This window comes from Pseudoduganella sp. UC29_71 (assembly GCF_042693265.1).
Lineage (GTDB): Bacteria > Pseudomonadota > Gammaproteobacteria > Burkholderiales > Burkholderiaceae_D > Rugamonas.
In genome coordinates this window covers 4,594,683-4,704,476 of sequence record NZ_CP170549.1, presented here as the reverse complement: position 1 = coordinate 4,704,476, position 109,794 = coordinate 4,594,683, and the positions used below count along the sequence as shown (strand labels likewise).

The window sequence follows — 109,794 nt, the reverse complement described above, 5'->3', positions numbered from 1 at the left end:
CCATCCTGGCCGGCGCGCTGCCACCCAAGCGCATGGGCTTCTACATGGGCGTGTTCAACTTCTTCATCGTCATTCCGCAAATCGTCAGCGGCCTGCTGCTGGGCTTTGTCACCAAGCACTTCTTCAGCGGCCACACGGTAAGCACCGTGGCCCTGGGCGGTGCCAGCATGGTGCTGGCCGGCCTGCTGACGATGTTCGTGCACGAACACGGCGCCAAGCGCGCCGCCTTGCCGGACGGCGCGGACGGCGCGGCCAAGCAGCCTTCCTGATCTCATGCGCAGCCGCGCGCCGTTTTGCCGCCAAACGCGGTAAAACGGCGATTGCGCCGCCGCCAGGCGGCAACGATCACCGACGCGGAGCGACCATGGCTATCCAGACTGTTACCACCCATCCCATCCCCGGCCAGCGGCCGGGAACCTCCGGCCTGCGCAAGAAGGTCACGACCTTCAGCCAGCCGCACTATCTCGAGAATTTCATCCAGAGCGTGTTCTACACGCTGGGCGACTGCAGCGGCAAGACGTTGGTGCTGGGCGGCGACGGCCGCTATCACAACCGCGCCGCGATCCAGACCATCTTGCGCATGGCGGCCGCGCATGGCTACGCGCAGGTGCTGGTGGGGCAGGGCGGCATCCTGTCCACGCCCGCCGTCAGCTGCGTGATACGCAAGCGGCAGGCCTCGGGCGGCATCATCCTGTCGGCCAGCCACAATCCCGGCGGGCCGGACGGCGACTTCGGCGTCAAGTACAACATCGCGGCAGGCGGGCCGGCGCCCGAGAGCGTGACCGAAGCCATCTTCCACCACACCGAGACCATCACACAGTACCGCATCAGCGACGCCGCCGATATCGACATCGACACCCTCGGCGCCTCGCAGATCGAGAACATGCGGGTGGAGGTCATCGACTCCGTGGCGGACTATGCGGAACTGATGGCGCGCCTGTTCGACTTCGACGCCATCCGCGCCTTGTTCGCCGGCGGCTTCACGATGCGCTTCGACGGCATGCACGCCGTCTCCGGGCCATACGCCAAAGCCATCATCGAGGGCATGCTGGGCGCGCCGGCCGGCACCGTCATCAACGCCGTGCCGCTGGAAGACTTCGGCGGCCACCATCCCGATCCGAACCCCGTCAACGCCGCCGAGCTGATTGCGCTGATGGCCGCGGCGGACGCGCCCGACTTTGGCGCCGCCTCCGACGGCGATGGCGACCGCAACATGATCGTCGGACGCAAGTTCGACGTCACGCCGTCCGACAGCCTGGCCGTGCTGGCCGCCAACGCCACCGTGGCGCCGGGCTACCGCGATGGCCTGAAAGGCATCGCCCGCTCCATGCCCACTTCGCGCGCGGCCGACCGCGTGGCCGAGGCGCTCGGCATCCAGTGCCACGAAACGCCCACCGGCTGGAAATTCTTCGGCACCTTGCTGGACGCAGGCATGGCCACGCTGTGCGGCGAGGAGAGCTATGGCACCGGCTCGGACCACATCCGCGAGAAGGACGGCGTGTGGGCCGTGCTGTTCTGGCTCAACCTGCTGGCGGCCAGCGGCAAGGGTGTGGAGCAGATCGTTACCGAACACTGGGCGCGCTTCGGCCGCCACTACTATTCGCGCCACGACTACGAAGCCATCGAGACCGAAGCTGCGCGCCTGCTGATGGCCGACCTGCGCATCAAGCTGCCGGCGCTGGCAGGCACGGTGCTCAACGCCCATACGGTCGATTTCGCCGACGACTTTTCGTACACCGACCCGGTGGACGGCTCCACCGTGCAGCAGCAAGGCGTGCGCATCGTGATGAAGGACGGCTCGCGCATCGTCTACCGCCTGTCCGGTACCGGCACCGAGGGCGCCACCTTGCGCGTCTACCTGGAATTGTTTGAACCCGATCCAACGCAGCATCAACGTCCCACGCAGCAAGCGCTGGCAAGCCTGATCGCCGCCGCCGAGAGCGTGGCCAGTATCGCCATGCACACGGGCAGGGCCACCCCGACCGTGATCACATAACCATAACCACAGGACCGAACTGCATGAAACTATCTCCCATCGCATTGTCTTTGGCGCTGCTCGCGGGCAGCATGAACGCACAGGCGGCGCAAGCAGCAAAACCAGCGCCCAAGCCTTTCCTGTGGGAGAACGCCACCGTCTACTTCCTGCTGACGGACCGTTTCAACAACGCCGACCGCAGCAACGACCTGTCCTACGGCCGCAAGGCCGACGCGGCCCCGCAGCGCGGCTACATGGGCGGCGACCTGAAAGGCGTGACGGCCAAGCTGAAGGCCGGCTACTTCGACAGCCTGGGCGTGGACGTGCTGTGGCTCACGCCGCCGGTTGAGCAATTGCACGGATCGACCGACGAGGGCACCGGCAAGTCTTATGGCTTCCATGGCTACTGGGCGAAAGACTTCACTGCGGTCGACGCCAACCTGGGCACCGAAAAGGACTTCAAGGACTTCGTGGAAGCGGCCCACGCGCGCGGCATCCGCGTGCTGCTGGACGTGGTGATGAACCACACCGCGCCGTTTACGGCCGACGAACCGGCGTGGCCTTCGGACTGGGTGCGGCTCAATCCCGCGTGCACCTACAAGGACGTGGCAACCAACGTCGATTGCACGCTGGTGAAGGGCTTGCCGGACGTGCTCACCAACAGCAACGCCAACGTGGCGCTGCCGGACGCGCTGGTGCAGAAGTGGAAAAAGGAGGGGCGTTACGAGCGCGAGGTGAAAGAGCTGGACGAGTTCTTCGCCCGCACCGGCTACCCGCGCGCGCCGCGCTATTACCTGATGAAGTGGCACGCGGACTGGGTACGCAAGTTCGGCGTGGACGGCTTCCGCGCCGACACGGTGAAGCACACCGAGCCGGGGATCTGGAAGGAGCTGCGCACGGTGGCCGTGGCGGCGCACGAGGACTGGAAGCGCGCGCATCCCGGCAAGGCGCTCGGCGATGGCAGGTTCTACATGCTGGCGGAGGTCTACAACTACAACATCGCGCACGGCCGGCAGTTCGACATGGGCGGCGGGGCGCTGGTGGACTTCTATGACAATGGCTTTGACAGCATGATCAACTTCGGCCTGGTGTGGGACGCGAAACAGGATTACGAGACGCTGTTCAGCAAGTATTCGGCGGCGCTGCAAGGCCCGCTGAAGGGTTATTCGGTGGTGAACTACACGGCTTCGCACGACGACGGGAATCCGTTCGATCCGGCGCGCAAGAAGCCGTTCGAGACGGCCAACAAGCTGCTGCTGGCGCCGGGCGCGGCGCAGATCTACTACGGCGACGAGACCGCGCGCCTGCTCGATGCGCCCGGCGCGCAAGGGGATGCCAAGCTGCGCACGTATATGAACTGGGAAGACCTGGCGAAGAACGTCGCGCGGGACGGCTACAGGGTGGCGGATGTGCGCGCGCACTGGGCGAAGCTGGGACTGTTCCGCCATGCGCACGTGGCCGTGGGGGCGGGGCTGCATGAGAAGATTGCGGACCAGCCGTACACGTTCAAGCGCACCTACGAGAAGGCTGGCGTCAGCGACAAGGTGGTGGTGGCGCTGGATGTGCCGGCCGCTGCGCGCAGCACCATCAAGGTGGGCGGGGCGTTCGCGGATGGGCAGAAGGTGAAGGACTACTACTCCGGTGCCAGTGCGGTGGTGAAAGGCGGTGAAGTGACGTTGCCGGTGAAAGGCGGCGTGGCGCTGCTGGGCGCGGCCGCGCGCTGAGGCTGCGGCCGCGCGTTGGCGGGTTACGCGCCGCTCGCGCGGCGCTAACCCGCCCTACGGTTTGCGTCTGCTGCGAAAGTCCGTAGGGCGGGTTAGCGGGCGCAGCCCGCGTAACCCGCCGTGCCCGCGCCGCCTACTCAACAAAGACCACGGCCGTGCGCGCCGGAACGGTGAACCTTCCCGTGGCGCTGTCGTAACGCGCCGCCCGCGCGCGCTGGTCCGCCGCGCCAGCCGCCGTATGCACCGGATGTAGGCGATACTGCTTGCCTTTCTCCCCATCCGCCACGATGCTCTGCTCAACCTTGTCCACGTTGATCAGATACGTCACCGTCTTGAACCCCGCCCCGGCGTAGCCCGCGCCGTCGAGGCGCGCCGCCACCACGGTCGGCACCTGCGCCGACCCCGTATTCAGGAAATGCAGCCTCTCCCTGATATCTGCCGCCGTGCGCATGCGGAACAGCGTGCTGCTGGCCCTGATCTTCAGCAGATCGCGGAACGCATCCCGCGCAAACGCAATGTCGGCCGGCGCAGGCTTGATTGCCGCATTCGCCAGCAATGGCTTCATCAGCGCATAGTCCTTGCCATTGTCCGCTTCCGGCGGCAGCCCCACGCCGTAGTAATTGTCCTGGTAAGACCAGTCCAGCCGGTTGAACCAGTCACCCGACTCAAAGCTGTTCCGGTCCAGCGACTTGGAGCGCAGGATATCGAAGCCCGCGTGATAATAGGCCACGCCCTGGCTGAAGGCATTGATCGCCGCCCCCAGCATCTGCACGCGCGCACGCTCTGCGCTGGTCGTGGCCAGCGGCAGGCGGAAGGCGTTCACGTCGTACATGGTCTGGTTGTCGTGGTTCTCCACGTAGTTCACCACCTCCGACGGCTCGCTCGCATAACCGGCCGGCTGGCCGCTGTAGTCGATCGCTTGCAGCTCCAGCTCCTTGTCCTGCCAGGTCTTCATCTTGTACGTGCGCACACTGCCCGCCAGGCCCACGCGCACCAGGTCCGCCGTGCGCAGCAGGTCTTCCTTCGGACGCTGGCCCGCGTGCGCGTTCGGGTCGTACACCAGGCCGTTGATATAGCCCTGCATGCTGAACATCTTCTCGCCCGAATCACCCGCGCCGCCGCCGCGCACCGCGTCGCGGCCACGGTCGCTGAAGGTGCCGATGCCGCTGCCGTTGAGCGACAGCTGCGACGCCTGCACGAAGCGCGCGCCGTTTTCCACCTCGCCGAAGTTCCAGCCCTCGCCGATCAGGTTCACGCGGCGTCCGGCTGCCTTGTCCACGCGCGCCTGCAGCGCCTCCATCGCCGCGCGCGGCTGATGGCCCATCAGGTCGAAGCGGAATGAATCGATCTTGTAATGGCGCGTCCACAGCTCGGCTGAATCGATCATCAGCTTGGCCATCATCATGTTCTCGGTGGCCGTGTTGTCGCAGCATGTAGAGCGCTCCACTACGCCCTTCGCGTTCAGGCGGTGGTAGTAGCCCGGCACCACGCGGTCCAGCACGGATTTCTCTTCCTGGCCGCCGCGGTAGGTGTGGTTGTAGACCACGTCCATGCCCACGCGCAGATTGGCCTTGTGCAGCGCCATCACCATCTGGCGGAACTCGACGATGCGGCGTGCGCCGTCGGCCGGGTCGGTGGCGTAGCTGCCTTCGGGGGCGCTGTAGTGGTAGGGGTCATAGCCCCAGTTGTAGCAGTCCTTGATGAAGGTGGCGCCAACCAGCGCCTGCTGGCTGTCGCTATCCGGCGCGCCGCTCGGCTGCGGCACGACGCAACCTTTTTCCGGAACGGAGCCGATGTCATACACGGGCAGCAGGTGGATGTCGGTCATGCCGGCGCGGCTCAGCGCGGCCAGGTGCTTCATGCCGTTCGAGCCTGTCTCGGTGAACGCGGTGTACTTGCCGCGATTGGCCTCACTGACGGTGCTATCGTTGATCGAAAAGTCGCGCACGTGCAGTTCGTACACCGACATGTCGGTCTGCGCGGCGACCTTCTTCGGCACCGGCGCCTTGTCCCAGCCTGCGGGCTTCAGCTTGGCCGAGTCCAGGTCGGCGATGTAGCTGCGCAGGGAATCTGTGGTGAGGCTGATGGAATAAGGGTCGGTGACGAGATTGCGCACCAGGCCTTTGCTCGGTGCGACCACGTCCACCACGTATTTGTAGTACTTGCCGGACAGGTTGCTGCGGCGCGAGGCGGACCAGATGCCGGTGGCGGCGTCGAAACGCATGCTGTCCACGCCCGAGGCTTTGCCGTAGCCGTTGTCGTAGGTGCAGACGGATACTTGCTGCGCGGTCGGCGCCCACAGTTTAAAGGCGGTATGGCCTTTGGCGAGCGTCACGCCCAGGTCGGGCGCCTTGTCCGCTGCTGCGTAGATATCGTCCAGCGCCCCCGCGATCTGCAAGGTGGTGGCGTCGCGCACGGTGCCGTCTGCGTTCTCCTGTACCAGCACCAGCTGCTGCTTGAGCAGTGCGGCCAGCCTGGCCTGGTCCGCCGCCGCCACGGCCAGCACGGCACCATTGCCCACATACTTGAAGCGCTGTGCCGCGTCGGCCGGGATGGCGCCGGTATGGACGCTCATCGCCAGCGTGCCATCCGCGCCGTAGACCTTGGCGCCGGCGGCGGCGGCGATCTGGCCGCTGGCCGAGTGATAAAGCTTGAAGGTGCCGCCCGCATCCGCGCCGGGCCACTTGGCCAGTTGGCGGTTCAGCCACACCGCGCGCGCGTCGAACAGATTGGATTTGTTCAGTACCGTTTCAAGCGGCGCATCGCAAGCGCTCAACTGCACCGAGGCCTGCGCCCCGAACGCCGTCAACACCAGCGCTGCACCCAGCGACGCATTTAGCGGCAGGCGTGCTCCCATCTTCCCAGCCATAGACAGTCTCCAAAGTAGTTGGGCTACAAAATTGGCATTTGCAGCTTGAATTTGACCGATATGGTAATCCAATTGCTGTAGCTTTACTACGGATTCCGTTCGGGACGTCTACTTTTTGCCGGGGCTGATCTGGTATTTCTTGAGCTTGTCGTAGAGCGTCTTGCGCGGGACGCTCAAGTTGTCGGCGGCCAGGGCGACGTTGCCGTCGGCGGCGGACAGGGCTTGCAAGATCAGATCGCGTTCGAAATTGTCGACTTGCTGGGGGAGGGAGTCGCCTGCCGCTGCTGCTGCTGCTGCTGCTGCTGCTGCGGTGGCGGTGGCCGTGGTGGTGGCGGCAGCGGCAGCGGCCGGCGGCGCGGTGGTCGCCGGCGCTGGTGCCGGGGAGGGCGCTAGTCCCAGCGTCAGGCGCTCGGCGAAGTTGCGCAGTTCGCGTACGTTGCCGGGCCAGTCGGCGGCCTGCCAGGCGGCCATGTCCTGCGCGCTCCATTGCGGCAGCGGACGCTGGTAGCGCAACGCGGCTTCCTGCACGAAGTGGGCCAGCAGCAGCGGGATGTCTTCGCGCCGCTCGCGCAGGCGCGGCAGGTCGATCGTCACCACGCCGATGCGGTAGTACAGGTCTTCGCGGAACAGGCCTTGCGCGCTCAGTTGCAGCAGGTCCGCCTTGCTGGCGGCGACCACGCGGCAGTCGAGCGCCACGCCTTCATTGCCGCCCAGCCGCTCCAGGCGGCGTTCCTGCAGCACGCGCAGCAGCTTCACCTGCAGCGCCATCGGCATGCTTTCGATCTCGTCGAGGAAGACGGTGCCGCCATTGGCGTATTCCAGCTTGCCGATGCGGCGCTTCTGGGCGCCGGTGAAGGCGCCGGCTTCATGGCCGAAGATCTCGCTCTCGAACACGGACTCCGGCAGCGCACCGCAATTGATCGCCACGAAGTTGCCCTTGCGGCCGCTGGCCGCGTGCAGCAGGCGCGCCATCACTTCCTTGCCGGTGCCAGTCTGGCCGTTGATCAGGATATCCACGCCCGCCGGGCCGACGTTGCGCACCAGGACTTTCAAATGCTCGATGGCGGGCGAGCGGCCGATCAGGTCCGGCGTATCCGGATGCAGGGCGCGCGCGGCGCGCAGTTCGCGGTTCTCCAGCACCAGGCTGCGGCGCTCCTGCGCGCGGCGCACGGCGTCCATCAGACGCTCGGAGGCGAAGGGCTTTTCGATGAAGTCATAGGCGCCGCTTCGCATGGCGGCAACCGCCATGGTGACGTCGCCGTGACCCGTAACCACGATGACGGGCAGTTCCGCGTCCAGGGCGGTCACCTGCGCCAGCAGTTCCAGGCCGGAGCGGCCGGGCAGGCGCACGTCGGTGACTACCACGCCGGGAAAGTCGGCGCGCAGCAGCGGCAGCGCTTCCTCGGCGCTGGCGTAGGCTTGCACGGTGAAGCCGCCCAGTTCCAGGGTCTGCGCCGTGGCCAGGCGCAGCGCGGCTTCGTCTTCAATGAGGATGGCTTGCATGGGTGCTTTCCAGTTGCAGCGGCAGGCGCAGCACGAATTGCGCGCCGCCGCCGGGCAGGTTATGCGCCGTCAGCTGGCCGTTCATCGCCTGCACGATGGACGACGAGATGGCCAGGCCCAGCCCGAGGCCCTTGCCGGACGGCTTGGTAGTGTAGAAGGGTTCAAACAGGTGCGCCGCCACCTGCTCGGGGATACCGCCGCCGCTGTCGCTGATGCGCACCTCGGCATGATCGCCCACGCGCGCCAGCGCGATGCAGACCTGGCGCTGCGGCGCGTCCTCCACCGCGTCCAGCGCGTTGCGCAGCAGGTTGATGAGCACCTGCTCGATGCGCACCGCGTCGCCGGCAACCAGCAGCGGAGCCGCGCCGTCGCCCGCACCGGGGCTGCCGGGGCCTGCGGCGCCGTCGTCACCGCTGCCGCTGAGCGTGTGCCCGCTTGGCGCAGCCGGGCTGGCGCCACCGTCGTCGCGGTCATCGCGGCCGTCGCTGAGCGCGTGCCCGCCTGCCGCAGCCGGGCTGGCGCCGACATCGATCGCCAGCGCCACGCCGTGCCTGCGGAACTCGCTCTCCATCATGAAGGCCGACGCGCGCACAGACTTGGCCAGTTCCACCGAACAGATCGACTCATCCTTGCGCGCAAAGCCCTTCAGCTGCGCGATGATGGCCCCCATACGTGCGCTGGCGTCGCCGATGTGGCCCAGGTTGGCCTCGGCCTGCGCCGGCTGGCCGCGCTGCAGGAAAGTGCGCGCATTGTCCGCGAAGGCGCGGATCGCCGCCAGCGGCTGGTTCAGTTCATGCGTCACGCCCGCCGCCATCTGCCCCAGCATGGCCAGCTTGCCCGCCTGGACCAGTTCATTCTGTGTCGAGCGCAGCATCTGCTCGGTAGCCTTCAGGCGCGCGTACTTGTTCTCCAAGTCCTGGTTGGTCTCGCGCAGCTGCTGCGTGCGTTCCACGATGCGGCTATCAAGCTCGCGCGCCGCCTGCTGCAAAGCCTGGCGCGACTCATTGCGCTCCTCCAGCCTGCGCCTGCGCTGGTGCAGCGCCCACCACGACACGGCCGCGCAGGACAGCAGCAGGAAAGCCGCCAGCGCCCACTGCAAGCCCGCCCGCACCACGCGCGTCTGCGCCGGAAACAGCATCAGTTGCCAACCCAGGCGGCCCACCGGCCGCGACGCGAACTGGCCCGGATGAGCGGGCAACGGCGTCACGGTCTGGCCCATGTACTGCTGCGTATGCGCCAGCTCCTGCATGGTGGCCGCGCTGAGCGGCTGCAGGCTGCGGTAGCGCCACTGCGGCTGGTTGCTGAGGAAGATCACGCCATGGCGGTCCGCCAAAGCAATCGCATGCTCGCTGCTGCGCCAGGTCTGCTCAAAGTCCGCCAGGCTGATTTTCGCCACCACCACACCCGCCACCGGTCCGCCCGCCGTGCCGTTGCGGTACACCGGCTGCGCGATGAAATAGCCCGCCTCGCTGGTGCTGGTGCCGATGCCATAGAACAGGCCCGCGCGGCCATGCAGCGCTTCATTGAAATAAGGGCGGTACGAAAAATTCTTGCCGACGAAGCCGAGCGGCTGGTCCCAGTTGCTGGCGCCCAGTGTGAGACCGGTGCGGTCCATCATGTAGATGGCGCCGACCTTGGCCTGCTGCTGGATGGTTTGCAGGGACTGATTGAGGCGCGCGATGGTCGCCGCGTCTTCTGGATGAGCCAACGCCTGGATCAGGTCCGGCTGGAAGCCCAGCACGAAAGGCAGGGTTTCATACTTCTCCATGGCGGACTGCAGATCCGGCGCCATCAATTCCAGCTGGCGCCGGCCCTGCTCCATCAAATCCGCCTGCGCGCGCAGCATGCCCGCCCAGCCGGCCGCCGCGATCACGCCAGCGGCGCCCAGCAAGGCCAGTACTCTGATCAGTTTTGCGCGCATGGTGCGATTTTACATCGGGGTCAGATCCAGCATCGCGCCACGAGCTCAGCAGCATCTACATCGGGGTCAGATCCGGCATCGACATCGGGGTCAGATCCGGCATCGCGTCACGAGCTCAGCAGCATACGGCTGAGGCCGTGGCGCGATGCCGGATCTGACCCCAGAGGGACGGCTGAGGCCGTGGCGTAATGCCGGATCTGACCCCGGGGGTTAGTCGACGGCGGCCATGCGCATTTCGTCGTTGTGGTGGCGCTGTTGCTCTTCCATTACCAGCATGCCGAGTTCGCGCTTGAGGGCGTTGAATTCGGCGGCGGAGGGGTCGCGCAGGCGCGGCAGGTCGACCATGATGTCGCGCTTGACGGTGCCGGGACGGTAGGTCATCACGACGATGCGGTCGGCCATGTAGATCGCTTCTTCTATGCTGTGCGTGACGAAAATAATCGTCTTCTTCAGCTCGGCCCAGATGCGCAGCAGCTCGTCCTGCAGGTTGCGGCGGGTCAGGGCGTCCAGCGCGCCGAACGGTTCGTCCATCAGCATGATGGGCGAGTCCAGCGCGAGCACGCGGGCGATCGCCACCCTTTGCCGCATGCCGCCCGACAGGTCTTTCGGGAAGCGGTGGCGGAAGTCGCTCAGCGATAGCATGTTGAGCAGCTTCGAGACGGTCTGGTCGATCTGGTCCTTGGACATGCCTTTGATTTCCAGGCCGAAGGCGATGTTCTTTTCCACCGTCATCCACGGGAACAGCGCGTATTCCTGGAACACCATGCCGCGCTCGGGGCCGGGGCCGGTCACGATCTGGCTGTCGGCGGTGATCTCGCCGCTGGAGGGCAGCGAGAAGCCGGCGATGGCGTTCAGCAGCGTGGACTTGCCGCAGCCCGATGGGCCGAGCAGGCAGACGAACTGGCCTTGCGGGATGTCCAGGTTGATGTCCTTGAGCGCCACCACTTCGCGGTCGCTGCTCTTGAATACCTTGTTCACGCCGCGCACGGCGATGTGGCTGAAGTTCTTTTCCATTTTGCTCATCTCAGTTCTCCAGGCCACGGTGCCAGCGCAGCAAATGGTTGTTCAGTTTGTTCATGCCGATGTCGATGAAGAGGCCCAGCAGGCCGATGCTGATCATGCCGGCGATGATTTTGTCGGACCAGAAGTATTCGCGCGCTTCGAGGATGCGGAAGCCCAGGCCGTTGTTTACGGCGATCATCTCGGACACGATCACCACGATGAAGGCGGTGCCGATGCCGATCCGCACGCCGGACAGGATGTAGGGCACGGCCGCCGGCAGCATCACGCGCACGAACATGGTGCGCTGGCTTACGCCGAGGTTGCGCGCGGCGCGGATGTAGATGCCGTCCACCTGGCGCACGCCGGCGATGGTGTTCATCAGCACTGGGAAGAAGGCGCCGATGGCGATCAGGAACACGGCCGGCGCGTTGCCCAGGCCGAACCATAGGATGGACAGCGGGATGTAGGCGATGGGCGGGATGGGACGCAGCAGCTGCATCAGGGGATTGAACCAGGCGTAGGCGCGCTGGCTGGAGCCCATCATGAGGCCCAGCGGCAGCGCCAGGCCGGCGCCGATGGCGAAGCCCACCAGCACGCGGTACATGCTGCCCAGGGTGTCCATCCACAGCTCGCCGGACATGGCCCACGACAGCCACGAGCCGGCGGCCGGGTCGTAGGCCGTCAGCGGCAGCGAGTATTCAAGCAGCTTTTGCACCACCGCCAGCGGCGACGGCAGCACCTGCGGATTGACCCAGCCCAGCATGGCGCTGGCTTGCCACAGCAGCACGACAACGGCCGGCACCACCAGCCCGGTGCCGATTTCCCGCCAATTCATTTTCTTCATGATGTCCCCGCTTTATTTGATGTTGAGGCTTTTCTTTGCTTCTTCCAGCAGGTCGGTCTTGACCCATTCGGTGGCGACCGGCGCCTTGCGCATCTTGCCCACGCCGGTCTTGGCCATCACGTCCGTGGTGATCTGGATGTGCTGCGGCGTGATGTCGTAGCTGTAGGGCGAATTGCTGATGGCGTCCTGGAAGTCGTCGGAGGTGATCTGGTTCTTGAAGATCACTTCACGCACGTATTTTTCGGCGGTCGGCTTGTTGTCGATGAAGGTCTTGGTGGCCTGCAGGAAGCAGCTCATGAATTTGGCGGCGGTGGCGCGGCGCTCCTTGTAGAACTTTTCGCTCATCACCATGGTGCGCACCGGCTCGCCGATCGGCGTGTCGTAGGGCTTCATCACTTCCACGCCGAAGCCCTTGTTGATGGCTTGCGACGATTGCGGTTCCGATTGCATGATGGCGTCCAGGTTCTTGCCGAGCAGGGCCTGGTTCAGGTCGGCGAAGGCCAGGAAGATCAGTTGCACGTCCTTGCCCGGCTGGTCGGAGAAGGTGATGCCGGCCTGCTGCAGTTCGGCCGCCAGCAGGACTTCGTGGATGCCGCCGCGCGTGACGCCGACCTTCTTGCCTTTCAGGTCCTTGATGGATTTGATGCCGCTGTCCGGACGCGCCACCAGGCGCGCGCCGCCCTTGGCGAAGCCGGCCACCACGTAGATCGGGGCGCCGTTGGCGCGGCCCTGGATGGCGGCTTCGGAGGCGGTGGTGCCGACGTCCAGCTCACCGGCCAGGATGGCCTGCATTACGTCCGGGCCTTTGGCGAAGATGTGTTCCTCGACCTTGATGCCGCACTTGGGGGCAATCTCCTTGATGTACGACACGGCGCCGTAGTGCGCGAATTTGAGGTTGCCGAGGCGGACCACTTCCTGGGCGCTGGCGGTGGTGGCCGATGCTGCGAATGCGGCTGCAATGGCGAATGGAATGGTGCGGGCGATGGTTTTGCTGATGCTCATGTTCGTCTCCTGAACGGGTTTGTTGTAAGGAGCTATTGAGCAGAAAGCGTGCCAAGCAGGCCGGAAAAGCCAAGTGCTTGATTTGATTCGTTTGGTGCGCTGCCGCAGAGCTGCGGCGGGGAGGGCGGCGTGGCGGAAATCCGCACCCGGCGCATGGCCGTGTGCGGATTTCCGCCGCCAGGGTTATGCGGACTTGGGCTCCGGCGTGCCGTAGCACGGATTCGGCTCGGGCTCGGGGCGGTAGTTGTCCACCATGCGGTAGCGGGTGGCGTACCAGGCGAAGATGGCCGCCGCCAGGCCGGCGAAGGCGGCGAAGAAGTACATCTGGAAGGCCATCACCGAGAAGCCGGTGCTGGCGATGTAGGCCGACACGGCTTCGTTCTTCACGCTGGAGTTCAGGATCAGCACCCACAGGTTGCCGACCGTGACGGCCAGGTACCACAGCGACATGATGGTGCCCTTCATCGATGCCGGCGCCTGGCTGTAGGCGAACTCCAGGCCGGTGGCCGATACCAGCACTTCGCCGAAGGTCAGCAGCGCGTAGGGCAGGATCTGCCACGCCATCGACACGGCCGTGCCGCCGTCCATCACCACCTGCAGCGTGCCGATCACCACCCAGGCCAGCGCGGAGAAGAAGATGCCCGCGCCCATGCGGCGCAGCGCGGTCGGCTCGATGCCCATCTTGCGCAGGATGGGCAGCAGCGCGATATTGTTGAAGGGGATCAGCAGCATCACCAGCAGCGGGTTCAGCGCCTGCATCTGCGCCGGCACGAAGCTGAAGCTCCAGCCCAGCAGCTCGTAGGTCGGGTGGGTCATGTCGTTGGCCTGCACGATCCAGGTGGAGGCCTTCTGGTCGAACAGGGACCAGAACGGCGTCACCAGCGCGAACACGATGAAGATGCGCAGCACGGCGCGCACGCCGTCCACGCCTTCGTCGCTATGCTTGCCGCGCGCGCGTTCCAGCTGCATCGAGGTGCCGATGCCGCCGAAGGCCAGCAGCAGCACCAGCGCCGTGCAGGCGGCGATGACGAAGCCCCACTTGGGCGTCATGGCCAGCGAGCCGAGGGCGCCGATGACGCCCACCATGGCCATCGCCAGGCCGGTACGCGATTGGCCGGGCGCGGTGCTGAGCAGGGCGGTCTTGGCCACGTTCATGAAGGAGTTCGGGTTCGGCGCGGCCGGCGGCACGTGCACGTACTTCTTGCGGCCCAGCCACAGCACGAAGGTGGCGATGAACATCAGGATGCCGGGAATGCCGAAGGCCACGGCGCCGCCGTAGTCGCGCAGGAAGATGGGCATCAGCAGCGAGGCGAAGAAGGAGCCGAAGTTGATGCTCCAGTAGAAGGCGTCGAACACGACCTTGGCGCGGTTCTTGTTGGTCTGGTCGAACTGGTCGCCCACGAAGGAGGCCACCAGCGGCTTGATGCCGCCGGAGCCGAAGGCGATCAGGCCCAGGCCCAGGTAGAAGCCTTCCAGGTTCTTTTCAAAGATGGCAAGGCAGGCATGGCCGGCGCAGTAGATCAGGCTGAACCAGAACACGGTGTTGTATTTGCCGAAGTAGCGGTCGGCCAGCCAGCCGCCCAGCAGCGGGAAGAAGTACACGCCGATGACGAAGGTGTGGAATACGTGCTTCGCTTCGCTGGGGCGGTCCGCCAGCGGGATGAACAGCAGCAGGGTGCTGATCAGGAACGGCGTGAGGATGTTGCGCATGCCGTAGAAGCTGAAGCGCTCGCAGGCTTCGTTGGCGATGATGTATGGGATTTGCCGCGGCAGTGGCCCGTTGCCCTGCTGCGCTAAGGTTTGTGACATGAATTCTCCCGGAAGGTCTCTGAGCCGGATGCTATGCCGAACGTGCTGCGCTTGGCAACTGGTATATGCAAGTTGTATTTTGGTAAATACGCTGAATAATTTTGTAGTTTGACTACTGTGGAGGCTGGCCGTAAATTCGTTATCTATATGATTTATAAGAGGAAGTGCTGTTTTGCGTGCACTTGCATCTGATTGAAAAATCCAAATTCTTCATGTATATTCTCTACAAACATCACACTAGGATACCGACATGAGCAAAGAATTGTCCCCGAACTGGTGGCGCGAAGCGATCATCTACCAGGTTTATCCTCGCAGCTTCAAGGACAGCAACGGCGACGGCGTGGGCGACCTGCCCGGCATTACCGCCAAGCTGGACTACATCGCGCAGCTGGGCGTGGACATCGTCTGGATCTCGCCGTTCTTCAAGTCGCCGATGAAGGACTTCGGCTACGACATTTCCGACTACTGCGACGTCGATCCCCTGTTCGGCACCCTGGCCGACTTCGACGCCCTGATCGCCAAGGCGCACAGCCTGGGCCTGAAGATCATGATCGACCAGGTGATGTCGCACACGGCCGAAGACCATCCCTGGTTCGCCGAGAGCCGCCAGAGCCGCGACAATCCGAAGGCCGACTGGTACGTCTGGTCCGACCCGGCGCCGGACGGCTGCCCGCCGAATAACTGGCTGTCCGTGTTCGGCGGCTCGTCCTGGCAGTGGGACTCGCGCCGCAAGCAGTACTACATGCACAACTTCCTGGTCAGCCAGCCGGACCTGAACTTCCACAACCCGGAAGTGCAGCAGGCGCACCTGGACGCGCTGCGCTTCTGGCTGGAGCGCGGCGTGGACGGCGTGCGCATGGACGCCTGCAATTTCCATTTCCACGACCGCCAGCTGCGCAGCAACCCGCCGGCGCTGGTGCGCGACACCTCCACCGTCACGGACGTGAACCCCTACGGCATGCAGGCCCACATCCACGACAAGACCCAGCCTGAAAACGTGGCCTTCCTGAAGAAGCTGCGCAAGCTGCTGGACGAATACGGCGCCGTCGCCATCGGCGAAGTGGGCGCGGACGATTCGCTGGCCGTGATGGCCGAATACACCGAAGGCGGCGACAAGCTGCACATGGCCTACAGCTTCAACCTGCTCACGCCGGTGTGCTCGGCCAGGCATATCCGCTCGCAGGTGGAGCAGTTCGGCGCGCGCGTCAAGGACGGCTGGGCCTCCTGGTCGGTGGGCAACCACGATTCCATCCGCGTGATGACGCGCTGGGGCGGCGAGCATCCGTCGCCGGAAATGGCCAAGCTGGTGCTGGCCATGCAGCTGTCGCTGAAAGGCACGCCTTGCCTGTACCAGGGCGACGAGCTGGCCTTCACCGAGGCGGACGTGCCGTATGAACTGCTGCAGGACCCGTACGGCATCACCTTCTGGCCGGAGTTCAAGGGCCGCGACGGCTGCCGCACGCCGATCGCCTGGAACCAGGAGACGAACGGCGGCTTCACCAGCGGCAAGCCATGGCTGCCGGTGGACGAGAAGCACATCGCCCGCGCCGCGTCGGTGCAGGAAGCCGACGCCGCTTCGCCGCTGGCCTTTGCGCGCAAGATCATCGCCTGGCGCCGCACCATGCCGCAGCTCACGCGCGGCGACGTGGTGTTCTTCGACACGCCGGAACCGGTGCTGGCGCTGCGCCGCGACCTGGCGGGCGAGCGCAGCGTGCTGGCCGTGTTCAACCTCGGCAAGGAGCCGGTGACGGTAGCGCTGCCGCAGGCAGCGGGCGCGGAAGCCATCGGCGCGCCGGGCCTGCCGGGCGAGGCCGGCGCGGACGGCAGCGTGAAGCTGCCAGCCTACGGAGCCTGGTTCGGCTACGCCGCCTGACGTAGGGCGGGTCCGATGACCCGCCGGGCGCCGTCGAAATGCTTGCACGGCGGGTCAATGACCCGCCCTACAAAAGCAGGTTTTAGGGTATCCTTGCCGCCTTCCGGGGCGTTATCTTCCCAACAAAACAAATTCGACGATGAGACAAGCTGAAGTTGACCAAAAAACCAGCCGCACCGCTTTCGCGGACGGTCCGCGCCTGCTGGCCGATATCGGCGCCACGCATGCGCGCTTCGCGCTGCAGACCGGCCCGTCCGAGTTCCGCGCGGTGCGCGTGCTCAAGTGCGACGACTTCACCGGCATCGTGCCGCTGCTGCGCACCTATCTGGCCGACCATGCCGACATCACGCTGAACCACGCCGCGCTGGCGGTGGCCAACCCGGTCAGCGGCGACTATGTGCGCATGACCAACCGCGACTGGGAATTCTCCACCGACGAGGTGCGCCGCGCGCTGGGCCTGCACACGCTGCTGGTGGTGAACGATTTCACGGCGCTGGCCATGTCGCTGCCGGGCCTGAAGCCGGCCGACCTGATGCAGGTGGGCGGCGGCGCCCCCGCCAGCAATTCGGTGATCGGGGTGCTGGGGCCGGGCACCGGCCTGGGCGTGTCCGGCGTGATCCCGACGGTGGACGGTTTCGTCACGCTGGGTTCGGAAGGCGGCCACACCAACTTCGCCCCCGCCGACGAGCGCGAATACGCCATCCTGCAGTACGCGTGGCAGACCTGGCCGCACGTGTCGACCGAGCGCCTGATTTCCGGCCCCGGCATGGAGATCATCTACCGCGCCATCGCCAAGCGCAACGGCCGCAACGTGAAGGACCTGAACGCGCAGGAGATCATGGCCGGCGCGCTCACCGACAAGGACCCGCTGTGCCTGGAAGTGCTGGAATGCTTCTGCGCCATGCTGGGCGGCGCCAGCGCCAACCTGGCGGTGACGCTGGGCGCCTTCGGCGGCATCTTCATCGGCGGCGGCATCGTGCCGCGCATGGGCGAGTGGTTCGCCACCTCGCCGTTCCGCGCGCGCTTCGAAGCCAAGGGCCGCTTCACCACTTACCTGTCCGAGATCCCGACCTACGTCATTACCACGCCGAACCCGGCGTTCTACGGCGTGGCGACGATTTTGTCCGAACACCTGCGCGGGCGCAGCGGCGCCAACACGCTGATGGAGCGCGTGCAGCACCTGCAGCATGAGCTGACCCCGGCCGAGCAGCGCGTGGCGGCGCTGGTGCTGGAGCAGCCGCGCCTGGTGCTCAACGAGCCGATTGCGGACATCGCGCGCCTGGCCGAGGTGAGCCAACCGACCGTGATCCGCTTCTGCCGCTCGCTGGGCTTCTCCGGCCTGGCCGACTTCAAGCTGAAGTTCGCCAGCAGCCTGACCGGCGCGATTCCCGTGCGCCACAGCCAGGTGCGCGTGTCCGACAGCACGCACGACCTGAGCGCCAAGGTGATCGACAACACCGTGTCCGCCATCCTGAAGTTCCGCGACCAGCTGGACGTGCGCTCGCTGGACAAGGCGATTGCGCTGGTGGCCAAGGCCAAGCGCATCGAGTTCTTCGCCATGGGGAATTCGCGCGTGGTGGCGCTGGACGGGCAGCACAAATTCTTCCGCTTCCGCATTCCGACCGCCGCTTACGGCGACTCGCACCTGTTCGTGCTGGCGGCCGGGCTGCTGAAGGCGGGCGACGTGGTGATCGCCATTTCCAATTCCGGCAAGCTGCCGGAGCTGCTGGACGCGGTGGACGCCGCGCGCGCGGCCGGGGCGGACGTGATCGCCATTACCAGCAGCCAGTCGCCGCTGGCCAAGCGCGCCTCGGTGTGCCTGGCGGTGGATCACTCGGAGGACAGCACCACTTTCCTGTCGATGATCTCGCGCATCCTGCAACTGCTGCTGATCGACATCCTGTCGGTGGGCATTTCGGTGGACGCGCAGAACGCCGAGCTGGTGCTGGAGCGCAAGGCGGGCGAGGGCGTGGAAGCCGACAGCCGCCGCCTGCTGATCTCGCACCTGGATAGCTGACATGCGGACACCGTCGACATCGCAGGGCGCCGCCGGGATCGCCGCCGTGCTCTGCCTGCCGCTGTGCCTGGCGCTCGCGCTGCCGGCTGCGCTCCCTGCTGCTGCGCAGGCGGCCCAGCCGGCGCAGGGCGGCGCCACCGCCTGCACCTTCCAGCCGCCGTCCCCGGCGCTGGCGGCGCGCGCTTATCCGCAGCAGACTTTCGTGCGCAAGAAGAACAACGGCGCCACCGAGTCGGCGCAATTGGCCAAGGACGTCCGGCTTGAGATCCTGCATGCGCAGTGCGTGGATACGCTGGTGACGGAATACACGCTGGTGCTGCCGCGTCCCGCCGGCGAGCACGACACGAACTACTGGCTGGATTTCGCTGCGGCGGAAATGCAGCGCCTGAAGACGAGCAAGGCGGCACGCGATGTGCCGGGCCTGCTGGCCTTCCTGAAGAAAGCCCATGGGTTGAAACCGGCTGGCGGCAAGCTGGCTGCCTGCAAGGACGGCACGCTGCCGGTCGAAGGCGAATGCGACTTCGAAAGCCTGGGCGGCTATATCTTCAAGGTGGACACCACGCGCAACGCCGTGCGCATCACCATCACCGACTACGCCAGCGCTTAACGCCCCCGCGCCGACGCCGGCCGGGCGCGCCGTCTGGGCGCGCTGGCCAGCCGATTACTCGCTGGCCTGGCGCACCACCAGGTCCAGCAGTGCCTGCGCGCTCTGGATGGCCGACGAGGCGCGCGCGTCCTTGGCCAGCGTCTCGAACGTACCCTGCGTGAAATACAAGCCGTCCGAGGCCAGGAAGCCGATGCGCAGATGGCCCGGGCCGGGCGGCGGCATGCGGCCGCCCACGGCCGGCGTCGCCTGGCGCAGCGCGGGCTTGGCCGTTTCCACCAGCGCCCGGGCGCTGGCCGCCACCGGTTCCGGCGAGCCTTCAAACACGGCGAACTTGCCGGTCTGGTTGATGTAGCGCACGGTGCCGTCCGCGTAGGCGGCCAGCACATCCAGGCCTTCATCCAGCGGCACTTCCACAATCACGCCCAGCAGCTCGTGCGCCGGCACGGCATGGCCGTTCTCGCGCAGCCAGTTGCAGGCCAGGATGCGCACGCGGCTTTCCTCATCGTGGTCTTCCGCAATGGTGCGTACCACGGAGGCGTCGGCCTGTTCGCCGAACAGCGCGGTCTCGGTGCCCTGCGGCTGGTACAGCGACGATTCGTCGCAGAACAGCAGGTTGTAAATCAGGTTCAGCTCATCCTGCTTGTACGGAGCGCTGGGTGCAACGGGGCCGGTAGGCGCCGCTGGGGATTTTTTACCGAAGAGGGAAAGTAGTTTCTTGAACATGGGGCTGAACAACGGGACAGAGCTTGCATGATACGGCAATGCGCGAAATCTGGTGGCACAAAAAAAATCTTGAAGTTTCGGAAAAAGCAGTTAAGATATATCTTAGTTCGATATATCTTATGGAGATTCCCATGTTCCACTTTTTCAAAGGCCAGCACCGTTTCCACCCGCATATGCATGGCCACGGCCATCACCGGGGCGGCGGCGGGCGCGGTCCAAAAATGTTCGACTCGGGCGCCATGCGCTATGTGGTACTGCAGCTGATTTCGGAAAAGCCGCGCCACGGCTACGAAATCATCAAGGAGCTGGAGCAGCGCACCGGCGGCAGCTACACGCCCAGCCCGGGCGCGATTTACCCGCTGATGTCGATGCTGTACGACATGGGCCATGTGTCCATCAGCCATGACGGCGCCAAGAAGCTGCACACGGTCACGCCCGAAGGCCAGGCTTTCCTGGACGAGAACCGCCAGATGGTGGACGCCATGATGGCGCGCCTGAGCGAGCCGGCCGAGGCGGGCGGCGACCTGCGCTCGCTGATGCATGAATTGAAGGAAGCGGTGATCCGGCGCGCACGCGACGGCGCGCCGAACGAAACACGGCTGCAACATATTCGCGCTATCCTGCGCCAAGCTGCCGCCGACATCAACCAACTCGATTGAATCCAACGCGATTGAACGGATAGCCTATGACAACTGTACCCCCTGTAGCACCCGTGTCCGCCGCGCGCGAACGCCTGATCCTGTGGCTGCTGGCGCTGACCCAGTTCACCGTCATCATGGATTTCATGATCATGATGCCGCTGGCGCCGCAACTGATGCAGGCTTTCGGCAAGACGCCGGCGGCCGTGTCGGGCGCGGTGTCGGTGTATTCCTGGTGCGCCGGCCTGTCCGGCCTGCTGGCCATGACGTATATCGACCGCTTCGACCGCAAGCGCCTGCTGCTGGCGATGTTCTTCCTGTTTACCGTATCCAACCTGGCGTGCGCGCTGGCGCCCAATTTCCACGTGCTGGTGCTGTCGCGCGCCTTTGCCGGGCTGACCGGCGGCGTGCTCGGCGCGATCTGCATGGCCATCATCGGCGACCTGGTGCCGCCCGAGCGGCGCGGCGCCGCGACCGGCATCGTCATGACCTCGTTCAGCCTGGCCGCCATTGCCGGCGTGCCGGCCGGCGTGATGATGTCGGCCCATTTCGGCTGGCAGTCGGCGTTCTACCTGCTGGTGGGCTTCTCGATGGTGATCTGGTGCGTGGGGCTGCGCGCGCTGCCGTCGATGTCGGCGCACCTGAAGGCGGCGCCGGTGCCGGTGGCGCGCATCCTGCCCGAGCTGGTGGGCATGTTCCGCGTGCCGGCGCACTTGAAGGCGTTTGCGCTGTCGGGCATGACGATGATGTCCGGCATGATGGTGATCCCCTTTATTTCGCCTGTGCTGGTGGGGAATTACGGCGTGCAGCCTGCCGAGATCACGTGGATTTACCTGGCCGGCGGCCTGGCCACGCTGTTCAGCGCGCGGCTCATCGGCGCCTGGTCGGACCGCGCCGGCAAGCAGCGCGTGTTCCGCTACGTGGCGGCGTTTTCCATCCTGCCGCTGGTGCTGATCACGCACCTGCCGCACGTGCCGCTGATCGGCTTGATCCTGATGTTCCCCTTCTTCATGACGGCGCTGTCCGGCCGCACCGTGCCGCTGCAAGCCTTGATGACGACGGTACCCGAACCGTCCAAGCGCGGCGCCTTCCTGAGCGCCAATTCGGCGGTGCAGCAGATGGGAACGGGGCTGGGCGCCTTCGTCGGCGGGCTGTGGCTCAGTACTGACGCGGCAGGCCACATTGCCGGCTACGGCTACAACGGCTGGGCCGCCGCCGCGCTGACGGCGATGGCGATACTGTGGATCAGCCGCGTGCGCAGCGCCGCAGTTGCAACGCCCCCCGCCGCGCGCTCCGTTAATGCGTAGGGCAGGTTAGCGGGGCACGCCCCGCGTAACCCGCCGCAGCCGCAGCCGCAGCCCGACTCACTCACCCGCCCCGCTGCGCTGCATCGGCTTCTTCTCCTTGCGCCACTGCTCCAGCGTCATCGGCTCGCCGCTGACATCGTCGTCGACCAGGATCTCGCCGTCGGCCTGCGCCACCAGGAAACTCTCCCAGCGCTGCGCTGCCTCCTTGCTGTTCTCCACAAAGCTGAGCTGATAAAACTGCTTGCCTTTGAAGGCGCGCAGCTGCGCGTCATACTCCATCAGCGCCCCATGCGCCTGGCCTTTCGAGTCCTTCTCGATCTTGTCCGCCCACGCCTTCAGTTCCGGCAGCGCCATCAGCGCCGCCACCGCCTGCTCGCGGCTGAGCGCGCCCTTGGCCGCCGGCGCCTGCAGCGCCACGCTGCCCGCGCTGGCCACCGTCGCTACCGGAGAGGACGGCGCCGATGGAGAAGACGGCTGCGCCTCATGGCGCACCGAGTACAGATAATAAGCACCCAGGCCAGCCGCCAGCAGCCCGGCCAGCGTCCCGGCAATCGCGGCGGTTTTCGAATTCGGAGAGCGCGGTGCCATCGGATGAGAGCCTTGTCGTAGAGAGAGGAAAGTTGCGGCCATACTAAACCAAAGGGGAGGGAGCGGCAACTCCGGGCTGGCCATGCGCCCCGCGCGGCCTACAATGAACTGGCGGCCAGGCCGCATCACTGATGGAGGCTGATATGTCCAACCCAACTGAAGTTGTTCAGCAACTCTATGCCGCGTTCGGCCGTGGCGACATTCCCGCCGTGCTGGAACTGGTTGCCGGCGAGGTCGACTGGGAATGCGTGGCGCCGCCCTCGGTCGCCTACGCTGGCCGCCGCCGCAACCGCGAGCAGGTGGCAGCCTTCTTTGCCGACATCCCGAAGGCCGATGCGATCCGTGTCTTTGAACCGCGCGAATTCATCGCGGCCGGCGAGCACGTTACCGTGCTGGGCTGGGAAGAGTCGTCCGCGCTGGAGACTGGCAAGGACTTCGCGTCCGAGTGGGCGCATGTGTTCACCGTGCAGGACGGCCGGGTCACGCGCTGGCGCGGCTTCCTGAACACCGCGGCGCGCTACGGGTTCTGAGGCCGAAATGTCAAAAGCCCGCAAGGCGCGAACCTTGCGGGCTTTTTCAGCGGTGAACCGGCGCGGTTTGGCGCGCACCGGTTATTACACGGCTATCACACGGCTATTACATCATGCCGTCCATGCCGCCCATGCCACCCATGCCACCCATACCGCCGGCTGGCTTGTCTTCGGTGATTTCAGCAACCATGCAGTCGGTGGTCAGCATCAGGCCGGCGATCGACGCTGCGTTCTGCAGTGCCGAGCGAGTCACTTTAGCTGGGTCCAGCACGCCCATTTCAACCATGTCGCCGTAGGTGCCGTTGGCGGCGTTGTAGCCGTAGTTGCCTTTGCCAGCCAGGACGGCTGCGACAACTACCGATGCTTCTTCGCCGGCGTTCTGCACGATCATGCGCAGTGGCTCTTCCATCGCGCGCAGAACGATCTTGATGCCAGCTTCCTGGTCAGGATTGTCGCCTTTGACGGTCAGTTGCGAGCGGGCGCGCAGCAGGGCTACGCCGCCGCCTGGCACGATGCCTTCTTCCACCGCAGCGCGGGTGGCGTGCAGCGCATCTTCCACGCGGGCTTTCTTTTCTTTCATTTCAACTTCGGTGGCAGCACCGACCTTGATCACGGCAACGCCGCCAGCCAGCTTGGCTACGCGCTCTTGCAGTTTCTCGCGGTCGTAGTCCGAGGTCGCTTCTTCGATCTGCACGCGGATCTGCTTGACGCGCGCTTCGATGTTCGATGCGTCGCCGGCGCCATCGATAACGATGGTGTTTTCCTTGCCCACTTCGATGCGCTTGGCCTGGCCCAGTTCCGCCAGGGAGATTTTTTCCAGGGTCAGGCCGATTTCTTCAGCAACAACCTGGCCGCCGGTCAGCACGGCGATGTCTTCCAGCATGGCCTTGCGACGGTCGCCGAAGCCTGGGGCTTTCACTGCGCAGGTTTTCAGGATGCCGCGGATGTTGTTCACAACCAGGGTCGCCAGCGCTTCGCCTTCGATGTCTTCAGCGATGATCAGCAGCGGACGGCCAGCCTTGGCAACTTGTTCCAGTACCGGCAGCAGGTCGCGGATGTTGGAGATCTTCTTGTCGCACAGCAGGACGAATGGATTGTCCAGGATGGCAACTTGCTTTTCCGGGTTGTTGATGAAGTATGGCGACAGGTAGCCGCGGTCGAACTGCATACCTTCCACGATGTCCAGCTCGTCGTTCAGCGACTTGCCGTCTTCCACGGTGATGACGCCTTCCTTGCCCACTTTTTCCATCGCTTCAGCGATGCGCTCGCCGATCGAGGAATCGGAGTTGGCGGAGATCGAGCCTACCTGGGCGATCTCTTTGGAGGTGGTGCATGGACGGGCGATGGCAGCGATCTGCTCGACGGTGGCAGCTACTGCCTTGTCGATGCCGCGCTTCAGGTCCATTGGGTTCATGCCGGCGGCAACGAACTTCATGCCTTCGCGCACGATGGCCTGGGCCAGCACGGTAGCGGTGGTGGTACCGTCGCCGGCGTTGTCGCTGGTTTTGGAAGCAACTTCCTTGACCATTTGCGCGCCCATGTTCATCAGCTTGTCTTTCAGTTCGATCTCTTTAGCGACCGACACGCCGTCCTTGGTAACGGTAGGGGCGCCGAAGGAGCGCTCCAGCACCACGTTACGGCCCTTAGGACCCAGGGTGACCTTGACTGCGTTGGCGAGGATGTTTACGCCTTCAACCATCTTGGCGCGCGCTGCGTCGCCGAATACTACGTCTTTAGCTGCCATGTTCGAATTCTCCTGTGATTACTTGTTAACAACGGCCATGATGTCTTCTTCGCGCATCACCAGCAGCTCGTCGCCGTCGACTTTGACAGCTTGGCCGGAGTATTTGCCGAACAGGACGCGATCGCCCACTTTGACTTCCAGCGGACGCACTTTGCCGTCGTCCAGCACTTTGCCATTGCCCACTGCCAGGACTTCGCCCTGGTCTGGTTTTCGGCGGCTGCGTCAGGAATGATCAGGCCGGATGCGGTTTTGGTTTCCTGGTCGAGACGTTTGACGATGACGCGATCGTGCAAAGGGCGAAGGTTCATACAAAACTCCTTTATCAATGGTTGTCATGCTGATGAGGCTGCGGCCGGCCGGTGCCACGCCGCCGCCTCGAAATCTTGTTAGCACTCTCGGCTAACGAGTGCCAATTATAGGGACGCTTATGCCCTATTTCAAGACAGGCATGAACTTATTTAATTGCCAGCTATGGAAAACAGGGTGGCTGTGGCGGAAACCGCGCGCTTCCTTGCGCTGGCTCAAGTATTGTTTGATGGCTTAAATAGCAAGCTTTCATTTAAGTCAAGCGGCTTTGGGCTGGAGGCGGTAGCTCAACATTGCGGGAAGGCCGCCCATGTTCAAGTCCTCATTTGCCGGCTTGCTTGCCGCATCCCTGCTGGCCGCCAGTGCACCGCCATCACTTAGCCTGCGCCTGACCGGGCAGATCAACCAGAACCGCACCGTCACGCTGCAGCCGCAGTGCCAGCCGGAAGAGCAGCGCCGCGAGCGCAACGGCTGCCGTGCGGTGAGCTTCTATTTCATTCCGCCGGAAGGACGATACAAACGATTTATACGGTTTCTTCGGCTGCTCGCATGCGGCGATCGGCCGCACCAGCGCGTCCGGTCAGCGCGCGGGGCAGATCGCGTTCGCAGCCGCGCATGTTCTCAAGCACTACTCCTTGCACCAGCGCATAGCCGTCCGGCTGCACGCGCAATTCGTCCTGGACGGCGGCGCCCAGCACCAGTAGCGGCGGCGCCAGCGGCAGTGTTAGCGCACCCAGCAAGGCTGCCAGTTTTTCCATGGCCTGAGGACTCCTCCTAAATATGTGCATCATGCGCGTGTAGCTGTTGACGCGGCTTCCCTTGCCATCCTATAGTTGCGGGATGATCTCCGAATTCCAAGAACTCTCCGACAAAATCGACCAGCTCGCCGAGATGAGCCTGGAGCTGCGGCGTGAAAATGCGCAGCTGCGCCAGGCCAATGCAGCCCTGGTGGCGGACAGATATGGCTTGCCAGCGCCGGTTGGCCGAAGCGCACGCGCGCGTGTCGGCCCTGCTGGACAAGATACCCGCGATTGAAGGCACGGCAGCGGCCGCGCCGGTGCAAATGGATGTGCAAGAGGACGCGCAAGAGGACGTGCAATGATACATCTGGACGTGAGCATCATGGGCCAGCCTTACCGCCTGGCGTGCAAGGAAGAAGAAGAGCGCGCGCTGCGCGAAGCGGCCAGCTTCCTCGACAAGAAGATGACGGCCATCCGCGACGCCGGCCGCGTCAAGGGCAACGACCGCATCGCCGTGATGGCGGCGCTGGGCATGGCGGCCGAATTCCTGTCCGCGCGCGCGCCGCAAGGGCCGTTGTCGGACATGTCGGTGCTCGACATGCAGGACAAGATGGCAGCCATGCACAAGGTGCTCGACAGCGCGCTGACGCCGCAAGAAAATCTGTTTTAGCGAACGAAAGGCCTTTCCCTGGCGGCGATAGAGGAGTAAACTCCGTGTCACCCTGCAGTGTTCGCGGATGCCATATATTCCTTGAACCATTTGTATGCAACGGTCGCGGAAATTTGTTTGATGGGAGTGAGCGTCGCTAGCCCGATGAACCCGAAATTGAACTAACTGTGACCACCTGAGCCACCAGGTTCGGGATGCCGGCATAGCGGCACAGGCGGGGCTCTAATCCCAAAAGAGCGGTTGTTAGCACCACGGTGCGCAGCCGCTTTTTTACGTCCCTCGCTTTTGCATTGATGAAGGAGCGCAATGGCTTACTGGCTGATGAAATCCGAACCGGACGAGATGAGCATCGACGACGTGCTGGCCGCGCCGGGGCGCACGGTGCCGTGGTTCGGCGTGCGCAACTACCAGGCGCGCAACTTCATGCGCGACGCCATGAAGGTGGGCGACGGCGTGCTGTTCTACCATTCCAGCTGCCCGCAGCCGGGCATCGCCGGCATCGCCGAAGTGGCCAGCGCCGCCTATCCGGATGATACCCAGTTCGATCCCAAGAGCCACTACTACGACCCCAAGTCCAAGCCGGAACAGCCGCGCTGGCAGATGGTGGACGTGAAAGCCGTGCGCAAAACGCGGCTGCTGCCGCTGGCCGAACTGCGCACCATCCCCGCGCTGGAAGACATGGTGCTGCTGCAAAAAGGCAGCCGCCTGTCCATCACGCCGGTCACGCCGGCGCAGTGGAAGACGATACAGGCGCTGCTGAAGTAGCGGCGGGTGGCGCGTCCCAGCGCGCCTGCAGGAACTCGACGAAGGCCTTGGCCGCAGGCCCCATGCGGCGCTGCGGCCGCACGCAATAGACGCCCGTTTCCCGCCCGGTCCATTGCGGCAGCACTTGCACCAGCTCGCCGGAGCCGATGGCTGCCGCCATGATCACCGAGGAATGGAAGGCGATGCCCAGGCCGTCGATGCACAGGCGCCGGATGGCGTCGGCATTGTTTCCCTTGATGCGGCCAGCGGGCGCCAGGCTGCGCTCCTGGCCCTCGCAGAACAGGCGCCACACGCCGCCATCCTGGTTGGCGCTCGAGGCCAGGCACTGGTGCCGCTGCAGATCCTCGAAGGTTTGGGGCGTGCCGTGGCGCGCCAGATAGGACGGCGCGGCGAGCAGGATGCGGCGGTTCTCCAGCAGCTTGTGCGCCACCAGCGAGGAGTCCTTCATGCGGCCGATGCGCAGCGCCAGCGTGACCCCGCCGCCCACCAGATCGACGTAGCCATCCTCCAGCCGCAGCTCGAGCTGCACGTGCGGATAGGCGTCCAGGAACGCCGCCATGTGCGGCACCACGTGGCTGTGGCCGAACGCCACCGGCACGCTGACGACGATGGCGCCGCGCGGCAGTTCCTGTTCGTCCCGCACCATCTCGTAGGCGCTGCGCAACTGGGCCAGGGCGGCGCTGCACTCGGCGAAATAGCGCTGGCCGGCGCCGGTCAGCGACATGGCGCGCGTGGTCCTGCTCAGCAGCGGCGTGCCCAGCTGCTGTTCCAGCGTCTTGACGATGCGGCTGACGGAAGACGGCGTCATGGCCAGCGCCTTGGCCGCGCGGGCGAAGCTCTGGTGTTCGACCACGGCCACGAAGGTGCGCACCAGGTGCAGCGAGGGTTCGTTCATTGTGATGTCTGCGGAATGAATATGTGCGATCCAGGGCTATTATCACGCCAAATGCTCGCTATTAGAATGGCTTCTTTTACGGAGCCACTCATGGATACTTTGCATACTGCGGCCGCCTTGCGCGCACTTCACCTCCAGGCCGCGCCCCTGCGCCTGCCCAATGCCTGGGACGCGGGCAGCGCGCTGCAGATCGCGCGCCTGGGCGCCGCGGCCATCGCCACCACCAGCGCCGGCGTTGCCTGGTCGCTCGGCTACCGCGACGGCAACGCGCTGCCGGTGGCGGAACTGGCGGCGCGCGTCGCGTCCATGGCGAGGGTGCTGACGGTGCCCCTGAGCGTCGATATCGAAGGCGGCTATGCGGACGATCCGGCCTGCGTGGCCGACACGGTGTCGCGCCTGATCGACGCCGGCGCCGCCGGCATCAACATCGAGGACGGCGCCGGCGCGCCTGGCCTGCTGTGCCGCAAAGTCGAGGCGGTGCGGGCCATGGCGGTACGGCGCGGCGTGCCGCTGTACGTCAACGCGCGCACCGACGTGTATGCGCGCGGCCTGGCGCCGGCCGGGCAGCGGGTGGCGGAAGTGCTGGCGCGCGCGCACGGCTACCGGGAGGCGGGCGCCGACGGCCTGTTCGTGCTGGGACTGGTGGATACGGCGGAGATGCGCGCCATCGCCGACGGCAGCGGCCTGCTGCTGAACGTGATCGTGTGGCCCGGCTTGCCGCCGCTGGACAGCCTGGCGGCGTTCTGCGTGCGCCGCGTCAGCGTGGGCTCATGGCTGCCGCAGACGCTGTGGCGGCACAACGCGCGGCTGGTGTCGGGCTTTCTGCGGGATGGCGCCACGGCCGCGCTGATGGACCACGCCGCGCCCTACGCCGAGGTGAACGCCGCGTTCGCGTGATGGCCTGCCGCCTCAGGCCGCCGCGGGGGCGGTGGCCGAGATGTTGCGCTTGTAGGACCACAGCAGCAGCACGATGGCGCCGACGATCATCGGCAGCGACAGCATCTGGCCCGACGAGATGGTGAAGCCGAGGAAGCTCACCTCGTAGTCGGGCGTGCGGAAGTACTCGGTGAAGAAACGCGCGCAGCCGTACAGCAGGGTGTACATGGCGCCCACGGCCAGCCGCGGCCGCGCGTGGCGCGCGAACATCCACAGGATGATGAACACCAGCAGGCCGTCCACCAGCGCCTGGTAGATCGGCGACGGGTGGCGCGGCATGGCGTCCACGTTGGGCCAGATCATGGCCCACGGCAGCGACGGGTCGGCGTAGCGGCCCGGCAGTTCGGCGTTGATGAAGTTGCCGATGCGGCCGGCCGCGTAGCCGAGCGGCACCAGCGGCGCGATGAAGTCGTACACGTCCAGCACATTGCGCCCGGCCTTGCGCGCCCACAGCCACATGGCCAGCATCACGCCCAGGAAGCCGCCATGGAAGGACATGCCGCCGCGCCAGACGGCGAAGATCTCGAGCGGATTTTGCAGGAAGAATTCGGGACGGTAGAACAGCACCTCGCCCATGCGCCCGCCGATCACCACGCCCAGCATGCCGTAGAACAGCATGTCGTCCAGGTCCTTGTTCTGCCAGCCCAGCCGCGCGATGTGCGGCTGCTTGATGCGCACCCGGCCCAGCGCCACGAACATGGCAAACGCCAGCACATACATCAGCCCGTACCAATGGACTTTGACCGGACCTAGCGAGAAGGCGATGGGATCGGGCAGCGGGTGTATCAGCATTGCGTATTCTTTCTTAACAGTTCGAGGAAGCCTTGCAGCACCGGCGAGGGATTGTCGCGGCGCCAGGCCAGCCCGGTCTCGACCAGCGGTGTGGGGTCGAGCAGCGCGCGGTATTCTACTCCGGGGCGCTTCAGGTTCGACACCGATTGTGGCACAAGTGCGAGGCCCATGCCAGCCGACACCAGGCTGACGATGGTCTGCATCTGGATCGCTTCCTGCCCGATGACGGGCGTGATGCCGGCCGCGTGGAACACGCCCAGCGCCGCGTCGTACAGCGCCGGCGAGATGGCGCGCGGGAAGATAATCAGCGGCAGCGCGGGCAGGGCGGCCAGCGCCACCTTGCGCTTGCCGTGCAGCGCCGCCAGCCCGGCCGGCGCGGCCAGCACCAGCGGTTCCTTCAGCACCGGCAGGTAGTCGAGTTCCTCGCGCGCGCGCTCGGGCAGGGGCGGGATCAGCAGGCCGGCGTCGATGCGCCCGTGCAGCAGGTCTTCCAGCTGCAGGTCCGAGGTGGCTTCCTGCAGCGCGATCTGCACCTGCGGGTAGGCCGCGCGGTAGGCGCGCAGGAAGGGCGGCAGCACGCTGTAGTCGGCCGAGGAGACGAAGGCCAGCGCCAGGCGCCCGACCTCGCCGGCGGCGGCGCGCTGCACCAGCTGCGGCAGCTCCTGCGCCTGCGCCAGCATGCGGCGCGCCTCCGGCAGCAGGGCGGTGCCGGCCGCCGTCAGCGCCACGCCGCGCCGGTTGCGCTCGAACAGCGGCGCGCCCAGCAGTTCTTCCAGCGCCTGGATGGCCTGCGACAGCGGCGGCTGCGTCATGTGCAGGCGCTGCGCGGCGCGGCCGAAATGCAGTTCCTCGGCCACGGCGGCGAAGTAGCGCAGCTGGCGCAATTCGAGGTTCATATGAAATCCTATGGTATTTCGTTGCTGTGATATGTGTAGCATATCACAGAGGCGGAAAAGCGATATTTGACATGGCAGTGCGGGCAAGGCACTCTGCTAGCACATCATAGGAGTCTCACCATGCCCCAATACCGTTCCCGCACCACCACCCACGGCCGCAACATGGCCGGCGCCCGCGCCCTGTGGCGCGCTACCGGCATGAAGGATGGCGATTTCGACAAGCCCATCATCGCCGTCGTCAATTCCTTCACCCAGTTCGTGCCCGGCCACGTGCACCTGAAAGACCTGGGCCAGCTGGTTGCGCGCGAAATCGAAGCGGCCGGCGGCGTGGCCAAGGAATTCAACACCATCGCCGTGGATGACGGCATCGCCATGGGCCACGGCGGCATGCTGTACTCGCTGCCCTCGCGCGACCTGATCGCCGACTCGGTGGAATACATGGTCAACGCGCACTGCGCCGACGCCATGGTCTGCATCTCCAACTGCGACAAGATCACCCCCGGCATGCTGATGGCCGCCATGCGCCTGAACATCCCGGTGGTGTTCGTGTCCGGCGGCCCGATGGAAGCGGGCAAGGTCGTCAAGGTGGTCAACGGCGGCCAGAAGATCATCAAGCTGGACCTGGTGGACGCCATGATCAAGGCCGGCGACAGCACCGTCTCGGACGCCGACGTGGCCGAGATCGAGCGTTCCGCCTGTCCCACCTGCGGTTCCTGCTCCGGCATGTTCACCGCCAACTCCATGAACTGCCTGACCGAGGCGCTGGGCCTGTCCCTGCCGGGCAACGGCACCATCCTGGCCACGCACTCGGACCGCAAGGAGCTGTTCCTGAAGGCCGGCCGCCTGGTCGTGGAACTGGCCAAGCGCTACTACGAACAGGACGATGAAACCGTGCTGCCGCGCTCCATCGCCACCAAGGCCGCGTTCGAGAACGCCATGGCGCTGGACGTGTCCATGGGCGGCTCCACCAACACCGTGCTGCACCTGCTGGCCGCCGCGCACGAAGCCGAAGTCGAATTCAAGATGGCCGACATCGACCGCATCTCGCGCAACGTGCCCTGCCTGTGCAAGGTGGCGCCGATGACGGACAAGTTCCACATCGAGGACGTGCACCGCGCCGGCGGCATCGTCTCCATCCTGGGCGAACTGGCGCGCGCCGGCCTGCTCGACACCTCGGTCTACAGCATCCATGCGCCCACGCTGGGCGACGCCATCGAGCGCAACGACGTCAAGCGCAGCGACGACCCGGCCGTGCACCAGATGTTCCGCGCCGCGCCCGGCGGCGTGCCGACCCAGACCGCGTTCTCGCAATCCGAGCGTTTCGAATCGCTGGACCTGAACCGCGAAACCGGCTGCATCCGCGACAAGGCGCACGCCTATTCGCAGGACGGCGGCCTGGCTGTCCTGTACGGCAACCTGGCGGAAAACGGCTGCATCGTGAAGACGGCCGGCGTGGACGAGAGCATCCTGAAGTTCAGCGGCAAGGCGCGCGTGTTCGAAAGCCAGGACGCGGCCGTGGAAGCGATCCTGGGCGACACCGTGCATGAAGGCGACGTGGTCATCATCCGCTACGAAGGCCCGAAAGGCGGCCCCGGCATGCAGGAGATGCTGTATCCGACCTCCTACATCAAGTCCAAGGGCTTGGGCAAAGCTTGCGCGCTGTTTACCGACGGGCGCTTCTCGGGCGGCTCGTCCGGCCTGGTGATCGGCCACGCTTCGCCGGAAGCGGCCGAAGGCGGCGCCATCGGCCTGGTGGAGGAGGGCGACATGATCGATATCGATATCCCGAACCGTACCATCAACCTGCGCGTGGATGCCGCTACGCTGGCGGCGCGCCGCGCGGCGATGGAAGCGAAGGGGGCCGATGCGTGGCAGCCGGTGAACCGCGACCGTTATGTGTCGCAGGCGCTGCAGGCGTACGCCGCGCTCACCACCTCGGCTGACCGGGGGGCGGTGCGCGACTTGTCGCAGCTGAAGCGCTAACTCGGCGCACAGACGGCGGATTACGCGGCGTTGCCGCTAATCCGCCCTACTTTTTCTTGTCGAAACTCTGCTTCACGCGCGCCTTGCGGCGCTGCTCGTCGACGTTGTGGGCCTTGCGCTTGTCCAGGCCCAGCATGGGTTCGAGCACCTCGAACCACGCGAAGGCGAACACCATCAGCCCGACGATCCACCACCAGGACAGTTCCGCGAAGCGCCACACCTCGAAGTAGCGCAGCCCGCACAGGGCCAGTATCAGCAAAATCAGCGGCATAGAAATTCTCCTTTACATCATCTTACAAAAGAAAGAGCTATACCGGGGCTAATATTGTGGCGGCCGTCAACCCGGGCTATCATGCCAGCGTTGTGGAAAGGCGTTAGAATGCATGTAGTTACTTTGGAGAAAACGATGAAACGATTTCTGATGATGGGTATGGTGGCCGTATCGGCTTTCGCAACGCAATCCGCAATGGCGAACGCAGACCTGGCCAAGGCGAAAAACTGCATGGCATGCCACGCGGTTGCAAACAAGCTGGTCGGTCCTGCCTACAAGGACGTAGCGGCGAAATACGCCGGCCAGAAGGATGCGGAAGCCAAGCTGGTGACGAAGGTAATGAAGGGCGGTTCCGGCGTGTGGGGCGCAATCCCGATGCCAGCCAATCCCCAGGTGAGCGAAGCGGAAGCCAAGACCCTGGTGAAATGGGTCCTGGCCCAGAAATGATGTAAGAAGATTGTAAAATATTGCCCCGAAAATGGGGTCAGGGTTAATTAAATAATTAACCCTGACCCCATTTTTTTTTAGCGGACCACTTCGATCAGCTGGCGTTTGCCGTCCTTGTAGCCGTACAGGGTCAGGGCGCCGTTGTTGATGTCGCCGAACTTGTCGAAGCTGATCGGGCCGGTGATGCCCTGGTACTTGATCTTCGCCAGGAAGGGCAGGTACTTGGCCGGGTCGGCCGACTTCGCTTCGGCCATCGCGGCCGTCATCGCCATCACGGCGTCGTAGGCGTACGGCGCGTAGATCTGCACCTCGGAGTTGTACTTGGCCTTGTAGCGTGCCGCGAACTCGTCCAGGCCCTTGCGCTGGTTGGCCGGGATGCCGCCCGCTTCGGCGCAGGTGACGATGCCGTCGGCGCCGCCGGACAGCTTCGGCAGCGCTTCCGTGCACACGCCGTCGCCGCCCATGAAGTGGGCCTTGATGCCCAGCGCCTTCATCTGGCGCAGCAACGCGCCGGCAATGCCGTCCATGCCGCCGAAGAACACCAGGTCGGGGTTCTTGGCGCGGATCGAGGTCAGGATGGCGGTGAAGTCGCTGGCGCGGTCGGTGGTGTATTGCTTGTCGACGATTTGCGCGCCCTTGGAACCCTTGATGAACTCGCTGGCCACGCCCTGGCCGTAGGCGGTGCGGTCGTCGATCACGGCGATGCGCTTGGCGCCCAGCTTGGTGACCGCGTACTTGCCCAGGGTGCCGCCCAGCTTATTGTCGTTGGCGACGATGCGGAAGGCGGTGTTGAAGCCCTGGTGGGTGTAGACCGGGCTGGTGGCGGAGGCCGAAATCTGCGGAATGCCGGCGTCGTAGTAGATCTTGGAGGCCGGTATCGAGGTGCCGGAGTTCTGGTGGCCGATAATGCCGTTGATCTTGGCGTCCACCAGCTTTTGCGCGGCGGCCGTGCCCTGTTTCGGGTCGCCCGCGTCGTCTTCAGCCAACAGCACGAATTTGACGGCTTTGCCGTTGATCTTGAAGCCTTTGGCGTTCAAATCCTCGACCGCCATGCGGGCGCCGTTTTCGTCTTCCTTGCCCAGGTGGGCCGAGGGGCCGGAGGTGGCGGCGACGTGGCCGATTTTCACGACTTCCTGCGCCGCAGCCAGGCCGGGAATGCTGCCGGTGAATGCCAGCGCGAGCGAAGCAGCGATGTACTTTATTTGCATATTGCTATCCTTGAAATGAAAAAAGGCCGTCCAGCGCTGGACGGCCTAGGGCAATTATCGCCGATTATTTATTTCTGGGCTTATTTGATGACTTCAGTCTTGGTTTTCACGCCGTTCTTGTAGGTGAACAGGGTCAGCGAGCCGTCCTTGATGTCGCCCTTCGAATCGAAGGAGATCAGGCCGGTGACGCCCTGGTACTTGATGTTGGCCAGGTAGGGCAGGTATTTGGCGGGATCGGCCGACTTGGCGTCCATCATGGCCTGCGCCATCACCATCACCGAGTCGTACACGTAGGGCGCGTACAGCTGCACTTCCTGGTTGTATTTCTTCTTATAGCGGGCGCGGAAGTCGTCCATGTTCTTCTGCAGCTCGGGACCAACGCCGCCGGCTTCGGCACAGGTGACCACGCTTTCCGGCGCGTTGTCGCCGGACAGGCGCGGCAGCGCGTCGGTGCACAGGCCGTCGCCGCCCATGTACTTGGCATTGATGCCCAGCGCCTTCATCTGGCGCAGCAGCGGGCCGCCCACCGAGTCCATGCCGCCGAAGAATACCAGGTCGGGATTCTTGGCCTTGATGGAGGTCAGGATGGCGTTGAAGTCGGTGGCCTTGTCGTTGGTGAATTCCTTGGCCACGATCTGCACGCCAGGCTTGGCCTTGGTCGCGCCTTTGACGAACTCGTCCTTCACGCCCTGGCCGTAGGCGGTGCGGTCGTCGATCACGGCAATCTTCTTCGCGCCCAGCTTGTTGACGGCGTAGGCGCCCAGCGTGCCGCCCAGCTTGGCATCATTGGCGACGATGCGGAAGGTGGTCTTGAAGCCTTGCTGGGTGTATTTGGTCTGGGTGGTGGCGGGCGACACCTGCGGAATGCCGGCGTCCGAGTAGATCTTGGAGGCCGGGATGGAGGTGCCGGAGTTCAGGTGGCCGACCACGCCGTTCACGTGGGAGTCGACCAGCTTCTGCGCCACGGTGGTGCCCTGCTTGGGATCGCTGGCGTCGTCTTCGGCCTGCAGCACGAACTTGACGGGCTTGCCGTTGATCTGCGGGTTCTTTGCGTTCAAATCCTCGATCGCCATGCGGGCGCCGTTTTCATTGTCCTTGCCGAGGTGGGAGGACGGGCCGGAGACTGGGCCGACGTGGCCGATCTTGATAATTTCCTGTGCGCTTGCGCTGCCTGCGAAAGCCATTGCAATGGCAAATGGAATCAACTTGGTGTTGAACTGCATGAACATTCTCCGATGGATTAGTAACGGCAGCGTCTCATGAACGCCACTTCTAGGTTCTGCTGCACGAGAAGGTACAACAAATTATCCGCTACGCAAAGCGGGAAGCGGAGGATTTGTGCAATTTGGCGGATTTGATACTATTTTTTCAGGGCTTGCAGGTGCGTCAGTTCCTGTGCCACGGCGCGCGTGACGATACGGGACAGGGTGTCGTGCAGGCCGCCGCGGATCTCGTCGGTGAGGCCGCGCAGCGCATGGCTCAGCACTTCTTCCATGCTGTCCCTGATGCGCTGCTCCAGCACGAAGTCCACGCGCGACTGCAGCTGCTGCAGGATGCGCTCGGACAGCTGGCGCTGCAGCGCTTCCCATTCGGCGGGCTGCGGCTCGGGTGCGGCGGGGGCAGGCGCAGGCGCGGCGGCCGGCACGCCGTCCAGCACTTCGGTCAGGACAGGGATGGACGCATCGAACGGATGGGCGTGGCTCATGATTTGTTGGCGACGAAGTGGGTGGGTTGGTATTCCTGCTGTTTGTACGACACGTAGCGCTTGCGTCCGGCGGCCGCGTCCGTTTCTTCCGACGACACCACTTCGATCACGCGCTGGAAGCGGGGGAAGATGGCGGGCGTACGGCGCGACAGGTTCACCAGCAGGTCGCTGTGCGGCAGTTCTGCCTCGTCGCTGCAGGCCAGCACGATCGGCGTTTCGGGCGCCAGCGGGTCGCCGCACAGCACGTGCGGCAGGAAGTCCACGCCGGAAAAGCGCCACAACGCCGCGTCAAGATCGGCCAACTGCTCCATATCGTCCGTCATCAGCACGATGCGGTTGCGCGCGGCATAGGCTTTGCGCACCAGGCGGCAAGCATAGGCGATTTTGTCTGGGACGTTGGTGTGGAAGTCGATACGGGTCATGGCTGGACTGGCAATACGAATGTCGATCCAACATTTTAACCGTAGCGGGAGTTTAGAATTGGAAATCCGGCGGCGCGTTGACAGGACGCAAACGCCGTTCACGTTCAGCTTGCTCTGCAGCCGCTTTTGAGGCAGCCAGTTCGCGTTCCTGCGCGGTGGGGCCGGGCGGCGGCGCGGCCGGGGCGGGCGCCGGATTGCTGTAGCCGCTGGGCAGCATGGACTGAGCCGGGTAGCCCGCGTCCGTCAGCAGCGTGTCCCAGGTGCTGGCTTCGTAGCCGATCTGCTTGCCGCGCCCGATCACCAGCAGCGGCAATTGCCCGGCGCTGCCGGCGCGCTTGAGCGCGGCGTGGTCGTCGATGCTGTTGACGGTTTTTTCGGTGTAGGGGATGCCGCGCGTCTGCAGCAGGGTGCGGCCCTGGTCGCAGCCGGCGCAGCTGGCCGTGGTGTACAGCGTGACCGGGCGGCTCTGCACGGCCGCCGCCAGTTCGGACGGCAGCGCGGGCTGGCTGGCGGGGGCGCTGAACGCTTTCAGCGGCACGGCGTTGGCTGGCGGCGGCGTGTCGGTGTAGTGGACCACGCCCTTGGCGTCCTTCCACTTGTACATTTGCGCGCTGGCAGTGCCTGCGCACATCAACAACACGACCGCCAGCCACGCTTTCATGCTGCTCTCCTTACGCCGCCATGCCGCTGTGGCGCAGCAGGGCGTCGATGCTCGGCTCGCGGCCGCGGAAGGCCGTGAACGATTCCAGCGCGGGGCGTGAGCCGCCCACCGACAGGATCTCCTTCAGGTAGCGCTTGCCGGTTTCGGACACGGCGTCCTGGCCCAGCGCCTGCGCTTCCTCGAAGGCCGCGTAGGCGTCGGCGGACAGCACCTCGGCCCATTTGTAGCTGTAGTAGCCCGCCGCGTAGCCGCCGGCGAAGATGTGGCCGAAGGAGTTCTGGAAGCGGTTGAAGGCCGGCGGAATGATGACGGCAAAGCGCGCGCGCACTTCGTCGATCACCTGCTGCACCGACTTGCCGCCCTCCGGCTGGAAGTCGTAGTGCAAGTGCATGTCCAGCAGCGAGAATTCCACCTGGCGCAAGGTCTGCATGCCGGACTGGAAGTTCTTCGCGGCCAGCATCTTGTCGTACAGCGCGCGCGGCAGCGGCTCGCCGGTGGTCACGTGCGCCGTCATGTGGCTCAGCACTTCCCATTCCCAGCAGAAGTTTTCCATGAACTGCGACGGCAGTTCCACCGCGTCCCACTCGACGCCGGAGATGCCGGACACGCCCAGCTCGTTCACCTGCGTGAGCATGTGGTGCAGGCCATGGCCGAATTCGTGGAACAGCGTGATGACTTCGTCGTGCGTAAACAGCGAGGGCTGCACTTTGCCGTCGATGACGGCAGGTTCGGTGAAGTTACAGGTTAGATAGGCGACCGGCGTTTGCAGCTGGCCGTTCGCGCCGAGGCGGCGGCCGCGCGCGTCGTCCATCCAGGCGCCGCCGCTCTTGCCGGCGCGCGCATACAGGTCCAGGTAGAACTGGCCCACCAGCTTGCCGTCGCGCTCGATGCGGTAGAAGCGCACGTCCTTGTGCCAGGCGGGCGCGTCGTCCGGGGCGATGGTGACGGAGAACAGCGAGGAAATCAGGCGGAACAGGCCGTCCACCACCTTGTGCTCGGGGAAGTACTGCTTCACTTCCTGGGCCGAGAAGGCGTAGCGCGCTTCCTGCAGTTTTTCGGAGGCGTAGGGGATGTCCCAGGCTTGCAGCTGGGCTATGCCCAGCTCGTCCTTGGCGTAAGTGCTCAGCTCGGCGAAGTCCTGCTCGGCGTAGGGGCGGGCGCGGCGCGCCAGGTCTTCCAGGAAGGCGATCACCTGTTCCGGGTCTTTCGCCATCTTGGGCACCAGCGACACTTCGGCGAAGTTCTTGTAGCCCAGCAGGCGGGCTTCTTCGGCGCGCAGCTTGAGCAGGGTGACGATGTTTTGCGTGTTGTCCCAGTCCTCGCGCTTGCTGAACGCGTCGCCCAGCTCGGAAGCCTTGGTGGCGTTGGCGCGGTACACGGTTTCGCGCAGCTCGCGCTTGTCGGCAAATTGCAGGATGGGGTAGTAGGAAGGGAAGTGCAGCGAAAACATCCAGCCGGCCTTGCCTTCCTTTTCAGCCAGCGCCTTGGCGGCCTGCTTCACGTCGTCCGGCAGGCCGGCCAGGTCGGCTTCGTTCTCCACCGTCAGCTTGTAGTCGTTGGTGGCGTCCAGCACGTTTTCCGAGAAGCGCGTCGACACCGCCGCGTGCTCTTCCTGGATGGCGGCGAAGCGTTCCTTCTGCTCGGGCGGCAGTTCCGCGCCGCCCATGCGGAAATCGCGGATGGCGTTGTCGATGATGCGCTTGCGGGCCGGTTCCAGCGCGTCGAAGCCGGCGCTGGCGCGCAGCGTCTTGTACTTGGCGAACAGCGCCTCGTTCTGCGCCACGGCGGTGCCGAACTCGGTCATCTTCGGCTGGTTCTCGTTGTAGGCCGCGCGCAGCTCGGGCGTGTCGACCACATTGTTCAGATGGCTGACCACGCCCCACGCGCGGCCCAGCAGCTCCGAGGCGTCTTCCAGCGGCGCCACGAAGTTGTCCCACGTGACCTCGTCCGTCGGCGCTTCCAGCGACGCGACCACGGCGTAGCTCTTTTCCAGCAGGTGGTCGATGGCCGGCGTTACGTGCTCGGCCTTGATGGCGTCGAAGCGCGGCAGGCCGGAGAAGTCCAGCAGGGGATTGGTCGTTGCGTCTGTAGTCATGGTCTGTCCAATGTGGCCGTAAAAGTTGATCAGGTGCGCTCGGCCGATTCGATGGTGTTCATCAACAGCATGGTGATGGTCATCGGACCCACGCCGCCAGGGACCGGCGTGATGTGCGAAGCCACTTCCTTGATGTTGGCGAAATCCACATCGCCGCACAGCTTGCCGGCGTCGTCGCGGTTCATGCCCACGTCGATGACGATGGCGCCCGGCTTTACCATATCAGCGGTGAGCGTATTGCGGCGTCCGACTGCGGCCACCACCACGTCGGCCTGGCGGGTGTACAGGCCCAGGTCCGGGGTGGCGCTATGGCAGATGGTGACGGTGGCGTTCGCTTGCAAGAGCAGCAGGGCCATCGGCTTGCCGACCGTGTTGCTGCGGCCGATCACCACCGCGTGCTTGCCGCGCAGGTCCACGCCGGTGGACTCGATCAGCTTCATGCAGCCGTACGGCGTGCACGGGCGGAAGCCTTCCAGGCCGGTCATCAGCTCGCCGGCGCTCAGCACCGAGTAGCCGTCCACGTCTTTCGAAGTGGAGATGGCCTCGATCACCTTGTGCGGGTTAATGTGCTTGGGCAGCGGCATCTGCACCAGGATGCCGTGGATGGCGGGATCGTCGTTCAGGGTAGCGATGCGGTCGAGCAGGGCTTGCTCGCTCATGTCTGCTTCGTATTTTTCCAGCACCGAGTGGAAGCCGACGTCGCCGCAGGCTTTCACCTTGTTGCGCACGTAGACGTGGCTGGCCGGGTCTTCGCCGACCAGGATCACAGCCAGGCCGGGCTGCTTGCCCTTGGCGGTCAGGGCGGCGGCGCGCGACGCGATTTCGGCGCGCAGTTTTTGGGAGAGGGCGATACCGTCGATCAGTTGAGCAGACATGATGTGTGGAGTAGGTGGGGGGGAAAAGCAGAATTATAAAGCCTACGCCGCTACTGCCATGCGAACTGAGCCGCATTCGGGGTCTGACCCCGAATGCGGCTCAGTTCGCTTATCGAAAAGATGGTTGATTTCACTATATGAAACGTTTTATCGCAATTTGAAAAATAGGGAAATCGCTGTTAGAATCTTCACACTAATCCGAAGTCTTAGTAAATAATCACGCAGCACCGTCCGATAGCGATCCGGGCGCCCACACTAGGAGACTCAACGCATGGCACCTCAACTTGACCAGGTCACGGCCCTCACTGCCAACGATTCTGATAAGCAAGAAACCAAAGAATGGCTGGAGGCGCTACAAGCCGTCCTGGAAAATGAAGGCCCGGACCGCGCGCACTACCTGATGGAACGACTGATCGATCTGGCCCGCCAAAGCGGCTCGGACATCCCGTTCTCGGCCAACACCGCCTACGTCAACACCATCCCTGCCCACCTGGAGCAGCACTGCCCGGGCAACCTGGAATACGAAGAGAAGCTGCGCTCGTGGATGCGCTGGAACGCCATGGCCATGGTGGTCAAGGCCAACCGCGTGGACGGCGACCTGGGCGGCCACCTGTCCTCGTTCGCCTCGCTGGCCAATATGCTGGGCATCGGCTTCAACCACTTCTGGAAAGCGCCGAGCGACACCCATGGCGGCGACCTGCTGTACATCCAGGGCCACTCCTCGCCCGGCGTGTACGCGCGCGCCTTCCTGGAAGGCCGCCTGACCGAAGAACAACTGACCCATTACCGCCGCGAAGTCGACGGCAAGGGTCTGTCGTCGTATCCGCACCCGAAACTGATGCCGAACTTCTGGCAGTTCCCGACCGTGTCCATGGGCCTGGGTCCGCTGATGGCGATCTACCAGGCGCGCTTCCTGAAGTACCTGCACGCGCGCTCCATCGCCGACACCACCGGCCGCAAGGTATGGGCATTCTGCGGCGACGGCGAGATGGACGAACCGGAATCGCTGGGCGCCATCGGCATGGCAGCGCGTGAAAAACTGGACAACCTGGTCATCGTCGTCAACTGCAACCTGCAGCGCCTGGACGGCCCTGTGCGCGGCAACGGCAAGATCATCCAGGAACTGGAAGCGGACTTCCGCGGCGCCGGCTGGAACGTGGTCAAGGTCATCTGGGGTCCGGGCTGGGATGCGTTGCTCAAGCAGGACAAGGACGGCATCCTGCAAAAAGTGATGATGGAAACCGTCGACGGCGAGTACCAGAATTACAAGGCCAAGGACGGCGCCTACGTGCGCAAGCACTTCTTCGGCAAGCATCCGAAGCTGCTGGAAATGGTCGCCAACATGACCGACGACGACATCTGGCGCCTGACCCGCGGCGGCCACGATCCGCACAAGATCTACGCTGCCTTCAAGGTCGCCCAGGAACACCAGGGCCAGCCTACCGTGCTGCTGGTGAAGACCATCAAGGGCTTCGGCATGGGCAAGCACGGCGAAGCGCGCAACACCGCGCACAACACCAAGAAGCTGACCGACGAAGCCGTGCGCGAAATGCGCGACCGCTACTCGATCCCTATCCCGGACGACCAGCTGGCCGACATCCCGTTCTACAAGCCGGCCGACGACGCGCCGGAAATCAAGTACCTGCACGAGCGCCGCGCTGCGCTGGGCGGCTACCTGCCTGCGCGCCGCATGCAGGCCGACGAGAAGCTGACCGTGCCGCCGCTGTCGGCGTTCCAGAACGTACTGGACGCGACCGCGGAAGGCCGTGAAGTGTCGAGCACCCAGACCTATGTGCGTATCCTGACCACGCTGCTGAAGGACGCCAGCGTCGGCCCGCGCGTGGTGCCTATCCTGGTTGACGAGTCGCGCACCTTCGGCATGGAAGGCCTGTTCCGCCAGGTCGGCATCTTCAACCAGCAGGGCCAGTTGTACGAGCCGGTCGACAAGGACCAGGTGATGTACTACCGCGAAGACAAGGCCGGCCAGATCCTGCAGGAAGGTATCAACGAAGCGGGCGGCATGAGCTCGTGGATCGCCGCGGCGACCTCGTACTCGACCAACAACCGCGTGATGATCCCGTTCTACACGTACTACTCGATGTTCGGCATGCAGCGTATCGGCGACCTGGTATGGGCCGCCGCCGACATGCGCGCCCGTGGCTTCCTGATGGGAGGCACCGCCGGCCGCACCACGCTGAACGGCGAAGGCCTGCAGCACGAAGACGGCCATAGCCACCTGTTCGCCGCCGCCGTGCCGAACTGCATGCCGTACGATCCGACCTATGGCCACGAACTGGCCGTGATCATCCAGGACGGCCTGCGCCGCATGGTGGAAGACCAGGAAGACGTCTTCTACTACATCACCATCATGAACGAGAACTATCCGCACCCAGGCATCAAGCCGGGCCAGGAAGAGGGCATCCTGAAGGGTATGTATCTGCTGCAGAAGGGCGAAGAGGGCAACCAGCAGCGCGTGCAGCTGATCGGCTCGGGCACCATCCTGCGCGAATCGCTGTTCGCCCAGGAACTGCTGAAGAACGACTGGAACATCGCCGCCGACGTGTGGTCCGCTCCGTCGCTGACGCTGGTGGCGCGCGACGGCCAGGACGCCGAACGCTGGAACCTGGTCAACCCGACCAAGGAAGCGCGCGTGCCGTACGTGGCGCAGCTGATGAAGGACACCACCGGTCCTATCGTCGCCACCACCGACTACATGCGTGCGTTTGCCGAGCAGATCCGCGCCTTCATCCCGAAAGACCGCACCTACCGCGTGCTGGGTACCGACGGTTTCGGCCGCTCGGACACCCGCGCCGCGCTGCGCGAGTTCTTCGAAGTGAACCGCTACTACATCACGGTCGCTGCGCTGAAATCGCTGTCCGAAGAAGGCAAGATCGACGTGTCCGTGGTGCAGCAGGCTATCGACAAGTACGGCCTGGACGCGAACAAGCCAAATCCGGTGACCCAATAATCCGCTGAGAAAAAGAAACGGAGCAAACGCTATGAGCATTGTGGAAGTTAAAGTCCCGGATATCGGCGATTTCAAGGAAGTTGAAATCATCGAGCTGATGATCAAAGTCGGCGACACCATCAAGGTAGACCAGTCGCTGATCACCGTAGAGTCGGACAAGGCCAGCATGGAGATTCCTTCCAGCGCCGCCGGCGTGGTCAAGGAAATCAAGGTCAAGGTAGGCGACAAGGTTGCGGAAGGTTCGCTGCTGCTGTTGCTGGAAGCGGACGGTGCCGCCGCCGCGCCGGCTGCCGCGCCAGCCGCTGCGCCGGCTCCGGCCGCAGCGCCTGCCGCCGCCGCTGCCCCGGCAGCTGCCGCGCCGGCCCCCGCGGCTGCGCCGGCCGCCTCCGGCCCGGTCGAAGTCAAGGTGCCGGACATCGGCGACTTCAAGGAAGTGGAAGTCATCGAAGTGATGGTCAAGGTGGGCGACACCATCAAGGTGGACCAGTCGCTGCTGACCGTTGAATCGGACAAGGCCAGCATGGAAATCCCGTCGTCGCACGCCGGCGTGGTCAAGGAAGTGAAAGTCAAGCTGGGCGACAAGGTTGCCATGGGTACGGTTGTGCTGGTGGTTGAAGCCACCGGCGGCGCCGCCGCCCCGGCCGCTGCACCTGCCGCAGCAGCGCCTGCCGCTGCCGCTCCGGCGGCTGCTCCGGCCGCCGCCGCGCCGGCTGCTGCCGCGCCGAGCGCATCGCATGGCTCCGTAGCCACCGGCAAGCTGGCCCACGCATCGCCGTCGATCCGCAAGTTCGCCCGCGAACTGGGCGTGGACCTGGGCAAAGTGCCGGGCAGCGGTCCGAAAGGCCGCATCACCCAGCAGGACGTGCAGAACTTCGTCAAGGGCGTCATGGCCGGCACCGTGGCCGCGCCTGCGGGCGCCGCGTCGTCCGCATCGTCGGGCGGCGGCAACTTCAACGTGCTGGCATGGCCTTCGCTGGACTTCAGCAAATTCGGTGAAACCGAACTGCTGCCGCTGTCGCGCATCAAGAAGATCTCCGGCCCCAACCTGCACCGCAACTGGGTCCAGATCCCGCACGTCACGCAGTTCGACGACGCCGACATCACCGACCTGGAAGCATTCCGCGTCGAGACCAACAACGCCAACGCCAAGAACAAGGACGCCGCCAAGCTCACCATGCTGGCCTTCGTGATCAAGGCATCGGTCGCCGCGCTGAAGAAATTCCCGACCTTCAATGCCTCGCTGGACGAGAAGGGCGAGAACCTGATCCTGAAGAAGTACTACAACATCGGCTTCGCAGCCGACACGCCGAACGGCCTGGTGGTACCGGTGGTGAAGAACGCCGACCAGAAGTCCGTTTCGCAGATCGCCCGCGAAATGACCGAGCTGTCGCTGCAAGCGCGCGAAGGCAAGCTGAAGCCGACCGATATGCAAGGCGCCACCTTCACCATCTCCTCGCTGGGCGGCATCGGCGGCACGCACTTCACGCCTATCGTGAACGCGCCGGAAGTAGCCATCCTGGGCCTGTCCAAAGCGTCCATCAAGCCGGTGTGGGACGGCAAGGCCTTCCAGCCGCGCCTGATGATGGGAACCTCGCTGTCCTACGACCACCGCGTGGTCGACGGCGCGATGGGTGCTCGCTTCTCCGTGTACCTGAGCGAAGTGCTCGGCGACATGCGCAAAATTCTGCTGTAAGGAGCCACCATGAGCACTGTGGAAGTCAAAGTCCCTAATATCGGCGACTTCGCCGAGGTGGAAGTGATCGAAGTGATGGTCAAGGTGGGCGACACGATCAAGGTCGACCAGTCGCTGGTCACCGTGGAGTCCGACAAGGCCAGCATGGAAGTGCCTTCGTCGCACGCCGGCGTGGTCAAGGAACTGAAGGTCAAGGTCGGCGACAAGGTCAAGGAAGGCGTGGTGCTGCTGGTGGTTGAGGAAGCCGCCGGCGCTGCTGCTGCCGCCCCAGCCGCTGCCCCTGCGGCGGCTGCAGCCGCACCTGCAGCAGCTGCTGCACCGGCCGCCGCCGCGCCTGCCGCGCCAGCGGTGGCCCCGGTCGGTGGCAGCTACACCGGCCAGGTCGACATCGACTGCGACATGATGGTCCTGGGCGGCGGCCCTGGCGGCTACTCGGCTGCCTTCCGCGCCGCGGACCTGGGCATGAACACCGTCATCGTCGAGCGTTACGAGACGCTGGGCGGCGTGTGCCTGAACGTGGGCTGCATCCCGTCGAAGGCGCTGCTGCACGTGGCGTCCGTGATCGACGAGACCGCGCACATGTCCAAGACCGGCGTCACTTTCGCCAAGCCGACCATCGACATCGACCAGGTCCGCTCGTACAAGGAAGGCGTGATCAAGAACATGACCGGCGGCCTGGCCGGCATGGCCAAGGCACGCAAGACGCAAGTGGTGACCGGCGTCGGCCAGTTCCTGAGCGCGAACCACATCGAAGTGACGGCGAAAGACGGCAGCAAGAAAGTGGTCCAGTTCAAGCAAGCCATCATCGCGGCCGGTTCGGCCGTCGTGAAGCTGCCGTTCGTGCCGGAAGATCCGCGCATCGTCGATTCGACCGGCGCGCTGGAGCTGCGCCAGATCCCGAAACGCATGCTGGTCATCGGCGGCGGCATCATCGGCCTGGAAATGGCCACCGTCTACTCCACCCTCGGCGCGCGCATCGACGTGGTCGAAATGATGGACGGCCTGATGCAGGGCGCGGACCGCGACGCGGTCAAGGTCTGGCAGAAGTACAACGAAGCGCGCTTCGACAACATCATGACCAAGACCAAGACGGTGGCCGTCGAGGCTCTGCCGGAAGGCATCAAGGTCACGTTCGAAGCGGCGGAAGCCGGCGCCACCGCGCCAGCGCCGCAGGTCTACGACATGGTGCTGGTGGCCGTGGGGCGCAGCCCGAACGGCAAGAAGATCGCCGCTGAAAAAGCCGGCGTCATCGTCACCGACCGCGGCTTCATCAACGTGGACAGCCAGATGCGCACCAACGTGCCCAACATCTTCGCCATCGGCGACCTGGTGGGCCAGCCGATGCTGGCGCACAAGGCCGTGCACGAAGGCCACGTTGCAGCCGAAGCCGCAGCCGGCCAGAAGTCGCACTTCGACGTGAAGGTGATTCCATCGGTGGCCTACACCGATCCGGAAGTGGCATGGGCCGGCATCACCGAGGACGAGGCGAAAGCCAAGGGCATCAAGGTCGAGAAGGGCCACTTCCCTTGGGCGGCGAGCGGCCGCGCCGTGGCCAATGGCCGCGCCGAAGGCTTCACCAAGCTGCTGTTCGACGCTGAAACGCACCGCATCATCGGCGGCACCATCGTCGGCACGCACGCCGGCGACATGATCGGCGAAATCGCGCTGGCCATCGAAATGGGCTGCGACGGCACCGACATCGGCAAGACGATCCACCCGCACCCGACCCTGGGCGAGTCGATCGGCATGGCCGCCGAAGTGTACGAAGGCGTCTGCACCGACCTGCCGCCGCCGCGCAAGCGCTAGGTAACCCGGTAGAGATGGCATACGAACCCTCGATTTTATCGAGGGTTTTTTTTGGGGCGGTAAAAAATTTCCTATGAGTAAAAAAGTGGTTGGAATAAGATAACTTAGGACAATCCGGTCAGACAGAACTTTGGTCGGCTTTCAGAAACGCGCTATTCGAGGATCTGCGCCCTGAATGATTTCAGGTAGCCGCCTTAAAGACTCGGTTTCAGCGGAAGCTTGTGACAGATTCGTTCGCGTGCGCGCGAATAAGCTCCGCCAGGCGAGGATTATCCTTGTACTTGGCTTCGAGTTGTCTGAGTTGCCCTTGCGCAGCCCGGCAGTGCCTGACGACAGCGCGCTCGAGTTCGCGCTGCCGCTGTTCGCTCAGGCCACTGTCAAATTCGCCTGCGAAATGTTCACAGGCTTCAGCATTGCGAATGAAGTTCTGGACGTCTTTTGGCGCCGAGTCCGCGGCGAGCGCGCGGGCCGGCAGTAGCAGGCACGCAATCAGCATTGGCGTTTCCGTTCTCATCTTGTCCCTCTTACTAGCGGCCATTGTTGGACCAGTGTGGCGCGTCCCTTCCGCTGCCAGCATACTTTTTAACGCCGTACGTGGCGCCGATTTCGATGAGTTGCCGGTTCATTCCGGTGCGCGGTGTCGTATTGATCTGCACCGTTTTGCCATTCGCGTCCTTCACCGACACAGTTCCACGCCACGTGAGCGACATGTCGATTGCCAGTCCTAGGTTGTGCTGCGAGCGAAGCGCAGGTCTGGTGCGCAGCCGTCGCATAGCAAATGCGTCTACCATCCCTTTAGCTGCGTGGAGCGATTCCGCTGGCATCCGATGCTGCCATTCTATATCCAGGCCATCAATGGCCGGAACGGAGTCGGCATCGACTCTGTCATTCACAATACGCCAGCCCCAATGCATTAGATAGGATCGCTTTATCGGGCGGTACGTTGCCTCAACCGTGACTTTAATGCCTGCATCAGTCATGGCTTGTATGAAGTCTTCCACGGCGTGCCGAAATGTCCCGCTCAGGTCTCGCGTGCTCTTGCTACCGGGGAAACGCTGCGCCCACTGGGGGCCGCTTAGCGCCTTGTTGCTTTGATGTACTGGTGGGCGCGCCGAGTTAATCGCTGAGTTGGGTATTGCCATGTTAAACCTCCTGTTTCGGCCGGATAGGCTGAGACTGTCGAAGTTCCAAGGCTATTTGAGACAGGTTGTCTTTGCATTGACCTCCGCCAAATGAAGTGCCGATGGTTGCGCAGATGAGCTATGCCAGCTGCTTAGGCATGCGCGGCGGCGGGGAGGCCGAAGGTGCGGTCGAACAGCCAGCTGAAAGCGAAGGTGTAGACCATGAAGAACATCACCAGCCCCAGGTCCAGCACGAAGGCGTCCCACAGCGACAGGTTGAGCCACCAGGCGAACATCGGGACCAGCACCACCACCAGCCCGCCCTCGAAGCCGACCGCGTGGGCGACGCGGCGCGCCACGCTGCGGCCGCGCGTGGCCTGGCGCGCTTCCCAGGCTTCGAACAGCGTGTTGTAGACCAGGTTCCACACCACCGCCGTCAGCGACGAGCCTACTGCGGCCACGCCCGCGTGGCCGGCGTCGTGCCTGCCCAGCAGCATCAGGGCGCTGCTGGTCAGCCCCACGGCGATCACTTCGAACAGCGTGACGTAGACGATTTTGCGTTTGATTCCTTGCATGACTTCCTCCTATGGCCCGCATGATATAGGTGGATTTCTGATTGAAAAAGTCGACAGCTATCACTTTTTCTGACAGGATGGGCACATGGCCTTCTCCAGCGACAATGTCGCCATCTTCCTTGCCGTGCTGGACCACGGTTCCTTCTCGGCGGCGGCGCGTGCGCTGGGCCGGGTGCCGTCTGCCGTCAGCATGGCGGTGGCGCAGCTGGAGGCCGAGCTGGATTTGCAGCTGTTCGAGCGCAGCTCGCGCCACGTGCATGCCACCGAGTCGGCCCGCGCGCTGGAAGCGGAGGCGCGCCAGATGGCGGGGCAGTTGCGACGCCTGCAGGCGCACGCGCTGTCGCTGCACCAGGGGCTGGAGCGGCACTTGACGCTGGCGGTGGCGCCCGAGCTGCTGTCGGTGCCGTGGAGCGAGCCGCTGGCCCGGCTGGCGCAGGAATTCCCGTCGCTGGAAGTGTCGGTGCTGTCGGCGCCGCAGGCGGACGCGCTGCGCATGCTGTACGACGGCGCCGCGCAGCTGGCGCTGATCTACGAACGGCAGCGGGTGGACGAGCGCGAAAGCTTCCAGGAACTGGGCAGCGAGGTGCTGATGGCCGTGATCTCGCCGCGCCACCCGCTGGCGCGGGAACGCAATGGCCGCTTCCGCTGGGAAGACCTGGTGGATATCCGCCAGGTCGCCATCGTCGGCCGCGACACGCAGACGCAGGACGAACGCATCCTCATCTCGCGCAAGGTATGGCGCACGGACAGCCATCTGGCGACACTGGGGCTGGTGCAGGCGGGACTGGGCTGGGCCTATCTGCCCAAGCGCCTGGCGGCGCCGCTGGTGGAGTCGGGCGAGCTGCTCGGCATCGGCTTCGAGCACATGAGCAACCAGGTGCGGCTGTGGGTGGATGTGGTGTGGCTGAATGACAAACCGCTCGGCCTGGGGGCCAAGCGGCTGATCGCCCTGATGAAGGACATTTCCGGGCTGGAGGCGCGCCCGGCTTAGCCAGTACTTGCTTACTTGGTGCGGTACTTTTCGAAATTGACTTCGAAGTCGCCGAAGTTATCGTTCAACATCTTCTCGTGCTGCTCCTTGTAGTACTGGATGGCAGCGTCCTTCTGCTGGGAGAAGGCTTCCTGGTTGCCGGTCGAGACAGCCAGCATGTAGGCGTTGAAGCGCGTGGCGGCGAACAGGATGGCCGGGCCGATGGTGTTGCGGTCCACGGTCTGCGCCTTGTCGTTGGCCAGGTTGATGAAGGCGTCGACAAGTTGCCAGAATTGTTCGTCGGAGGTAGGGGTAGTCATGGATGTCTCTGGATTAATTTAAACGAGTGGGCATCCTGCCACGGATTGGCCGCTTTTAGCAATGCTTACAGTAAATTCAGCGTCATATCGATATGGCTGGCCACCGGCGCGCTGTTGACCAGTTCGCGCGCGCGCCAGCATCGCCGCCTGCGCGTCGGTGTCGCGCCCCAGGCGCTTGAGCAGCATGCCGCGCACGCTGAAATAATACGCATAGCCGGACAACTCCGCCGCCAGCGGCTCAATCAGCACCAGCGCCGCCGTCGGCCCGCGCAGCTTGTCCACCGCCACCGCGCGGTTCAGCGTCACGATGGGGGAGGGGTGCACCACTTGCAGCACCGCGTACAGGCGGTCGATCTCGGCCCAGTCGGTCTCGGCCGCCTCGCCGGCCTGCGCATGCACCGCCGCCACCGCCGCCTGGATCTGGTACGGCGTCAGCTCGCGGCAATGCAGGGCCGTGTCCACCATCGGCAGCGCCTCGTCGATCAGCGCCTGGTTCCAGCGGCGCCGGTCCTGGTCGTCCAGCAGGATCAGCGCGCCCTTGGCATCGACCCGGGCGCCGGCGCGCGCGTGCTGCAGCATCAGCAGCGCCGCCAGGCCCAGCGCGCCGCCGTCGTGCGGGAACATGCGCGCCAGCAGCCGCGCCAGGCGGATCGCTTCCTCGCACAGCTCCATGCGGATGTATTGCCGGCCGCTGCTGGACGCATAGCCTTCGCTGAACAGCAGGTAGACCATGGCCAGCACCGCCGCCAGCCGCGCCGCGCGCTCGTGCGCCGCCGGTTCGTCGAACGAGGTGCCGGTTTCCGCCACGCGGCGCTTGGCGCGCGCGATGCGCTGTGCCATCGCCGGCTCGCGGATCAGGAAGGCGTGCGCGATCTGCTGCACCGTCATGCCGCAGACCGCCTGCAGCAGCAGCGGGATCTGGTAGCCCGGCGGCAGGCCCGGGTTGGCGCAGATGTAGAGCAGGCGCAGGGTGTCGTCGCGGAAGGGCACGAAGTCCTCGTTGCGCTGGATGCCGGTATTGGCGTCCACGCTGTCGGCCACGTAGTCGGGATCGGACAGGGCCGAGCCTTGCGCGCGCACCGGCGCCAGGCCGGCGTTGCGGCCGCAGGCCACCAGCCACGCCAGCGGGTCGCCGGGCAGGCCGCTGCCGGGCCACAGCAGGCGCGCGCGCATGGCCGCATCCTGCCAGGCGTTCACCGCCAGATCGAGGTCGCGGAAGGTGCGCAGCAGCGCCGCCAGCGTCTGCGGGCGGTATTGGGACAGCAGTTGCGCGATGGTGTCGTTGTCGGGTGGTGCCACGGCGGAGTGCAAAAGGTTGTGCGCAAGGGCTTAGCTTACGTCAAAGCGTATGGCAGCGCCTAGCCGGGGGCGTAAAAAAACCGGGAAGCAATCCCGGTTTGTGTGCCGCCGCAGGGGCGTGCGTACTCAGTGCGCGTTCAATCGGCGCTCAGCTCAGCTGGCAATGAAGCGCGAAGGAATCTCGATGCCGCCCGCTCGCGCGGCCTCTGCGTAGGCGCGCAATTCGTCGATGGCCGCTTCGAGCTGTTCCTTGGTGGGATTCGCCTGGAAGCCCCTGATGCGCTCGTTCAACGCGGCGACTTGTTTGCTCCATTCGAGACGAGAGAACTTGCTCATACAACCTCCTGTTTGAAAGGCACAGGATGCGCCCGCTGAGGTTTTTCCTCAGTGCGCCACCGCACATAGCCGCGCATGGCTGCGCTTAGCCGTCCTTGCGCAGCGCGCCGCCCAGGAACAGGTCCACGCCCGTTTCCACCTGCTTGCGCACGTCCGGCATGGGGGCGGTGGCGTTGATGACGAACAGGTAGCGCTTGAGCTGGTCGCCCATGATGCAATTGAGCAGGTGCACTGCCAGGGTTTCCGGCGGCATGTCCTCGCGCAGCTGGCTGCGGATGTCGGGGCGGGCGAAGAAGCGCTGCAGCGCCTCGCGCGTCTGGCGCGGGCCGGCGTCGAAGAAGGCTTGTGCCAGTTCCGGGTTGGACATGGACTCGGCAATGACCATGCGGTGCACCGCCAGTACCTGTGGCGAGGCCACCAGCTGGCCGAAGCGCATGCCGAAGTCGAGCAGGATGTCGCGCAGCGGGCGCACCGTGGTTTCCATGTCGTGCATGGTGGCGAAGAAATGCGCGCAGCCGGCGTTGATGACGGCCGTAAACAGCCCGGCCTTGCCGCCGAATTTCACGTAAATGGTGCGCACCGCCACCCGGGCCTGCTTGGCGATCATTTCCAGGCTGACCTTGCTGTAGCCCTTTTCCAGGAACAGGCGCGCGGCCGTTTCCACCAGCTCCTGCGTGCGCGCCTCGGCTTCGGCGGCGCGCGGGCGGCCCGCCGTCTTGGCGGGACAGTGGGACAGGCCGAACACATCGGCTACTGGCAATAAGGGCAAGTTTTCTGTGCTGGCGGACGTCATGGCGGCTTGCTGTTCATTTATTTGGCATCTTAACAGATGGGGACTGTAGTCCAAAATAAAATGAAATGCAATCGTTTCATTTCTTGACTTGGTACTGGACTTGGCGAATAATGCTCCTATCCCATTTCATTAATCCGGAGCACTCATGTCCAACCAAGCAGAGCAAAAAATGCTGAGCGCCGTTCCCGGCCAAGCCGCCCCCGCTGCCGCCCCGGCCGCCGCCGCGCCGAACCGCCGCGTGCTCGTCATCGCCGGCCTGATCGCGCTGGCTGCCATCGGCGCCGGTGCGCGCATGTGGTACCGCAGCCATTACTTTGTTGAAACGGAAAACGCCTACGTAGCCGGCCATGTGCACCCGGTGTCGGCCCGCATCTCCGGCGTGGTGACCAAGGTGCTGATCGAGGACAACCGGCTGGTCAAGCAGGGCGACGTGATCGCCGAGCTGGACCCGTTCGACCAGCACGTGAAGGTGGAGCAGATCGAAGCGCAGATCGCCACCGCCGAGCAGCAGGTGCTGCAGGCCGATGCGCAGATCGCGCAAGTGCACGCGCAGGCCTCCGCCGCCGCCGCGCAGGTGGCGCAATCCGAAGCGCAGCTGCTGCGCGCCAAGCAGGACGCCGAGCGCTACGGCCAGCTGTACAACAGCCAGATGAAAGCGGTCTCCAAGGCGGAACTGGACGCAGCCAACGCCGGCCGCTCCAGCGCCGTGGCCGACCTGGCCGCGCGCAAGGACAGCGCCACTGCCGCCCAGGCCCAGACCGCCGCCGCCGCCGCCGCGCGCGACGTGCTCAAGGCGCAAGTGAAAGTGCTGCGCGTGCAGCTGAAAGACGCCCAGCAGCAGCTGGCCTACAACCGCATCCTGGCGCCGGTGGACGGCCGCATCGGCAAGCGCTCGCTGGAAGTGGGCCAGCGCGTGCAGCCGGGCCAGCAGCTGACCGCCATCGTGCAGGACAACGTCTGGCTCACCGCCAACTTCAAGGAAACCCAGCTGGCCGAACTGAAAGTGGGCCAGCCGGTGCACGTGACCATAGACGCCATCCCCGGCAAGACCCTGGTCGGCCGCGTGGACAGCTTCGCCCCGGCCTCGGGCGCCCAGTTCGCGCTGCTGCCGGCCGATAACGCCACCGGCAACTTCACCAAGATCGTCCAGCGCGTGCCGGTCAAGGTCACCTTCAAGCCGGAAGACGTGAAAGCGCTCAGCGGCCGCCTGGTGCCGGGCATGTCCGCCATCGCCGAAGTCGATTTGAAATCCGGTTCCACCGACACCCGCGCTGCGCACTAAGGAGTGGCCATGAGCAGCACCACGACACTGGCCGCCGCCCCGGCGCTGCCGCTGGACGGGCAGAAGATCCCGCTGCGCACCTGGATCGCCGTCGGCGCCGGCATGCTGGGCGCCTTCATGGCGGTGCTCGACATCCAGATCACCAACGCCTCGCTGAAGGACATCCTCGGCAGCCTGTCGGCCACCCAGGAAGAAGGCTCGTGGATTTCCACCGCCTACCTGGTGGCCGAGATCATCGTCATCCCGCTGACCGCGCTGCTCACGCGCGTGTTCGGCGCGCGCACCTACATGATGGGCACCACCGCCTTGTTCCTGCTGTTCTCCACCCTGTGCGGCGCGGCCTGGAACCTGGAAAGCATGATCGTGTTCCGCATGGCGCAAGGCTTCACCGGCGGCGCGCTGATCCCCATGGCCTTCACGCTGGTCATGCTCAAGCTGCCGCCCTCCAAGCGCGCGGTGGGCATGGCCGTGTTCGGCCTGACCGCCACCCTGGCGCCGTCCATGGGGCCCACGCTGGGCGGCTACCTGAGCGAAATCTACGGCTGGCCGTCCATCTTCTACATCAACTGGGTGCCCGGGCTGCTGCTCATCGCCGGCATCGCCTACGGCCTGGACGCCGAGAAGACCAAGTGGGGCGACCTGCTCAAGACCGACTGGATCGGCATCGGCTTCATGGCGCTGGGCCTGGGCTGCCTGACCATCTTCCTGGAAGAAGGCAACAGCAAGGACTGGTTCGACTCCGGCTTCATCATCGCCTTCGCCGCGCTGGCGCTGGTGGGCTTGCTGGGCTGGGTCGTCACCAGCGCCACGCGCGCCAACCCCTTCGTCAACCTGGGGCTGTACGGCCAGCGCAACTTCCTGGTGGCCACCGCGCTGTCGGCGGTGTTCGGCATGGCGCTGTACGGCTCGTCCTTCCTGCTGCCGCTGTACCTGGGCCAGATCGCCGGCTACTCGCCGATGCAGATCGGCGAAGTGATCATGTGGGCCGGCCTGCCGCAGCTGTTCATCATGCCCTTCGTGGCCAAGCTGTCCGGCAAGGTCGACAACCGCATCCTGTGCTCCTTTGGCCTGCTCATGTTCGGCGTGTCCTGCCTGATGAACGCCTACATGGACGCCAGCACCGGCTACGACCAGCTGCTGGCCTCGCAAGTGGTGCGCGCGCTGGGCCAGCCCTTCGTCATGCTGACGCTGTCGAACTTCGCCATGCAGGGCATCCCGCAAAAAGACATGGCCTCGGCATCGAGCCTGTTCAACATGACGCGCAACCTGGGCGGCTCGATCGGCATCGCGCTGCTGGCCACGTCGCTGTCGCAGCGCGAGCACTTCCACTCGGCGCGCCTGGGCGAAGCCATCAACTCCTTCGCCCCGGCCACGCAGGAACGCCTGGCCGCGCTGACGCAATCGTTCATCGGCAAGGGCTACGAGGCGGCCATGGCGGCCGACCAGGCGCTCAAGGCCATCGACGGCATCGTGCGCCGCGAATCCTACGTGATGGCCTACAACGACGGCTTCTTCATCGTCAGCGCCATCCTGCTGGCCTGCATACCGGTGCTGTGGATGTCCGACAAGGTCAAATCCCCCGGCGGCGGTGGCGGCGCGCACTAACTGAAAAAAGGACTAAACGATATGATCACGACGATGAAAAAAATCACGCTGGCCGCCGCCGTGGGGCTGGCGCTGGCAGGCTGCAGCACCGTGGGTTCCGATTTCAGCGCGCCGAAGAACGTGGCCGACGCCGGCTACCGGCACGCGGCCGGCGAAGCCAGCCAGGCGCGCCTGCCCGCGCAATGGTGGACCATCTACGGCGACGACACCTTGAACCGCCTGGAACAAAACGCGCTGCGCGACAACCCGAGCGTGAAAGCCGCCGCGCAGCGCCTGCTGCAAGCGCAGGCGCAACTGGGCCTGGCGCGCGTCAGCGAATCGCCGACGCTGAGCGTCAATGGCGGCGTATCGAATTCGCGCACCTCGGCCAACACCTCGCAAGGCATCGCGCTGGGGCACCGCTCCATTTCCGGCAACAACTACTCGCTGGGCGCGTCCATGTCCTACGAAGTGGACCTGCTGGGCCGCGTGCGCCGCGCCGTGGAAGCGGCCGATGCCCAGGCGCTGGCCGCCGAAGCGGACCGCGACGGCGTGCTGCTGCTGCTGTCGTCGCAAGTGGCCACCACGTACTGGCAGCTGCGCGGACTCGACACCGAGATCGCCATCCTGAACGGCGCGCTGGACAGCCGCCGCGAAACGGAAGAACTGGTCAACGCCCGCTTCAACGCCGGCCTGTCCAATGAACTGGACACCTCGCGCGCGCGCATCGAACGCGCCAACGCCGAAGCCGACCTGCAGGAAGTGCAACGCCAGCGCAACACGCTCGAGCACAGCCTCGCCACGCTGACCGGCGCCTCGCCGTCGGCCATGCAGCTGCCCGCCGCCGCCGTGGCCAGCCTGCCGCAGCCGCCGGCCATCCCGGTCGGCCTGCCGGCCAGCCTGCTGTCGCAGCGGCCCGACCTGGCCGGCAGTGTCGCCAGCCTGCGCGCCGCCAACGCCCAGATCGGCGTGGCGGAAGGCGCGTTCTACCCCTCGATCAGCCTGACCGGCAACTTCGGCTTCGCCTCCGAAAGCCTGAGCGAGATCGCCAGGGGCGGTTCGCGCCAGTTCAGCATCGGCCCGCTGGCGTTGTCGCTGCCCATCTTCGACGGCGGCCGCAACCGCGCCAACCTCGCGCTGGCCAAGGCCCGCTACGAAGAAGCGCTGGCCAACCATGAAGGCAAGCTGCTGACCGCGCTGCGCGAAGTGGAAGACGCGCTGTCCGACGTGCAGCAAAAGCAGAAGCAGGAACAGGTGCAGGCGCAATCGCGCGAAGCGGCCGCGCGCGCCTACCTGGTGGCGCGCGCCCGCTACGAGCGCGGCGTCTCCACCTACCTGGACGTGACCGACGCCCAGCGCAGCAGCCTGGCGGCCGACCGTGCCGCCGCGCAAATCACCACCCAGCGCCTGCTGGCCACGGTCGCCGTCGCCCGCTCCCTCGGCGCCGGCTGGCAGCCCCAGGGCGCGCTCGCCGCCATCGCCTCCCGCTAGTCGGGCTGTCAGGCTGTCAGGCAGTCAGGCAGTCAGGCAGTCAGGCAGTCAGGCAGCCAAGCAAACTGAGCCGCATTCGGGGTCAGACCCCGAATGCGGCTCAGCTCGCAAGGGTGCTCGCGGATGTGTCAGAGGCTGATTGATCGCTTAGCTTGGGCCGAAGCGTTCCAGCATGAAGTCGATGAAGGTGGTGAGTTTGGGCGTGGGCTGGCGGTCGCGGGAGTAGACGAGGTGCATGGGGCGCGCGGCCGGGACGTAGTCGTGCAGCAGCGGCACCAGCCGGCCGGCGGCGATGTCCTGCGCCAGCAGCATCTCGGCCTGCATCACGATGCCGAAGCCGTGCAGCGCGGCCACCCGTAGCGCGTGGCCGTTGTTGGAGCGGAAGCGGCTTTCGCGCACCTTGCTGGCGCCGGGCTGGCCCTTCAGCCGCCAGCGCACCTGGTGCGTCCATTGCATGAAGTCCAGGCATTCGTGCTGCGCCAGGTCGTCCGGCGTGCGCGGCGTGCCGGCCCGCTTCAGGTAGGCGGGCGAGGCGCAGATCACCATGCCGTAGGGCCGCAGCGCGCGCGCCACCAGCCCCGAGTCTTCCAGCACGCCGATGCGCACCGCCGCGTCGTAGCCTTCTTCCACGATGTCGACCATGCGGTCGTTCAGGTTCAGCTCCAGGCTCACTTCGGGGTGCTGCGCCAGGTATTCCGTCATCGCGGGGCTGACCCATTCGCTGCCGAACGACACCGGCGCGGTGATTTTCAGCTTGCCGCGCGGGGCGGCGTGCATCGCTTCGGCGCCCGATTCGGCGGCGCTGATCTGCGCCAGGATGGCGCGGCACTGGTCGGCGTACTGGCGGCCGATCTCGGTCAGGCTCTGGCGCCGCGTGGTGCGCGCCAGCAGCGCGGCCCCCAGCCGCTCTTCCAGCGCGCGGATGTGCTTGCCCACCATGACGGGCGAGATGCCGAACGCGTCGGCGGCGGCCGTGAAGCTGCCGCGGTCCACCACGGCCACAAACACTTCCATGCTGCGTAGCTTGTCCATATTCCGAACCTCAGGTTTGTAATGTTGTTCATTCTAGTGCATTTATTCCTGGGGTGAAGCAAGCCATACTGGCTGCACTTAACCAACCACAGGAGAACAATATGAAGATCATCGTCATTGGCGCGACCGGCACCGTGGGCAAGGCCGTGGTGGAGCAGCTGGGCCAGCGCCACGAGATCGTGGCGGTCGGCAGCAGCAGCGGCCAGTACCAGGCGGACATCGCCGATATCGCCCAGGTGCGCGCCGTGTTTGAAAAAATCGGCAAGGTGGATGCGGTGGTGGTGGCGGCCGGCCAGCTGGCGTTCGCGCCGCTGGCCGAGTTCACGCCGGAGCAGTTCCGCGTAGGCCTGGACAGCAAGCTGATGGGGCAGGTGAACGTGGCCCAGGTGGCGCAGGACTTCCTCAACGACGGCGGCTCCATCACGCTCACCAGCGGCATCGTGGCGGACCAGCCTATCCGCAACGGCGCCAGCGCCACCATGGTCAATTCGGCGGTGGAGGGCTATGCGCGCGGCGCGGCCATCGAGCTGCCGCGCGGCCTGCGCATCAACGTGGTCAGCCCGACCCTGCTGACCGAATCGCTGGACAGCTACGGCCCCTACTTCCGCGGCTTCGAGACCGCGCCCGCCAGCCGCGTGGCGCTGGCCTACAGCCGCAGCGTGGAAGGCGCGCAGACCGGGCAGGTGTACAAGGTCTGGTAATCGGTTATACCATGGGCGCTTTCCGATCAACCATCGTAAGGTCCCATGAAAACTATCCTGCTTCCTCTGGTACTGGCCCTCGCGGGCAACGCTGCCACCGCAGCGCCCGCGAGCGTCGATGAACTGAACAAGATGGCCAGGCGCTTCGCGCCGGTCGAGCTGAAGGCCGACACCTCCAGGCTGTCGCCCGGCGACAAGCAGGCCATCGTCAAGCTGATCGAGGCGGCCAAGATCGTCGACGTGCTGCAGCTGCGCCAGCGCTGGGAAGGCAACGAGGCGCTGTGGTCGGCGCTGCAGAAGGACAAGTCGGCACTGGGCAAGGCGCGCCTGGACTACTTTTGGCTCAACAAGGGGCCGTGGTCCATCATCGACGGCAATACCTCCTTCCTGCCCGAGGAAGTGGCGGGCATCAAGGTGCCGGCCAAAAAGCCGGAAGCGGCCAACTTCTATCCGTCCGGCGCCAGCAAGGCCGCCGTGGAAGCGTGGATCAACAGCCTGTCCGCCGCCGACAAGGAGCAGGCGCAGTGGTTCTTCACCACCATCCGCGCGGACGCGGGCGGCAAGTTCAAGACCGTGAAATACTCGGACGAATACAGGCCGGAGCTGGAGAAGCTGGCCGCGCTGCTGCGCGAGGCGGCCGCCGCCACGGACAACGCGTCGCTGAAAAAATTCCTCACCCTGCGCGCGGACGCTTTCCTGTCCAACGACTACCTGGCTTCCGATTTCGCGTGGATGGACCTCGATGCGCCGGTCGACGTCACCATCGGCCCCTACGAAACCTATAACGACGAACTGTTCGGCTACAAGGCCGCCTTCGAAGCCTATGTGAGCGTGCGCGACCAGAAGGAAACCGAGAAGCTGAACTTCTTCGCGCAGCACATGCAGGAGCTGGAAGACAACCTGCCGCTGGACGCGCAGTACCGCAACCCGAAAGTGGGCGCGCTGGCGCCCATGGTGGTGGTGAACCAGGTCTACGGCGCGGGCGACGGCAACATGGGCGTGCAGACCGCCGCCTACAACCTGCCGAACGACGAGCGCATCATCAGCCAGCGCGGCTCCAAGCGCGTGATGCTGAAGAATGTCCAGGAGGCGAAATTCAAGTCCACGCTGACGCCGATCTCGAAGCTGGTGCTCAGGCCGGCCGACCAGAAGGACGTGGACTTCGATTCCTTCTTCACCCACATCCTGGCGCATGAAATCATGCACGGCCTCGGCCCGCACGCCACCACGGTGAAGGGCGTGGCCTCCACGCCGCGCCAGGACCTGAAGGAGACCTATTCCACCATCGAGGAAGCCAAGGCCGACATCACCGGCCTGTACGCGCTGATGCACATGATGGACAAGGGCCAGCTGCAAGGCGCGCTGGGGCAGGGCGAGGCGGCCGAGCGCAAGCTGCACACCACCTTCCTGGCCTCGGCCTTCCGCACGCTGCACTTCGGCCTGACGGATTCGCATGCGCGCGGCATGGCCATCCAGGTCAACTACCTGCTGGACAAGGGCGGCTTCGTGTCGCACGGCGACGGCATCTTCTCGGTGGACTTCAAGAAGATCAAGCAGGCCGTGCTGGACCTGGACCGCGAGTTCCTCACCATCGAAGCGACCGGCGACTACGCGCGCGCCAAGGACATGATGGCCAAGTACGTGGTGATCCGCCCCGACGTGCAGAAGGCGCTCGACAAGATGAAGGCCGTGCCGAACGATATCCGCCCGGCCTTCACCACGGCCAAAGCCTTGCTGAAAAAATAAGCTTAGGCTGCGGCGGACGGACTCCGGTTTGATCCGCCGCAGCCTCTCACTTTGGCGGCAAGCAGGAATGCTTCATCCGTGTTAAATTTTCCTATTATTTCCGATAGTCAATAACAGGAACAGGGATACCAACATGGACATTGAAAGCACTAAAATCAGCACCCGCCTGGCCACCGGCTTTGGCCTGGTTTTCCTTCTCCTCATCATCGTCACTGCGCTCGGCATCAACCGCGTGCAGAAGATCGACACCATCCTCACCAATATCAGCGACGTGAACAACGTCAAGCAGCGCTACGCGATCAACTTCCGCGGCAGCGTGCATGACCGTTCCATCGCGCTGCGCGACGTGGTACTGGCGGCCGACGCGGCCGCCGCCGCGCCGCACGTGGCGCAGATCCAGACCCTGGCCGAGCACTACGCCAAGTCGGCCGCGCCGCTGGACCAGATCATCGCGGCCGGCAAGGGCGTGACGGCGGCCGAGAAAAGCGCGCTGGAAGGCATCAAGGCCAGCGAGGCCAAGACCCAGCCGCTGATCGCCAAGGTGATCGCGCTGCGCGCCGCAGACCAGCTGCCGGAAGCGACGGCGCTGCTGCAGCAGCAGGCCGCGCCGGCCTTTGTCGAGTGGCTGGCCTCGGTCAACAAGCTGATCGACCTGGAAGAAAAAATGAGCATGGAGCAGGCCGACAGCGCCACCAGCGTGGCGCGCAGCTTCTTCGTGTTCATGGTGGTGCTGTGCCTGATCGCCATCGGCGTGGGCGTGGCGGCGGCCTGGTTCATCAGCCGCGGCCTGCTGCGCCAGCTGGGCGGCGAGCCGGAATACGCCGCCTCCATCGTCGCGTGCATCGCGGCCGGCAACCTGGCCGTGCGGATCGACACCAAGCCGGGCGACAACAGCAGCCTGCTGCATGCCATGCAGGGCATGCGCGACAGCCTGGTGAACATCGTCAGCCAGGTGCGCGCCGGCACGCAGACCATCGCCACCAATTCGCGCGAGATCGCGGCCGGGAATATGGACCTGTCTAGCCGCACCGAGCAGCAGGCCGCCAATATCGAGGAAACCGCTTCCTCGATGGAGCAGCTGACCGGCACCGTCAAGCAGAACTCCGACCACGCCTACCAGGCCAACCAGCTGGCGCTGTCGGCCTCCGATGTGGCGGTCAAGGGCGGCGCGGTGGTCAATGAAGTGGTGCAGACCATGGCCTCCATCAACGAGTCCTCGAAGAAGATCGTGGACATCATCGGCGTCATCGACAGCATCGCCTTCCAGACCAACATCCTGGCGCTGAACGCGGCCGTCGAGGCGGCGCGCGCGGGCGAGCAGGGCAGGGGCTTTGCCGTGGTGGCCACCGAGGTGCGCAACCTGGCGCAGCGCTCGGCCGGCGCGGCCAAGGAGATCAAGAGCCTGATCGACGATTCGGTGGAAAAAGTGGACGCGGGCGCCAAGCTGGTGGACCAGGCCGGCGCCACCATGCAGGACATCGTCAACAGCGTCAAGCGCGTGACCGATATCATGGGCGAAATCTCCACCGCCAGCGCGGAGCAGACGTCGGGCATTGAGCAGGTCAATGAAGCGGTCGGCAAGATGGACCAGGTGGTGCAGCAGAACGCGGCGCTGGTCGAGCAGGCTGCCGCTGCCGCCTCGTCGCTGCAGGACCAGGCCGGCAACCTGTCGCAGGTGGTGAGCATCTTCAAGCTGGACGAGTCGTCGCTGCCGCTTGCCGCCCCGGCCCCGGCCCCGCGCGCTGTGGCCAGCGTGAGCGCCGTGGCGCAGCGTCCGGCTCCGGCCCGGCGCGCTGCGGCACTCCCCGCCGCCAAGCCTGCGCCCAGGAAAGTGGTCAACGCCGGCGCCGACGACAGCTGGGAAGAGTTTTAAAAAACCGACAATTGTTTATTTGGCGAATATGCGTTTTCGCTAATCAAATATTTTGTAACAGCTGTTACGCATTGACTTGCGGCATGTATTATTGCCTTTCAGAGGGGTAAATCATGCCTAAAGTCATCCTGTCCATGTTGTCCGCCGCGCTGCTGTCCTTGCCGGCCTTTGCTTGCGCTGCGCAGCTTACCGAAGTGGAATCGCGCTGGCTGCAGGCCGGCGCCTCCGTGCTGGCTTACGCCAAGCAACAGCAGCTTCCCATTGACATCATCGTCCAGCCGCAAGCCCAGCCCGGCGCCGTGCCGCTGGCGATGGGCTTCGACGGCGGCCGCTGCAAGCTGGTGTTCACCATGCGCGGCAACCCCGCCGCCGAAGACGTGCTGCAAACGGCGCCGGCCTCGCAGCGCGCCCTGATGATAGAGGCCATGACGGCGCATGAAGTGGCGCATTGCTGGCGCTACGCGCAGGGCGCCTGGCACTCGGTGCCGAGCGGCTTCCAGGAGCGCACGCCGGACGCGGCCCTGCCGCCTGAAATCCAGAAGCTGACCCAGGAACTGCGCGAAACCCGCCGCGAGGAAGGCTTTGCCGACCTGGCCGCGCTGGCCTGGGTGCAGCGCAACCATCCCGGCCAGTACGGGCAGGTCTACGGCTGGCTGCAGCGGGTGCGCGCGGCGCAGCCGGACAGTCACGTGTCGCATGATACCGAGGCTTGGCTGGCGCTGGCCGCCAGCGGCGCCGTGTTTGCGGACGGCGGCACGCCGTTCGAGCAAGCCCGTTCGCTGTGGAAGCAGGGCCTGCAAGCGGCCGAATGACGTATATCGGGCTTGCCCGATTTGATGAGTCTTGTGTTGGCTAGCGTACAGAGTGGAGATTGCGACAGGCGTTTAATTGTCAGGTAACCATCACTTAGGGGGACCTATCATGAACAAACTCGTAATCCTGGCACTGGCCGGCGCCATGAGCAGTGGCTATGCCATGGCCGACAACGATCCGGCTGCATACAAGGCCATGAAGGACAAGGCCGATACCGAATACAAAGCCGCCAAGGCGCAATGCAAGAGCCTGAAAGGCAACGCCAAGGACATCTGCCAGGAAGAGGCGAAAGTGGCCAAGGCCAAGGCCGAAGCCGACGCCGTAGCCCAGCATAAATCCGACGCCAAGGACATCCGCAAGGCCCGCGAGGATGTGGCCGATGCCGAATATGGCCTGGCCAAGGAAAAATGCGACGACATGAGCGGCAACGCCAAGAGCGCTTGCAAGCATGACGCCAAGGCCGCCAAGGACTCGGCCATCGCCGACGCCCGCCGCGCCGATCCCACCCCGACCGTAGGCGAACGCACGGCTGCCGCCGTCGGCACCGCGCGCGACAAGACCGCTACCGCCACCGATAATATGCGCGACCGCACCGCTGCCGCCACCGACAACATGCGCGACCGCACTGCCGCCACCACCACCGGCGCAGCCGACAGCACCCGCAACGCCACCGCCGCCGCAGGCGACGCCGTGAGCGACACCGTGATCACCACCAAGGTGAAAGCCGACCTGGCCGCCGATCCCGGCGTGAAAGCCATGGACGTGCATGTGGAAACCGTGAAGGGCGTGGTCATGCTGAGCGGCTTCGTGCCGTCCAAGGCGGAAGCCGACAAGGCCGTCCAGCTGGCGCGCGGCGTGAAAGGCGTGAGCGAAGTGAAAAGTTCCATCCAGGTTAAACCGTAACTCCCTCAGCTTGCCTCCCAGCCCGCCTCGTGCGGGCTTTTTTTTCGCCGGTTGTTGAACTCGGCGTTTGCTTAAATGACGGTCGTAATTTAAAATGCGTGGAATGCAGCATCCTTCAACATTCCCGAGAGGCAACCCATGTTCGCTCAACCCCTTTCAGCCTGGCTGGCACGCCGTGGCTTGCACTATTCCTGGGTCATCGTCGCCCTGACGTTTTTGACAGCGTTATCGTCGTCGGCCGCGCTGGGCCTGCCGGGCGCGCTGCTGCAGCCGCTCAGCAAGGAGTTCGGCTGGGACGTGGACCAGATTTCGTCCGCACTGGCGGTGCGCTTCGCGCTGTTCGGCCTGATGGGGCCGTTTGCCGCCATCCTGATGGAGCGCTTCGGCCTGCGCAACGTGGTGGTCACCGCGCTCAGCCTGGTGGCCGCCGGCCTGGTGCTGGCCACCCGCATGAGCGCGTTCTGGCACCTGGTGGCACTGTGGGGCGTGATGCTGGGCATAGGCTCGGGCATGACGGCGCTGGTGCTGAGCGCGGTGGTGGCCAACCGCTGGTTTGAAACGCGGCGCGGCCTGATCATCGGCTTGCTGACAGCCAGCTCGGCCACAGGCCAGCTGGTGTTCCTGCCGCTGGGCGCCTGGCTGATCGAGCACTACGGCTGGCGCATGGCCTTGCTGCCGGTGTTCTTCGCCTGCGCGCTGGTGGCCGTGGGCGCCTTCTTCCTGATGCGCAACCGGCCGTCCGACGTCGGCCTGCTGCCCTTCGGCATGGACCCGGCCGCTGCTGCCGCCGCCGCTGCTGCTGCGCCCGCCGCGCCGATGAAAATCACCTTCGGCACGCCGTTCGCCGTGCTGCGCAGCGTGTCCGCCAATCGCACGTTCTGGATACTGTTCGGCACCTTCTTCATCTGCGGCCTGAGCACCAACGGCCTGATCCAGACCCACTTCATCTCGCTGTGCGGCGACTCCGGCCTCGGCCCCGTGCCGGCCGCATCCGTGCTGGCCATGATGGGCGCGTTCGACCTGTTCGGCACCATCGCCTCCGGCTGGCTGTCGGACCGCTACGACAACCGCAAGCTGCTGTTCTGGTACTACGGCCTGCGCGGCCTGTCGCTGCTGTGGCTGCCGTATTCGGAATTCACGCTGTACGGCCTGTCGCTGTTCGCCATGTTCTACGGCCTGGACTGGATCGCCACCGTGCCGCCCACCGTCAAGCTGGTGGGCGCCACCTTCGGCAAGGAGCGCGCGGGCATGGTGTTCGGCTGGGTGTTCGCCGGCCATCAGCTGGGCGCGGCGGCGGCGGCGTATGGCGCGGGACGGGTGCGGACCCTGTGGTTCACCTACAACCCGGCGCTGTTCGCGGCGGGCGCGGCCTGCGTGGTGGCCGCGTTGCTGGTGATGGCGATACGGCGGCAGCAGGTGGCCGCCGCGGCGGCGCCGGTGAAAGCTGCGGCGTAGGAATCAGTTCGAGCCGGTCACCTGCAGCGCCGCGTCGGCCGGACGGGGCGCCTGCGCGTGGCGGGCGGGCGGATAGCTGCGGTCCGCCATCAGGTTTTCCCAGAAATCGCGCTCGACGCGGTTGGCGGCCAGCCTGCCGTAGGGCTGGCCGTTGCTTTGCGCGACAGTCGCCTTCACCCAGGCTTCATGCCGTGCCTTGACCACCTGGTAGTCGTGCGCCGACGCCATCATGGCGTCCACGCCTTGCTGCTGTGCGGCGGCCACGCGGAAGCAGGCGCGCCATTCGCGCAGCGCTTTTTCCACCAGGCGCACGCTCTCCAGCGTGGTTGAGCGGGCGGGGAAATTCGGCTGCGCGCATGGCGACTTCTGCTGCGGATCGGTTTCCGCGCTGCGCGCGGCGGCACAGGCAAAAATCAGGAACAAGGCAGCGCACTGCTGTTTCATCGCGTTTCCCGGAGAGTGGACTTGCACTTATTGTAACTTGCTCACAGGGAAGTAGTATATATTTTTGTAACTTTCCCGCCACAACGGGCAGACGTGGTGCTGTGGCCGTTTCGTCACTATACTGTGGGCATAATCATAGTGGTGGAGACGCATTCATGAGCCGGTCCGGTATTGTCGCGCTAGCGGGGCTGCTGCCTTTGCTGGCGCTGGCGCAAGCTGATTATCCGAATACGTCCGCCATGGGCAGCATGGTTGACCGCAACGCGGCCTGGTACCGCCAGTGCCTCGGCGTGCAGAATGTGGAGCCGCCCGCGCGCGAGCTGCCGCCCGCCGGCGCCTTGCACGCGCTGCGCCAATGCGGCGCCGAGGACCGCTACTACGACACGCGCGCCCGCGCCGGGGCCACGCCGGCCCAGTGGGAGCAGGTGCGCCACTGTGCCTATGCCGAGAGCAATGCCACCGTGCTGATGATGCTGTATGCGAACGGCTACGGCGTGTCGCGCAACTACGACCTGGCCGTCAAGTACGCCTGCTCGGTGCCGGCCGCGCCGGCGGAAATGGACGGCCGCGTGGCGCATCTGAACGAGCGCATGCTGCACCACGAAGCCCGGCCTTTCGACCAGTGCGACGACATCACCAGCGGCCTGATGGGCGGCCGCTGCGCGGCCATCCAGGACAGGCTGGACAGCAAGGAGCGCGGTGCCAGGCTGGCCGCGCTGATGAAGGCCTGGCAGCCGGGCCAGCAGGCCGCCGCCGCCCGGCTGCAGCAGGCGCTGGAGCAGTTTGCGTCGCTGCGCGCGGATCGGGAAACCGATATGAGCGGCACCTTGCGCGCTGCGCTGGCCATCGAGGCGCACGGCGTGGAGCTGGACCTGTTCGCGCACGACGTGCAGGACGCGGAGAAGGGCAAGCTGCCGCGCTACAGCGAGCAGCAGTACCAGCAGCTGGACAAGAAGCTGAACCAGGTCTACCAGCGCTTGATGCAGCTGCCGCACAAGGACGGCGAGCCGGGCTTCGGTTACAGCACGGTGACCAAGGAAGGGGTGCAGGTCACGCAGCGCGCCTGGCTGGCGTACCGCGACGCGTGGGTGGCGCTGGGTGCGGCGCGCTACCCGGGGGTGGCGCCGCACGCGTGGAAGGCGCTGCTGACGCAGCGCCGCATTGAACAGCTGGAAGAGTTCGGCTCCTGAGCCGGCGGGTTACGGCTGCGCCTAACCCGCCCTACGAGCCACGGCGCCATACGTCACGGGAGGCACGGGCGGTCAAGATCCGTAGGGCGGGTTAGCGCAACGCGCGTAACCCGCCACAGCGTCACTTCAGGTACTTCGCCAGCCAGCCGTGCACTTCGTTGTAGAAGTAGCGGCTGTTTTCACCCTTGAGCACCCAATGGTTCTCGTCCGGGAACACCACCAGCTTGCTCGGCGTGTTCAGGCGCTGCTGGGCGGCGAAATTCATCAGCGCATTGTTGACCGGCACGCGGTAGTCCAGCTCGCCCACGGTGATCAGGATGGGCGTCTTGAAGCCCGTACCCTTCTCGTGGTTCCCGGCCTGCATGATGGGGCTTTGCTCGCGCCACACCGGCAGGTTGCCCCACACCGGGCCGCCGCTGTTCACTTCGCGGCCGTACACGCTGTCGCTGGTCCCCCACTGCATTACCAGGTCCATCTCGCCCGCGTGCGACACGATGGCCTTGTAGCGCGTGGTGGTGGCCTGCAGCCAGTTGGCCAGGTGGCCGCCGTAGCTGGCGCCGCCGGCGGCCAGCTTGCTGCCGTCGATGTAGCTGTACTTCTTGATGGCCTCGTCCACTGCCTGGTTGATCTCGTCGCCCGGGCCTTTCAGCGGGTCGAACTGGATCGAGCGTGCGAATTCCTCGCCGTAGCCGGTGGAGCCCTTGTAGTCGGTCAGCAGCACGATGTAGCCCGGCTTGGCCAGCAGGTGGTAGTTCCAGCGCAGCACGAACTGGTCGCGCCACATATTCGCCGCGCCGCCATGGATGACGGCGAACAGCGGGTACTTCTTGCTCGGGTCGAAGTTGGCCGGCTTGACGATCATGTTGTGGATCTGGCGGCCGTCCGGCGTCTTGAACCAGAAGTGCTCGGGCGCCTGCCAGTCGATGCTGGCGGCCTTCTCCACGTTGAAGGAAGTCAGGCGCTTGGGCTGCTTGCCGTTGAAGGCAAACACTTCCGGCGGATTGATGGCCGATTCCCACACGCCCACCAGCGCCGTGCCGCCCGCGTTCAGCGAGTTGATGCTGCCGGTGGCGGCCGACGGCTCGGCTTTCACTTCGCCGCCCGCGTAGCTGATCGAATGCAGCTGTTCCAGGCCGGCGTGCTCGAAAGTGAAGTAGATGCGCTTGCCGTCCGACGGCAGCGCGAAGCGCGACACCGAGCGGTCCAGCGCGGCGGTCAGGATCGTCGGCTGCGCGCTGGCGCCGTTGATGGGCCACGCGAAGCTGGCCAGGCGGTCCAGGTCGTAGACCTTGCCTTCGGTTTCTGCTTGCGTCAGGCACAGCAGGGTTTTGCCGTCCGGCGCGAACTTCAGGCTGCTGTAGCTGTGCTTGTCGGCAGTCAGCTGCGTGGCTTCGCCGCCGGTGGCCGGCAGCGAGAAGATCTGCGTATAGGCCGAGGCGCGCGCCAGCTGGTCGCGGTTGGTGGAGGCGGAGAACACCACGGTCTTGCCGTCCGGCGCCCAGATGGCGTCCAGCGACTGGCCTTCATCGCCCTGGCCGCCGCCGAAGCCCGGCATGGCCGCCAGCTTGCTGCCGGACAGGATGTCCCTGGGCGTGGCGCCGATCTGCGCGTCCATCACGAACAGGCGCACCAGCTTGTCGTCCAGCCATTTGTCGAAGAAGCGCGGCGGGAAGGATTCGTAGGCGCGCGCGCTGTACTTGCGGTCCTTGCGTTCCTTGGCGGTCTTCTTGACGGATTCCTCGTCGGTGTTGCCGGGGAAGAGGTCGCTGACGAACAGGATCTGCTTGCCGTCGGGGCTGAACTTGGGCGAACGGGCGCCCAGCGTCAGCGTGGTGAGGCGCTGCGCCTCGCCGCCGCCGGCCACGTCGATGCGGTAGATCTGGCCCGCTTCGTCGCCGTCGCGCTTGGCGATGAAAATCAGCTGCTTGCTGTCCGGCGACCAGTTCAGGGCGCTTTCGCCGCCCTTGGAGAAGGTCAGGCGGCGCGGCGCGCTGTCGTCGGTGAGGGACTTGATCCATAGGTCGGACCATTGCTCCTTGCTGTCGTAGGCCGTGTCGGTGACGGCGAACACGGCCCACTTCCCGTCCGGGCTGGGCACGGGGGCGCCGACGCGCTTCATCAGCCACACGTCTTCGTGGGTGATGGCGTGCTTGGCGGCGATGCCGGCGGTGGACGCCGTCGCGGGCAGGGTGGCGTCGGCGGCGTGGACAGCGTGGACAGCGCCCAAGCCGGCGGTAGCCAGCAGCAGGGCGGTCAGGGGAGGGAGCAATCGGGTAGATGTCATGTGCAGAGTCCGGCTTGGTGGGTCGAAGCCGTAGATCTTGGACACAACCATGCCGCCTGTCAATCGACCAAATGTTTCTCCAATGTATCCGCCGGGGCAGGTGCGGGCGCTGCCCGGGCCGCCAGTATCATGTCGGCCGCCTTCTCGGCGATGGCCACGGTGGGCGCGTTGGTGTTGCCGCCGATGAGCGTGGGCATGATGGACGCGTCCACCACGCGCAAGCCCTGCAGGCCGTGCACGGCCAGCGTGTCGTCCACCACGGCCATGGGATCGGCGCCCATCTTGCATGTGCCTACCGGGTGGTAAATGGTTTCCGCCTTGCGCCGGATGAAGTCGCGGATGGCGTCGTCGCCCTGCACCTGCGGGCCGGGGCTGATCTCGGCGCCCCGATAGGGATCGAAGGCCGGCTGTGCGAGGATGGCGCGCGCCGCCTTTACGCCGCGCACCATGTTGTCCATATCGTCCGGGTGCGACAGGTAATTCGGTTCGATCAGCGCGTGCGCCATCGGGTCCGCGCTGTGCAGGCCGATGCGGCCGCGGCTCCTGGGCCGCAGGTCGCACACGTGCAGCGCGTAGCCGTGGCCCAGCATGGTGGCCCGGGCGTGCGCCAGCGTGCGGCCGTGGCCGTCCAGCGTGGCGGGCGTGAAGTGGAGTTGCAGGTCCGGCACCGCCAGTTCGGGCCGGCTCTTGACGAAGCCGCCGCCTTCGGCCGAGTTGGTGGTGAAGGGGCCGCTGCGGCGGAACAGGTAGTTCAGCGTGTGCACCGTTTGCGCCAGCAGGTTGCGCCATGAGATGCCCAGAGAAATGGGCTGCGTGCACTTCTGCACCAGCAGCACGTCCAGGTGGTCCTGCAGGTTTTCGCCCACGCCGGGCAGCTCGTGCAGCAGCGGGATGCCATGGCGCGCCAACTCGTCCTTTGGGCCTATGCCGGACAGCATCAGCAGCTGCGGCGAATTGATGGCACCGCCGGACAGGATCACTTCGCGGGCGGCCAGCGCCTGCTGCTGCTTGCCATCCTTCAGATAGGCCACGCCGCGCGCACGCTTGCCGTCCATCAGGATCTTGCTGGCGTGCGCGCCGGTGATGACGGTGAGGTTGGGGCGCTGCAGCACCGGGTGCAGATAGGCGCGCGCCACGCTCCAGCGCTCGCCGTTCTTTTGCGTCAGGTGGTAGCGGCCCAGGCCTTCCTGGCTGGCGCCGTTGAAGTCGTCGTTGGCCGCGTAGCCGGCGGCGCGGCCGGCGTCGAGGAATACTTGCGTGAGTGGGTTGGGCGAGCGCTGCGCGCACACGTTCAGCGGGCCGCCGCTGCCGTGGTAGTCGCCCGCGCCGGGCTCGTGGTGCTGCGAGCGCTTGAACACGGGCAGCAGGTCGGCGTAGCTCCAGCCGCGGTTGCCGAGCGCGGCCCAATGGTCGTAATCGCTGGGGTGGCCGCGCGTGTAGATCATGGCGTTGCTCGAGCTGCTGCCGCCCAGCGTTTTCCCGCGCGGCCAGAACAGCTTGCGCCCGTTCAGCTGCGCCTGCGGTTCGGTGTGGTAGCGCCAGTTCAGCGTCTTGCTCATCATCAGGAACAGTATGCCGATGGGCATGCGGATAAAGGGGCTGCTGTCGCGCGGCCCGGCCTCCAGCAGGCACACCTTGACGGCCGGATCGGCCGACAGCCGGTTGGCCAGCACGCAGCCGGCCGATCCCGCGCCGACGATAACGTAGTCATACATATCCGCTCCCTGTTTGCGCCCAGTGTTGCACACCCCCGCCCGGCGCCGCAATTGCCCCAGGAGCCAATCTGCTGGCGCCTGTGTGGCGGCGCGGGTACTATGCCGTTTTATCAACGATTTCGGACGCTTCGATGAAGATACTGAGCACGCTTTTCGGCCTCGTTGCACTGCTGGCCTGCGCCACGGCGGCGCACGCGCAGTCGGTGGCATTTACCTTTGACGACGGGCCGAACCTGGAGGCCACGCCGCGCTTGTCGGCGCAGCAGCGCAATGCGGCAATGCTGGCGGCGCTGGACAAGCATGGCGTGAAGGCGGCGCTGTTCGTCACGGCGGGCAATGGCGCGAATCAGCCGGAAGGACTGGCGCTGGCGCGCGCCTGGGGCGAGGCGGGGCATGCCATCGGCAACCATACGATGACGCATCCGGACCTGCACAGCGCCAAGCTGACGCTGGCGCAATACCAGCAGGAGATCCTCGATTGCGACCGCATCATCAGTACGTTGCCCGGCTACCGCAAGTGGTTCCGCTACACCTTCCTGCGCGAAGGGAATACGCCGGAGAAGCGCGACGGCATGCGCGCCTTCCTCAAGCAGCAGGGCTACCGCAACGCCTACGTGAGCCTGGACACCAGCGACTGGCGCCTGAACGGGGAACTGGCGCGCGTGCTGAATGCCGATCCGCACGCGGACGTGGCGCCGATCCGCGCGGCCTACCTGGCGCACCTGAAGCAGCGCGCGCTGGCTTACCGTGCGCTGTCGCTGCAGCTGCAGGGGCGCGACATCGCGCAGGTCATGCTGATGCACCATAACCTGATCAACGCGCTGTGGCTGGACGACGCCATCGCCATGTTCAAGGACATGGGCTGGACCATCACCACGCCGGCCGCGGCCTTCGACGATCCGGTGTACCGGCTGGAGCCGGACCGCCCGGCCGCCGGCCAGAGCCTGCTGCTGGCGATGGCGCGCTCGCTCGGCCTGGCCAAGTTCGACGGCTGGCTGCGCCTGGTGGATGACGGCGATTTCGAAATCGAAGCGCTGCAGCGGCAGCACGCCGCACAGGCTCGTTAACCGCGTTAAGCCAGCCTGCCGCTAAGCCAGCTTGCGCTGGCGCTGTATGCTCATCATGATGCCGGCGCCTATGCCCAGCGTGGTCAGCGCGGTGCCGCCGTAGCTGATGAAGGGCAACGGCACGCCCACCACCGGCAACACGCCGCTCACCATGCCGATGTTGATGAAGGCGTAGGTGAAGAAGATCATCGTGACGGCGCCGCCCAGCAGGCGCGCGAACTGCGTGGTGGCGCCGGCCGTGATGGCCAGCCCGCGCGCGATCAGCAGCAAGTACAGCGTCAGCAGCACGGCGATGCCGAGCAGGCCGAACTCCTCCGCGTACACGGAAAAGATGAAGTCCGTGGTGCGCTCGGGCACGAAGCCCAGGTGGCCCTGCGTGCCCTGCAGCCAGCCTTTCCCGTCCAGCCCGCCCGAGCCGATGGCAATGCCGGCCTGCTTGATCTGGAAGCCTTTGCCGAGCGGGTCCGCTTCCGGATGGAGCAGGGTCAGCACGCGCTGGCGCTGGTAGTCGTGCAGCAGCGGCCAGGCGATGGGGATGCTGGCCGCGCCCGCCGCCGCGAAGGCGGCCAGCGCTTTCCACGACAAGCCGGCCAGCACGATCACGTACAAGCCCGCCGCCAGCACCAGCAGCGCGGTGCCGAGGTCGGGCTGCTTCATGATCAGCGCGGCCGGAATCAGCAGCAGTACGCCCGCCACCGCGAACGTCTTCCAGCGCTGCAGGCTGGCGTACTGGTGGAAGAACCAGGCCAGCATCAGCGGCATGGCGATCTTCATCATTTCAGACGGCTGCATGTCGAAGCCGATGTGCAGCCAGCGCCGCGAGCCTTTCTTGACCTCGCCCAGCATGAACACGGCCAGCAGCAGCAACACGCCGGCTGCGTAGATGGGCGCCGCGTAGCGCATCAGCGTGGGCGGCGGCACGCTGGCGACGGCCCACATGATGCCCAGCGCGATCAGCACATTGCGCAGGTGCAGCGGGAAACGGCCGGGGAAGTCGGCGCCAGCCGAATACATGGTCAGCACCCCGGCGGCCAGCAGCAATAGGATGCACAGCGTCAGCTGCGGGTCCAGCACGGCGAACAGCGCCTTGATCCGGCGCGCCATCAAAGCATGCCTTGCCCGTCGCGGACTGCCTGCAGCCACACCAGCCTGGCCACCAGGACCAGCAGTCCCGCCAGTGCGATCATGGCCAGGATGGAAAGGCGGCGGCGAAAACGGCGGTCTTCAGGTGAGTGGCCCATGCGTGTTCTCTAGCGAAAAGATGTCAATTTGAGATGTCGGAAAACTTTACAGCAACTTTGACCGTTCTTCTCGCTCTGCCGCCGGTTGTGGGATGAACTGGCCGAAATACGTGTCGAAAAACTTTACATTAGTGAATTAGCTTCCCTGTAGAAACATGGTGGCATGCAATTTGCTTTGATTTGAGGAAATAATTTATTCTCCAAGGAAATTCAATGAAACGCTGTCTGACCAAGTTCGCCGTCTGCCTGCCGCTGCTGTTCGCCGGCGCCGCCAACGCCACCCTGATCGGTCAATGGACCTTTGAGGGCAGCAATGCGCTGGCCGACTCCACCGGCCACTTCGGCAACCTGGAACTGCGCGGCAACGCGAGCATCGCCAATGGGCAGCTGACCGTCGACGGCACCGGCACCACCGCGCTGGGCTGGGCGCGCACCACCGGCTACACCGGCCCGGCCATCACCAGCAAGACGCTGGTGGTCTGGGGCCAGCTGACCGGGCTGAGCAACGCCGCCACCGCAGGCTCGATGATGACCATCGACAAGGTCGGCAGCGACAACTTCGACGGCATCATCTACGGCGAGAACCAGGCCAACACCTGGATGAACGGCAGCAGCAACGGCTGGCGCAACAATGCGTTCAACCCCGGCTACACGGAAAACTCGATCAACAACCTGATCCAGATGGCCATCAGCTACCAGGACTTCGGCAACGGCACGCTGCAGATCACCGGTTACCGCAACGGCGTCAACATCGGCAGCTACCTGGCTGGCAATGCTGCAACCTGGACCCAGAACGACACGGAAATCCTGTTCGGCATCCGCCACGCCAACTCCGCAGCCAGCGGCCCCGGCGGCCTGGACGCCGTGCTGAGCGAAGCGCGCCTGTACAACACGGCGCTGACCCAGGCTGAAATCCAGGCCCTGCGTATGAACAATGTGCCTGAGCCGGGCACGCTGGCCGTGTTCGGCCTGGGCTTGGGCATGCTGGCGCTGGCGCGCAAACGCCGCCTGCGCAAGTAAACAGGCAGCAGTGCCAGACTAATCAGCCGAACCGTTCGCGGTACTCGCTGGGCAGCACGCCCAGCTGTTTTGCGAACGCGCGGCGCAGGTTGTATTCGGTGCCGAAACCGGACAGCCGCGCCACCTGCTTGACGCTGCAGCCGGCCGATTCCAGCAGCCGGCAAGCGGCTTCCATCCGCACTCGCGCCAGCAGCTGCGCCGGCGAGGCGCCGGTCTCCTCGCGCAGCCGGCGGTGCAGGCTGCGCGCCGACAGCGCCATGGCCTCCGCCATCCGTTCCATATCGATGTCCTCCGCCGCGCGTGGCTGCAGCCATTGCGTCAGGCGCTGCGCCAGGCCGCCGCCGGCTTGTGCCAGCAGCTCCGTGCTGAACTGGCGCTGCCCGCCGGGCCGCTTGTGGTACACCACCAGCCGCTTCGCGGCGCCGATGGCGGCGGCATGCCCCAGATCTTCTTCCACCAGGCCCAGGCACAGGTCGATGCCAGCCGTGATGCCGGCCGAGGTGTACACCGCGCCGTCCTTGATATAGATCGCGTCGTCCTGCACCTGCACCGCCGGGTATTCGCGGCGCAGGCTGTCCACGTCCTGCCAGTGTGTGACGGCGCGGCGGCCGGCCAGCAAGCCCGCTTCGGCCAGCAGGAAGGCGCCGGTGCAGACCGAGGCGCAGCGCTGCGTTACACTGGCCGCGCGCCTGAGCCAGTCCAGCAAGCCAGGTTCGGCCAGCGCGGCGCGCACGCCGCGTCCCCCGGCCACGATCAGGGTGGCGCCTTGCAGTGCGGCGGGGGAGGGCAGCGGGGCAGTCATGACGGCCACGCCGGAGCAGGAAGCGACCGGCCCGCCGTGCAGCGACACCAGTTCCATGTCATAGGCAGGCGCGCGGCCGGCGTCGCGGCATTCGTCATTCGCGGTGGAGAAGACCTGGGCCGGGCCGGTGGCGTCCAGCAGCAGGAAATCGGGGAAGACCAGCACCTTGACCGAGATCGGTTTTGGCGGTTTTTCAACGTTGGATGTCATGCGCGCCAAGTCTAGCACGGCTACACTGGCCGGACATTCACCAACGGGAGTAGCCATGCTGGAACTGAGGCCGACGTGCGAACACTGCAACAAAGACCTGCCGCCGGAAGCGCTCGATGCGCGCATCTGTACCTACGAATGCACGTTCTGCGCCGACTGCGTGGAGAGTGTGCTGGCCAATGTCTGCCCCAACTGCGGCGGCGGCTTCGAGAAGCGCCCGGTGCGGCCGGCGCGCAACTGGAAGAACAACAACTACCTGGGCAATGACCCTGCGCGCACCGAGCCCAAGTACCGTCCGGTGGACCCGGCGGCGCACGCGGCGTTCACCGCGCAGCTGGCCGCCATTCCGCCGGAGCGGCGCTAGGCGATGGAATCAGACCCGGCGGCGGCGCACGAACGCCAGCGCGAGCAGGCCGCCACCAAGGATCGCCGCCGTGCCCGGTTCAGGCACCGCGCTGGCGCCCGCCACGCGCGCGTACACGTCCATGCCGCCGTGATTGGTGCTGAGGAAACCGTGCTTGGCCGGCGCGCCGTAGCCGGCTTCACCCCACAGGATTTCCTTGCAATCGAGCGCGCAATGGACGCCTTGCAGCGTGATCCACGGGTCTTCCGGGTTGCCGGCGCCGCGCGAGAGCACGTTGCCGACGATCGCGCTGCCCAGGTCCACGCCGTCCCGCCCGGCGTTAAGCCACGGCAGATTGGGATTGAAATTGCGCCCCTGGGCTTGGACCAGGCCGAAAATCTGTTCGTAGGAGGCCAGCCCCCAGGTCTGGCGGTCTCCCGTGATGAACAGGATTTCGGTGGCGCCGGGCAGCGCTTTCCAGAAGTCGGCGCCGTTGCTGTAGCTGCAGCTTCCCGACAGGTTCAAATCGCACTGGCCCTTGAAAATGCCGCTGTCGGAGCGGCCTACCTGGGTCCAGCCGGTAAGGATGGGGGTGGCTGCGGCGCTGGACAGCAGGCCGGCGGATGCCAGCAGCACGCAAGCGAGGCGGGACTTTACGGTCTTAAGCATCATTAAATCTTTCCTGGTTACTGTGATGATTGCAAGAAAATCATTCTAATGCCGAAGTGTCTATAATGCAATTTTAATGTCTATACAGTAACTTTCACAAAGGAAGCCTATGAGGATCGACTTGGCTGTGGTGCTGTCGCTGGCCGTGTCGCTCCCTGCGGCGGCGCAGCAAGCCTGCGTGGCGGAGGCGTTGCCCACGCCCTTGCTGGGCGCGCCGCTGGTAGTGCTGGGCGAAGTGCATGGCACCGAGGAAGTGCCCGTCTTTCTGGCGCGCTATCTGTGCGCGGTGGCCGCGGGCGGCAAGCCGGTCAAGCTGGCGTTGGAAATGCCGGCTGATGAACAGGCGCGGCTGGACGCATACATCGGCAGCGCCGGTTCACCGGAGCAGACGGCTGCGCTGCTGGCAGGACCGTTCTGGCGGCGCGCTTTTCAGGATGGGCGTTCCAGCGCGGCAATGCTGCGCTTGCTGCAATCGGTCCGCGCGATGCGCGCCGCAGGCATGGATATGGAGGTGGTGGCGTATGACAGTGGCAGCGGCGGGGCGGCGCGGGAGGCCGTCATGGCGCAGCAGTTGCGCGCGGCGGTGGCGCGCCACAGCGGCAGCGCCTTCGTCGTGCTGACCGGCGGACTGCACGCGACCCGCACGCGCGGCAACCGTTTCAATCCGGAGTTTGAATCGATGACCTATCGGCTGGCCGATTTAAAGCCGCTGTCGCTGACGGTGGTCACGGACGGCGGCAGTGCCTGGGTATGCACCGGTCCGTCCGCGGCGGCGTGCGGCGCGAGGAACTGGACCATCAACCAGGGGCCGTTGCTGCCGGCCGGCAGCGTGGTGCTGGATGCCTCCACGCCGCAATTCGACGGCAGTTTTCATGTCGGCAAGACTACCGCCTCGCCGCCGGCGGTTGCTCCTTGATGCGCCGCCGCTGACGCTATTCCTTCGAGGTCGGCGAAATGGTCTTGCTGACCTTGCCTGTCTCGTCCAGCATCTGGATTTCCGCCTTGCCCTCGGCGCTCACCAGCAGCATCATGCGCACGCGGCCCTGGGCATCTTTCAGCTGCAGCGATGACGCTTTCTCGCCGGTGTTGCCCAGCCAGATGCGGTTGTTGCTCAGGCGGCCCTGCTCGGACAGCTTCTGCCAGTAGGCCTGCCGTTCGGCCGCCGGCAGCTTCCTCGCTTCCTCGCCGAAGCGCCGCACCTCTTCCATCGAGGTGACTTTGAAGTTGGGCACGTCGTTGATCTTGATGACGGTCTGCTGGTGGGCCGCGCTGTCGATGTTCAGCAATTGCAGGGCCTGGTCCTGGCGGAAGCGGTCAAAGGTGAGCGACAGGCCGGACGAGATTTTGCCGTCGGCGGTGATGCTGCCTTTCTGGATCAGGCCGCCATTCTCCGTGCCTTCTTCGTTGATGAACAGCATGCCGGCAAAGCTGCTGCGGTCCGGCCGGGCGCCTTCCTTGCCCTGCGTGAAGTCGCCCGGGAACTGCGCCTTGTTGGAGATGACCAGGCGCTTGGTGCCGTCCGGTTCGACGATGTTGATCCTGCCGACGGTGATTTCGTCGAAGTGCTCGTGGCGGGGCGGTTCCTTGGCGCCGGTCAGCATGAATACGGCGGCCAGCGCGCTGGCCATGGTGCTTGCGCCTGCCAGGAACGTTCTGAGTTGCGACACTGCGGTCTCCTTTACGGTTATGTATTGATGTCTCTTTCGATTGCTGCGTTTGTTCTGCGCAAACGCCACTCGGCCACGAAGGCCAGCACGCCGCAGAACGCGAACAGCGCGCCCAGGTACTGCAACACCTTGTTGGCCGGCGAGCGCACATGGCGCACGCCGGCCAGTTCGAACTTGCGCCGTCCGTTGCCGGCGGCCTCGAAATACACGCTGCCCCGGTCGCCCCAGAATTCGGCAGTCGCCATCCTGACCCGCGCAGCTTCGAACTCGGCCAGCGCGCGGGCGTGCTCGGCGGCGCTGACGGTGCCGGCAGCCAGCTTCAGGTTCTGGATCTCCCTGAACTGCTCGAACACGGTGTCCGATTCATTAGGCAAAATGACGCCTTTGGACACGTATTTGTACTGGTTGTTGGGCGAGAAGATGCCGTCGTTTGCCGCAAGCATCAGCGCGAAGCCCAGCGCGCAGCCGGCTGCGGCGGCGAACAGCCATGTCCTGGCGTCGTGCACGCGCCGCGTCACGCTGCCGTCCAGGAACTGGCTCACTTCGGGAATATGGCGCAGCGAAGTGCGCAGCACCTTGTTGTCGATACCGCTCAGGAACTCGGCCGGCGCCAGGTCCAGCGCCTTGACGATGGCGCTGAACATGTCGGCGGACGGCTGCGACTTGCCGTTTTCCAGCTTGGACAGGTAGGACTGCTCGATGCCGATCGCCGCTGACAGTTGCGGCTGGGTGAGATTCTTGTCCGTTCTGATCTGCTTGAGCTTCTCGCCGAAATTCATCGATTACTTTCCTTTTTTGGTATGGCATGGCCCTATTCTTCGGGATTCAGCCTGGAATGAGAAGATGAATATGCGGGAATATCGATGAATATTTCTTGTTTGGCAAGAATTTGCCAATGGACGCAAAAAAGGGTTAGCAAGCTTGCGCTCACTAACCCTGATTTGCTACTGCTGAATTCGTGGTAGGCCGTGCGGGATTCGAACCTGCGACCAACGGATTAAAAGTCCGCTGCTCTACCAGCTGAGCTAACGACCCGAAAGAGGCCGTATTATATACAGCTCAATGCCGGCTTGCAAAGGTTTTTTGGCGTTTTTGTCAGGCCAGCGCGGACGTCACCTTCAGCACCTCCTCGGCGCTGGTGGCGCCCTCGGCGATCTTGTAGGCGCCGGCGATGCGCAGCGGCTTCATGCCGTCGGCGATGCTCTGGCGGCGCAGCGCCGTGATATCGGTCTCCTCCTGCACCTGGGCGCTGAACGCTTCGGTCACCGTCAGCAGCTCGTAGATGCCGGTGCGGCCCCGGTAGCCGGTCTGGCGGCACTCGGGGCAGCCCACCGGGCGGTAGATGCGCTCGGGCTTGGGCAAGTCCCAGGCGCCGCCTATGCCTTGCCACACGTCGTCGGCGATGTGGCCGTCGGGCGATTTGCAGTCCGGGCACAAGGTGCGCACCAGGCGCTGCGCCATGATGCCGATCAGCGTCGCCTCCAGCAGGTAGTGCGGCACGCCCAGCTCCAGCAGCCGCATCACGGCCGACGGCGCGTCGTTGGTGTGCAGCGTGGACAGCACCAGGTGGCCGGTCAGCGCGGCCTGGATCGCCATTTCGGCCGTGGCCAGGTCGCGGATCTCGCCCACCATGATGATGTCCGGGTCCTGCCGCATCAGCGCCCGCACGCCGTCGGCGAAGGACAGGTCGATGCCCGGCTGCACCTGCATCTGGTTGAAGGCCGGCTCCACCATCTCGATCGGGTCTTCCACGGTGCACACGTTCACCTCCGAGGTGGCCAGCGCCTTCAGGGTGGTGTACAGGGTGGTGGTCTTGCCCGAGCCGGTGGGGCCGGTGACCAGGATGATGCCGTGTGGGCGCTTGGTGAGCGCATCCCAGCGCGCCGCGTCGTCCTCGGGGAAGCCCAGCTCGGGCAGGGTTTTCACCACCACTTCGGGGTCGAAGATGCGCATCACCAGCTTTTCGCCGAAGGCGGTGGGCAGGGTGGACAGGCGCAGCTCGATCTCCTGGCCGCCGGCGGTGCGGGTCTTGATGCGGCCGTCCTGCGGGCGGCGCTTCTCGATCACGTCCATGCGGCCCAGCAGCTTGATGCGCGCCGTCATGGCGATCATCACCACGGCCGGCACCTGGTACACCTGGTGCAGCACGCCGTCGATGCGGAAGCGTATCGTGCCCAGGTCGCGCTTGGGCTCCAGGTGGATGTCCGAGGCGCGCTGCTCGAAGGCGTACTGCCACAGCCAGTCCACGATGTTGATCACGTGCTGGTCGTTGGCGTCCACCTGGCGGTTGCTCTTGCCCAGCTCCACCAGCTGCTCGAAGTTGTTGCGCAGCGCCAGGTCCTGGCCGTTGGACTTGTTGGCCTTCTTGATGGACTTGGCCAGCGCGAAGAACTGCGAGGTGTACTGCGCGATGTCGAGCGGATTGGAGATCACGCGGCGCACCACGCGGCGCGAGACCTTGGCGATCTCCGCTTCCCACTCGTGCGCGTACGGATCGGCGGTGGCCACCACCAGCGTGTCCATGCTCATTTCCACCGGCAGGATATTGAAGCGCGCCGCGTAGTTGGCCGACATCACGTCGGCCACCTTGGTGAAGTCGATCTTCAGCGGATCGATGCGGTAGAAGGGCAGCTTGGCGTGGCCGGCCAGCCATTCGGTCAGCATGTCCAGCGTGAGCAGCTTGTGCGGCGGCTGCGCCGACAGCAGCTTGCAGTGCGCCACCGCGCACAGCGGATGCATGGAGCCGACGGTGTTCTTGAGGATGCCCTGGGCCTGGGCGTAGGCGGCCTTGACGTTGGCCTTCTCGACCAGGCCATCGGCCAGCAGCCAGGTGAAGATTTGTTGCAGGTCTAGTGCTTTCATCTGGCTGGGGTCTCCCGCTATTTTTGCAGCGCTTGCTGGATGCCCTTGACCCAGGACTTGGCCGGCAGCTTGGTGTCGGCGACGATCTGCGCGGCGCGCAGCTTGAGCGCCTCCAGGTCGATCGGGCGGGCGCGCCTGAAGGCGATCGCCACCACGTTGCCGTCATGTACCTGCGGCAGGCAGATTACCTGGTCAAAGGCGAACTTCATGGCCTTGATGTTCTTGGCGTAGCTCGGGTGGTCGCCGAACAGGTTGACCGTCATGATGCCGTCGTCCGCCAGGCAGGCGTTGCAGGCCTGGTAGAACTCCGGCGTATCGAGCACCGGGCCGCGCGCGGTAGCGTCGTACAGGTCCACCTGCAGCGCGTCGAGCGCGCCGTGGTTGGCCTTGTCGTTGACGAAATCGAGCGCGTCCATTTCCAGCACGTGCAGGCGCTCGTCGTTCTGCGGCAGCTTGAACATCGACTCGCAAATTGCGATCACCGAGGGATTCAGTTCGATCGCCGTGACGTCCGCCTGCGCAAACTGCTTGTAGCAAAACTTGGTCAGCGCCGCCGTGCCCAGGCCCAGCTGGGCGATGCGGCGCGGCTGTTCGATCCACAGCATCCAGGCCATCATCTGCTGAGCGTACTCCAGTTCCGGCCAGTCCGGCTTGCGGATGCGCATGGCGCCCTGCACCCACTCGGTGCCGAAGTGCAGATAGCGCACCCCATCCTGTTCCGACAGCGTGACCGGCGCGTATTTCGGCTTGCGCGCCGCTTTCGGCGCCGCCGCCGCCGTGGCCGGGCGCGAGGATTCTTCTTTTTCGATGGATTTACGTTTGATGAGCATGGAAAGGGGCCTGGAGATGAGCGTCTATTATCCCGCGCCTGCTTACCGCAAGGCAAGGTACAAAAATGGGGTCAGGGTTAGTTTTCCGCACAGCGGAAAACTAACCCTGACCCCATTTCCAGGTGCGGCTTGGTGGCGGCTTAGTTTTGCATCGGTTCGACCGACACGCGCAGGCGCACGCGCTGGCCCGGGTCGAAGGACATGATGCTGGTGTAGTTGCGGCCGCGGTAGTCGTAGGTCACTTCGTAGCCGTTGGTGCGCGATTCCCAGTGGTCCACGGTGCGGCATTGCTTGACCGCCTGCTCCGTCACACCGCCCGGCTGGGCGTTCTGGTTGTCCACGCGGTCGCCGACCACGGCGCCGGCAATCGCGCCCGCCGCAGCGGCGGCGGTGCGGCCGTTGCCGCTGCCGACCTGGCTGCCCAGCAGCGCGCCGGCGATGCCGCCCACAATGGAGCCGCCCGCGCTGCGCTGCGCCGGCTGCTGCACTTGCACGTACTCGGTGCGGCATTCCTGGCGTGGATGGTTGACTTGCTCAACCTGCGGCTGCACGCGCACCACGCGGCCGTAATCTTCGAATTCCGTGGCTTGCGCGAGCGGCAGCGCGCCCAGGCACAGGGCCGACAGCATCAGTTTGGACGACATATTCATTTGATACCTCTTCTTGGTGTTAGATGGTCAGGGTATGCAATCCGCTAGGCATGAGGGATGGCTGCATACTATGGTAATCCTGCCGTTCCCGCCAAAACAGTTCTCATGGCAACAAATTGTAACAGCCCCACCAAACCCGATGAAATGTTCTATTTCTTACAAAACTTGCGTTACATATCACTTACGTGTTGATTCGCAGGATACAACACGTTACCCTAACAACCGTATGGGATCAGATTGACATAGAGAAACGCGACTCGCCGCCGGCGCAATGACCCGCCCGTGGCCTCCATGTATAGGTACCACTATAGAGACTATAGCGAAAAGCAGACCGTACATTAACAGGTCGATTTGAGGGAAAAATGAGTTTGTTGATAACTGTGCCGCCCAACCTTGTCCAGTCCATTCGTGCATTTCGTGTCACCGATCTGCAAGACGAGGCAGCCCGCCTGGGGCAGCACTTTTTATACGCGCATTGCAATGCCGGCCTGACCAAGCAGCAAGTGCTCGGCATCATTGCGGAGTCTTTCCTTTTCCCTAAGCCTTGCGGCAAGAATTTCGAGGCGCTGCGCGTCACCCTGACCGATACCTTCGCAAAGGCCGGCGAGCAGACCGGTTTTTTGATCGTGCTGGAACAGCTGCCGAACCGGCAGAAATTCGACCGCGAGGCGCGCGAGTGCCTGCTGGACGTGTTCCGCGACGCGGCCGATTTCTGGGCCGAGAAGAAAGTGCCGTTCCGCGTCTTCTATTCCTTCGAATAAAGACCCGCCCCGCCGCGCAGGTATAATAGCGGGCTATGAAAAACATCGTCATCCTCATTTCTGGACGCGGCAGCAATATGGAAGCCGTGGTCCGCGCCGCGCAAGCCGAGCAATGGCCGGCCCGTATCGCGGCTGTCATCAGCAACCGTCCCGACGCGCTCGGCCTGGCTTTTGCCGACGAGCACGGCATCCCGACCGCCGTGGTCGCCAACAAGGAATTCCCGACCCGCGAGGCCTTCGACGCTGCGCTGCGGGAAGTCATCGACGGCTTCCAGCCGGACCTGGTGGTGCTGGCCGGCTTCATGCGCATCCTGACCCCGGCGTTTACGGCCCACTATGAAGGCCGCATGCTGAACATCCACCCCTCGCTGCTGCCGCTGTTCCCCGGACTGCACACGCACGAGCAGGCGTTGGCGGCCGGCATGAAGGAACACGGCGCGACGGTGCATTTCGTTACCGCCGAACTCGATCACGGCCCGATGGTGGACCAGGCCACGGTGCCGGTGCTGCCCGACGACACGCCCGCCACGCTGGCCGCGCGCCTGCTGGCGGAGGAACACAAGCTGTATCCGCGCGCCATCCGCTGGTTTGTTGAAGACCGGCTGACGATTGCGGACGGCAAGGTCATCGTTGACCACAACAAGTAATTAACCAAGGAATTCCATGAGATTGCCACCAGCGATACTCGCCAGCACCGAAGAAGTGCTGCGCGAGATTTTGCGCTTTACCGCCCCCGCCGACACCACGCTGTCGCGCTATTTCAAAGACCATCCGCGCCTCGGCGGCCGTGAACGCGGCGCCATCGCCGAAGGCGTGTACGCCGTGCTGCGCAACCGCGCCTTCTTCACCGACCAGTCGGAGGCGGGTAGCGGCGCCACCATGCGCCGTTTGACCCTGCTGGGCCTGGCCGACGCCGTGGGCGCGGACGCGCTGGGCGGCGTCACGCCGGAAGAGCTGGAATGGATAGCGCGCGTGATGCAGATCGACCGCAAGCTGATGCACAAGTCCATGCGCTCCAATATGCCGAAATGGCTGTTCGAGAAGCTGGTGGCCCAGTTCGGCGAGGAAGAGGCGCTGCAGCTGGCCGACGCGCTGAACACCCCGGCGCCGCTGGACCTGCGCGTCAACAGCATGAAGACCGGCCGCGACGAGGTGATCGCCGAACTGGCGCAAGCGCCGATCGCCGCCGATCCGACCCCGTTCGCGCCGCTGGGCCTGCGCGTGCACAAGAAGCCGCAGCTGCAGAACCTGCCGCTGTTCAAGAGCGGCGCCATCGAGGTGCAGGACGAGGGCAGCCAGGTGCTGGCCCAGATCCTGGGCGCCAAGCGCGGCGAGATGGTGGTGGATTTCTGCGCCGGCGCCGGCGGCAAGACGCTGGCGCTGGGCGCGCTGATGCGCAACACCGGCCGCCTGTATGCGTTCGACGTGTCCGAGAAGCGCCTGGCCAAGCTGAAGCCGCGCCTGGCGCGCTCCGGCCTGTCGAACGTGCATCCGGTGCAGATCGCGCACGAGCGCGACGCCAAGATCAAGCGCCTGGCCGGGAAGATCGACCGCGTGCTGGTCGATGCGCCTTGCTCGGGCATGGGCACCTTGCGCCGCAACCCGGACGTCAAGTGGCGCCAGGCTGAAAGCGCGATCGGCGAAATGCACGACAAGCAGATCGCCATCCTGGCCGGCGCCGCGCGCCTGGTCAAGGGCGGCGGCCGCCTGGTGTACGCCACCTGCTCCTTCCTGAACGAAGAGAACGACGACGTGGCGGCCGACTTCCTGGCCAAGCACCCGGACTTCGAGCTGGTGCCGATGAGCAAAGTGCTGGCCGAGCAGAAGATCGCGCTGGAGATGGGCGACTACCTGAAGTTGCTGCCGCACAAGCACCAAACCGACGGCTTCTTCGCCGCCGTGTTCGAGCGCAAGCCGATGCCGAAAAAGGCCAAGCCCGAGCGCGACGCGGAAGAGGGCGGCGACGCCGACAGCGCAGACTAAGTAACATGGGGCCGGCCGCTGAGCTGGCCCTTTTTCCATCTACCCCGTGAGAACGATGAAGCAAGAACCCCTGAAGAACCTGATTACCGATTTGATCACCGACCTGCGCGACCCCGGCCTGATGTGGCAGGTGGGCGCGCTGATGCTGGCCATCGTGCTGGGCTATGTGGTGTCCGGCCTGCTGCGCAAGCGTGTGGCGGCACGCGAACCTGCCACCGGCATGGCGCGCTTCGGCATGGAAAGCTTCAGCCGCGTGATCGGCCCGCTGGCCATCACCTGCCTGATCTTCGTGGCGCAGCTGGTGCTGGCGCGCTACCAGAAAGTGCACTTGCTGAAGGTGGCGCTGCCCATCTTCGGCTCGCTGGCGGCGATCCGCTTCGTGTTCTTCCTGCTGCGGCGCGTGTTTGCCCGGCGCGGCGGCGAAATCGGCGCCACCATGCTGACGTTCGAGAAAATCTTCCAGCTGCTGGTGTGGGCCGGCGTGGCCATGTACATCACCGGGCTGTGGGACGACGTGTTCTTCTACCTGGACCATACCGTGCTGCCGCTGGGCAAGCACAAGGTGTCCATCGCCGACATCCTGCAGGCGGCCATTTCGGTGGTGGTGCTGCTGATGCTGGCGTTGTGGGCCGGCGCGGCGCTGGAAGAGCGCCTGATGGGCTTGCAGACCGTGCATTCCAACCTGCGCGTGGTGCTGGCGCGCACCGGCCGCGCCATCCTGATCGTGGTGGCGGTGCTGGGCAGCCTGTCCATGGTGGGCATCGACCTGACCGTGCTGTCGGTGTTCGGCGGCGCACTGGGCGTGGGCCTGGGCTTGGGCTTGCAGAAGATCGCCAGCAACTATGTGTCCGGCTTCGTCATCCTGCTGGACCGCAGCCTGACCATAGGCGACATGATCACGGTGGACAAGTACAGCGGCCGTGTGACCCAGATCAATACCCGCTATACGGTACTGCAGGGGCTGGACGGCGTGGAATCCATCGTGCCGAACGAGATGCTGGTGTCGGGCGCAGTGCAGAACTCGTCGCTGTCGAACAAGAACTTGTGGCTGAGCACGAAAGTGTCGGTTGCGTACGACACCGACGTGGACTTCGCGCTGCGCCTGCTGGAAGAGTCCGCGCTGACGGTCGAGCGCGTTTCGAAGGAAAAGCCGCCGTCGGCCTCGCTGGTCAATTTCGGCGCCGACGGACTCGATTTGCAGGTGGGCTGGTGGATTATCGACCCCGAGAATGGCCGGGGCGGGGTGACTTCTGACGTCAACCGCGCGATCTGGAAAGCCTTGCAAGAACATAAAATTTCCGTGCCATTCCCGCAACGGGAGATGCGCATTATCGGTCCAGTAAGCTTACCGGAAGATACAGAAACGCTTAAAAAATAGACACTTACGAGCGTGTGGCTGCTCAACAGAGGGGCGTTTCAGCGTACAATGACGCCCAACAATAGTTATTCCGGCGGGCGAAAACGGGCCGCGCCGGCGCATGGGACACCTCTCTGGAGCAGTAATGAATTTTAGTTTACAAGCAGTTCTCGAATTCCTCAGCAACGGCATCACCGGCGCATCGGGCTGGCAAGTTTTTGCCTACACGATGATCGTCACCCACATCACCATCGCCAGCGTCACCATCTATCTGCACCGCCACCAGGCGCACCGCGCGCTGGAGCTGCACGGCATCCCTAGCCACTTCTTCCGCTTCTGGCTGTGGCTGACCACCGGCCAGGTGACCAAGGAATGGGCAGCCATCCACCGCAAGCACCACGCCAAGTGCGACACCGAAGAGGACCCGCACAGCCCGGTCACGCGCGGTATCAAGAAAGTATTCTGGGAAGGCGCCGAGCTGTATCGCGCCGAATCCAAGAACATGGAAACCATGGAGAAATACGGCCATGGCACGCCAAGCGACTGGATCGAAAAAAACCTGTACACCAAATACAGCTGGATGGGTGTGGTGCTGATGGCCGCGATTAACCTGGCCCTGTTTGGCGTTATTGGCGCCACCGTGTGGGCGGTGCAAATGATGTGGATTCCAGTCACTGCCGCCGGCATTATCAACGGCATAGGCCATTACTGGGGCTACCGCAATTACGATTGCGCCGACGCAGCCACCAATATTATCCCTTTCGGGATTATTATCGGCGGCGAAGAACTACATAATAACCACCACACTTTTGCCACCTCGGCCAAGCTGTCGTCGAAATGGTATGAAGTCGATATCGGCTGGTTCTATATCCGCACACTGGAAACCCTGGGCCTGGCCAAAGTAAAGAAAGTGGCGCCTGCGCCGAAATTCCAGCATGGCAAAATGGAAGCCGACCTGGATACGCTGCAATCGGTTATCGCCAACCGTTATGACGTGATGGCCAAATATGCCAAATCGATCAAGAGCGCCTGGAAAGAAGAGCTGGAACACCTGAAGGATAAAGCACAGCTGGAAGCGCGATTTCTGAAATCGTCGCGTAAATTGATGACGCGCGAACCGGCCAAGCTGGAAGCGCCGCAAAAGCAGCAACTGGTGGAATTGTTTGAGCACAGCAAAGCGCTGGAAACCATGCACAATATGCGCGTGGAATTGGGCATGATCTGGGAGCGTTCGCATTTCACCCGCGACCAACTGCTGCATAAGCTGCAGGACTGGTGCAACCGCGCCGAAGCATCCGGGATTAAATCCCTGCAGGACTTCTCGCTCCGCCTGCGCAGCTACGCATAATTCAGCTGCTCCCAAACAAGACGGCCCTTTCGGGCCGTTTTTTTTCGCCCTCGTTCTTGCTCTCGCCTGCGCCTGCCCTTGATTCATGCCAATTACTGGCGCGTTCATGCTTAAACCGGGCTTGGGCGGCTTGCCTGCTGGCGGGGATCTGCTAGTATGAGCTGGTTGTATTTTTTGAAACTGGAGCGAAATCGATGAAGAGCAACATCCTGGGCAAGCTGGGTCTCGCGCTGGCGGGCATCGTGGTCCTGTTCGTACTGACGCCATTCGCCATCGTTCCGGCTGGGCATCGCGGCGTATTAACCACCTTCGGCAAACCGTCCAACGAGGTTTTTGACGAGGGTATTCATTTCCGCTGGCCGCTGGCGCAAACCATGCATCTGGTGGGCGTGGCAATTGAAAAAGGAGAAGGGGAGGGCGATGCCGCGTCCAAGGATTTGCAGACGGTTAAAACCAAGGTCGTCATTAATTACCATGTGCGCCCCGATGCGGCAGTGACGGTATATCGCGACCTGGGTAACCAGCCCGGCGAGCGGATTATCGTGCCGGCCGTGCATGAAGCGGTGAAAGCCGTTACCGCGCGTTATACCGCTGAGGAATTAATATCGAAACGCGCCATCGTGCGCAACGATATTGTCGACGCTTTGCGTGAACGCATGGCGCGGCATGGATTGGTGATCGATGAATTCTCCATCGTCAGCTTTAATTTCAGCAAAACCTTTGACGAGGCGATCGAGGCTAAAACCACGGCCGAGCAATTGAAGATGAAAGCGGAACGGGATTTGCAGCGGATTGAAGTGGAGGCGCAGCAGAAAATCGCGCGCGCCAAGGCGGAAGCGGAATCCCTGTCGCTGCAACGCCAGCAAGTGACGCCGGAGTTATTGCGTTTGCGTGAAACGGAGAATCAAGCCAAGGCTATCGAGAAATGGGATGGTAAATTGCCGGCAACGATGGCGGGCGCCGCCGTGCCGTTTATCAGCCTGCCGGCCAAGCAATAAAAAAAGCCGCTCAGTGAGCGGCTTTTTTCATTGAAACAAGGATCGATTACTTGATCTTGGTTTCTTTGTACAGAACGTGCTTGCGTGCCTTAGGATCGAACTTCATGATCTCCATTTTGGTAGGCATGGTGCGCTTGTTCTTGTCGGTGGTGTAGAAGTGACCGGTACCTGCGGTCGATTCCAGCTTGATTTTGTCGCGGCCAGTTTTTGCCATGATAGTTACTCCCTATTAGACTTTTTCGCCGCGGGCACGCATGTCGGCCAGGACGGCGTCGATGCCGACCTTGTCGATTACGCGCAGACCGGCGTTGGACAGACGCAGGGAGACCCAGCGATTTTCAGATTCAACAAAGATACGACGGTTCTGCAGGTTAGGCAGGAAACGACGTTTAGTTTTGTTGTTTGCATGGGAAACATTGTTGCCGACCATCGGCTTCTTCCCAGTGACTTGGCAAACACGTGCCATGGCGCACTCCTTGAATAGATTCCACAATTGGAAAAAACAAGAGTATATAGAAAAAACTGAGCTTTTTCAACGACTTGCGAAAAACAATTGTGTCTCGGTTCGTCTCGCAAATTTAACAATTGTAAAATCCACCGCCAAACCCTTGTTTTTCATAGGTAAACCGCTATGAGGCGCTGTGGTTTTCAGAGCTGGCCATGCTCGGCGAAGGAGTGCACCTGGTGGCCGGCGACGACGAAATGGTCGAGGATGCGCACGTCCACCAGCGCCAAAGCCTGCACCAGCGCGCGCGTGAGCACCAGGTCGGACTCGCTGGGTTCGGGCGTGCCGGACGGGTGGTTATGCGCCAGCATCACGCTGGCGGCGTTGCGCGCCAGCGCCTCGCGCACCACCTCTCGCGGATAGACGCTGGTGTGCGACAAGGTGCCGCGAAACAGTTCGCGCGCGTCGATCAGGCGGTTTTTCACGTCCAGGAACAGCACATGGAAGGATTCGTAGGGCTGCGAGCCCAGCGCCAGGCGCAGGTATTGTTTGACGGCGGCGGGCGAGCTGAGCGTCTGCCCGGCCTGCAATTGCTCGCCGATGGCGCGCTTGGCCAGCTCCAGCACGGCCTGCAGTTGCGCGAACTTGGCCGAACCCAGGCCCGGAATGGCGGAAAAGTCGTGCAGGGTGGCGGCAAATAGCGCCTGCAGGGAACCGAAATGCAGCACCATGTCGCGCGCCAGTTCCACCGCATTCTTGCCGCGCACGCCCACGCGCAGGAACACCGCCAGCAGCTCGGCGTCGGACAGGGCGGTGGCGCCCTCGCGTATCAGGCGCTCGCGCGGGCGCTGGTGCTCTGGCCAATCGGCAATTCCCATGCTGGACCTCGCTACGCCGGGACCGCCCCGGCCTGGTCCAGTATTGTTGTCAGATTGTTAGCGGCGGTGTTTGTGCGCGCGCAAGCAAGGGCGAAGTTTTTCAGCGCGCCAGCGCGAACGCGCCAGCTGCCACCAGGACCATACCCACCATGCGGGTGGCCGTCATGGCCTCTCCCAGCACGGCGTAGCCGATCAGCAGCACGGTCGCCATGGTGATGGCCGTCATCAGCGGATAGGCCAATGTCATCGGCAGTTTTTGCAGGGTGATGGTGTAGCACACGAAGCCCAGGCCGTATACCGTGCAGGCGGCGCCCAGGTAGGCCAGGCGCGTGATGGTCCAGCCGTCGCCGGTGCCGTGCGACAGTTTGATCAGGAAAGTGGCGCCGGCGCTGGCCAGCGAGGCCAGGGCGCACCAGAGGTAGCCGTTCAGGACTATATTCATATATTCAAGGGAAAAAGCGCGGACCACGCAGAATATCACGCTGCGGCGCGCAGACCCGCATGCCGCGTAGTCGCTGAGAGTGGCTTACAATAGCGTTTTCAAGTTTTCTGCCTATCATGTCCAACGCACAACCTCCTGTCGTCACCGCATCGGCCTACCTTACGCTGCATTACCGCCTCGCCACCATGGACGGCACCGATATCGTCACCACGTTCAACGGCACGCCCGCTACGCTGATGCTGGGCCAGGGCCAGCTGGCGCCGGTGCTGGAAGAGTTGCTGCTGGGCTTGCCTGAAGGCACGCACAAGACGTTCGACCTGGAACCGGGCGTCGGCTTCGGCCCGCGCAACCCGGAACTGGTGCGCCCCGTGTCGCGCGCCACGCTGGACGCCAATTCGGTGCCGGGCGCCGACTATAAAGTGGGCGACCTGGTGGACTTCGCCGCGCCGGGCGGCGGCCGTTTCGCCGGCGTGCTGCGCGAGCTGGGCGAAACCGAGGCGCTGTTCGACTTCAATCACCCGCTGGCCGGCCAGCCGGTGAAATTCGAAGTGAACCTGATTTCCGTGCTGTAAAGGAAGAAGAATGGACAAAGAAATCCTGCTGGCGCAGCCGCGCGGCTTCTGCGCCGGCGTCGACCGCGCCATTGAAATCGTCGAGCGCGCGCTGCAGCAGTTCGGCGCACCCATCTATGTACGCCACGAAATCGTGCACAACGCCTACGTGGTGGAAGACCTGCGCAGCAAGGGCGCCATCTTCATCGAAGACCTGGCCGACGTGCCGGCCGGCCAGACGCTGGTGTTCTCGGCGCATGGCGTGTCCCGGGCGGTGCGCGCCGAAGCGGACGCGCGCGGCTTCAGCATTTTCGACGCCACCTGCCCGCTGGTGACCAAGGTGCACGTGGAAGTGGCCAAGATGCGCAAGCAGGGCTGCGAGATCGTCATGATAGGCCACGACGGCCACCCGGAAGTGGAGGGCACCATGGGCCAGACCGACGAGGGCATGCACCTGGTGGAAACCGTGGCCGACGTGGCCAAGCTGAACGTGGCCAATCCGGACGCGCTGGCGTATGTTTCGCAAACAACGTTGTCGGTTGACGACACTGCCGACATTATCGAAGCGCTGAAACAAAAATATCCCAACATTATCGAGCCGAAAAAGGGCGACATCTGCTACGCCACCACCAACCGCCAGGAAGCCGTGAAATTCATGGCGCCGCAAGTGGAAGTGGTGATCGTGGTGGGCAGCCCGAACAGCTCCAATTCCAACCGCCTGCGCGAAGTGGCGGAGAAGAAGGGGACGCCGGCTTATATGATCGACAACGCCTCCCAGATCGACCCGGCCTGGCTGGAAGGCAAGCTGCGCGTGGGTGTGACGGCCGGCGCGTCGGCGCCGGAGGTGCTGGTGCAGGCCGTGATCGACCGCCTGAAAGAGCTGGGCGCGAAGAGCGTGCGCGCGCTGGACGGCGTGCAGGAAGCGGTGACTTTCCCCCTGCCGAAAGGCCTGGAAGGTCCAAAAGATGGCGCAAAAAATACAACTAACGTCTGATTTCTTGGAAACGTTGGTCTTGCAACTGAATTAAATTCGGCGAACTTAATTTTTTTTCGATATTAGTTTTCGGTAAACCTCGCTATTATTGCGGACGCTTACAGTTGCAGCGAGTTGCAGCGTCATTCAACGGCGGCACTACGGGGAATCCTCTCCGGGTGCCGTTTTTGTTAATTCAAGAGGCAATCCCACGATGGATACATTTATCCAACAACTTATCAATGGCCTGGTGCTCGGCAGCATGTACGCGCTGATCGCGCTTGGCTACACCATGGTGTACGGCGTGCTGAACCTGATCAACTTCGCCCACGGCGACGTGCTGATGGTGGGCGCCATGGCTGGCCTGACCATATTGAACCAGTTGAACCAGCATTTCCCCGACATGCCGGGCTACCTCAAGCTGGGCATTGCCATCCTGGGCGCGATACCGGTCTGCATGGCCGTCAACGTGCTGATCGAGCGGGTCGCCTACCGCCGGCTGCGCAACGCGCCGCGCCTGGCGCCGCTGATCACCGCCATCGGCGTGTCCATCCTGCTGCAAACCTTCGCCATGATGATCTGGGGCCGCAACCCGCTGCCGTTCCCGCAGCTGCTGTCGTCCGACCCCATCATGCTGGGCAATTCCGTCATCACGCAGACCCAGGTGCTGCTGCTGGTGCTGGCCGCCGCCGCCATGTTCGGCCTGGTGATGCTGGTGGAGAAAACCAAGATGGGCCGCGCCATGCGCGCCGTCGCGGAAAATCCCCGCGTGGCCGGCCTGATGGGCGTGGACTCGAACAAGGTCATCGTGGCCACCTTCGCCATCGGCGCCGCGCTGGCCGCCGTGGCCGGCGTGATGTGGGGCGCCAACTACGCCTCCATCCAGTTCGCCATGGGCTTCGTGCCCGGCCTGAAAGCCTTCTCGGCCGCCGTGCTGGGCGGCATCGGCAACATCTACGGCGCCATGATAGGCGGCATCGTGCTGGGCATTATCGAAAGCCTGGGCGCCGGCTACATCGGCGACCTGACCGGCGGCTTCCTCGGCTCCAACTACCAGGACATCTTCGCCTTCGTGGTGCTGATCCTGGTGCTCACCGTGCGTCCGTCCGGCATCATGGGCGAACGCGTGGCCGACCGCGCTTAAGAAAGGACTGATATGGCACTGTTGAACTTTGACGTCCAGAAAGACGCGAAAAAAGCCTACACCAGCATGGCCATCGTGCTGGTGCTGATGCTGGTGTTCCCCTTCGTGGCCGCGCCCTTCGGCAACTCCTGGGTGCGCATCGTGGACCTGGCGCTGCTCTACATCATGCTGGCGCTGGGCCTGAACATCGTGGTCGGCTTCGCCGGCCTGCTGGACCTGGGCTACATCGCGTTCTACGCGGTGGGCGCCTACATGACCGGCCTGCTGGCCTCGCCGCAATTCGCCACCCTGCTCGAATCGCTGATCAACCTGCATCCCGGCTTCGGCGAGGCGCTGGTGGCGGTGATGGGCGAGGAGATCCGCACCAACGGCATCCACCTGTCGGTGTGGTTCATCGTGCCGCTGGCGGCCGCGCTGGCCGGCCTGTTCGGCGCGCTGCTGGGCGCCCCCACGCTCAAGCTGCGCGGCGACTACCTGGCCATCGTGACCCTGGGCTTCGGCGAGATCATCCGCATCTTCATGAACAACCTGAACGAGCCGATCAACGTCACCAACGGTCCGCAGGGCATCAACCTGATCGACCCGATCCGCGTGTTCGGCACCTCGCTGGCCGGCGAAGCCGGTTCGCGCGCCACGGTCTTCATCGGCGGCTACGGCATGCCGTCCGTGAATGCCTACTACTACCTGTTCCTGTTCCTGTGCATCGCCGTGGTGTTCGTCACCAGCCGCTTGCAGCACTCGCGCCTGGGCCGCGCCTGGGTCGCCATCCGCGAAGACGAGATCGCCGCCAAGGCCATGGGCATCAACACCCGCAACGTCAAGCTGCTGGCCTTCTCCATGGGCGCCTCCTTCGGCGGCGTGGCGGGCGCCATGTTCGCGTCCTTCCAGGGCTTCGTGTCGCCGGAATCGTTCTCGCTGACCGAGTCCATCGCCGTGCTGGCCATGGTGGTGCTGGGCGGCATCGGCCACATCCCCGGCGTCATCATGGGTGGCGCGCTGCTGGCGGCCCTGCCCGAGATCCTGCGCCACGTGGTGGAGCCGCTGCAGGAAAAGCTGTTCGGCCACGTCCTCATCGAAGCCGAAGTGCTGCGCCAGCTGCTGTACGGCCTGGCCATGGTGCTGATCATGCTGAACCGTCCGGCCGGCCTGTGGCCCGCGCCCAAGCATGAAGACCGTCCCGACGCCGACAGCGACACCAAAGATCAATCGTCCGGCGTCATGCCAGCCTGAGGTAACAGATGAGCGAACAAGTCATTTTGAACATCGCCGGCGTCAACAAGCGCTTCGGCGGCTTGCAGGCGCTGACCGACGTCGGCATCAAGATCATGAAGGGCCAGATCTACGGCCTGATCGGCCCCAACGGCGCCGGCAAGACCACCTTCTTCAACGTCATCACCGGCCTGTACCAGCCGGACACCGGCACCTTCGAGCTGGCCGGCAAGCCGTACTCGCCATCCGCGCCGCATGAAGTGGCCAAGGCCGGCATTGCGCGCACCTTCCAGAACATCCGCCTGTTCGGCGAGATGACCGCGCTGGAAAACGTCATGGTGGGCCGGCACGTGCGCTCGCACCAGGGCGTGTTCGGCGCCGTGTTCCGCCACAAGGCGGCGCGCGAGGAAGAGGCGGGCATCCGCAAGCGCGCGCAGGAACTGCTGGACTTCGTCGGCATCGGCGCGTTTGCCAACCGCACCTCCAAGTTCCTGTCCTATGGCGACCAGCGCCGCCTGGAAATCGCGCGCGCCCTGGCCACCGACCCGCAGCTGCTGGCGCTGGACGAGCCGGCGGCCGGCATGAACGCGACCGAAAAGCTGGCCCTGAAAGAGCTGCTGATCAAGATCAAGGCCGAAGGCAAGACCGTGCTGCTGATCGAGCACGACGTGAAGATGATGATGAGCTTGTGCGACCGCATCACGGTGCTGGAATACGGCAAGCCGATCGCGGAAGGCCTGCCCGCCGAGATCCAAAGCAACAAGGCGGTGATCGACGCCTACCTGGGAGGTTCGCACTAATGAGCGAGAATGTATTAAAAGTCGCGGGCCTGAAAGTCGCGTACGGGGGCATCAAGGCCGTCAAGGGCATCGACCTGGAAGTGAACAAGGGCGAGCTGGTCACGCTGATCGGCGCCAACGGCGCGGGCAAGACCACCACGCTGAAGGCCATCACCGGCACGCTGCCGGACTGCAAGGTGGAAGGCACGGTGTCCTACATGGGCCAGTCGCTCAAGGGCAGCAAGTCCTTCCACCTGGTCGAGCGCAAGCTAGCCATGGTGCCGGAAGGGCGCGGCGTATTCACCCGCATGACCATCACGGAAAACCTCATGATGGGCGCCTACACGCGTGACGACAAGGCCGGCATCGACGCCGACATCGCCAAGTGGTTCGACATCTTCCCGCGCCTGAAAGAGCGCGCCGCGCAGCTGGCCGGCACGCTGTCCGGCGGCGAGCAGCAGATGCTGGCCATGGCGCGCGCGCTGATGTGCCACCCGACGCTGCTGCTGCTGGACGAGCCGTCGATGGGCCTGTCGCCCATCATGGTGGACAAGATCTTTGAAGTGATCCGCAATGTGTCCAAGGAAGGCATCACCATCCTGCTGGTCGAGCAGAACGCCAAGCTCGCGCTGCAAGCCGCGCACCGCGGCTACGTCATGGATTCCGGCCTCATCACCATGACCGGCAACGCCAGCGACATGCTGGATGACCCCCGCGTCAAGGCCGCCTACCTCGGCGAATAAAATATGGGGTCAGGGTTAATTTCGGTTTCCCGGAAAATTAACCCTGACCCCGATTATGAATTACACTGGTGGCTCCTCATATACGGAGTGAGCCGCATGAGCGTCAAATCCCTGCCGGAGCTGGTCGCACTGGAGCAGCTGATCGAGGACGGCGGGGACTTGCTGAAGGCCAGCGTGGCTTGCACGGTGGCGGCCGACAGCCAGCAGTTTCCGGTCTATGTGCTGACCATGGGCAGCGCCGATCCGGCCGCGCCGGCACTGGGTTTCTTCGGCGGCATCCACGGCCTGGAGCGCATCGGCACCCAGGTTCTTCTTTCCTTTCTTCAAAGCCTGGTGGCGCGTTCGCGCTGGGACCATGGGCTGCACCACCTGCTGGAGAGCGTGCGCCTGGTGTTCATGCCGCTGGTGAATCCGGGCGGCATGTGGCAGGCCACGCGCTGCAATCCGCACGGCGTGGATTTGATGCGCAACTCGCCCGTGCAGGCCAGCGAACGCGTGCCTTTCCTGCTGGGCGGGCAGCGCGCGACGCCCATGCTGCCTTGGTACCGGGGCGCGTTCGGCGCGCCCATGGAGGCGGAGAGCCGCGCCGTGTGCGAGGTGGTGGAGCGCGAGCTGCTGCCGCGCCAGTTCAGCCTGAGCCTGGACTGCCATTCGGGTTTCGGCTTGCGCGACCGCATCTGGTTTCCGCATGCGCATACGCGCACGCCGATTGCGCACCTGCCGGAGATCGCGGCGCTGGAGGAGCTGTTCACGTCCAGCTATCCGCATCACAATTACACCTTCGAGCCGCAGAGCCTGCAATACCGCACGCATGGCGACCTGTGGGACCACTTGTATCTGCGCTTTGAGCGCAGCGAGGCCGAGGGGCATGACCGGGTGTTCCTGCCGCTGACGCTGGAGATGGGTTCGTGGCTGTGGGTGAAGAAGAATCCGCGCCAGCTGTTCTCGCGCCTGGGGGCCTTCAATCCCACCGCGGCACACCGTTTGCAGCGCGTGCTGCGCAGCCATCTGGTGTGGTTCGATTTCCTGATGCGGGCGGCCAATGCGCACGCGCGCTGGCTGCCGGACGCAACGGCGCGGCAGCAGCAGCGCAAGCGCGCGCTGGCGCGCTGGTATGGCCTGGGAGTGGCCGCATGAGCTGGGTCTTTTTACGCGGGCTGATGCGCGAGAGCCGGCACTGGGGCGCGTTCCCGGAGCAGTTCCGCGCCGCGCTGCCGGAAGCGGACATCGTCACGCCGGACTTGCCGGGCAATGGCGCCAATTTCCGGCTGCGCAGCCCGCTGTCGGTGCAAGGCATGGTGGAGGCGTGCCGCGCCGACCTGCGCGCGCGCGGGGCGGGAAGGGCCGTACGACTTGCTGGCGCTGTCGCTGGGGGCGATGGTGGCGGTGCAGTGGCAGGCCAGCTACCCGGACGAGGTGGCGCGCTGCGTGCTGCTCAACACCAGCATGCGGCCGTTCAGCCGCTTTTATCAGCGTTTGCGCTGGCAGAACTATCCGGCCATCGTGCGCCAGCTGGTGCTGGGCGGCGCGCGGCGGCAGGAGCAGCTGGCGCTGCGGCTCACCAGCGCCGTCCACGGGCGCGATACGCGCGACAGCGAGCTGCTCAAGCGCTGGGTGGATTTTCACAATGAGTTCCCGGTGTCGCGGCTGAACGCGTTACGGCAGCTGGCGGCGGCGGCGCGTTTCCATGCACCGCAGCGCGGGCAGGGCGGGGCGCCGTTGCTGGTGCTGGCTGGGGCGCGCGACGGGCTGGTCGATCCGCTGTGCTCGCAGCGCCTGGCGCAGGCCTGGGGCGCGGATTACCGCGTGCATCCGGAGGCGGGACACGATTTGCCGCTGGACGACGGACCGTGGGTGGCGCAGCAGGTGGCGCAGTGGCTGGCGACGGCCGAAAAAAAGCCCCGGACTAGCCGGGGCTGATGAAGGACATCCGCCAGAGAGGACACCACGGATGCCGAGGAGACCTGAGCGGAGCCGGCCCCAGGGGAGGCCGGCGCTTCACGCATTACTTCTTGGCAGCTGGAGCAACCTTGGAAGCGGCAGCGGCGAACTGGTTCACAGCGGCGTTCAGGTTGGTCTCGATCGCTTCGCCGGCTTGCTTGGCCGACTTGGTGAACTGCTCGTAACCGGCGCTGGCGTTGCCCAGGGTGGACTTCAGCAGGGCGATCGCGTTTTCCGAACCGGCTGGCGCGTTCTTGCTCACTTCGTCCACCAGCGAGATGACTTTGCGGTTGGTTTCGGCGATTTGCGTTTCAGCGGCGCGGCTGAATTCAGCCTGGGTGCCGGAAGCGATGGCTGCCAGATGACGGCCGTAAGCGATGGTCTTTTCTGCGGTAGGCTGAACTTGCGCAGCAGCCAGCGAGAAGAATTCTTGTGGATCTTTAGCCGACAGCAGTTGCTTGGCGGCAACCGAGGACTCTTCCAGCGAGGCCTTGGCAGCGGTCAGGTTCAGGTCAACCAGCTTTTCCACGCCTTCGAAGGCTTTGGCGGTGAGGGACGAGAAGATGGCGAACTGGCTCTCAAAGTTGGCTTTGGTCGCATTGGAAAATTGCTCAGGGATAGAAAACATGTAAATCTCCAGTCTTGAAGTGATTTAAGCGATGTAAGCGTTAGATGCTGCTGAAAGCTACCTGCAGTAAAACAGTGACGCGATTCTTTCAGGCCGAACAACAAATTGTGCAACGCAACAAACCCGATTTTACGGACTTAAATTTTTAAGTCAAGCGATTTTTGTGCGTTGCACAAAGGAACCTACTCCGGCCCGTTTGCCCTGTATTTCCGGGCGGAACGCTTATATTGATGTAGATCAATTTTGCTGCAGTTGCGGCCGCATCGGACCGCGAAATCCGCGCCGTGGTAGACTCTATGTCTTCCGTGCAACATCCACAGGCTGGCTGGGCGCGTCCGATACTATTGGTTCCCATCCATGTCCAAATCCGCTTCTTTCCTGTCACCCATCCCCCTGTTTTTCGTGTTCCTGTGGAGCACGGGCTTTATCGTGGCCAAGTTCGGCCTGCCGTACGCGCCGCCGCTGACCTTTTTGCTGCTGCGTTTCCTCGGCGTGCTGGCCATCCTGCTGCCGCTGGTGCTGGTGATGCGCGCGCCCTGGCCCAAGGGCAAGATAAGGGAAGTGGCGCTGGCGGGGCTGCTGATGCAGGCCGGCTACCTGGCCGGCGTGTGGTGCGCGATCAAGCTGGGCATGCCGGCCGGCCTGACGGCGCTGATGGTGGGCATGCAGCCCATCCTGACCGCCATGGCGGCGCCGCTGATCGGCGAGAAAGTGCGTCCGCGCCAGTGGCTGGGCCTGGTGTTCGGCCTGGGCGGCGTGGCGCTGGTGGTGTACGCCAAGATCACGCTGGTGGGCCTGTCGTGGCAGGCCATCGCGCTGTGCCTGTTTGCCTTGCTGTCGATCACGGCCGGCACCATGTACCAGCGCCGCCATTGCCCGCAGTTCGACTTGCGCACCGGCACCATCATTCAGTTCGCGGCATCGTTTGTGGCCGTTCTGCCATTTGCGCTGTATTTTGAAAGCTTTACTGACATACAATGGACTGTGCGCTTTGTCGGCGCGCTGGCCTGGTCCGTGCTGGCGCTGTCGATCGGCGCGATTTTCCTGCTGTTCGCGCTGATACGCCGCAGCGATGCCACCCAGGTCACCAGCCTGCTGTACCTGACGCCGCCCACCACCGCCATCATGGCCTGGCTGATGTTCGGCGAAGCGTTCAGCCTGCTGGGCGTGGCGGGGATGGCGCTGGCGGTGCTGGGCGTGGTGTTTGTAGTTAAACAACCGAAGTGAGCGACATGATTACGACTCCAGACCAGCAGGCGGTGGATGCCGCCATCACCTCGCGCCGCTCGATCCGCGCTTTCCTGCCCACGCCGATCGCGCGCGAGGACATCGAACAGCTGCTGCAGGTGGCCGCGCGCGCGCCGTCCGGCACCAATACCCAGCCCTGGAAAGTCTACGTGCTTACCGGCGAGAAAAAGCAGCTCTTGTCTGAGCGCATTCTGGCCGCACATACTGATCCAGAGCAGGCCAAATTGCATACCGAGGAATACGCCTATTACCCGCGCGAGTGGGTGTCGCCCTATGTGGACCGGCGCCGCAAGGTGGGCTGGGACCTGTACGCGCTGCTGGGCCTGACCCGCGAGAACAAGGCCGGCATGGCGGCCCAGCACGGCCGCAACTATGCCTTCTTCGACGCGCCCGTGGGCATGATCTTCACGATAGACCGCATCATGGAGCAGGGCTCGTGGCTGGACTACGGCATGTTCCTGCAAAACATCATGGTGGCCGCGCGCGGACGCGGCCTGGATACCTGCCCGCAGGCGGCTTTCACGCAGTACCACAAGATTATTCGCGAAGTGCTGGAATTGCCCGATAATGAAATGGTCGTGTGCGGTATGTCGCTTGGCTACGCCGCGCCGGACCGGGTCGAGAATACTTTGATCACTGAGCGCGAGCCGGCTGCCAATTTTGTTAAATTTGTAGAGTGAACAAGCTGTGGTTTTACGGTGCAATGCGGGATGGATTTCGCTTGCGCCGCCGTGGAGTTTTGCTACACTGCAACAAGAATGGTCTCACTGCATTGGGGAACGAAAATGGTTAAATTTACCCTTGGGCGCGATACTCGCCTTGCTGTGCGTCTCGCTGCCCGCATCCGCGGCCCACGCGGGAGAGAGCGCGCGCAAGCCCGCAGTGAAGAAAAGCAAGGCCACGCCACGCCGCCAGTCCATGGTGCTGCAGCCGATGGCGTCCGCCGCGCCGCGCGAGCGCACGGTGCGCCGCGTGATGGTGGTGAACGGCAAGCGCAAGGTGGTCTACCAGAAGGTGACCAATGTGTCGGAAGGGCTGGCGCGCCCCACCATGGGCGACCTGGCCGGCCTGCACCTGACGCGCGATCCGCTGGACCTGAAATCCAACGTGGCTTTCGTGCTGGACCAGGCCAATTCGGAAATCCTGTTTGAAAAGAATGCCGGCGTGGCGCTGCCCATCGCCTCCATCACCAAGATGATGACCGGCCTGGTGGTGGTGGAAGCCAATCAGGACATGGACGAAATCCTCACCGTGACCGAGGAAGACGTCGACCACGAAAAATTCAGCAGCTCGCGCCTGCGCGTGGGCTCGCAGCTGACGCGCGCCAATATGCTGCATATCGCCCTGATGAGTTCGGAGAACCGCGCCGCGTCCGCGCTGGGCCGCCACTATCCGGGCGGTTTGCCGGCCTTCGTGGACGCCATGAACGCCAAGGCGCAGGCGCTGGGCATGACCGACACGCACTACGTCGATTCCAGCGGGCTGTCCAAGATGAATGTGGCCAGCGCGCGCGACCTGGCCAAGCTGGCCATGGCGGCCTACCAGCATCCGGTGCTGCGCGAGTATTCCACCGACGCGAAAGCGGTGGTGGAGGCAAATGGCCGTCCTATGCAGTTCGGCACCACCAACCGCCTGATCGCCACGCCGGGCTGGGAAATCGGCCTGCAGAAACCGGCTTTATCAATGAAGCGGGCCGCTGCATGCTGATGCAGGCGGTGATCCAGGGCCGTGCCGTCATCATGGTGCTGCTCGATGCCAAGGGTTCCGCTGCGCGCGCTGCCGATGCGGGCCGCATGCGCAAATGGCTGGAAGCGCTGAAACCGGCCGGCATGTCGAGCGGCACGCTGGGCGGCGCCAGCCTCACTGGTGCCAGCCTTGGTGGTGCCAGCCTCGGCGGCGCCAATCTGGGCGGCGGCGGCACCGTCAGCGGCGGCATGAGCCCGGCCGTGGCCACCGATGTGAGCGGCGGCGCCGCGCGCGGCTACTCGGCCGGTATGTAACCCAGGGTGGCGGAGATCTGGTTGGCGGTAGCGACCAGGTCCTCCAGCCACTCATCCTGCAGGCGGTCGGCCGGCGCCGAGATGGACAGGCCGGCAATCAGCTTGCCGCTGTCGTCCCGTATGCCTGCCGCCATGCAGCGCACGCCCAGTTCCAGTTCCTCATTGTCGCGCGCATAGCCGCGCGCCCGCACCAGGCTCAGCTCGCGCTCCAGCTTGGCCAGATCCGTGATCGAGTTCTTGTTGTGTCCCGCCAGGCCGGTGCGCGTGGCGTAGGCGCGGATGGCTTTCGGCTCGTCCACCGACAGGAACAGCTTGCCGGTCGAGGTCAGGTGCAGCGGGCCGCGCCCGCCGATGGCGCGCACCACCTGCATGCCGGAGCGCTCGGAGAAGGCGCGGTCGATGTAGACGATCTCGTCGCCCTGGCGCACCGAGAGGTTGATGGTCTGCTGGGTTTTCTTGTGCAGCGAGCGCATGAAGTCCAGCGCCGCTTCGCGCACCGACAGGCGGCTCTTGACCACGTTGCCCAGTTCCAGCAAGCGCATGCCCAGGCGGTAGGTGCCCGGCTCGATGCGGTCCACGAAACGCGTCAGCACCATGTCGTTCAGGATGCGGTGCGCGGTGGAAGGGTGCAGGCCGGAAACCTTGGACAATTCCTTCAGGCTCACCGGGTCGGGGTACTTGGCCAAGGCGTCGAGCAGGGCAACCATGCGCTCGATCACCTGGATCGTGGTTTTTTGCTCCGGGACGGGTTCGATTTTCATGATGTGGTTGGTGCAGTGCAGTATTTAGTCCCTACTTTATACCATGATGTGAAAAAAAGGGGAATCGCGACGCGCATTTCTCCTATGACAGAGGCATAATGTCGCAGCGTATCAATCCTGGACAGGCATATGGAACAACCGGTTAGCGAATTTAAAAGCAAGAGTGGCATCAAACGGATCTTTTCGGCACTGTTGTATTCCTTCGACGGACTGAAGTCGGCATGGCGCCATGAGCACGCTTTCCGGCAGGAACTCATGCTGTTTGCGGCGGGCACGGTGGTGGCGCTGCTGCTGCCGGTATCGGCTTTCCAGAAGCTGGTACTGGTGGCGCCGCTGGTGCTGATGCTGATCGTGGAGCTGATCAACTCGGCCATCGAGGCAGTGGTGGACCGCATTTCGCTGGAACGCCATCCGCTGTCCAAGAACGCCAAGGACTTCGGCAGCGCCGCCGTGCTGCTGACCGGCCTGTTGGCGGCGCTGATCTGGGCGGTGGTGCTGGTGCAGCGGTTCTGGTAACGCATATGCGTTTCAGGCATAAGGAATCTCTAATTACTTCGTTCTAAAATATATAGCGCGGCGATAAGCTACAGCTTCTGAGGTCCTAACTACAACGGGGTATTCTGATGCTGTCCAAAAAAATTATCGCTGCAACCGTCTTCGCCGCCACCACCTTCGTCCCGGCGCTGGCCGCCGAGTTCAGCCTGCTGAACGTGTCCTACGATCCGACCCGCGAACTGTACGTGGATGTCAACGCCGCCTTCGCCAAGGACTACAAGGCCAAGACCGGCGACACTATCAAGATCAAACAATCGCACGGCGGCTCCGGCAAGCAGGGCCGCGCCGTTATCGACGGCCTGGAGGCCGACGTGGTGACCCTGGCGCTGGCCTACGACATCGACGCGATCGCCGAGCGCAGCCTGCTGAACAAGGACTGGCAAAAGCGCCTGGGCCACAACAGCACGCCGTACAGCTCCACCATCGTGTTCCTGGTGCGCAAGGGCAATCCTAAAGGCATCAAGGACTGGAACGACCTGGTGAAGCCGGGCGTGGCCGTCATCACGCCGAACCCGAAAACCTCCGGCGGTGCGCGCTGGAACCACCTTGCCGCCTACGGCTATGCGCTGCGCCAGGCGGGCGGCAACGATGCCACGGCAAAAGAATTCCTGAAGAAGCTGTACAAGAACGTGCCGGTGCTGGACTCCGGCGCGCGCGGCGCCACCACCACCTTCGTTGAACGCGGCATCGGCGATGTGCTGATCGCGTGGGAGAACGAAGCGCTGCTGGCCATCAAGGAACTGGGGCCGAACAAGGTTGAAATCGTGGCGCCGTCGGTCAGCATCCTGGCCGAGCCGCCGGTGGCCGTGGTGGACAAGGTGGTGGACAAGCGCGGCACCCGCAAGGTGGCGGAAGCCTACCTGAACTTCCTGTACACCGATGAAGCGCAGGAACTGATCGCCAAGAACTACTACCGTCCGACCGTGGAGAAGGAAGCCAGGAAATACGCGGCCCAGTTCCCCAACGTGAAGCTGTTCACGCTGGCCCAGGTGGCGGGCGACTGGAGCAACGCGCAGAAGGTGCACTTCTCCGACGGCGGCGTGTTTGACCAGATCTACTCGCCGGGCAGCAAGTAAGAGGACAGGGCGGTGGCGGGCGTGCTGTCGAAGTTCCGCGTGCTGGTGGCCCCGGGGCTGCACGGCAGCGGGCCGGAACACTGGCAAAGCCGCTGGCAGCGCCTGTACCCGTCGTTCGAGCGGGTGGAACAGGACCACTGGGACCAGCCGGACCTGGCAGTGTGGTCGGCGCGGGTAAGCCGGGTGCGCCAGCAGGAGCGCCGCCCTGCGCTGATCGTCGCGCACAGCTTCGGCACCCTGGCCACCGTGCACAGCCTGGCGCGCGATCCGGCCGGTGTGGCCGGCGTGCTGCTGGTGGCGCCGGCCGACCCGCACAAGTTCGGCGTCGCCGCGCAGCTGCCCATGACGCGGCTGCCGTGCCCCTCCATTCTGCTCGCCAGCAGCAACGACCCGTGGATGACGGCCGGGCACGCCGCGCTGTGGGCGGCGCGCTGGGGCAGCGAGTTCATCAACCTTGGCGCGCTGGGCCATATCAATGCCGAGTCCGGGCTGGGTGACTGGCTCGATGGTCAGCGGCTCTTGCAAAAATTGGCGGAACAGGCGCACAATGAACAGATCGTCAATATTTTCTAGGAGACCTTTATGACCTTACGTTTGGGCGATACCGCCCCCGATTTCGAGCAGCAATCCTCCATCGGTCCGATCAAGTTCCACGAGTGGGCGGGCAACTCCTGGGTGGTGCTGTTCTCGCACCCGGCCGACTTCACCCCGGTCTGCACCACCGAGCTGGGCCTGACTGCCAAGCTGAAGCCGGAATTCGACAAGCGCAACGTGAAAGCCATTGCGCTATCGGTGGACCCGGTGGAATCGCACACCGCCTGGATCAAGGACATCGAAGAGACGCAGAAAACCGTGGTGGGCTTCCCCATCATCGCCGACGCGGACAAGCAGGTGGCCAACCTGTACGACATGATCCACCCCGAGCAGTCCGCCACGGCCACCGTGCGCACGCTGTTCGTGATCGATCCGAACAAGAAGATCCGCCTGTCCATCACCTACCCGATGAGCACCGGCCGCAACTTCGACGAAGTGCTGCGCGTGATCGACGCGCTGCAGCTGACCGACGGCTACACCGTGGCCACGCCCGGCAACTGGAAAGATGGCGACGACGTCATCATCCCGCTGACCGTGCAAGACCCGGAAGTGCTGAAGCAGAAGTATCCGAAAGGCTTCAAGGCCGAGCGTCCTTACCTGCGGGTAACTCCTCAGCCCAACAAGTAATGCCCGCATGCGCCCTTGGGCGCATAAGCAAATAGAATTTTCGTTGTTTGGATTTCCGGCAAGTCTGTATACCCTTGCGTTTCTTAAGGGGAATCTATGGACTTGTCGTTTGTTGCTTCGGGTTTTGCGGTCGGCCTGCTGGTCGGCATGACGGGTGTCGGCGGCGGCTCGCTGATGACGCCCATCCTGACCCTGCTCTTCGGCGTCTCCCCCTCGGTGGCGGTCGGCACCGACCTGGCCTTTGCGGCCGTCACCAAATCCGCCGGGACCTTCACGCACCGCCTGCGCGGCACCGTGCGCTGGGACATCGTGCGCCTGCTGTGCCTGGGCGCCGTGCCCGCCGCCGTCGTGGCCGCCATCGGCCTCAAGCAGTTCGGCGCGCTGGACAAGGAAATCGGCCAGCTGATCCGCTATTCCATTGCCGGCTCGGTCATGCTGACCGTGGTCGCCATCCTGTTCCGCAGCAAGATGCTGGCCTGGATCAATGCCCATCCCGAACGCCAGCTGCACGGCCGCGCGCTGGACACGGCCACGGTCGTGTCCGGTGTCGTGCTGGGCACGCTGGTCACGATTTCCTCCATTGGCGCCGGCGCCATCGGCGCCACGCTGCTGGTGATGCTGTATCCGCGCCTGAGCGCGGCCGAAGTGGCGGGCACCGACATCGCCTACGCCGTGCCGCTGACGGCGGTGGCCGCGGTCGGCCACTGGTGGCTGGGCTCGATCAACTGGATGCTGCTGCTGACCTTGCTGGTCGGCTCGGTGCCGGGCATTACCATCGGCTCGTGGTTCGCGCGCGCCGTGCCGGAGCGCGTGCTGCGCGGCTTGCTGGCCGCCACCCTGACTGCGGTCGCGGCGAAATTGCTGGCCTAGGGTTCCGGCACAACACTGCCAAAACCGCATCTAAGCAAATGACAATTGCGTCGTTTGCTTCATAACTCCTCTATGCGATTATCCGGGCCTAAACTCGGAATTGTAATAAGAGGAGTATTCATGTCTGCAGTCGCCATCCCGGCCGCACCGCCGGTGACGTTCAAGTCCAGGAGCGCCCCGTTCAGGGTGATGCCGGGCTTTAACCTGTCGCTCGGCTTCACCATCTTCTACCTGGCGCTGATCGTGCTGATCCCGCTGTCGGCGGTGTTCCTGAAAACGTTCACCATGACGTGGGAGCACTTCTGGAGCACCGTCACGTCCGAGCGCGTGATGGCGTCCTACCGCTTGACCTTCGGCGCTTCGCTGATCGGCGCCTTCATCAACGCCATCTTCGGCTTCATCGTGGCCTGGGTGCTGGTGCGCTACCAGTTCCCCGGCAAGCGCATCATCGACGCGCTGGTGGACCTGCCGTTCGCGCTGCCCACCGCCGTGGCCGGCATCACCTTGACGGCGCTGTATTCGTCCAACGGCTGGTTCGGCACTTTCCTGGAAGGCACGCTGGGCCTGAAGGTGGCGTTCACGCCGCTGGGCGTGGTGGTGGCGCTCACCTTCATCGGCTTGCCCTTCGTGGTGCGCACCGTGCAGCCGGTGCTGGAGGACGCCGAGCGCGAACTGGAAGAGGCCGCCGCCAGCCTGGGCGCCAGCGCTTTGCAGACCTTTGTGCGCGTGGTGTTCCCCACCGTGCTGCCGTCGCTGATGACCGGCTTCGCGCTGGCCTTCGCGCGCGCCACCGGCGAATACGGTTCGGTCATTTTCATCGCCGGCAATATGCCCATGGTGTCCGAGATTACGCCGCTGTTCATCATCACCAAGCTGGAGCAGTACGATTACGCAGGCGCCACGGCCATTGCCGTGGTGATGCTGCTGATCTCCTTCGTGCTGCTGCTGTCCATCAATCTGCTGCAAGCCTGGGCTCGCGGAAAGTCGGGTAAGAAATGAGCGCGCCAACTCCAACCGTGCCGCGCCGCGGCGAACTGGCTTCGGCGCCCAATATCCTGGAACCGCTGTGGGTGCGCGGCGTGCTGATCGCCGTGGCGCTGACCTTCTTGACCCTGTTCCTGTTCGTGCCGCTGGTGGCCGTGTTTGCCGAAGCGCTGAAGAAGGGCTGGGACGTGTACGCCGCCGCCATCCTGGAAGACGACGCCATCTCGGCCATCAAGCTGACCCTGATCACGGCGGCCATCGCGGTGCCGCTGAACCTGGTGTTCGGCGTGGCCGCGTCCTGGTGCATCGCCAAGTTCGAGTTCCGCGGCAAGAGCTTTTTACTGACGCTGATCGACCTGCCGTTCTCGGTGTCGCCGGTGATCTCGGGGCTGATCTACGTGCTGCTGTTCGGCGCGCAGGGCTGGTTCGGTCCCTGGCTGGCCGAGCACGACATCAAGATCCTGTTTGCGGTGCCGGGCATCGTGCTGGCCACCATCTTCGTCACCTTCCCCTTCGTGGCGCGCGAACTGATCCCGCTGATGCAGGCGCAGGGCAGCGAGGAAGAGGAAGCGGCCATCGTGCTGGGCGCGTCCGGCTTCCAGACCTTCTTCCGCGTGACGCTGCCCAACATCAAGTGGGGCCTGCTGTACGGCGTGATTTTGTGTAATGCGCGCGCCATGGGCGAGTTCGGCGCCGTGTCGGTCGTGTCCGGCCACATCCGCGGCGAGACCAACACGGTGCCGCTGCAGGTGGAGATCCTCTACAACGAATACAACTTCGCGGCCGCGTTTGCCGTGGCCTCGCTGCTGGCACTGCTGGCGCTGGTCACGCTGGCCCTGAAATCCTTTATTGCCTGGCGTCTGCATGAAGACTACGCCGGCGTAGCTACGGAGCATTAAGCCATGACGATCGCAGTCAAGAACATCAACAAGCGTTTCGGCGAATTCACCGCCCTGAACAATGTGTCGCTGGATTTTCCCACCGGCGAACTGACCGCGCTGCTGGGGCCGTCCGGCTGCGGCAAGACCACGCTGCTGCGCTGCATTGCCGGCCTTGAGCACCCGGACTCGGGCCAGGTCCTGCTGGACGGCAAGGACGCGTCGGACCGCCACGTGCGCGAGCGCCAGGTGGGCTTCGTGTTCCAGCACTACGCGCTGTTCAAGCACATGACCGTGTTCGAGAACGTGGCCTTCGGCCTGCGCGTGAAGTCGCGCGCCGAGCGCCCGTCGGAAGCGCAGATCAAGCAAAAGGTCATGGACCTGCTGGGCCTGGTGCAGCTGGACTGGCTGGCCGACCGCTATCCGCCGCAGCTGTCCGGCGGCCAGCGCCAGCGCATCGCCCTGGCGCGCGCGCTGGCGGTGGAGCCGCGCGTGCTGCTGCTGGACGAGCCGTTCGGCGCGCTGGACGCGAAAGTGCGCAAGGAACTGCGCCGCTGGCTGCGCCGCCTGCACGACGAGCTGCACGTGACCAGCATCTTCGTCACGCACGACCAAGAGGAAGCGCTGGAAGTGGCGGACCAGGTGGTGCTGATGAACAAGGGTAACGTCGAGCAGATCGGCGCGCCGGACCAGGTGTACAACCATCCCGCTTCGCCTTTCGTGTACGGCTTCCTGGGCAATGTGAACATGTTCCACGGGCGCGTGCACGAAGGCGTGATCACCACCGGCGGCGTGGCGCTGGACCTGCCCTCGCACGGCGAAACCCAGGACAGCAAGGGCATCGCCTATGTGCGCCCGCACGACCTGGACGTGGACCGCTATGTGGCCGGCGCCGAAGGCATTGTGGTCAAGCTGCGCCGCGCGCACGCCATCGGCCCGCTGGCCCAGCTGGACCTGGAGCGCGCCGACAACGCGGAAATGATCGAAGCGGTGATACCGAACGAGCGCTTCAGCAAGCTCGGCCTGAAAGAGGGCGAGACGCTGGTGGTGCGTCCGAAGCGCCTGCATGTCTTTGTCGATGAAGGGAGCGCTATATGAATTTCCAGCAATTGCGTTCCATACGCGAAGCGGCCCGCCGCAACTACAACCTGACCGAAGTGGCCAACGCGCTGTTTACCTCGCAGCCCGGCGTGAGCCGCCAGATCCGCGAGCTGGAGGATGAGCTGGGCGTGGTCATCTTCGAGCGCAACGGCAAGCGCCTGACCGGCCTGACCGACCCAGGCAAGGGCATCCTGAAGATCATCGACCGCCTGCTGGTGGAAGCGGAGAACCTGCAGCAGGCCAGCCTGGAATACACGGGCCAGAACAGCGGCACGCTGACCATCGCGGCCACCCACACGCAGGCGCGCTACGCGCTGCCGAAAGTGGTGCAGAGCTTTCGCGCCGCCTTCCCGGAGGTGCGCATCGCCCTGCAGCAAAGCTCGCCCGAGCATATCGCGGAGTGGGTCCTGTCGGGCAAGGCCGACATCGGCATTGCCACCGAGGGCCTGAGCCAGTTCCCGGACCTGGTGTCCTTCCCGTGCTACCGCTGGAGCCACTTGATCGTGGTGCCGGACAACCACCCGCTGCTGGCGCGCACCAATATCCGCCTGGAGGACCTGGCCGAGTTCCCGCTGATTACCTACGACGTGGGCTTCACCGGTCGCGGCCACCTGGACGACGCCTTCGCGCGCGCCGGCGTGCGCCCGGACATCGTGCTCACGGCCATGGATTCGGACGTCATCAAGCAGTACGTGTCGCTCGGCCTGGGCGTGGGCATCGTGGCGTCGATGGCCTTCGACCACGGCCGCGACAAGGGCTTGCGCGCGGTGGAGGCGTCGCACCTGTTCGCTGCCAACACCACGCGCCTGGCGGTGCGGCGCG

Annotated in this window: 106 protein-coding genes, 1 tRNA gene, 1 other RNA gene and 2 pseudogenes (2 of these 110 running past the window's edge); 60 read left to right on the top strand and 50 right to left on the bottom strand. The window is 64.6% G+C overall.

The annotated features are described in order from the left end of the window. From ACFJI2_RS20945 to ACFJI2_RS20935, 3 genes are all read left to right on the top strand, one after another. A protein-coding gene (locus ACFJI2_RS20945; RefSeq protein WP_377701712.1) for an MFS transporter crosses the window boundary here: on the top strand, positions 1-269 show its 3' portion. Its footprint begins 1,093 nt before the window's first position; the window shows 269 of its 1,362 coding nt (coding positions 1,094-1,362); its start codon lies off the left edge, out of view; the stop codon is at positions 267-269. 95 nt (positions 270-364) lie between these two features. Beyond that, a complete protein-coding gene (locus ACFJI2_RS20940) occupies positions 365-1,996 on the top strand; it encodes an alpha-D-glucose phosphate-specific phosphoglucomutase (RefSeq protein WP_377701711.1) in 1,632 nt (543 codons plus the stop codon). Positions 1,997-2,019: 23 nt separating this feature from the next. After that, positions 2,020-3,699 (top strand): alpha-amylase family glycosyl hydrolase, encoded by a 1,680-nt coding sequence (locus tag ACFJI2_RS20935; RefSeq protein WP_377701710.1) that lies wholly within the window; start codon positions 2,020-2,022, stop codon positions 3,697-3,699. 133 nt (positions 3,700-3,832) lie between these two features. On the opposite strand, the gene ACFJI2_RS20930 is transcribed toward ACFJI2_RS20935, so the two are convergent. From ACFJI2_RS20930 to ACFJI2_RS20900, 7 genes are all read right to left on the bottom strand, one after another. After that, positions 3,833-6,568, bottom strand: a complete 2,736-nt coding sequence (locus ACFJI2_RS20930; protein ID WP_377701709.1) for an alpha-1,6-glucosidase domain-containing protein — start codon at positions 6,566-6,568, stop codon at positions 3,833-3,835. Between the two features lie 108 nt (positions 6,569-6,676). Then, positions 6,677-8,071, bottom strand: coding sequence for a sigma-54-dependent transcriptional regulator (locus ACFJI2_RS20925; RefSeq protein ID WP_377701708.1), 1,395 nt, complete (start codon positions 8,069-8,071; stop codon positions 6,677-6,679). Beyond that, positions 8,052-9,992, bottom strand: coding sequence for an ATP-binding protein (locus ACFJI2_RS20920; protein ID WP_377701706.1), 1,941 nt, complete (start codon positions 9,990-9,992; stop codon positions 8,052-8,054). The genes ACFJI2_RS20925 and ACFJI2_RS20920 overlap by 20 nt, the downstream gene beginning before the upstream one ends. A gap of 210 nt (positions 9,993-10,202) precedes the next feature. Next, positions 10,203-11,006, bottom strand: a complete 804-nt coding sequence (locus ACFJI2_RS20915) for an ABC transporter ATP-binding protein (protein ID WP_049817597.1) — start codon at positions 11,004-11,006, stop codon at positions 10,203-10,205. A gap of 10 nt (positions 11,007-11,016) precedes the next feature. Continuing rightward, complete coding sequence (locus ACFJI2_RS20910) at positions 11,017-11,838, bottom strand: ABC transporter permease (protein WP_028833757.1); 822 nt, start codon at positions 11,836-11,838, stop codon at positions 11,017-11,019. Between the two features lie 12 nt (positions 11,839-11,850). Beyond that, positions 11,851-12,840, bottom strand: a complete 990-nt coding sequence (locus ACFJI2_RS20905) for an ABC transporter substrate-binding protein (protein WP_377701705.1) — start codon at positions 12,838-12,840, stop codon at positions 11,851-11,853. Between the two features lie 183 nt (positions 12,841-13,023). Continuing rightward, the gene (locus tag ACFJI2_RS20900) at positions 13,024-14,649 is read right to left on the bottom strand and encodes an oligopeptide:H+ symporter (protein ID WP_028833755.1); all 1,626 of its coding nucleotides are present in this window, start codon (positions 14,647-14,649) and stop codon (positions 13,024-13,026) included. A gap of 250 nt (positions 14,650-14,899) precedes the next feature. Between ACFJI2_RS20900 and ACFJI2_RS20895 the strand changes: the two genes are divergently transcribed. The 3 genes from ACFJI2_RS20895 to ACFJI2_RS20885 all read left to right on the top strand — a co-directional run bounded on the left by ACFJI2_RS20895 (position 14,900) and on the right by ACFJI2_RS20885 (position 19,146). Then, positions 14,900-16,522 (top strand): alpha-glucosidase, encoded by a 1,623-nt coding sequence (locus ACFJI2_RS20895; protein WP_377701704.1) that lies wholly within the window; start codon positions 14,900-14,902, stop codon positions 16,520-16,522. Between the two features lie 139 nt (positions 16,523-16,661). Then, entirely contained in the window at positions 16,662-18,539 is a 1,878-nt protein-coding gene (locus ACFJI2_RS20890; protein WP_028833753.1) for a glucokinase, read from the top strand. Between the two features lies 1 nt (position 18,540). Further along, the gene (locus ACFJI2_RS20885; protein WP_377701703.1) at positions 18,541-19,146 is read left to right on the top strand and encodes a hypothetical protein; all 606 of its coding nucleotides are present in this window, start codon (positions 18,541-18,543) and stop codon (positions 19,144-19,146) included. Positions 19,147-19,200: 54 nt separating this feature from the next. Here ACFJI2_RS20885 and ACFJI2_RS20880 read toward each other — a convergent pair whose 3' ends face one another. After that, entirely contained in the window at positions 19,201-19,869 is a 669-nt protein-coding gene (locus tag ACFJI2_RS20880; RefSeq protein WP_028833751.1) for a hypothetical protein, read from the bottom strand. A gap of 131 nt (positions 19,870-20,000) precedes the next feature. Between ACFJI2_RS20880 and ACFJI2_RS20875 the strand changes: the two genes are divergently transcribed. Together ACFJI2_RS20875 and ACFJI2_RS20870 are read left to right on the top strand one after the other, a co-directional pair. Next, positions 20,001-20,528 carry a PadR family transcriptional regulator gene (locus tag ACFJI2_RS20875; RefSeq protein ID WP_377701702.1) on the top strand — a complete coding sequence of 176 codons (528 nt, stop codon included), beginning with the start codon at positions 20,001-20,003 and terminating at the stop codon, positions 20,526-20,528. A 26-nt stretch (positions 20,529-20,554) separates the two neighbouring features. After that, positions 20,555-21,814: an MFS transporter gene (locus ACFJI2_RS20870; RefSeq protein ID WP_377701701.1), complete on the top strand. Its 1,260-nt coding sequence runs from the start codon at positions 20,555-20,557 to the stop codon at positions 21,812-21,814. Positions 21,815-21,871: 57 nt separating this feature from the next. Here ACFJI2_RS20870 and ACFJI2_RS20865 read toward each other — a convergent pair whose 3' ends face one another. Further along, a complete protein-coding gene (locus ACFJI2_RS20865) occupies positions 21,872-22,402 on the bottom strand; it encodes a hypothetical protein (RefSeq protein WP_377701700.1) in 531 nt (176 codons plus the stop codon). Positions 22,403-22,545: 143 nt separating this feature from the next. Here ACFJI2_RS20865 and ACFJI2_RS20860 point away from each other — a divergent pair, with 143 nt between their 5' ends. Further along, positions 22,546-22,932, top strand: a complete 387-nt coding sequence (locus ACFJI2_RS20860) for a nuclear transport factor 2 family protein (RefSeq protein WP_377701699.1) — start codon at positions 22,546-22,548, stop codon at positions 22,930-22,932. 106 nt (positions 22,933-23,038) lie between these two features. On the opposite strand, the gene groL is transcribed toward ACFJI2_RS20860, so the two are convergent. From groL to ACFJI2_RS20845, 3 genes and pseudogenes are all read right to left on the bottom strand, one after another. Beyond that, on the bottom strand, positions 23,039-24,676 hold the full coding sequence (groL, locus tag ACFJI2_RS20855) for a chaperonin GroEL (RefSeq protein WP_377701697.1): 1,638 nt from the start codon (positions 24,674-24,676) through the stop codon (positions 23,039-23,041). Positions 24,677-24,694: 18 nt separating this feature from the next. Further along, positions 24,695-24,984: pseudogene (gene groES, locus ACFJI2_RS20850) on the bottom strand (co-chaperone GroES). Positions 24,985-25,506: 522 nt separating this feature from the next. Beyond that, positions 25,507-25,740, bottom strand: coding sequence for a hypothetical protein (locus ACFJI2_RS20845; RefSeq protein WP_107872959.1), 234 nt, complete (start codon positions 25,738-25,740; stop codon positions 25,507-25,509). A 203-nt stretch (positions 25,741-25,943) separates the two neighbouring features. Between ACFJI2_RS20845 and ACFJI2_RS20840 the strand changes: the two genes are divergently transcribed. The 4 genes from ACFJI2_RS20840 to ACFJI2_RS20825 all read left to right on the top strand — a co-directional run bounded on the left by ACFJI2_RS20840 (position 25,944) and on the right by ACFJI2_RS20825 (position 27,157). Next, entirely contained in the window at positions 25,944-26,084 is a 141-nt protein-coding gene (locus ACFJI2_RS20840) for a hypothetical protein (RefSeq protein ID WP_377701696.1), read from the top strand. Beyond that, positions 26,081-26,392 (top strand): cell division protein ZapA, encoded by a 312-nt coding sequence (locus tag ACFJI2_RS20835; protein ID WP_107872955.1) that lies wholly within the window; start codon positions 26,081-26,083, stop codon positions 26,390-26,392. The genes ACFJI2_RS20840 and ACFJI2_RS20835 overlap by 4 nt, the downstream gene beginning before the upstream one ends. Positions 26,393-26,438: 46 nt before the next feature. After that, positions 26,439-26,617: non-coding RNA, 6S RNA (ssrS, locus tag ACFJI2_RS20830), on the top strand. Between the two features lie 81 nt (positions 26,618-26,698). Then, complete coding sequence (locus tag ACFJI2_RS20825; RefSeq protein WP_377701694.1) at positions 26,699-27,157, top strand: EVE domain-containing protein; 459 nt, start codon at positions 26,699-26,701, stop codon at positions 27,155-27,157. On the opposite strand, the gene ACFJI2_RS20820 is transcribed toward ACFJI2_RS20825, so the two are convergent. Next, a complete protein-coding gene (locus tag ACFJI2_RS20820; protein WP_377701693.1) occupies positions 27,114-28,052 on the bottom strand; it encodes a LysR family transcriptional regulator in 939 nt (312 codons plus the stop codon). The genes ACFJI2_RS20825 and ACFJI2_RS20820 overlap by 44 nt on opposite strands. A gap of 90 nt (positions 28,053-28,142) precedes the next feature. Here ACFJI2_RS20820 and ACFJI2_RS20815 point away from each other — a divergent pair, with 90 nt between their 5' ends. Continuing rightward, positions 28,143-28,949, top strand: a complete 807-nt coding sequence (locus ACFJI2_RS20815) for an isocitrate lyase/phosphoenolpyruvate mutase family protein (RefSeq protein WP_377701691.1) — start codon at positions 28,143-28,145, stop codon at positions 28,947-28,949. Positions 28,950-28,961: 12 nt separating this feature from the next. On the opposite strand, the gene lgt is transcribed toward ACFJI2_RS20815, so the two are convergent. Further along, the gene (gene lgt / locus ACFJI2_RS20810; RefSeq protein ID WP_107872947.1) at positions 28,962-29,780 is read right to left on the bottom strand and encodes a prolipoprotein diacylglyceryl transferase; all 819 of its coding nucleotides are present in this window, start codon (positions 29,778-29,780) and stop codon (positions 28,962-28,964) included. Next, positions 29,774-30,676 carry a LysR family transcriptional regulator gene (locus ACFJI2_RS20805; protein WP_377701690.1) on the bottom strand — a complete coding sequence of 301 codons (903 nt, stop codon included), beginning with the start codon at positions 30,674-30,676 and terminating at the stop codon, positions 29,774-29,776. The genes lgt and ACFJI2_RS20805 overlap by 7 nt, the downstream gene beginning before the upstream one ends. Positions 30,677-30,796: 120 nt before the next feature. Between ACFJI2_RS20805 and ilvD the strand changes: the two genes are divergently transcribed. Next, positions 30,797-32,659 (top strand): dihydroxy-acid dehydratase, encoded by a 1,863-nt coding sequence (gene ilvD, locus ACFJI2_RS20800; protein ID WP_377701689.1) that lies wholly within the window; start codon positions 30,797-30,799, stop codon positions 32,657-32,659. A 46-nt stretch (positions 32,660-32,705) separates the two neighbouring features. On the opposite strand, the gene ACFJI2_RS20795 is transcribed toward ilvD, so the two are convergent. Continuing rightward, positions 32,706-32,930: a TIGR04438 family Trp-rich protein gene (locus ACFJI2_RS20795; RefSeq protein ID WP_132134910.1), complete on the bottom strand. Its 225-nt coding sequence runs from the start codon at positions 32,928-32,930 to the stop codon at positions 32,706-32,708. Positions 32,931-33,065: 135 nt separating this feature from the next. On the opposite strand from ACFJI2_RS20795, the gene ACFJI2_RS20790 reads away from it, so the two are divergent. Next, positions 33,066-33,377: a c-type cytochrome gene (locus tag ACFJI2_RS20790; RefSeq protein ID WP_107980941.1), complete on the top strand. Its 312-nt coding sequence runs from the start codon at positions 33,066-33,068 to the stop codon at positions 33,375-33,377. Positions 33,378-33,454: 77 nt separating this feature from the next. Here the strand turns inward: ACFJI2_RS20790 and ACFJI2_RS20785 are convergent, their stop codons facing one another. The 7 genes from ACFJI2_RS20785 to folD form a co-directional block, all read right to left on the bottom strand. Further along, on the bottom strand, positions 33,455-34,585 hold the full coding sequence (locus ACFJI2_RS20785) for a branched-chain amino acid ABC transporter substrate-binding protein (protein WP_107872938.1): 1,131 nt from the start codon (positions 34,583-34,585) through the stop codon (positions 33,455-33,457). Positions 34,586-34,665: 80 nt separating this feature from the next. Further along, entirely contained in the window at positions 34,666-35,808 is a 1,143-nt protein-coding gene (locus ACFJI2_RS20780; RefSeq protein ID WP_107873292.1) for a branched-chain amino acid ABC transporter substrate-binding protein, read from the bottom strand. Between the two features lie 137 nt (positions 35,809-35,945). Next, positions 35,946-36,290 (bottom strand): hypothetical protein, encoded by a 345-nt coding sequence (locus ACFJI2_RS20775; RefSeq protein WP_377701688.1) that lies wholly within the window; start codon positions 36,288-36,290, stop codon positions 35,946-35,948. Then, positions 36,287-36,712, bottom strand: coding sequence for a DNA polymerase III subunit chi (locus tag ACFJI2_RS20770; protein ID WP_377701687.1), 426 nt, complete (start codon positions 36,710-36,712; stop codon positions 36,287-36,289). The genes ACFJI2_RS20775 and ACFJI2_RS20770 overlap by 4 nt, the downstream gene beginning before the upstream one ends. 52 nt (positions 36,713-36,764) lie before the next feature. Next, the gene (locus tag ACFJI2_RS20765) at positions 36,765-37,373 is read right to left on the bottom strand and encodes a glutaredoxin family protein (protein ID WP_377701686.1); all 609 of its coding nucleotides are present in this window, start codon (positions 37,371-37,373) and stop codon (positions 36,765-36,767) included. Positions 37,374-37,383: 10 nt separating this feature from the next. Continuing rightward, on the bottom strand, positions 37,384-39,468 hold the full coding sequence (locus ACFJI2_RS20760; protein ID WP_377701685.1) for a M3 family metallopeptidase: 2,085 nt from the start codon (positions 39,466-39,468) through the stop codon (positions 37,384-37,386). 29 nt (positions 39,469-39,497) lie between these two features. Then, on the bottom strand, positions 39,498-40,343 hold the full coding sequence (gene folD / locus ACFJI2_RS20755) for a bifunctional methylenetetrahydrofolate dehydrogenase/methenyltetrahydrofolate cyclohydrolase FolD (protein ID WP_107872928.1): 846 nt from the start codon (positions 40,341-40,343) through the stop codon (positions 39,498-39,500). Positions 40,344-40,614: 271 nt separating this feature from the next. Between folD and aceE the strand changes: the two genes are divergently transcribed. The 3 genes from aceE to lpdA are packed head-to-tail and all read left to right on the top strand — an operon-like array spanning position 40,615 to position 46,810. After that, positions 40,615-43,311, top strand: a complete 2,697-nt coding sequence (aceE, locus tag ACFJI2_RS20750; protein ID WP_377701684.1) for a pyruvate dehydrogenase (acetyl-transferring), homodimeric type — start codon at positions 40,615-40,617, stop codon at positions 43,309-43,311. A 31-nt stretch (positions 43,312-43,342) separates the two neighbouring features. Then, complete coding sequence (aceF, locus tag ACFJI2_RS20745; RefSeq protein ID WP_377701683.1) at positions 43,343-45,004, top strand: dihydrolipoyllysine-residue acetyltransferase; 1,662 nt, start codon at positions 43,343-43,345, stop codon at positions 45,002-45,004. 9 nt (positions 45,005-45,013) lie between these two features. Beyond that, a complete protein-coding gene (lpdA, locus tag ACFJI2_RS20740; protein WP_377701682.1) occupies positions 45,014-46,810 on the top strand; it encodes a dihydrolipoyl dehydrogenase in 1,797 nt (598 codons plus the stop codon). A gap of 208 nt (positions 46,811-47,018) precedes the next feature. On the opposite strand, the gene ACFJI2_RS20735 is transcribed toward lpdA, so the two are convergent. The 3 genes from ACFJI2_RS20735 to ACFJI2_RS20725 form a co-directional block, all read right to left on the bottom strand. Further along, on the bottom strand, positions 47,019-47,306 hold the full coding sequence (locus tag ACFJI2_RS20735; protein ID WP_377701681.1) for a hypothetical protein: 288 nt from the start codon (positions 47,304-47,306) through the stop codon (positions 47,019-47,021). 31 nt (positions 47,307-47,337) lie between these two features. Continuing rightward, positions 47,338-47,952 (bottom strand): hypothetical protein, encoded by a 615-nt coding sequence (locus tag ACFJI2_RS20730; RefSeq protein WP_377701680.1) that lies wholly within the window; start codon positions 47,950-47,952, stop codon positions 47,338-47,340. 131 nt (positions 47,953-48,083) lie between these two features. Continuing rightward, positions 48,084-48,506 carry a PACE efflux transporter gene (locus ACFJI2_RS20725; protein WP_377701679.1) on the bottom strand — a complete coding sequence of 141 codons (423 nt, stop codon included), beginning with the start codon at positions 48,504-48,506 and terminating at the stop codon, positions 48,084-48,086. A gap of 85 nt (positions 48,507-48,591) precedes the next feature. Here ACFJI2_RS20725 and ACFJI2_RS20720 point away from each other — a divergent pair, with 85 nt between their 5' ends. After that, a complete protein-coding gene (locus ACFJI2_RS20720; protein ID WP_377701678.1) occupies positions 48,592-49,497 on the top strand; it encodes a LysR family transcriptional regulator in 906 nt (301 codons plus the stop codon). A gap of 11 nt (positions 49,498-49,508) precedes the next feature. Here the strand turns inward: ACFJI2_RS20720 and ACFJI2_RS20715 are convergent, their stop codons facing one another. From ACFJI2_RS20715 to ACFJI2_RS20700, 4 genes are all read right to left on the bottom strand, one after another. Further along, on the bottom strand, positions 49,509-49,796 hold the full coding sequence (locus ACFJI2_RS20715) for a DUF3144 domain-containing protein (RefSeq protein ID WP_377701677.1): 288 nt from the start codon (positions 49,794-49,796) through the stop codon (positions 49,509-49,511). 18 nt (positions 49,797-49,814) lie between these two features. Next, entirely contained in the window at positions 49,815-51,095 is a 1,281-nt protein-coding gene (locus ACFJI2_RS20710; RefSeq protein ID WP_377701676.1) for an RNA polymerase sigma factor, read from the bottom strand. 153 nt (positions 51,096-51,248) lie between these two features. After that, positions 51,249-51,431, bottom strand: coding sequence for a hypothetical protein (locus ACFJI2_RS20705; RefSeq protein WP_132375686.1), 183 nt, complete (start codon positions 51,429-51,431; stop codon positions 51,249-51,251). 85 nt (positions 51,432-51,516) lie between these two features. Then, positions 51,517-52,191, bottom strand: coding sequence for a TetR/AcrR family transcriptional regulator (locus ACFJI2_RS20700; protein ID WP_377701675.1), 675 nt, complete (start codon positions 52,189-52,191; stop codon positions 51,517-51,519). 178 nt (positions 52,192-52,369) lie between these two features. Between ACFJI2_RS20700 and ACFJI2_RS20695 the strand changes: the two genes are divergently transcribed. From ACFJI2_RS20695 to ACFJI2_RS20685, 3 genes are read left to right on the top strand one after another with little or no spacing between them, the layout of a single operon-like run. Beyond that, the gene (locus ACFJI2_RS20695) at positions 52,370-53,506 is read left to right on the top strand and encodes an HlyD family secretion protein (protein WP_377701674.1); all 1,137 of its coding nucleotides are present in this window, start codon (positions 52,370-52,372) and stop codon (positions 53,504-53,506) included. Between the two features lie 9 nt (positions 53,507-53,515). Next, positions 53,516-55,111 carry a DHA2 family efflux MFS transporter permease subunit gene (locus tag ACFJI2_RS20690; RefSeq protein WP_377701673.1) on the top strand — a complete coding sequence of 532 codons (1,596 nt, stop codon included), beginning with the start codon at positions 53,516-53,518 and terminating at the stop codon, positions 55,109-55,111. 33 nt (positions 55,112-55,144) lie between these two features. Beyond that, entirely contained in the window at positions 55,145-56,581 is a 1,437-nt protein-coding gene (locus tag ACFJI2_RS20685; RefSeq protein ID WP_377701672.1) for an efflux transporter outer membrane subunit, read from the top strand. Between the two features lie 147 nt (positions 56,582-56,728). On the opposite strand, the gene ACFJI2_RS20680 is transcribed toward ACFJI2_RS20685, so the two are convergent. Further along, positions 56,729-57,613: a LysR family transcriptional regulator gene (locus tag ACFJI2_RS20680; protein ID WP_377701671.1), complete on the bottom strand. Its 885-nt coding sequence runs from the start codon at positions 57,611-57,613 to the stop codon at positions 56,729-56,731. A gap of 101 nt (positions 57,614-57,714) precedes the next feature. On the opposite strand from ACFJI2_RS20680, the gene ACFJI2_RS20675 reads away from it, so the two are divergent. From ACFJI2_RS20675 to ACFJI2_RS20650, 6 genes are all read left to right on the top strand, one after another. Further along, positions 57,715-58,314 (top strand): short chain dehydrogenase, encoded by a 600-nt coding sequence (locus tag ACFJI2_RS20675; RefSeq protein ID WP_377701670.1) that lies wholly within the window; start codon positions 57,715-57,717, stop codon positions 58,312-58,314. A gap of 45 nt (positions 58,315-58,359) precedes the next feature. Next, entirely contained in the window at positions 58,360-60,060 is a 1,701-nt protein-coding gene (locus ACFJI2_RS20670; RefSeq protein WP_377701669.1) for a hypothetical protein, read from the top strand. A gap of 133 nt (positions 60,061-60,193) precedes the next feature. Continuing rightward, positions 60,194-61,933, top strand: a complete 1,740-nt coding sequence (locus ACFJI2_RS20665; RefSeq protein WP_377701668.1) for a methyl-accepting chemotaxis protein — start codon at positions 60,194-60,196, stop codon at positions 61,931-61,933. Positions 61,934-62,046: 113 nt separating this feature from the next. Next, positions 62,047-62,745, top strand: coding sequence for a hypothetical protein (locus ACFJI2_RS20660; protein WP_377701667.1), 699 nt, complete (start codon positions 62,047-62,049; stop codon positions 62,743-62,745). Between the two features lie 109 nt (positions 62,746-62,854). Further along, on the top strand, positions 62,855-63,649 hold the full coding sequence (locus ACFJI2_RS20655; protein WP_377701666.1) for a BON domain-containing protein: 795 nt from the start codon (positions 62,855-62,857) through the stop codon (positions 63,647-63,649). Positions 63,650-63,787: 138 nt separating this feature from the next. Next, positions 63,788-65,104, top strand: a complete 1,317-nt coding sequence (locus ACFJI2_RS20650) for an MFS transporter (protein WP_377701665.1) — start codon at positions 63,788-63,790, stop codon at positions 65,102-65,104. Between the two features lie 3 nt (positions 65,105-65,107). Here the strand turns inward: ACFJI2_RS20650 and ACFJI2_RS20645 are convergent, their stop codons facing one another. Beyond that, complete coding sequence (locus tag ACFJI2_RS20645; protein WP_377701663.1) at positions 65,108-65,548, bottom strand: hypothetical protein; 441 nt, start codon at positions 65,546-65,548, stop codon at positions 65,108-65,110. Between the two features lie 155 nt (positions 65,549-65,703). Between ACFJI2_RS20645 and ACFJI2_RS20640 the strand changes: the two genes are divergently transcribed. Beyond that, positions 65,704-66,738, top strand: coding sequence for a lysozyme inhibitor LprI family protein (locus tag ACFJI2_RS20640; RefSeq protein WP_377701662.1), 1,035 nt, complete (start codon positions 65,704-65,706; stop codon positions 66,736-66,738). A 121-nt stretch (positions 66,739-66,859) separates the two neighbouring features. Here the strand turns inward: ACFJI2_RS20640 and ACFJI2_RS20635 are convergent, their stop codons facing one another. Both ACFJI2_RS20635 and ACFJI2_RS20630 read right to left on the bottom strand, forming a co-directional pair. Continuing rightward, positions 66,860-69,022 (bottom strand): prolyl oligopeptidase family serine peptidase, encoded by a 2,163-nt coding sequence (locus ACFJI2_RS20635; RefSeq protein ID WP_377701661.1) that lies wholly within the window; start codon positions 69,020-69,022, stop codon positions 66,860-66,862. A 59-nt stretch (positions 69,023-69,081) separates the two neighbouring features. After that, positions 69,082-70,737 (bottom strand): GMC family oxidoreductase, encoded by a 1,656-nt coding sequence (locus ACFJI2_RS20630; protein WP_377701659.1) that lies wholly within the window; start codon positions 70,735-70,737, stop codon positions 69,082-69,084. A 131-nt stretch (positions 70,738-70,868) separates the two neighbouring features. On the opposite strand from ACFJI2_RS20630, the gene ACFJI2_RS20625 reads away from it, so the two are divergent. Next, positions 70,869-71,804, top strand: coding sequence for a polysaccharide deacetylase family protein (locus tag ACFJI2_RS20625; protein WP_377701658.1), 936 nt, complete (start codon positions 70,869-70,871; stop codon positions 71,802-71,804). A 21-nt stretch (positions 71,805-71,825) separates the two neighbouring features. Here ACFJI2_RS20625 and rodA read toward each other — a convergent pair whose 3' ends face one another. Beyond that, complete coding sequence (gene rodA, locus ACFJI2_RS20620) at positions 71,826-72,908, bottom strand: rod shape-determining protein RodA (protein ID WP_377701657.1); 1,083 nt, start codon at positions 72,906-72,908, stop codon at positions 71,826-71,828. Further along, entirely contained in the window at positions 72,908-73,045 is a 138-nt protein-coding gene (locus ACFJI2_RS20615) for a hypothetical protein (RefSeq protein WP_377701656.1), read from the bottom strand. The genes rodA and ACFJI2_RS20615 overlap by 1 nt, the downstream gene beginning before the upstream one ends. A 213-nt stretch (positions 73,046-73,258) precedes the next feature. Here ACFJI2_RS20615 and ACFJI2_RS20610 point away from each other — a divergent pair, with 213 nt between their 5' ends. Continuing rightward, entirely contained in the window at positions 73,259-74,065 is an 807-nt protein-coding gene (locus tag ACFJI2_RS20610) for a PEP-CTERM sorting domain-containing protein (protein ID WP_377701655.1), read from the top strand. A gap of 22 nt (positions 74,066-74,087) precedes the next feature. Here the strand turns inward: ACFJI2_RS20610 and ACFJI2_RS20605 are convergent, their stop codons facing one another. Continuing rightward, positions 74,088-75,077: a GlxA family transcriptional regulator gene (locus tag ACFJI2_RS20605; RefSeq protein ID WP_377701654.1), complete on the bottom strand. Its 990-nt coding sequence runs from the start codon at positions 75,075-75,077 to the stop codon at positions 74,088-74,090. A gap of 55 nt (positions 75,078-75,132) precedes the next feature. On the opposite strand from ACFJI2_RS20605, the gene ACFJI2_RS20600 reads away from it, so the two are divergent. Next, positions 75,133-75,441: a DUF1272 domain-containing protein gene (locus ACFJI2_RS20600; protein ID WP_377701653.1), complete on the top strand. Its 309-nt coding sequence runs from the start codon at positions 75,133-75,135 to the stop codon at positions 75,439-75,441. Positions 75,442-75,450: 9 nt separating this feature from the next. Here the strand turns inward: ACFJI2_RS20600 and ACFJI2_RS20595 are convergent, their stop codons facing one another. Further along, the gene (locus ACFJI2_RS20595; protein WP_377701652.1) at positions 75,451-76,092 is read right to left on the bottom strand and encodes a PEP-CTERM sorting domain-containing protein; all 642 of its coding nucleotides are present in this window, start codon (positions 76,090-76,092) and stop codon (positions 75,451-75,453) included. Between the two features lie 106 nt (positions 76,093-76,198). On the opposite strand from ACFJI2_RS20595, the gene ACFJI2_RS20590 reads away from it, so the two are divergent. After that, positions 76,199-77,005: a hypothetical protein gene (locus ACFJI2_RS20590; protein WP_377701651.1), complete on the top strand. Its 807-nt coding sequence runs from the start codon at positions 76,199-76,201 to the stop codon at positions 77,003-77,005. Positions 77,006-77,021: 16 nt separating this feature from the next. On the opposite strand, the gene ACFJI2_RS20585 is transcribed toward ACFJI2_RS20590, so the two are convergent. The 6 genes from ACFJI2_RS20585 to ACFJI2_RS20560 form a co-directional block, all read right to left on the bottom strand. Then, on the bottom strand, positions 77,022-77,756 hold the full coding sequence (locus tag ACFJI2_RS20585) for a hypothetical protein (protein WP_377701650.1): 735 nt from the start codon (positions 77,754-77,756) through the stop codon (positions 77,022-77,024). A 17-nt stretch (positions 77,757-77,773) separates the two neighbouring features. After that, the gene (locus ACFJI2_RS20580) at positions 77,774-78,535 is read right to left on the bottom strand and encodes a helix-turn-helix domain-containing protein (RefSeq protein WP_377701649.1); all 762 of its coding nucleotides are present in this window, start codon (positions 78,533-78,535) and stop codon (positions 77,774-77,776) included. 180 nt (positions 78,536-78,715) lie between these two features. Then, positions 78,716-78,791: transfer RNA gene (locus tag ACFJI2_RS20575), tRNA-Lys, on the bottom strand. Positions 78,792-78,851: 60 nt separating this feature from the next. Beyond that, a complete protein-coding gene (locus ACFJI2_RS20570) occupies positions 78,852-80,618 on the bottom strand; it encodes a GspE/PulE family protein (RefSeq protein WP_107980923.1) in 1,767 nt (588 codons plus the stop codon). A gap of 17 nt (positions 80,619-80,635) precedes the next feature. Continuing rightward, a complete protein-coding gene (locus ACFJI2_RS20565) occupies positions 80,636-81,448 on the bottom strand; it encodes a spermidine synthase (protein WP_377701648.1) in 813 nt (270 codons plus the stop codon). A gap of 140 nt (positions 81,449-81,588) precedes the next feature. After that, the gene (locus ACFJI2_RS20560) at positions 81,589-82,098 is read right to left on the bottom strand and encodes a glycine zipper 2TM domain-containing protein (RefSeq protein ID WP_107872865.1); all 510 of its coding nucleotides are present in this window, start codon (positions 82,096-82,098) and stop codon (positions 81,589-81,591) included. Between the two features lie 362 nt (positions 82,099-82,460). On the opposite strand from ACFJI2_RS20560, the gene ACFJI2_RS20555 reads away from it, so the two are divergent. The 6 genes from ACFJI2_RS20555 to ACFJI2_RS20530 all read left to right on the top strand — a co-directional run bounded on the left by ACFJI2_RS20555 (position 82,461) and on the right by ACFJI2_RS20530 (position 88,545). Further along, the gene (locus tag ACFJI2_RS20555; protein WP_107872863.1) at positions 82,461-82,859 is read left to right on the top strand and encodes a barstar family protein; all 399 of its coding nucleotides are present in this window, start codon (positions 82,461-82,463) and stop codon (positions 82,857-82,859) included. A gap of 35 nt (positions 82,860-82,894) precedes the next feature. Beyond that, positions 82,895-83,506, top strand: a complete 612-nt coding sequence (gene purN / locus ACFJI2_RS20550; RefSeq protein ID WP_107872861.1) for a phosphoribosylglycinamide formyltransferase — start codon at positions 82,895-82,897, stop codon at positions 83,504-83,506. A 16-nt stretch (positions 83,507-83,522) separates the two neighbouring features. Further along, entirely contained in the window at positions 83,523-84,842 is a 1,320-nt protein-coding gene (locus ACFJI2_RS20545; RefSeq protein WP_107980921.1) for an RsmB/NOP family class I SAM-dependent RNA methyltransferase, read from the top strand. Between the two features lie 55 nt (positions 84,843-84,897). Then, positions 84,898-86,220, top strand: a complete 1,323-nt coding sequence (locus ACFJI2_RS20540) for a mechanosensitive ion channel domain-containing protein (RefSeq protein ID WP_107872857.1) — start codon at positions 84,898-84,900, stop codon at positions 86,218-86,220. A gap of 124 nt (positions 86,221-86,344) precedes the next feature. After that, positions 86,345-87,547, top strand: a complete 1,203-nt coding sequence (locus tag ACFJI2_RS20535; RefSeq protein ID WP_377701647.1) for a fatty acid desaturase — start codon at positions 86,345-86,347, stop codon at positions 87,545-87,547. A gap of 194 nt (positions 87,548-87,741) precedes the next feature. Next, the gene (locus ACFJI2_RS20530) at positions 87,742-88,545 is read left to right on the top strand and encodes a prohibitin family protein (protein ID WP_377701646.1); all 804 of its coding nucleotides are present in this window, start codon (positions 87,742-87,744) and stop codon (positions 88,543-88,545) included. Positions 88,546-88,591: 46 nt separating this feature from the next. Here the strand turns inward: ACFJI2_RS20530 and rpmG are convergent, their stop codons facing one another. The 4 genes from rpmG to ACFJI2_RS20510 all read right to left on the bottom strand — a co-directional run bounded on the left by rpmG (position 88,592) and on the right by ACFJI2_RS20510 (position 90,310). Then, complete coding sequence (rpmG, locus tag ACFJI2_RS20525; RefSeq protein WP_056393804.1) at positions 88,592-88,759, bottom strand: 50S ribosomal protein L33; 168 nt, start codon at positions 88,757-88,759, stop codon at positions 88,592-88,594. A 15-nt stretch (positions 88,760-88,774) separates the two neighbouring features. Continuing rightward, on the bottom strand, positions 88,775-89,011 hold the full coding sequence (gene rpmB / locus ACFJI2_RS20520; protein WP_008451488.1) for a 50S ribosomal protein L28: 237 nt from the start codon (positions 89,009-89,011) through the stop codon (positions 88,775-88,777). Positions 89,012-89,193: 182 nt separating this feature from the next. Next, a complete protein-coding gene (gene radC / locus ACFJI2_RS20515) occupies positions 89,194-89,868 on the bottom strand; it encodes a DNA repair protein RadC (RefSeq protein WP_377701644.1) in 675 nt (224 codons plus the stop codon). Between the two features lie 100 nt (positions 89,869-89,968). After that, on the bottom strand, positions 89,969-90,310 hold the full coding sequence (locus tag ACFJI2_RS20510) for an SMR family transporter (protein ID WP_107980919.1): 342 nt from the start codon (positions 90,308-90,310) through the stop codon (positions 89,969-89,971). A 116-nt stretch (positions 90,311-90,426) separates the two neighbouring features. Between ACFJI2_RS20510 and ACFJI2_RS20505 the strand changes: the two genes are divergently transcribed. The 8 genes from ACFJI2_RS20505 (at position 90,427) to ACFJI2_RS20470 (ending at position 97,629) form a co-directional block, all read left to right on the top strand. Then, complete coding sequence (locus ACFJI2_RS20505) at positions 90,427-90,882, top strand: peptidylprolyl isomerase (RefSeq protein WP_377701643.1); 456 nt, start codon at positions 90,427-90,429, stop codon at positions 90,880-90,882. Between the two features lie 10 nt (positions 90,883-90,892). Next, complete coding sequence (gene ispH, locus ACFJI2_RS20500; protein WP_377701642.1) at positions 90,893-91,855, top strand: 4-hydroxy-3-methylbut-2-enyl diphosphate reductase; 963 nt, start codon at positions 90,893-90,895, stop codon at positions 91,853-91,855. Between the two features lie 193 nt (positions 91,856-92,048). Beyond that, on the top strand, positions 92,049-92,978 hold the full coding sequence (locus tag ACFJI2_RS20495) for a branched-chain amino acid ABC transporter permease (RefSeq protein WP_056393816.1): 930 nt from the start codon (positions 92,049-92,051) through the stop codon (positions 92,976-92,978). Between the two features lie 12 nt (positions 92,979-92,990). After that, the gene (locus ACFJI2_RS20490) at positions 92,991-94,208 is read left to right on the top strand and encodes an ABC transporter ATP-binding protein (RefSeq protein WP_107872842.1); all 1,218 of its coding nucleotides are present in this window, start codon (positions 92,991-92,993) and stop codon (positions 94,206-94,208) included. A gap of 8 nt (positions 94,209-94,216) precedes the next feature. After that, positions 94,217-94,987 (top strand): ABC transporter ATP-binding protein, encoded by a 771-nt coding sequence (locus ACFJI2_RS20485; protein ID WP_107872840.1) that lies wholly within the window; start codon positions 94,217-94,219, stop codon positions 94,985-94,987. Beyond that, entirely contained in the window at positions 94,987-95,709 is a 723-nt protein-coding gene (locus ACFJI2_RS20480) for an ABC transporter ATP-binding protein (RefSeq protein ID WP_377701641.1), read from the top strand. The genes ACFJI2_RS20485 and ACFJI2_RS20480 overlap by 1 nt, the downstream gene beginning before the upstream one ends. A 96-nt stretch (positions 95,710-95,805) precedes the next feature. Continuing rightward, a complete protein-coding gene (locus ACFJI2_RS20475) occupies positions 95,806-96,846 on the top strand; it encodes a M14 family zinc carboxypeptidase (protein ID WP_377701640.1) in 1,041 nt (346 codons plus the stop codon). A 114-nt stretch (positions 96,847-96,960) separates the two neighbouring features. Further along, entirely contained in the window at positions 96,961-97,629 is a 669-nt protein-coding gene (locus tag ACFJI2_RS20470) for an alpha/beta fold hydrolase (protein ID WP_377701639.1), read from the top strand. An 85-nt stretch (positions 97,630-97,714) separates the two neighbouring features. On the opposite strand, the gene ACFJI2_RS20465 is transcribed toward ACFJI2_RS20470, so the two are convergent. Then, entirely contained in the window at positions 97,715-98,278 is a 564-nt protein-coding gene (locus tag ACFJI2_RS20465) for a phasin family protein (RefSeq protein ID WP_056393826.1), read from the bottom strand. Positions 98,279-98,635: 357 nt separating this feature from the next. Here ACFJI2_RS20465 and ACFJI2_RS20460 point away from each other — a divergent pair, with 357 nt between their 5' ends. From ACFJI2_RS20460 to ACFJI2_RS20450, 3 genes and pseudogenes are all read left to right on the top strand, one after another. Continuing rightward, complete coding sequence (locus tag ACFJI2_RS20460) at positions 98,636-99,505, top strand: DMT family transporter (protein WP_377701638.1); 870 nt, start codon at positions 98,636-98,638, stop codon at positions 99,503-99,505. A gap of 5 nt (positions 99,506-99,510) precedes the next feature. Continuing rightward, positions 99,511-100,206 carry a nitroreductase gene (locus tag ACFJI2_RS20455; protein WP_377701637.1) on the top strand — a complete coding sequence of 232 codons (696 nt, stop codon included), beginning with the start codon at positions 99,511-99,513 and terminating at the stop codon, positions 100,204-100,206. 121 nt (positions 100,207-100,327) lie between these two features. Next, positions 100,328-101,361: pseudogene (locus tag ACFJI2_RS20450) on the top strand (serine hydrolase); the annotation flags it as partial. Positions 101,362-101,507: 146 nt separating this feature from the next. On the opposite strand, the gene ACFJI2_RS20445 reads toward ACFJI2_RS20450, so the two are convergent. After that, complete coding sequence (locus ACFJI2_RS20445; protein ID WP_107872828.1) at positions 101,508-102,287, bottom strand: IclR family transcriptional regulator; 780 nt, start codon at positions 102,285-102,287, stop codon at positions 101,508-101,510. 129 nt (positions 102,288-102,416) lie between these two features. Here ACFJI2_RS20445 and ACFJI2_RS20440 point away from each other — a divergent pair, with 129 nt between their 5' ends. From ACFJI2_RS20440 to ACFJI2_RS20400, 9 genes are all read left to right on the top strand, one after another. Next, complete coding sequence (locus ACFJI2_RS20440) at positions 102,417-102,803, top strand: diacylglycerol kinase (RefSeq protein WP_377701634.1); 387 nt, start codon at positions 102,417-102,419, stop codon at positions 102,801-102,803. A gap of 107 nt (positions 102,804-102,910) precedes the next feature. Then, entirely contained in the window at positions 102,911-103,918 is a 1,008-nt protein-coding gene (locus ACFJI2_RS20435) for a sulfate ABC transporter substrate-binding protein (RefSeq protein ID WP_377701632.1), read from the top strand. Positions 103,919-103,930: 12 nt separating this feature from the next. Further along, positions 103,931-104,491: an alpha/beta hydrolase gene (locus ACFJI2_RS20430; RefSeq protein ID WP_107980913.1), complete on the top strand. Its 561-nt coding sequence runs from the start codon at positions 103,931-103,933 to the stop codon at positions 104,489-104,491. A gap of 9 nt (positions 104,492-104,500) precedes the next feature. Further along, on the top strand, positions 104,501-105,139 hold the full coding sequence (locus tag ACFJI2_RS20425) for a peroxiredoxin (RefSeq protein WP_377701631.1): 639 nt from the start codon (positions 104,501-104,503) through the stop codon (positions 105,137-105,139). Positions 105,140-105,235: 96 nt separating this feature from the next. Then, positions 105,236-106,009, top strand: a complete 774-nt coding sequence (locus ACFJI2_RS20420; RefSeq protein WP_377701630.1) for a sulfite exporter TauE/SafE family protein — start codon at positions 105,236-105,238, stop codon at positions 106,007-106,009. A 189-nt stretch (positions 106,010-106,198) separates the two neighbouring features. After that, positions 106,199-107,008, top strand: a complete 810-nt coding sequence (gene cysT / locus ACFJI2_RS20415) for a sulfate ABC transporter permease subunit CysT (protein ID WP_377705878.1) — start codon at positions 106,199-106,201, stop codon at positions 107,006-107,008. Then, positions 107,005-107,892 carry a sulfate ABC transporter permease subunit CysW gene (cysW, locus tag ACFJI2_RS20410; RefSeq protein WP_107872813.1) on the top strand — a complete coding sequence of 296 codons (888 nt, stop codon included), beginning with the start codon at positions 107,005-107,007 and terminating at the stop codon, positions 107,890-107,892. The genes cysT and cysW overlap by 4 nt, the downstream gene beginning before the upstream one ends. Before the next feature lie 3 nt (positions 107,893-107,895). Then, a complete protein-coding gene (locus ACFJI2_RS20405; RefSeq protein ID WP_107872811.1) occupies positions 107,896-108,969 on the top strand; it encodes a sulfate ABC transporter ATP-binding protein in 1,074 nt (357 codons plus the stop codon). After that, a protein-coding gene (locus tag ACFJI2_RS20400) for a CysB family HTH-type transcriptional regulator (protein ID WP_107872809.1) crosses the window boundary here: on the top strand, positions 108,966-109,794 show its 5' portion. The gene runs 104 nt beyond the window's last position; only the first 829 of its 933 coding nucleotides appear in the window; its start codon is at positions 108,966-108,968; its stop codon lies off the right edge, out of view. The genes ACFJI2_RS20405 and ACFJI2_RS20400 overlap by 4 nt, the downstream gene beginning before the upstream one ends.

What these genes read in the sequence shown, in the direction of transcription:
- ACFJI2_RS20470 (WP_377701639.1), top strand. Translation starts at nt 96,961, where the DNA reads ATGGCGCCAATTTCCGGCTGCGCAGCCCGCTGTCGGTGCAAGGCATGG.
- ACFJI2_RS20635 (WP_377701661.1), bottom strand. Translation starts at nt 69,022, where the DNA reads ATGACATCTACCCGATTGCTCCCTCCCCTGACCGCCCTGCTGCTGGCT.
- ACFJI2_RS20875 (WP_377701702.1), top strand. Translation starts at nt 20,001, where the DNA reads ATGTTCCACTTTTTCAAAGGCCAGCACCGTTTCCACCCGCATATGCAT.
- ACFJI2_RS20615 (WP_377701656.1), bottom strand. Translation starts at nt 73,045, where the DNA reads ATGGGCCACTCACCTGAAGACCGCCGTTTTCGCCGCCGCCTTTCCATC.
- ACFJI2_RS20590 (WP_377701651.1), top strand. Translation starts at nt 76,199, where the DNA reads ATGAGGATCGACTTGGCTGTGGTGCTGTCGCTGGCCGTGTCGCTCCCT.
- ACFJI2_RS20925 (WP_377701708.1), bottom strand. Translation starts at nt 8,071, where the DNA reads ATGCAAGCCATCCTCATTGAAGACGAAGCCGCGCTGCGCCTGGCCACG.
- ACFJI2_RS20660 (WP_377701667.1), top strand. Translation starts at nt 62,047, where the DNA reads ATGCCTAAAGTCATCCTGTCCATGTTGTCCGCCGCGCTGCTGTCCTTG.
- ACFJI2_RS20940 (WP_377701711.1), top strand. Translation starts at nt 365, where the DNA reads ATGGCTATCCAGACTGTTACCACCCATCCCATCCCCGGCCAGCGGCCG.
- ACFJI2_RS20485 (WP_107872840.1), top strand. Translation starts at nt 94,217, where the DNA reads ATGAGCGAACAAGTCATTTTGAACATCGCCGGCGTCAACAAGCGCTTC.
- ACFJI2_RS20915 (WP_049817597.1), bottom strand. Translation starts at nt 11,006, where the DNA reads ATGGAAAAGAACTTCAGCCACATCGCCGTGCGCGGCGTGAACAAGGTA.
- rodA (WP_377701657.1), bottom strand. Translation starts at nt 72,908, where the DNA reads ATGGCGCGCCGGATCAAGGCGCTGTTCGCCGTGCTGGACCCGCAGCTG.
- ACFJI2_RS20890 (WP_028833753.1), top strand. Translation starts at nt 16,662, where the DNA reads ATGAGACAAGCTGAAGTTGACCAAAAAACCAGCCGCACCGCTTTCGCG.
- ACFJI2_RS20935 (WP_377701710.1), top strand. Translation starts at nt 2,020, where the DNA reads ATGAAACTATCTCCCATCGCATTGTCTTTGGCGCTGCTCGCGGGCAGC.
- ACFJI2_RS20760 (WP_377701685.1), bottom strand. Translation starts at nt 39,468, where the DNA reads ATGACTACAGACGCAACGACCAATCCCCTGCTGGACTTCTCCGGCCTG.
- ACFJI2_RS20770 (WP_377701687.1), bottom strand. Translation starts at nt 36,712, where the DNA reads ATGACCCGTATCGACTTCCACACCAACGTCCCAGACAAAATCGCCTAT.
- ACFJI2_RS20785 (WP_107872938.1), bottom strand. Translation starts at nt 34,585, where the DNA reads ATGCAAATAAAGTACATCGCTGCTTCGCTCGCGCTGGCATTCACCGGC.
- ACFJI2_RS20715 (WP_377701677.1), bottom strand. Translation starts at nt 49,796, where the DNA reads ATGACTACCCCTACCTCCGACGAACAATTCTGGCAACTTGTCGACGCC.
- ACFJI2_RS20815 (WP_377701691.1), top strand. Translation starts at nt 28,143, where the DNA reads ATGGATACTTTGCATACTGCGGCCGCCTTGCGCGCACTTCACCTCCAG.
- ACFJI2_RS20735 (WP_377701681.1), bottom strand. Translation starts at nt 47,306, where the DNA reads ATGCTGATTGCGTGCCTGCTACTGCCGGCCCGCGCGCTCGCCGCGGAC.
- ACFJI2_RS20860 (WP_377701699.1), top strand. Translation starts at nt 22,546, where the DNA reads ATGTCCAACCCAACTGAAGTTGTTCAGCAACTCTATGCCGCGTTCGGC.
- ACFJI2_RS20845 (WP_107872959.1), bottom strand. Translation starts at nt 25,740, where the DNA reads ATGGAAAAACTGGCAGCCTTGCTGGGTGCGCTAACACTGCCGCTGGCG.
- ACFJI2_RS20840 (WP_377701696.1), top strand. Translation starts at nt 25,944, where the DNA reads ATGGCTTGCCAGCGCCGGTTGGCCGAAGCGCACGCGCGCGTGTCGGCC.
- ACFJI2_RS20405 (WP_107872811.1), top strand. Translation starts at nt 107,896, where the DNA reads ATGACGATCGCAGTCAAGAACATCAACAAGCGTTTCGGCGAATTCACC.
- ACFJI2_RS20675 (WP_377701670.1), top strand. Translation starts at nt 57,715, where the DNA reads ATGAAGATCATCGTCATTGGCGCGACCGGCACCGTGGGCAAGGCCGTG.
- ACFJI2_RS20505 (WP_377701643.1), top strand. Translation starts at nt 90,427, where the DNA reads ATGTCCAACGCACAACCTCCTGTCGTCACCGCATCGGCCTACCTTACG.
- ACFJI2_RS20835 (WP_107872955.1), top strand. Translation starts at nt 26,081, where the DNA reads ATGATACATCTGGACGTGAGCATCATGGGCCAGCCTTACCGCCTGGCG.
- groL (WP_377701697.1), bottom strand. Translation starts at nt 24,676, where the DNA reads ATGGCAGCTAAAGACGTAGTATTCGGCGACGCAGCGCGCGCCAAGATG.
- ACFJI2_RS20455 (WP_377701637.1), top strand. Translation starts at nt 99,511, where the DNA reads ATGATTACGACTCCAGACCAGCAGGCGGTGGATGCCGCCATCACCTCG.
- ACFJI2_RS20645 (WP_377701663.1), bottom strand. Translation starts at nt 65,548, where the DNA reads ATGAAACAGCAGTGCGCTGCCTTGTTCCTGATTTTTGCCTGTGCCGCC.
- ACFJI2_RS20780 (WP_107873292.1), bottom strand. Translation starts at nt 35,808, where the DNA reads ATGCAGTTCAACACCAAGTTGATTCCATTTGCCATTGCAATGGCTTTC.
- ACFJI2_RS20570 (WP_107980923.1), bottom strand. Translation starts at nt 80,618, where the DNA reads ATGAAAGCACTAGACCTGCAACAAATCTTCACCTGGCTGCTGGCCGAT.
- ACFJI2_RS20720 (WP_377701678.1), top strand. Translation starts at nt 48,592, where the DNA reads ATGGCCTTCTCCAGCGACAATGTCGCCATCTTCCTTGCCGTGCTGGAC.
- radC (WP_377701644.1), bottom strand. Translation starts at nt 89,868, where the DNA reads ATGGGAATTGCCGATTGGCCAGAGCACCAGCGCCCGCGCGAGCGCCTG.
- ACFJI2_RS20555 (WP_107872863.1), top strand. Translation starts at nt 82,461, where the DNA reads ATGAGTTTGTTGATAACTGTGCCGCCCAACCTTGTCCAGTCCATTCGT.
- ACFJI2_RS20530 (WP_377701646.1), top strand. Translation starts at nt 87,742, where the DNA reads ATGAAGAGCAACATCCTGGGCAAGCTGGGTCTCGCGCTGGCGGGCATC.
- ACFJI2_RS20775 (WP_377701688.1), bottom strand. Translation starts at nt 36,290, where the DNA reads ATGAGCCACGCCCATCCGTTCGATGCGTCCATCCCTGTCCTGACCGAA.
- ACFJI2_RS20705 (WP_132375686.1), bottom strand. Translation starts at nt 51,431, where the DNA reads ATGAGCAAGTTCTCTCGTCTCGAATGGAGCAAACAAGTCGCCGCGTTG.
- ACFJI2_RS20920 (WP_377701706.1), bottom strand. Translation starts at nt 9,992, where the DNA reads ATGCGCGCAAAACTGATCAGAGTACTGGCCTTGCTGGGCGCCGCTGGC.
- ACFJI2_RS20495 (WP_056393816.1), top strand. Translation starts at nt 92,049, where the DNA reads ATGGATACATTTATCCAACAACTTATCAATGGCCTGGTGCTCGGCAGC.
- ACFJI2_RS20910 (WP_028833757.1), bottom strand. Translation starts at nt 11,838, where the DNA reads ATGAAGAAAATGAATTGGCGGGAAATCGGCACCGGGCTGGTGGTGCCG.
- ACFJI2_RS20580 (WP_377701649.1), bottom strand. Translation starts at nt 78,535, where the DNA reads ATGAATTTCGGCGAGAAGCTCAAGCAGATCAGAACGGACAAGAATCTC.
- ACFJI2_RS20640 (WP_377701662.1), top strand. Translation starts at nt 65,704, where the DNA reads ATGAGCCGGTCCGGTATTGTCGCGCTAGCGGGGCTGCTGCCTTTGCTG.
- ACFJI2_RS20535 (WP_377701647.1), top strand. Translation starts at nt 86,345, where the DNA reads ATGAATTTTAGTTTACAAGCAGTTCTCGAATTCCTCAGCAACGGCATC.
- ACFJI2_RS20820 (WP_377701693.1), bottom strand. Translation starts at nt 28,052, where the DNA reads ATGAACGAACCCTCGCTGCACCTGGTGCGCACCTTCGTGGCCGTGGTC.
- folD (WP_107872928.1), bottom strand. Translation starts at nt 40,343, where the DNA reads ATGTCTGCTCAACTGATCGACGGTATCGCCCTCTCCCAAAAACTGCGC.
- ACFJI2_RS20655 (WP_377701666.1), top strand. Translation starts at nt 62,855, where the DNA reads ATGAACAAACTCGTAATCCTGGCACTGGCCGGCGCCATGAGCAGTGGC.
- ACFJI2_RS20560 (WP_107872865.1), bottom strand. Translation starts at nt 82,098, where the DNA reads ATGAATATGTCGTCCAAACTGATGCTGTCGGCCCTGTGCCTGGGCGCG.
- rpmG (WP_056393804.1), bottom strand. Translation starts at nt 88,759, where the DNA reads ATGGCAAAAACTGGCCGCGACAAAATCAAGCTGGAATCGACCGCAGGT.
- ACFJI2_RS20425 (WP_377701631.1), top strand. Translation starts at nt 104,501, where the DNA reads ATGACCTTACGTTTGGGCGATACCGCCCCCGATTTCGAGCAGCAATCC.
- ACFJI2_RS20650 (WP_377701665.1), top strand. Translation starts at nt 63,788, where the DNA reads ATGTTCGCTCAACCCCTTTCAGCCTGGCTGGCACGCCGTGGCTTGCAC.
- ACFJI2_RS20930 (WP_377701709.1), bottom strand. Translation starts at nt 6,568, where the DNA reads ATGGCTGGGAAGATGGGAGCACGCCTGCCGCTAAATGCGTCGCTGGGT.
- ACFJI2_RS20900 (WP_028833755.1), bottom strand. Translation starts at nt 14,649, where the DNA reads ATGTCACAAACCTTAGCGCAGCAGGGCAACGGGCCACTGCCGCGGCAA.
- rpmB (WP_008451488.1), bottom strand. Translation starts at nt 89,011, where the DNA reads ATGGCACGTGTTTGCCAAGTCACTGGGAAGAAGCCGATGGTCGGCAAC.
- ACFJI2_RS20665 (WP_377701668.1), top strand. Translation starts at nt 60,194, where the DNA reads ATGGACATTGAAAGCACTAAAATCAGCACCCGCCTGGCCACCGGCTTT.
- lgt (WP_107872947.1), bottom strand. Translation starts at nt 29,780, where the DNA reads ATGCTGATACACCCGCTGCCCGATCCCATCGCCTTCTCGCTAGGTCCG.
- ACFJI2_RS20545 (WP_107980921.1), top strand. Translation starts at nt 83,523, where the DNA reads ATGAGATTGCCACCAGCGATACTCGCCAGCACCGAAGAAGTGCTGCGC.
- ACFJI2_RS20765 (WP_377701686.1), bottom strand. Translation starts at nt 37,373, where the DNA reads ATGAAAGCGTGGCTGGCGGTCGTGTTGTTGATGTGCGCAGGCACTGCC.
- ACFJI2_RS20685 (WP_377701672.1), top strand. Translation starts at nt 55,145, where the DNA reads ATGAAAAAAATCACGCTGGCCGCCGCCGTGGGGCTGGCGCTGGCAGGC.
- ACFJI2_RS20600 (WP_377701653.1), top strand. Translation starts at nt 75,133, where the DNA reads ATGCTGGAACTGAGGCCGACGTGCGAACACTGCAACAAAGACCTGCCG.
- ACFJI2_RS20885 (WP_377701703.1), top strand. Translation starts at nt 18,541, where the DNA reads ATGCGGACACCGTCGACATCGCAGGGCGCCGCCGGGATCGCCGCCGTG.
- ACFJI2_RS20440 (WP_377701634.1), top strand. Translation starts at nt 102,417, where the DNA reads ATGGAACAACCGGTTAGCGAATTTAAAAGCAAGAGTGGCATCAAACGG.
- ilvD (WP_377701689.1), top strand. Translation starts at nt 30,797, where the DNA reads ATGCCCCAATACCGTTCCCGCACCACCACCCACGGCCGCAACATGGCC.
- ACFJI2_RS20460 (WP_377701638.1), top strand. Translation starts at nt 98,636, where the DNA reads ATGTCCAAATCCGCTTCTTTCCTGTCACCCATCCCCCTGTTTTTCGTG.
- ispH (WP_377701642.1), top strand. Translation starts at nt 90,893, where the DNA reads ATGGACAAAGAAATCCTGCTGGCGCAGCCGCGCGGCTTCTGCGCCGGC.
- ACFJI2_RS20490 (WP_107872842.1), top strand. Translation starts at nt 92,991, where the DNA reads ATGGCACTGTTGAACTTTGACGTCCAGAAAGACGCGAAAAAAGCCTAC.
- ACFJI2_RS20805 (WP_377701690.1), bottom strand. Translation starts at nt 30,676, where the DNA reads ATGAACCTCGAATTGCGCCAGCTGCGCTACTTCGCCGCCGTGGCCGAG.
- ACFJI2_RS20610 (WP_377701655.1), top strand. Translation starts at nt 73,259, where the DNA reads ATGAAACGCTGTCTGACCAAGTTCGCCGTCTGCCTGCCGCTGCTGTTC.
- ACFJI2_RS20465 (WP_056393826.1), bottom strand. Translation starts at nt 98,278, where the DNA reads ATGTTTTCTATCCCTGAGCAATTTTCCAATGCGACCAAAGCCAACTTT.
- ACFJI2_RS20865 (WP_377701700.1), bottom strand. Translation starts at nt 22,402, where the DNA reads ATGGCACCGCGCTCTCCGAATTCGAAAACCGCCGCGATTGCCGGGACG.
- ACFJI2_RS20680 (WP_377701671.1), bottom strand. Translation starts at nt 57,613, where the DNA reads ATGGACAAGCTACGCAGCATGGAAGTGTTTGTGGCCGTGGTGGACCGC.
- lpdA (WP_377701682.1), top strand. Translation starts at nt 45,014, where the DNA reads ATGAGCACTGTGGAAGTCAAAGTCCCTAATATCGGCGACTTCGCCGAG.
- ACFJI2_RS20480 (WP_377701641.1), top strand. Translation starts at nt 94,987, where the DNA reads ATGAGCGAGAATGTATTAAAAGTCGCGGGCCTGAAAGTCGCGTACGGG.
- ACFJI2_RS20895 (WP_377701704.1), top strand. Translation starts at nt 14,900, where the DNA reads ATGAGCAAAGAATTGTCCCCGAACTGGTGGCGCGAAGCGATCATCTAC.
- ACFJI2_RS20870 (WP_377701701.1), top strand. Translation starts at nt 20,555, where the DNA reads ATGACAACTGTACCCCCTGTAGCACCCGTGTCCGCCGCGCGCGAACGC.
- aceF (WP_377701683.1), top strand. Translation starts at nt 43,343, where the DNA reads ATGAGCATTGTGGAAGTTAAAGTCCCGGATATCGGCGATTTCAAGGAA.
- ACFJI2_RS20625 (WP_377701658.1), top strand. Translation starts at nt 70,869, where the DNA reads ATGAAGATACTGAGCACGCTTTTCGGCCTCGTTGCACTGCTGGCCTGC.
- ACFJI2_RS20795 (WP_132134910.1), bottom strand. Translation starts at nt 32,930, where the DNA reads ATGCCGCTGATTTTGCTGATACTGGCCCTGTGCGGGCTGCGCTACTTC.
- aceE (WP_377701684.1), top strand. Translation starts at nt 40,615, where the DNA reads ATGGCACCTCAACTTGACCAGGTCACGGCCCTCACTGCCAACGATTCT.
- ACFJI2_RS20690 (WP_377701673.1), top strand. Translation starts at nt 53,516, where the DNA reads ATGAGCAGCACCACGACACTGGCCGCCGCCCCGGCGCTGCCGCTGGAC.
- ACFJI2_RS20790 (WP_107980941.1), top strand. Translation starts at nt 33,066, where the DNA reads ATGAAACGATTTCTGATGATGGGTATGGTGGCCGTATCGGCTTTCGCA.
- ACFJI2_RS20630 (WP_377701659.1), bottom strand. Translation starts at nt 70,737, where the DNA reads ATGTATGACTACGTTATCGTCGGCGCGGGATCGGCCGGCTGCGTGCTG.
- ACFJI2_RS20695 (WP_377701674.1), top strand. Translation starts at nt 52,370, where the DNA reads ATGTCCAACCAAGCAGAGCAAAAAATGCTGAGCGCCGTTCCCGGCCAA.
- ACFJI2_RS20565 (WP_377701648.1), bottom strand. Translation starts at nt 81,448, where the DNA reads ATGCTCATCAAACGTAAATCCATCGAAAAAGAAGAATCCTCGCGCCCG.
- ACFJI2_RS20670 (WP_377701669.1), top strand. Translation starts at nt 58,360, where the DNA reads ATGAAAACTATCCTGCTTCCTCTGGTACTGGCCCTCGCGGGCAACGCT.
- ACFJI2_RS20540 (WP_107872857.1), top strand. Translation starts at nt 84,898, where the DNA reads ATGAAGCAAGAACCCCTGAAGAACCTGATTACCGATTTGATCACCGAC.
- cysW (WP_107872813.1), top strand. Translation starts at nt 107,005, where the DNA reads ATGAGCGCGCCAACTCCAACCGTGCCGCGCCGCGGCGAACTGGCTTCG.
- ACFJI2_RS20510 (WP_107980919.1), bottom strand. Translation starts at nt 90,310, where the DNA reads ATGAATATAGTCCTGAACGGCTACCTCTGGTGCGCCCTGGCCTCGCTG.
- ACFJI2_RS20420 (WP_377701630.1), top strand. Translation starts at nt 105,236, where the DNA reads ATGGACTTGTCGTTTGTTGCTTCGGGTTTTGCGGTCGGCCTGCTGGTC.
- ACFJI2_RS20825 (WP_377701694.1), top strand. Translation starts at nt 26,699, where the DNA reads ATGGCTTACTGGCTGATGAAATCCGAACCGGACGAGATGAGCATCGAC.
- ACFJI2_RS20905 (WP_377701705.1), bottom strand. Translation starts at nt 12,840, where the DNA reads ATGAGCATCAGCAAAACCATCGCCCGCACCATTCCATTCGCCATTGCA.
- ACFJI2_RS20730 (WP_377701680.1), bottom strand. Translation starts at nt 47,952, where the DNA reads ATGGCAATACCCAACTCAGCGATTAACTCGGCGCGCCCACCAGTACAT.
- ACFJI2_RS20605 (WP_377701654.1), bottom strand. Translation starts at nt 75,077, where the DNA reads ATGACATCCAACGTTGAAAAACCGCCAAAACCGATCTCGGTCAAGGTG.
- ACFJI2_RS20445 (WP_107872828.1), bottom strand. Translation starts at nt 102,287, where the DNA reads ATGAAAATCGAACCCGTCCCGGAGCAAAAAACCACGATCCAGGTGATC.
- cysT (WP_377705878.1), top strand. Translation starts at nt 106,199, where the DNA reads ATGCCGGGCTTTAACCTGTCGCTCGGCTTCACCATCTTCTACCTGGCG.
- ACFJI2_RS20880 (WP_028833751.1), bottom strand. Translation starts at nt 19,869, where the DNA reads ATGTTCAAGAAACTACTTTCCCTCTTCGGTAAAAAATCCCCAGCGGCG.
- ACFJI2_RS20475 (WP_377701640.1), top strand. Translation starts at nt 95,806, where the DNA reads ATGAGCGTCAAATCCCTGCCGGAGCTGGTCGCACTGGAGCAGCTGATC.
- ACFJI2_RS20435 (WP_377701632.1), top strand. Translation starts at nt 102,911, where the DNA reads ATGCTGTCCAAAAAAATTATCGCTGCAACCGTCTTCGCCGCCACCACC.
- purN (WP_107872861.1), top strand. Translation starts at nt 82,895, where the DNA reads ATGAAAAACATCGTCATCCTCATTTCTGGACGCGGCAGCAATATGGAA.
- ACFJI2_RS20725 (WP_377701679.1), bottom strand. Translation starts at nt 48,506, where the DNA reads ATGCAAGGAATCAAACGCAAAATCGTCTACGTCACGCTGTTCGAAGTG.
- ACFJI2_RS20595 (WP_377701652.1), bottom strand. Translation starts at nt 76,092, where the DNA reads ATGATGCTTAAGACCGTAAAGTCCCGCCTCGCTTGCGTGCTGCTGGCA.